Consider the following 115343-nt stretch of genomic DNA (forward strand, 5'->3'; position numbering starts at 1 on the left):
AGGAGATGTTGAATGCATGATCGAACTTAACGAGATTCCTAACCATATTGCTTCCCAACTGTTAAAAATTAAAGCGGTGGCGCTGCGTCCGCAGCAGCCATTCACCTGGACATCCGGCATCAAATCACCAATCTATTGTGATAACCGCTTAACGATGTCTTATCCCGAGATTCGCAACGACATTGCTGAAGCCTTTGCTGCGATCATTCGTGATCAATATCCCGATGCAGAAGTCATCGCAGGTACTGCAACCGCAGGTATCCCGCATGCTGCCTGGGTTGCGCAAAAGCTGAATCTGCCGATGGCTTACATTCGTGATAAAGCCAAAGGACATGGCAAAGAGAACCTGATTGAAGGTCTGATCACCGAGGGACAAAAGGTTGTTGTTATTGAAGACCTGATCTCGACAGGGGGCAGTTCAATCAAAGCGGCAGAAGCGGTACGTGTAGCCGGGGCGACTCCCCTTGCAGTATTGGCCATTTTCAGCTACCAGCTGGACAAAGGCATTAAGGCTTTTGAAGAAGCGGAAATCCCGCTGCAAACCCTGTCCAACTACACTGCTTTGATGGATGTGGCGTTGGCTGAGGGCACGATCCAGGAGAGTGATTTTGCACTGCTCAAATCCTGGCGTGAAGATCCTTCTTCATTTGGAAAATAATATCATTCACAGTGGATTGAACGGTTTGCTTGTGAACGGTATCAAAATTGTAATGATTGCCGCCATAGAGGCAAATTCATCGAATATTCAAGAGGCATCCCGTACTTTGGGGTGCTTTTTTGGTTTGTTCATCAAAATATTAACTTTTTCACTGGAACGTTGTAAAAAGCTTGTAACTTTTAGTTGTGATCCGTCGTTTATAATGCAGTGTAGTATGGAATAGATTTCTATTTTTAGTGTCTTGATGAAGTAAACGGGATATGAAGAAAGGATGAGCGTGATTGCTGGCATGAAGAAGTTATTTTCCAAAATCAGACCTGCCAAGAGTCAGTCAGGCGAGGACAGCGCAGTCGAACCAACGGAGCAGCAGGAACCCGTTGGGCAGGAGGAATCGGCATACATAAGTGAACCACAGAACCCATCCATCGACTCGCACGACATAACCAGTGATACAAGCCAGGAGGAGGTTGCGGCTGCAGCAGCTGAACCTGAAGTGAACTCCCAGTCTTCCAAGAAGGATCTATTGCCTCCATATGATGGGCCCGTGCTGGAGGTTCGCAATGTTCATCGCAGCTTTCAGACGGGAAGCCGCATTATTCATGTGCTCAAAGGCATTGATATGGAAGTGAACCCGCAACAGCTGGTGATGTTGAAAGGGAGATCTGGCTCAGGGAAAACCACGCTGCTCAATATGCTGGGCGGGCTGGATCAGCCTTCAAGTGGAGACATCCTGTTCTCCGGCCAGCCTCTTCAGGATTGGGGAGACCGGCGGCGGACCGCTTTGCGACGCAGGGAAATTGGTTTTATTTTTCAGGCGTATGCGTTGATGCCCTTGTTGTCTGCCTGGGAAAATGTAGAGCTGTCGCTCCGCATGGCGGACGTGCCGCGTTCGGAATGGAAGGACCGGGTAGGTCATTGTCTGGATCTGGTTGGACTAACCAAACGGGTCAAGCACCGTCCATTCGAGATGTCCGGGGAGAACAGCAGCGGGTTGCTATCGCCAAGGCGATAGCCCACAGACCGAGATTATTGCTCGCGGATGAGCCGACAGCTGAACTCGATTCCAAAATGGGAGCACAGGTGATGGCTGTATTTCGCAATATTATTGAAGTTGAACAAGTAACGATCTGTATGACTACACACGATCCTACGATTTTGGAGGTTGCGGACCATGTTTATGAAATGGCGGACGGCAGATTTATCAAGTAAAGGGGCCGCTCCGAAGAGGGGAAACGCGCAGCGCTTATTGTGCTTAGTGCGATAGTGGCTGCAACGATGTCCGGCTGCTCTTTGCTGCCGGCAGAAACAGAGGAAGAAGTGCTTCCGCCAATTACACCACCAACGATCTCCAAGAAGCCGGAGTATGAAGTTCGGACGGAGACGCTGGAGAAGAAAGTAAGCGGAAGTGGCAAGATGATGAGCCAGCGGGAAGAAAAGGTATATTTTACGCTGGACGGTATGCATGTCAAAGAGTTGAATGTAAAACCAGGGGATAAAGTGAAGAAAGGTCAACTTCTCGCAGTTCTTGATGTAGAGAGTGTGGAGAAGGAGATCCGGGCCAAAAACCTGCAGATTCGCAAATCGGAAGTCCAGATGAAGGAAACGCTTCGCAAGCGGGATGAGATGGACCCGGTGGAGTTCGAAGAGTCCACGATTGCCTTTGAAGAACTTCGTCAGGAACTGGCTGATCTGGAGGATCAATTAGGTAAAGCCACTTTGACCGCTCCGTTCGGCGGAACAATTATTGCCGTGCAGGTGGAGAAAGGTGCGGCTGTCAAAGCCTATGACCCGATTGCAACCATAGCAGATACATCCAATCTGGTTGTCGCAGCTACGTTTGCCAAAGAAGATCTCGAAAAGTTCTCGGCTGGCATGAAGGCGGATGTAGACATTAATGGTGCAGGCAAAGTGGCTGGCAAAGTTAAAGTTATGCCTGTTGCCCAAGCATCGGGAAGCGGAACTGGTAGCGGCAGCGGCGGAAGTTCGGGAGAAGGCGGAACGCCTCCGGCGAAAGAAAGCCTGGATCAATATGTTATTGTTTCGCTGGCGAAAATGCCCAAGGGTGTTGAACGCGGTACACCTCTAACGGTATCCATTGTCACCCAACGTACAGAGAACGCGATTGTTATTCCTGTATCCGCTTTGCGCTCCATCGGTTCAAGAACGTATGTGCAAGTGGTGGAGAGTGATGGAAGCAAGCGTGAAGTGGACGTGGAAGTCGGACAGCAGACATCTACGGATGTGGAAATTCTAAAAGGTCTGACCGTTGGACAGAAAGTAGTGGGCCGCTAATGGGGCTGCCATTGCTTCGACTGCTGTTCCGCAAAATGTGGAACACTCGCTGGATGACGTTCAGCACACTGATCGGACTAATTGTGGCGGTTGCGTTCACCGTTAGTATTCCAATGTATGCCGATGGTGCGCTGAAGCGGGTCGTGGCCCAGACACTGCAGGACAACAGTGAGGGACTGCCAGCCGGTTCGTTGCTCATGAGTTATCAGGCACCTGGTGGTGTGAAGACTGACACACGTGGTCTGGAAGAGGTGGATCGATATATTCGCGAGGATGTGCCTCGTGACATTGGTTTTCCTTTTCATACGTATGTGAACTCCCGTTCCATCCGCAGCACAGAGGTGAACCCGGAAGATCCTACTAAAGTGGATGCCAGCCGGGTCCGCAGCATGAGCCTGGGCACGATGACAGGTCTGGATGCACAGGTTAATTATTCTGCGGGAGTGAAGCCGGGCAACCAGGTCAAGGACGATATTATTGAAGCGGTCATGCTGGAAGAGGGCATGTATCGTAATGATCTTCATATCGGAGATGTGCTGGAATATCCGATTTACAGCGGTCTTGATATTACGTTGCGTGTGAAGATTACAGGTTCTTTCAAAGCGGATGATCCTAGCAGCCCTTACTGGGTGCAGGGATTTGACGGTATGATGAACGGACTATATGTAGATGAATCGGTATTTAATGATGTTTTACTGAAGGAAAAAGGTATCCCTCTTCAGAATTCACGTTGGTATTATGCATTTGATCTGAAAGAGATTCAAACGAGCCAGCTCTCGGGACTGACCTCTGTGCTGGAAAGGCTGGATATCGACCTGTATCAGCGGTTGAAGGATACGAAAGTGGACATCACCTTCGGGGATCTGTTGAAACAATTCCGCAGTCAGAGTCTGCAATTGCAGACCATGCTGTTCACGCTGGCTGCACCGATGATTGCGATGGTCTTTTATTTTATAGCCATGAATGCCAGACAGTCGTTACAGAAGCAGGAAAGTGACATCGCAGTTCTGCGCAGTCGTGGAGCTTCTGCCCGGCAGATCTTCTCTCTTTATCTGCTTGAAGGTATATTCCTGGGCGCGATTGCTCTTGTCATCGGACCGTTTCTTGGATGGTTTATGGCGAAAAGCATCGGTTCTGCCAGCGGATTCCTGTCGTTCGTGGATCGAAAATCCATTCCGATCGGAATATCGAAAGAAGCGATCCTGCTTGGCCTTATCGCCGTGTTGGTGGCAATCATAGCCTCGCTTATTCCGGCAATAACCTATGCGCGGGCGACGATTGTATCGGCCAAACGCCGACAGGCACGTACGGATCGTGCGCCGGTATGGCAGCGCTGGTTTCTGGATATTGCGTTGCTGGGGCTTGCGGGGTATGGATATTACTTGTTCTATGAACGGCAAATGTTGACGTTCCAGACTGGAATGACGACAGATCAGCTTCAGGTACAGCCGTTTTTGTTCTTTGTTCCGGCACTCGCCATCTTTGCACTGGGACTGTTCTTCTTACGGTTGTTCCCGTGGATTTTGAAGCTCATTCAGCTGATCGGGCGCAAGTTTCTCCCGGTTCCATTGTATCTGACACTGACACAGCTTTCGCGTTCATCGTCTTCTTACTATCCTTTGATGATCCTGCTTGTATTGACACTCGGACTTGGTGTGTATAACTCGGCAGCGGCTCGTACCATTGATCTGAACTCGACCGAGCGCACGTTATACCGATATGGTTCCGATGTTATTATGCAGACCGTATGGGAAGGTACACCTGAGGTTAAGCCAACGGGTTCCGGACAAAGCGGCGGTTCAGGCGGAGGACAGCAAGGTGGTGGAAACGGTAGTGGTGGTTCTGGAGGCGGAGGAAATGGCGGCGGAGGTGGATCAGGTGGGGGTGGTGGTTCACAACCCACGAAGATGATCTATTCCGAGCCACCTTTTGAAGTGTTCCGCAGCTTGAATGGGGTAGAACATGCAGCGAGAGTGCTGCAAACGAAAGGCAATATTATTGTCTCTGGCAAATCGGGTGGACAGGGAATGCTGGTGGGGATCGACAATGTGGATTTTGCTCAAGTGGCTTGGTTCCGCAACGATCTGTTCCCGGCACATCCTTATAAGTACCTCGACTTGCTTGGAAAATATGAAGGGGCCGTATTGATCTCTTCCAAATTTGCAGACAAATTCAAGCTCAAAACCGGAGACCTCGTCTCCATTGGTGTACAGGGTCAGGCCATTGAATTTGTAGTTTTTGGCATTATACCTTACTGGCCCGCTCAGTACCCGGATCAAATGCCGTTCTTCATTGCGAATCTGGATTACATCTATGATCAGGTGCCTCTGATTCCATATGAGGTCTGGCTGAAGATGAAGCCGGATGCCAAAGTTGCTCCGTTGATGGAGAAGCTTGCAGCGGAAGGCATTGAGTTATCGTCAGTACGCGATGTGCGTACAGAGCTGGTATCCCAGGGCAAACATCCGTCAAGGGGCGGAGTGTTCGGCATACTGAGTCTCGGATTCTTAGTGTCGGTCATTATTTCCCTGATCGGATATATCCTGTACTGGTTCTTCAATCTATCCGGGCGTGTAGTACAGTTCGGTGTTCTGCGGGCGATGGGGTTATCCCGGGCGCAATTGAGCGGTATGTTGCTGCTGGAGCAGGTGTTCACGGCGGGTCTTTCGATCATTCTCGGTATTGGCATTGGTCAGGTATCCAGTCGTCTGTTCCTGCCCTTCCTGCAAACCACAGATAATGTGTCCGCACAGGTCCCTCCGTTCCGAATTGTATTTGAAGAGAAAGACATGCTGCAGCTGTATGGCGTGACCGTAGTCATGCTGATCATTGGAGCGACAATGCTGCTGTGGCAAATCCGCAGGCTGCGGGTTCACCAGGCAGTCAAAATGGGAGAGGAGAGGTAACGTGATCCAGTGCGAAGGACTTGTCAAAATTTTTAAATCCAGCGATGTGGAAGTCGTTGCCCTTCAAGGTCTCAATCTGACTGTCAATCAAGGTGAAATGATGGCTATTATCGGCAACAGCGGTAGTGGTAAGTCTACCTTGCTCAACATTCTGGGAGGACTTGACCGTCCAACAGCCGGTACGGCCGTTGTCGGAGATTGGGATTTGCTGAAAATGACAGATGCCCAATTGGTGGAGTACAAACGTCATACCGTAGGCTTCATTTGGCAAAATAACGGTCGTAACCTGCTTCCATACCTCACAGCACTGGAAAATGTGGAAACACCCATGATTTTGGGAGGCAAGCGAGATCGCGCCTATGCCATGCAGCTGCTGGAATGGGTTGGACTGAAGGACCGGATGCATAACAAACTGCATCAATTGTCCGGTGGGGAGCAGCAGCGGGTGGCGATTGCCATCTCGTTATCGAATCGCCCCAAGCTGCTGCTCGCGGATGAGCCGACAGGTTCGGTGGATTCGGAGACCTGTGATACAATCATGGGCATTTTTCGCAAAATGAACAAGGAGCTCGGGGTCACGATTGTGATTGTTACTCATGATCTAACCCTCGCTGGCAAGGTGGACCGGATCGTGGCGATTCGGGACGGCTTGACCAGCACCGAGTTCGTGAAACGCAATCCGAATCTGGATGACGAACATGGCTTGTCTGAGGCAGGAGCCGCGGATATTCATGAAGCTTTTGTCATCATTGACCGGGCTGGGCGACTTCAGGTGCCCAAGGAGTATTTGGAGGCACTGTCCATTGATAATCGTGCCACATTGGAATTTGACGGTGAGCGTATTGTTATTACACCGCCAAGATAATTTTAGAGGGGGAATTGGGAGATGAAGAACAGGTTTTGGGGAAAACGGGTGCTGGCTGTGCTGGCTACAGCTAGTCTGGCATTGCCGCTGCTTGCGGGTTGTACAGCAAGTGAGTCCAAGGAAAACGAGCAGCGTGTACTGCGTGTAGCAACGATGTGGGGGGGCCAGGATGACAGCTATTTCCGCCAGCAGTTTACCGATGCTTTTGAATTGACACATCCGAATATCACGATTGAAGTTGTACCTGCGGTAGACCAGGGCAGCATGTACGGATATGGTAATCAGGAAGAGCAGAAGGACGTTCCGGATACGATGGAGAGCTTGAAAAAAATTATGACAGGGGATAACCCGGTAGACGTCATCGTGGCGGATACGACGACAATCAAGTCGTTAATTCAGGAAAACATGGTCAAACAACTGGACCCACTGATGCAGGAAGACAAGTTTGATACATCGGATATTGTGCCGAGTGTTCTTGAGGGAATCAAGGATTTGGGAGATCAGAGTATCTACGCTTTGACACCAACGTTCTCCTCTGCAGCGTTATTCTACAACAAGGGCATGTTTGAGAAAGCAGGCGTAGAGCCTCCAACGGATAATATGACTTGGGACGACATTTTCAACCTAGGTACCCGTCTTACAAAGGGTGAAGGCAAAGACCATGTGTTTGGTTTCTCTTTCAGTACCTATCAAGGCGGTTCTCCTTACTATACGATGTCACAGTACTATAACTCTCTGCAGCTGAAAATTTTTGATGACAAAGCAGAAAAAATGACCGTCGATTCTCCGCAGTGGGAGAAAGTATGGAGTACAATAAGCAAGCTTGCCTTAGATAAAGTCATCCCTAAAGGAGACGAACCGCAGGATCAGGATAACAGCGGACGTTATAATCCAATTCAGGGTGATCTGTTCCTGAGCAGCAAAACAGCGATGGTCATTGGAGATTATAGCTATATTAATCAATTGATTGATGCCAATAAAAATGCGGATAAAATGAAAGACTTTACGAAGGTGGACTGGGATGTTGTCACACCTCCGGTTCATCCGGAAGCTCCTGAAATCGGAGGCAACATTTATCTGAGCAACCTCATGGCCATTAATAGTTCAGCTCAGAACCCTGATGATGCATGGGAATTGATCAAGTACATGAACAGTGAAGATTGGGCGAAGATCAAAGCACGCAGCAGTTATGAGATGGTTTCCCGGAAGAGCTTCATTAAACCGAAGGATGGCTTGGATTACAACATCCAGGCATTCTATACGCTGAAACCTGTACCTCCGACCAATACGAACTTGGATAAAATGTATCAAAAAATGCCAAACCTGTGGCAAGTAAGCGACAAGGGCATGGAATACTTCAATCAAGTGCTTGCGAACAAAAAGACACCAAAAGAAGCGCTTGGTGAATGGGCAGCCAAAGGAAACGAAATGCTGGAGAAGTTGAAAAAGGACCCTAAAGCCACGTTTCAATAAGGTTAAATGATCTTGTAATAAAATCATAGAGGTAGCCGCTGGAGATTTAGTTCTTTGGCGGCTATTTTTATGGAATTGGGGTATTCTACAAAAGCAGGGAAAAATGATGACACCAGGAAAGGACGAGTGGAATGCACTGGGTATATTTCAGCAAATTGTATGCAACCAAATTTCAGGCAGGGTGTCTTGCGAAGCGAATGGAGCAGGATGGATGGATTTACGGTCATAACGAGCCAGCTGAAGTGGAAGTATATCGTTCAAAAAAGGGGCGTTATGGTGTACGTTTCATTCCCTAACATTACCCCTTGACTTATGGCATAGGAATGGTGTATATTAATTAAGTCGCTGTTTTAATATTTCTTACTGACGCGGGGTGGAGCAGCCCGGTAGCTCGTCGGGCTCATAACCCGAAGGCCGCAGGTTCAAATCCTGCCCCGCAATTTAGTTTTACTGGATGATTCACAGCCATCATCTGAACGTTATACGTTTTTGTTCAGGGCCCTTAGCTCAGTTGGTTAGAGCGGTCGGCTCATAACCGATTGGTCACAGGTTCGAGTCCTGTAGGCCCATTCTCTCAAAACCCTTGCGGAGCAAGGGTTTTTTTCTGTTGTTACAACTGAAATATATACGAAAACCTGCAAAGCTTAAGATGATGAACGTTAATCATCCGTTCTGGTTGGCTGAAGTTTGGATGGCGACGATTCCGCCCGCTGGGAAATTGGACGTTTATTTTGGAAGTTGATTATTTTCAAGTGCTGAAAATTTTTAAATAATTCACTTTGAGAAAGCTCTGTTAGCATAAGGCTACCGGAGCTTTTTTTATGGCAGACAAGCGAGTGCTAACGAATTTGTAAACGAACCTGATGGAGTGATATATGGTATAATTTTGAAATATATGCAGTAAAGGTGGTGTAATTAAAACGATGGACGGCGGTGCAAGTGCAGTGAGTTTTGTGGGGATTTTGATGATATTTATTTTCATCGCTCTGGTTGGTTTGATATTATATGCAGTGTTCTCATTGGCTATAAAAAGATCTGGTTTAAGAAAGGAAATCTCGGGCTTGAAGCAGGAGATTCGATTATTAAAAGAGAGAATGGAAAAAAAGGAACATAATCTTGATTAAGCCATTCTAATAGAAGATGATTTGAAGCTAAACGTGAGAGGCGCTGCCGTTACAGGGGAGTACACTATTGGCCTTGATTTGACCAGACGAAGTTTATGTTATAATGCGTTAGAGATTGAAGGGTCGGTCTATGAAATTAGAATGGAAAGCAGGGTTACAATTAATGATGCAAAACGAAGGACAGCGTTTCCGCTTCAGTGAAGCTCCGGTGTGGGATTGGCAGCGTGCATATTATGAACAAAAAGGGCTGCATGCTTGGACAGAGAATCAGGTACCGCAATACATAACGAGTAATCCGATGATTGCAACGGCGTATGCCGAGATGATTTTTGGCTTTCTTCAGGACCTCGCAAGCAAAGGGAAGACAACCGAAACGGTGACCATTCTGGAGCTTGGAGCAGGTGTTGGGCGCTTAGCGCACCAAATTCTGCTCAAACTGATAGCCTTGAAGGATTTTGCAGGCTTGGAGTTGCCTGCTTTTCGATATGTAATGACCGATCTGGTAGAAGATAATGTGTTGGGATGGAGAGCGCATCCGTCCATGCAATCCTTCATTGATCAAGGGATCCTGGATTTTGCACGCTTTGACGCAATACAGGATACTGAATTGAACCTGGTGGTGGCAGGTACAGATATTCGACCTGGCGATTTGAAACAACCCTTGTTGTTGATTGCCAATTACTTCTTTGACAGTATTCCACAGGAGTTAATTTATGTTGGGGAGGGTGAGATATATGAATGTGATGTACTCGTCCAATCTTCAGAACCTTCTTCTCTTTATTCCAAACCTGCCGAGCTGCTGGAAAATATGACACTGAGTTATGAGTACCGCCGTGCACCTGAGTACAGTGCAGAAAACTATCCGTATCATGAACTTATCGCACTGTACAAGGAAGAGTTAGAGGATTCGCACATTCTGTTCCCGTCAATTGGCCTGTCCTGTCTCGAACGGTTGAACACGTTATCAGAATCAGGGTATGTGTTGATTACTGCGGACAAAGGGGACCATCGACTGGACAACTGGAAGTTTGCTGAACCGCCTGAATTCGTTCTTCATGGAAGTTTTTCTTTGACAGCGAATTATCATGCCATTCAATATATATTGGAACAGCAGGGAGCTCACACTCGTTTCACAACACATCATTATAAGGATCTGAACGTGGGATGTATGTTGATGTTGGACGAACCGCTGGGGTACGAAAACACACGGCTGGCATATCACCGATTTGTTGAACGTTTTGGACCCGATGATTTTTTCAGTATAAAGGAATGGATGGATGATCAGGTAGAACGGATGGAGCTGAAGCAAATTTTACCTTTTTGGCGTCTGGGCGGGTATGATGCTGAGTTTTTGATCCATAGTGCCAACCGGATTTCGAGTCTTTTACCTGATGCAAGTGATGAGGAAATACTTGATATTCAGTCTGGAATCCACATCATGTGGTCTTCTTATTATGCAATGGAACGACAAGGAGATGTAGCGTTTCTTGCTGGTCAGCTGTTATATGGGATGTATATGTATGAGGACGCTAAGCGTTTTCTGGAACTGTCCCTGGATGCGGATTCGAGAAAACAAAATTCTGCTGTGCTGTACGACTTGGCTGTGTGTTGTTATGAACTTGAACTGGAAGAAGAAACGCTGGCTTACACGCGGAAAGTACTGGCTTTGGAACCTGAGCATGAAGAAGCCAAGGATTTGCTGAATAGCTTCGAATGTTTATAAAGATTGTTGAAACTCACTCTCCTCTTCAGCGTATTATTAGGATGATCACACAATAATTTCCGTTAAACGGAAGAGGAGATGAGAAGATGAAGAAGGTTCTGACTATTTTGCTTTATCCACTTGCGGCGGTTGTGGGAGCACTGGGTGCAAATTCAGCTGCGACTGGTGATATGGTACTTTTTGCGAAAGATATAGCTACAGATCGAGGTTATGACGGGCAGGAGATTTATGATAGAATCGAGCACAGAAATTCCTAATTACATATCATTTAAACTGTAAAAGTAATTGTTAGACGGAGCGGTATACCAAAGACAATTACTCTTGAAGCGAAGTGCGATGAGCAGAAATCCTGTCTGTACAACCTTTAAGCAGGTTTCGTACCTGATTTAGGTGTGAACCGGCTTTTATTCATGAGGGGGATAACCGTTGAAGATTATAATTGGACAGCCCAAGCTGGAACAGCAGTTACTGCAGCTGGAAGCGGAATTGAAGCAACATCCGGAAGCGGATGTATTGTTTTTTCCTGAAGGTTATCTGAATCAGAACGTGGAAGAGGCCAGTCGTCTGGCAGCTGCATATGGAACGATGATTGTGTCAGGTTATCGCAGGTTGAATGAACGCCCCAAGGACCGTTCGATCATTATTAGCAAGGCTGGGGAGACTGTATTGGAGAAAGCGAAGTATACCTCTGCTGAGGTCGTTAAGGAACAGGAGTGGGCCATCAGCACCTTGTTGTGTGACGAGCTGGTGTTACAAGGTTTTCATAACGAGAATATTGGCAGAGTGGATATAATCATGCATTCCATTGGTGTAGGGATGTTCAGTCAAGAGCAGTATACAGAGTGGATGGAAGAAGCGCGGCGGCTGGCGGTGCAAAATCAATGTATCGTTATGGGGACCAGCCATGCGGACGGTACGTATCGTGATAGTGAAATTTCAATTCCAATCGCCTATTGTATTGCCCCGGATGGGCAAGTGGTCTTGGCATCCAGAAATGATACACGTACTCGTTTGATTATCCTGGACAAGCAAAATACAGCAGAACGCTGTCATGGAGCACCAGGAAATGATGTGAACATTCACGTCGTTCCTTTGGCATAATTCAACGGACAAAATAGGCAATGTTTGGGCCTGTGAGCTTGCCGAATAGCCCGGTCATTGATGTTAGAATCGACATATGTTATGGCATACCTTGAAATTCAAAGGAGGCCAATCAAATGAGTGAAGTTGGATACGGCTGTGGCGGCCATGTTGGTGGATGGACTTCCACAAGCGCAATTCTCGTACTCTTCATCCTGCTCGTAATCATCACTAAATCTTTCTGGCTGTAAGCCACTGCAGAACAAAGTTGAAAGACGGGTTACGTGTACGCTCCGCTGAGAGTTCAGCGGGGCATTTTCCCGTTTCTATGAAAGAATGGTATGATGAAAGAGATTTGACAACCGAAAACAATGTGCTTAAAATCACATAAGAGACTAATAATAGAGATTGAAGGGATAGCAATGCCGTTTATTCGTTTTAAAGGATTCACAGGACCCCAACTGGAGGAAGTTGTACCCCGCATCACGGAGCAATTTGCGTTGATCACCAATATTCCGCAGGAGAGAATGAAGGCAGAACGTCATGACGTACAAGCACTTACACCTTCTCCGGCTTCAGTAGAGATCCTGATGTTCCAACGTGATCAGGAGATTCATAATCGGATTGCTTCCTCAATGCAAGATATTTTGGAAGAAGCGGATTTGCCTGATGTGCATATTTTCTTTAATATACTGTCACCAGCACTTTATTATAAACAAGGCAAGCCGTTGACAGATTACCGATTGGATTGAGAATAAAAGGGCTGCTCCGATCATGTTCGGAAGCAGTGAAGACGAGCAGATGTGTGCTCGTCTTTTATTTTTGACTTCATCATCTTACGTAGCAGTTTCGTATCACTACTTCGCTTTGATTCGATGTAACTGGAAAGAGCAAAGGGAGGATACGATGAATAAACTACCGCCAATCAAGTATACCAGTCGAACACCCATTTGATCAGCAATCAGTCCGAAGATTACCGTGGATATACTCATAGCAGCTGAGAGAACAATATCATGTGCTGCGTATACCTTGGATAGGGATTCGACAGGCGCGCTGCTCTGAAAAGCCGTGTGCTGAGCAACATCGCGGATCTGATAAGCGGGACCCATAAGCACACACAATACAATAGCAAGCCAGGGAAGGCTGTTTAAACCGTAAGCGATGGTCAGCAAGCTGAAGAGGAGAGAACCTATTGCCATACTGGATATCAGGTGCTTTTGTATGCGCGTGGCCAGGGCGATGGCTATAATTCCTCCGAGAATGGTGCCGACAGAATAGCTGGAGTTGATAAGCCCCACCAACCTTCTTGTTGGCCCAAAGCTTCTTTCACAAAAGCAAGTGTGATAGCGCCGATCCATATGGAACCAGCGATACTTGCAACCAGGTCCATAAAAGTAATGAGGCGCAACGATCGATTTTTCCAAAGGATAAGCCAACCTTCCCTTAACACATCCCATCTGGAAGTGGATTTCTCTACTTTTCCTTGAATATCGCGGGTAAGTGAGCTAATCATAATCATCAGAATCAGGACAGCCCAGGATAAGGCTGTAGCCGCCCAGAATGTTTGTGAGGCACCCCAGTACATAACGATGAATCCGGTCATCGCATATCCGATAATTGTCATGGTCTGAGTAGAGAAGGAGAGAAAACTGTTCGCCTTCACCAGATCTTCTCCTTGAACCAATCGGGAGTTAACGTGTTTAACATTGGAGCTTCCCATCCGTCCAGAAACGATAGAATCGCTACTCCCACAAGCAGAAGAGGAATATGTGCAATGAGATCAGTAAATGCGATGGCGATCCCGGTAATCATCAATGTTTTGGCTAAAGGAATGGTAACCATCAGCCTCGAGAATGCGAAACGGTTCACAAGCAAGGGTGCAGTAAATCCGGCCACGATACGTGCGGACATTTGTATAAACGGAAACAGCGCAGCGATAAGGACAGACCCCGTCTGTCCGTAAATAAATGTCGTGATAACCATGATATATATAACATTAATGAGAGAGAGCAGTGTTTTGGCAGCCCAAAATGGATAAAATGCGATGTTCATGCTAAGGTGTCCTTTCCACAACGATAATTATATTTTACGGGTATCGTTGTGAACGCACCACAAACAAAGTTATCATTTTCCCGTCATTGAGCAGCAGAAAGACAGCTATCCCTTGGGACAGCTGTCTTTCTGCTTTCTATAATTCAAGCCACGACGAGCGAAAAAGCGATAAGCAGCATCAGCAAACTGGTCATTCTGGTCATTGCCATATACGGTCTGCTGGGCTCACCCTCACCCCGGGAAATCCAGCCATAACGCAGGTACCAGCCAAACTTAGGGAAGCAAAAATTGATGATACAAAGTGTCATGAATATAAAAAAGAGGGTTCTCATACCCGATCTTCCTTCCTCATTTACATGACCGCCTCAAAATTAACGCTTACGTCTCGTGAAGAAGAAAACAATCAAAATAATAATAATGACAATTAATAGAAATTTCATAAGTGACCCTCCTGATGGTATGATGAATATTTGTGAATGTATTTATCAGTTATTACCCAAGGAACACATGTCTTGAATAACTATGTTACAATTAATTATATTGTTTTTATATAAACACATACCAACGGGTTATCGATAGCTTCAATAATTACAATAAAGTTTGGTGAGATGAAGGAGGAAGCATGACTAACTACAATCAACTCGCTATACAATGGGAATTTATTATTTCAAAAATTAAATCTTCCGTGACCGTAGTCGATGCTACCTTGCCTGATTTTCCGCTTATGTTTGTAAATGAATATTTTACTCAATTAACCGGATATCGTGCGGAAGAGTCGATTGGACAGAATTGTCGGTTCCTCCAAGGGCCGGATACAGACCCGGAAACCGTACAGCATATTCGCGAAGCATTGAAAAAGCAGCAGTCAATCAAGACAGAGATTCTGAACTATACGAAGGATGGACAGAAGTTCTGGAATGAACTGAATATTGATCCTATTTTCGATGAAGCAGGGAAATGTCTGTTTTTTGTGGGCATTCAATACGATATTTCGGAGCGGAAATATGCTGAGCAGCAGTTGCGGATGGCAGCTTCGATGACTGAAATGAACAGCAGGGGACAGCTGGAGTTTATTGGTAAGCTGAATCATGAACTTCGCACGCCACTGAACGGGATTATGGGCATGATTGAACTTGTCAGCATGGGTGACAACAGTGTGGAGCAGAAGGAGTACCTGGAGCTTGCGCGTCAGTCCGGGGAAGCTCTTCTGAATATTGTCAACAATAGTCTTGATATGGCCAAGCTGGGCAGAGGAAAAATGAGAGTGGAGCAAATCGAATTCCAGCCGTTGAAGCTGATTCAACAGATTATTAAAACGCATGAACCTGCCGCGCGGAATAAACAAATTCGCTTGCACTGTCAGGCGGATCTGACTATTCCTGACGTACTCACGGGTGATCCTCTGCGTCTCCGGCAAGTGCTGGATAACCTGCTCAGTAACGCCATTAAATTCACGGAACAAGGTGAAGTGCACATTCAGATGGATGTACAGGAGCGGCGAGGAGATACCGTTATCCTAGTATTCAATGTACATGACACGGGAATTGGCATTCCGGAACATAAAATCAATCAATTGTTCGAAGCCTTCACGCAGACGGACGTCTCTCATGCACGCAAATTTGGCGGGAGTGGACTTGGACTCACCATCTGCAAAGAGTTGCTCGAGTTGATGAGTGGTCAAATTTCGGTGGAAAGTATCGAGGAAAAGGGACGAAGTTTGAGGTTACCGTACCCTTACTTCGACAACAGGCGATTCCTAACGTGGGATAGTCTGTGCAGAACAGCCGGGAAATACCGGCTGTTTTTTTGTGTTTATATATTGTTTAGCGAACTGGCGTTCTGGTATAATGCAAGTGTTGAATGGGGGAGAAGCAGCATGAGTAAAAGGCGCAGAAGGAGAAAGAACAAGGGCATGCAACGATTTAAAAAGCAGATATTGACGTTAGTGGCAATCTTAATCGTCGCCCTGTATGCATGGGTTGGGGGAGAATGGCCACTGGATATACCGTCCCAATTCGGGGGAGCGACCGGAGTGTGGATCATACCATCACATTCCCTGCCGAGCGTTATCCCGAAACGGCCAATCATATCAAGACGGCGATCAAGGCAGGTCATTCGGATGTTTGCACCATTGATCGCAATGGGGCTGAGGGTAATCGGGATTTGTCCCTCAAAGGTGTTCCGGTCAAAAAGGGGAAAGATCGGGATGAATGGCCAATGGCGATGTGTGCGGAAGGCGGAGCAGGTGCGGATATCCAATATATTAGTCCCAAAGATAATCGTGGTGCAGGGTCATGGGTGGGAAACCAACTAAGTACATATCCGGATGGAACACGAGTAAAGTTTATGGTGAAATAAACGTCAGACGATGAATAAGAAAGTAATTGTTACAGAAATGCCCTGGCTTTGAAAAAGTGAGGCATACAATGTAGGGCAAAAATAAAACCAGACGTCTATGCGTCTGGTTTTATGGTATGAAGAGCGAAATAATTACGTCTTGTTCACGTATAAATACATGAAGTGATTGTTCCTTGTTTACAGATCAGCCGTAGATAACTGCATTCCACTTAAATGATGAGAGCGGATGCTTAACAACCGTGTGACTTGCTCTACTTCGTCGAATGGAATCCACAGGCTTCCGTGGACTGTCCGTAAGGAGAGAATGGACTCGTCGGCTGTACGCTCCGGAAATCCAGTTACCGTTTGACCGCTTGTATTACGGACGATGATCTGTTGTTTGCGCCGAATGGCAATTTCTACCTCTTTTTCATATGTCATTGCTCCTGGTTATGGAATAGTAATTCGATATGTCAATAATTTCAATGGTTAATTTGTCTTCTTTATCTAGTCTATCAGAACTAGGTATAGATTTCCAGATCAGAAATTATATTTTACATAGGTGAAAGGACTTATTTTGTTCTACCCGTTTTTGAAGAAGCAACCAGGGTTATATAAGGGTAAAAGGAGGGGCACGGAAATGACACAATTGCTGATCGGACTTGTACGCACAGAGAATGAAGCCATTATCATGCTGAATAAACTGAAAGAGGAAGGCATAGCAGATAAATATTTGGGAGCGGTAGCCAAGGAACAAGTCAATTTAGAAGTGGTAAGTGAGAAGACAGGTTTATCTATGCCTCTGAAGGGTGCAGGAACAGATGGCGCTTTGGGGGTATTCAAAGGGGTACTCGCTGGTCTGGGCAAACGGATGGATCAGACGATGTCCATAGGGAAAGCGGTACGCAAACTTGCAGGCAACGAGATCGGAAGTGAGACGGATGATCTGGTGCTTACCCTGACAGAAGCAGGGGTCTCGGAAGAAGATGCTAATTACTATGAAGATTGGCTGCTGCAGGGGCATATCCTGGTAATTGTAGAATGCAGTGAGGAAGAGGTGGATCGAATTGCCCCTATTCTTCTTTTTTAGTTTAATTTAAGCCTGATTTTAGGTTTCTTTAATGTTGGGGAGGTATTCTTATTTTACACCTCCCTTAATATAGATGGTTTATAGAAAGTTCGGGACCGCAACTCGAACTTTCTAGGCACTGCTCGCTAACGCTGGCAGTGCCTGTTTCATTTATTTTGGATTATTTTATATTAAGGTATTGCAAAGTTATAAATTTCATGGTATGATATTTCTTGTCGCCTGAAGTGATGAAGCAATACATACATATGCCGGGGTGGCGGAATTGGCAGACGCACAGGACTTAAAATCCTGCGGTAGGTGACTACCGTACCGGTTCGATCCCGGTCCTCGGCATACTAAGAAAAGATCGCATGACGCTTGTTAAACAAGTTGTTCATGCGATCTTTTTTGTTTGAAAATTTTATGATTCTCTGCCGTACCATTCAGGTTCATAAACACTAAAAAATGATAATACATATCAAATGACGCCTGTGGGGCTGCCCATTATGAATTACCAGGATCGATGGTGTATAATATCCATAGACATAAATTACCTTTATCTCTGAACTTGAAGAACTCAAGGTTGCATATCAAAATAAACAATTTTATGGACGGAGGACTCGACCCATGTTGAAACAGCTTAAGCCCTATAAGGTGCTGCAGGAACGCAGAATCGAAGAGTTGAAATCAGATGCGTATCTCCTGGAACATCAGAAATCCGGTGCCAAAATTGTACTCTTATCTAATCAGGATGATAATAAAGTGTTCAGTATCGGTTTCCGTACTCCTCCGGAAGACAATACAGGTGTAGCTCACATTCTGGAACATTCCGTGCTTTGTGGCTCGAAGAAATTCCCGGCCAAGGATTCCTTTGTTGAATTGCTAAAGGGTTCACTCAATACATTTCTGAATGCGATGACCTATCCCGATAAAACGATCTATCCGATTGCAAGCCGGAATGATCATGATTTCCATAACCTGATGGATATTTATCTGGATGCGGTACTGCACACCAATATTTATAATAATGAAAAAATATTTCTGCAGGAGGGTTGGAATTACAACCTGACCTCAGCTGAAGATGAGTTAACCTATAACGGTGTTGTATATAACGAGATGAAGGGCGCATTTTCTTCACCGGAACGGATTGTACGCAGAGAGGTTCTGAATTCACTTTTCCCGGATACCACGTATTCCTGTGAATCAGGCGGATTTCCCGATGCCATTCCCGATCTGACCTATCAAGGATTGCTGGATTTCCACTCCAGATATTATCATCCGTCCAACAGCTTCATTTATTTGTACGGGGATATGGATATGGAAGAGAAGCTGCAGTGGCTGGATGAGAACTATCTGAGCGAATATGATCGAATCGAGATTGATTCTGCCATTCAGCTCCAGCCTGCATTCGGAGAAAGAGTGGATGCCGTCAAGACATACTCTGCCGGAAGTACCGAATCGGAAGTGGATAACAGCTTCTTGACCTATAATGCGGTCATTGGAACAAGTCTGGACAAGGAATTGAATATCTCTTTCAGATTTTGCTGTACGCACTGCTTAACGCTCCGGGAGCGGTTCTGAAGCAAGCCTTGCTGGATAAGGGCATTGCGAAGGATGTATATGGCACGTATGATGACAGCCTGTATCAGCCCGTGTTCACCGTTGGATTGAAGAAGAGCAATCTGGCGAGTAAAGAAGATTTTCTGGGAACTGTAAAAGAGGTGCTGGAGCGTGTTGTGAAGGAAGGCTTCGATCCAAAAGCGCTGCTCGCAGGCATTAATTCCTATGAGTTCAATCACCGGGAAGCGGATTATGGAAGAATGCCCAAAGGATTAATCTACGGTTTCTCCTCATTGCAAAGCTGGCTGTATGATGTCGAAGCTCCATTTACACATTTGGAAGCGAATGACGTATTTGCCGAGCTGAGAACGAAGATGAACGAGGGTTATTTTGAGAAGTTGATTGAGAAGTATTTACTGCAAAATACGCATACTTCTTTTGTCGCTGTCACGCCGGATAAAGGGTTGAACGCCCGTAAAGAGGAAGCGCTGAAAGCACATCTGAAATCGGTTCAGGCAGGATTGAGTCCGGAAGAAATTCAGCAGCTCATTGAGAGAACCGAGGCTCTCGCCGAGTACCAGAATGCACCTTCAACCAAAGAGCAACAGCAGGTGATTCCGACGTTGTCGATAGAGGATATTGAACCGAAAGCTTCCACCCTGTACCAGACGGTAAATCAGGTTGAAGGTACAACTGTTCTGCATCACAACATCTATACCAATGGGATCGGTTATCTCCGACTGTTGTTTGATATTAAAGAAGTCCCACGGCGTTTGCTGCCCTATGTTGGATTGTTGAAAAGTGTGCTGGGTTACGTCGACACTCAAAATTACTCGTTTAATGAATTGTCGAATGAAATTCACATTCATTCCGGGGGCATTCATAGTGGCATTGGTACGTATGCAAACGCGCATAATCACCATGATTTCAAGGCTACCTATGAATTCAACGCCAAAGTGCTGTATGACAAGCTTGGATTTGCTTTTGACATGATCAAAGAAATTGTGTTTACATCCAAATTCGATGATTCGAAGCGTTTATACGAAATTATCGCCCAATTGAAGGGCAACCTGCAGCGCAATCTGATCAGCGGAGGGCATTCAGCGGGAATTGGCCGCTCTACCTCTAAACACTCGGCTGTTGCCAACTTCAGGGAAGCGGTTAGTGGCATCGCCTTTTACCAGTGGCTGGAGGATCTTCAGGCGAACTTTGAGGCAAGAAAAAAGAGCTGTCGACCAGCCTTCAATCGCTGACAGGCTTTATTTTCAGACCGGAAAACTTGATGGTGAGTTACACTGCGGATGATCAGGGATATGCGGGCCTGGAGGAACAGGTGTCTGATTTAAAAGCGAAGCTGTTCACACAAGATGTTGCGAAGGAAAAAGCAGCATTTACACCTGTGCAGCACAAAGAAGGATTCAGATCACCATCTGAAGTCCAATATGTCGTTCAAACAGGCAATTTTATCGATAAAGGGTATGCATACACTGGCTCGCTTCGTGTCTTGCAGGGGATTCTATCGCTGGATTACTTGTGGAACAATATCAGGGCCAAAGGCGGAGCATATGGCTGCATGTCAGGCTTTAGACGTAATGGAGACAGCTATGTAGCATCGTATCGCGACCCGAATCTCGAAAAAACATATAAGATTTATGAAGAGATGCCGCAATACTTGAAGGATTTCAAAGCAGATACGCGGGAAATGACGAGATATATCATTGGTGCCATCCAGGATCTCGATACGCCGAGAACACCTCATGGCGAAGGGTCATTCTCCCTGGAGTGTTATCTGTCCAATGTTACCGAGGCCGATCTCCAGAAAGAACGGGATGAAGTGCTGAGCACAACGGAAAGTGATATTATCGATTTTGCTGAATTGATATCCTCCATATTGGAACAGCAGCAACGCTGTGTTATCGGTAATGAAAATAAAATTGAGGACCAAAAGCAATTATTTGACGAAACGCTTGATCTGATCAAGAACTAATGCGTGAATTGAAGGCTGCAACAAGGTTGAAGGCTTGAAAGGAATGCACAAACATATGATCCAAAGGGCGCTTTTATGAGCTGTAATAGCTTATAACTGCCGCCCTTTTCTTGTTGCAGGGGGACTCAAATGCAATCTGATCAAGTTTATGTTGAAGATTAAGTGACGGCGAGCATATTATAGATCTTTAACGTACGTAGGTCTTCTTTGGAAATTTTCAGCTCATTATATAACTCCTGATTCTCAGGCAAGGGTGTTCGAGAGAATAACATTTTCAAGGCGATGGGCATAAAGGGACGGAAGGAGACACCGGCCATCAATCCCCACTTTTTCTCGGATTCCTGAAAAGACGCCAGAATGTTAATGTACAGCTTTTCCAGCGGTGTGGCCTGATTTTTCAAAATCAGCGTGGTGAGTGTGTCGTAATGCTCGGTGTGACCCCAATACATATTTTCGCATTCCTGATAATTCTCAAAGTTCTTCACATTCATATACATTACGGTTCGATAACAATTGGCATCTGACTGTGCCATCATGTCAATGACACAACGGATGAGGCTATTGTTGCGCCCGTCATAAAAATACGAATAAAATCTGGTGGAGTTTTTGAAAAAGCTGGACGGTACCGTATTCATCAGGGGAGAGGCTTGTTTAGGCTCAATATACAGCAGCTGCTCCACTTGGATATTCAATGAATCAGCAATTTGATGCAGCGTGACCACATCAAGCGTAATATCGCCGCTCTCATATTTGGACAGGGTAGCTTTGCTTTTGTGAATCTGATCCGCCAGCTGTTGGACCGTCAACCCTTTCCATTTGCGAAAATTACGGATTTTCTTGCCCACTTCTTTGTTGATGGTGTTCATATTCGGATCTCCTTCTGCTAAGTTTCTTAAGAATATGAGAAAAGGTGAAACCCGTTGGGAAAATCAATCTCTACGAAGAATATAACACTTTTATCATGAAAAAACCTATTGTGAAGAAACATTAAGAACTATTTGTTTCTTGTGAATAGATTCTATTACGTTTGATGTAGCTTCCGTGCCATGAAATAATACATCTAACAGAAACCCATTCCAGGATGGATAACAGAGAGAAAGAGGCGCAGAAGACTATGAAGTATGATTTTGATGAGATAATTGATCGCACAGGAACTAATGCCATGAATACGGATGGTTTCCGTCAATATATTTTTAACGCAACAGAAGATATGAAATTCCCTTTCAAGGATGAAGAATTTATACGGATGTGGATCGCAGATATGGAGTTTGCCACACCTCCCGAAATACGGGAAGCAGTCAAGGAGCGCCTGGACCGAAAAATTATGGGATACTCCCAGGTGTTCGATCCCGCATACTACGAAGCTGTCTCCAGCTGGATGACCAGATACTACGACTGGTCTTTTCCCAAAGAGCATCTGGAGACATCCCATGGGATCATTCCTGCTTTATATGAATTAGTTGAATATATTTGCAAACCGAATGAGAAGGTACTGATTGTGACGCCTTCTTATGGTTTTTTCAAATCGGCTGCGGAGCATAATCATCTTGAACTGGTTTGCTCAGATTTGATCAACGAGCAGGGGCATTACGCGATAGACTTTGCAGATTTTGAAGCCAAAGCCAGCGATGAACAAGTCACATTGTGTATTTTCTGTAATCCGCATAATCCGTCCGGACGGGTATGGACAACAGAAGAGTTACAACGTGTGGGCGATATCTGTCTCAAGCATAACGTGTGGGTGATCTCGGATGAAATTCACTGTGATTTGCTGCGTACAGGAAGGAAGCATACGCCGCTTGCCAAGCTGTTCCCGGATGCGGATCGAATCGTTACCTGTATGTCACCAAGCAAAACATTCAATATGGCTGGTCTGATGTTCTCCAACGTGATTATTGCAAATGAAGGACTCCGAACGATCTGGCAAACCCGGCATTATGGATTCAAAAATCCGCTTAGCATTGCTGCGACTCAAGCTGCTTACGAACATGGCGATGAATGGCTGAAGCAGTTAAAAACATATCTCGACGACAATTTTGCCTTTGTGGATCAATATGTGAAACGTGATCTGCCGCAGGCTGTCTTTCATATTCCGGAAGCTACGTATCTGGCATGGATTGATATTAGTGCATACGTCCCCAAAGATGTAAACCTGCCTTTATTTTTCGCTGAACAAGCGGGGGTATTACTCGAAGATGGTCATATGTTTGTTGCTAATGGAGGTGGGTGTATCCGCCTAAATTTGGCTTGCCCACGTTCGGTTCTTGAAGAGGGGCTCAGAAGAATAAGCGCTGTATTGGTCAATAAAAGTAAGAGCGAAGCCGTTCAGGTCTGATTTTAGTTATCTATGGACCAGGCGCTGGGTTACTTTTACTCTGAAGTACAAATTCAAAGCGTGCGGATGTTACAGGCAACCCTAACCTTGATGTACACTTCTGGTCTGCCGTCCCCGGTTATGTTAAAATGGTGGATAGTCTCTGAGTCGTAGGATACGGCTCTCGCAGGTGGCAGTTCGTTATGTGGACTGCACGGATATGTATTTATGAGGGAAAGGAGCCTTTACATATGTTTGGAAATGATTGGGACACTGTGCTTCAGGAAGAGACTGAAGCCGAGTATTTCAACAACATTCGTTATGCACTCGCCGCCGAGTATAAAACACAGACCATCTTTCCACCCAAGGAAGATTTGTTCTCGGCTCTAAAACTGACCCCGTATCATAAGGTCAAGGCTGTTATTATCGGTCAGGACCCTTATCACGGAGCGGGCCAGGCTCAAGGATTAAGTTTTTCGGTCAGACCGGGGGTACGGATTCCTCCTTCTTTGAAAAATATATATAAGGAGCTCCACGCGGATCTGGGCCTGCCGATTCCGAAGCACGGATCGCTGGTTCATTGGGCAGAGCAGGGTGTGCTGTTGCTTAATGCTGTTCTGACGGTACGGGAAGGGCAGCCGAACTCCCATCAGGGACTGGGTTGGCAGACGTTTACGGACGCTGTCATCCGGGCATTGAATGAACGCTCAGAACCGATGGTATTTATGCTGTGGGGCAGTCATGCTCAGAAGAAAGGGGCATTCATTAACCGAGATAAGCATCTGGTGTTGGAGTCTACACATCCAAGTCCGCTGGCAGCGCATCGTGGCTTCCTGGGCAGTCGTCCTTTTTCCAAAGCCAATGAATTCTTGACCTCCAAAGGTATTGAACCGATTGATTGGACGATACCGGAAAACTAGACAAACGGGGGGTGAAGGCATTGCGACATTGGGTAGGACGGAAAGTAGCCGTATATCGTGCAACCGGCATACGAGAGCCACTGAAGGGAACGCTGGTCGAGTGGGATGAAGAAGCGGATTGTGTACGAATCGGACCGAAACGGATTAAGGTATCGTTCGACAATATCGCAATGATCCGGCCTCTGCCTGAAGAGAGCCTTCCCTTGAAAAAAGCGCGTTCCGAGGTGCATAAGGTTGGATATGTGATAAAAAAGGCCGTACAGTTTGAAAATGCCATCTATTTCAAATCACAGGTTATGATTTGGCGTCGGGCCAAAATTGTAGTATTATCCACAACGATTATACGCCATGATGATGATCAGGTTGAGCTTGCAGACGGCCGGATTCTTCGCAAGGACAAGCATATGTTTGTGGTGCGCTCACGACGTGGAATACGATAAGTCACTCATATTTAATATTCATTTCATGCAAAGATCATATGGATTTAATGTTCGGCCTTTATAGTAACAGTATAACAACCCCTTCTAAATGATGTGTATGAATTATGGGAGCCCGGCCGGCTGCAAACGGTCGGGTTTTTTTTTATTCACTTGTGTATGAGGGGTGATGTAACATAGTATTTACATTTATGTTATACACTAATGAAATAGTTAATGAGAAGGAGTGAAACCCATTGAAACGTATATGTGTTTTTGCAGGCTCCAATCCGGGAAATCACCCCGATTACACACAGCAGGCTATTAAATTGGGTAAACAGATCGCGGATAACGGGTACGCACTCGTCTATGGCGGTTCTTGTATGGGACTAATGGGTGCAGTTGCCGATGCTGCTCTGGAACAGGGTGGAGAAGTGATTGGCGTCATGCCAACTGGCCTGTTCCGGGAGAGGTCGTACATGGAGGTCTTACACAGCTGATTGAAGTGGGAACGATGCATGAACGCAAGGCGACGATGGCCGAGCTGTCCGACGGATTTGTGGCGCTTCCTGGTGGTATGGGAACATTTGAAGAATTGTTCGAGGTTCTTTGCTGGGCCCAAATTGGCATTCATCGTAAACCCGTGGGTTTGTTAAATGTAAATGGATATTATGAGCCGCTGATGAAAATGGTTGAGCATAGCGTGCAGGAAGGGTTCTCCAATACTTCACATCTCAGTTTATGGAGCCTGGAATCGGACCCGGCTGAACTGCTGAACCGGATGTCATCCTATATTCCGGCCCAGTTGACCCAGAAGTGGTCACAGCTTCAAGATAAATAACTACCCGCTCCAGCGGAAACTTTCCAGGGTGCCCAAGCAAGTTACCTCCCCAAACATAGTCTATAGTGTACTTTCTTAAAAGAGGGGAGTGTCACTCATGAGCGAAATCAAAGGCACAGGATACGGTTGCGGATACGGCGGCTTTGGCGGTGGAGCATGGACATCAACAGGCGCGATTCTGGTGTTGTTCATCCTGCTCGTTATCATCTCTCGTACATTCATTCTGTAATTCGGTCAGCCATTCCGGGACGGTGACTTCATCGTCGGGGCAGCACCCGATGAAGAAATGGCCTTTCCAAAGAGACGCCGGTGGTGCTGGCGTCTCAGGGGAACGGTTTTTTTCTGTCTGCAAAAAAGAACTCCGCCTCCATGGAAAAGAGAGACAGAGTGGAGCACGAGGAGCTAGACCGTTACCACAGTCTCCCCAGGCAAACTGAGAGTTCTCCAGGCAACGTATAGACCAATTGAAGCTGAAATAAGAAGAAGGATGGCAGCGATAACAGCCAACTGATCCAAACCATGTTGTATGTCAGTAACAGATGATTGATTACTCGTTTTGCCGGGAACAGTCAGCCCTCGAACGGATGCCTTTTTCATATGTTGACGTGGTCCAGGGGGAGTTCGTGTTTTACAGCCGGGTTTGCTGGATCTGCTTTTTGCAGAAATTCTGGGTAATGGAGCTTTTTTGGAGGAAGATTTGGAAGATATCGAGCTCTTCTTCGTTAAGGGTTTCAATGGGCGACCTCCTTACAGCAGAGTGCAGTTGTCTATGACTGATACTATATTATGTCTGCTTTACAGATTGAGTTCACAAAATGAGTGAATCCCCAGCTCTTCAAGCCGATGTCCTATACACGGACGGAGCATACGATTAAACGCTCTGTTAATACAGGTATGACAAACTGCGTATATAGTGAGAATCATAGAGTTCATGTTACACTCAGGAGGCGCTGGAATGAGAAGAATTGAGAATATCGCCCATAGGGGAGCATCTGCCGTATGCCCCGAGAATACGATGGTTGCGTTTGAACGCAGCTTGGAACTTGGAGCGACTGGCATTGAAACGGACGTACAGTTGTCCAGTGATGGTACACTGGTGTTGATCCATGATGAGACGTTAAGCCGCACGACTGGAGCAGAAGGATGGGTTAAGGATAAATCGGTTGAAGAATTGCGTACTCTTGACGCAGGCGCTTGGTTTCATGCTGATTTTGCTGGAGAACGTATTCCATCTTTGGATGAATTATTTGATCTGGTTCGAGGCAAAAACCTTCTACTTAACTTGGAATTGAAAAATGGTATTATAAGTTATAAGGGAATGGAAGAAAAGATCATACAAGCGATTCGGGATTGGGACATGCAGCAGCAAGTCATTCTGTCCAGCTTCAACCATGCCTCATTAGTGAGATGCAAACGTCTTGCCCCGGAGATTCGCACAGCACTTCTATATATGGAAAAGCTCTACCGCCCATATGATTATGCGGCCAGACTCGAAGCCTCTGCACTGCATCCCTACAAGCTGGCTGTAACACGTGAAGAAGTTATTGCTGCGCTGGCTCAGGGAATTGCTACACATCCGTTCACAGTAAATGATCCTGCCGAAATGCAGGAACTGATTGACATGGGCGTGCAAGCGATTATTACCGATGTGCCTGATGTCCTGGCAGCACTGACTGCGGTACAAGCTCGTTAAGAATTACACCAATACAAGTGAAGTTAGTCCAAAATAAAGTGGGAATTGCAGACGAATAACTCGTTTGCAGTTCCTTTTTTTTGCGAGCTACGATGCTTCGTGCAGCCCTTTTTACGTACAAAAATTCATTTATGCAATAAACTTGTCCCATTTGTCCATTGCCAGCGACAGTTCGTTGACATACAATGATCTATGGGAATGAGAATCAATATCATTATCAGTTTTGTATTAATAGAGAGGTGATTGTTATGTACATAGGGTCTGTCTACGCCACTCATAACAAGGGAGGAGACATATGAGCTCGAAAGTTTCATCGGAAAATCAGCCTGCGGAATCACCGACAGCCAAAATACACACTCGTCCCTGGGCTGCCACATTGATCCTGATTGGGGAATTCTGCTGCTCGCGCTGGGGATGGCGTTGTCCATTTCGTTTGGTGCCGCAGATATCAAGCTGGGCGTTGTATGGCAGGCGATTTTTAACTTCAATCCTGATCTGACTCCGCATCAGATCATATGGGAGATTCGGTTACCGCGTATTCTGGGCGGAGCGATGGTTGGTGCCTGCTTCGCTGTAGCTGGTGCAATTATGCAGGGGATGACCCGTAACCCGCTGGCAGATTCCGGGTTGCTCGGACTGAATGCTGGCGCAGGATTTGCGCTCGCTATCTGCTTTGCCTTTTTCCCGGGCATGCCATATATGTATATCATTCTGTACTCCTTCGTCGGGGCAGGACTTGGGGTATTGCTGGTCTATGGTTTCGGTGCTGCTTCCAAATCCGGTCTTACACCTCTCCGGCTCGTTCTCGCGGGAGCGGCAGTATCTGCCATGTTGTCCGCGCTGAGTGAAGGGATTGCGTTGTATTTCAAAATTGGACAAGACCTCGCATTCTGGACAGCGGGCGGTGTGGCCGGGACGAAGTGGTCCCAGTTGGAAGTCATGTTCCCATGGGTTTTGGCTGCGCTTATTGCAGGGATTATTATCTCTCGTTCCATCACGCTGCTTAGCTTGGGAGAAGACATCGCGGTTGGATTGGGTCAACGTACTGGCCTGATCAAGCTGGTTGGTCTGGTTGTTGTACTGATCCTCGCAGGTACAGCCGTATCCGTGGTTGGTGCGGTTGGTTTTGTAGGACTCATCATTCCCCATCTGACTCGTAAATTGGTTGGGTCGATTATCGCTGGATTATTCCATGTTCCGCAGTGATGGGCAGTCTGCTGCTTGTGTTCGCGGATCTGGCTGCACGTATGATTAATCCGCCATACGAGACGCCAATTGGCGCCCTGGTTGCCCTGATTGGGGTACCTTTCTTCCTCTATCTGGCGCGTAAAGAAAGGAGGACGCTGTAACGATGGAATCCTCAACTCTGGTTGGAGCGGAACGCAAAAGAGAACAAAAAGCACCATTGTCATGATTGTGCTTGGTGCGTTGATTATTACAGCTTTTATTATCAGTATGAATACAGGCTTCACTCGGCTTTCACCACTTGAGGTCATGCGTACCCTGTTTGGTGGTGGAACGGCTAAGCAGGAACTGATCCTGTTTGAATTCCGTTTGCCGCGTATCGTCATTTCGGTTTTGGTCGGTGCGGGACTCGCGCTGTCCGGCTGTATTTTGCAGGGAGTGTCCCGAAATCCGCTGGCTGATCCAGGGATTCTCGGCATCAACGCTGGAGCCGGATTGGTTGTTATGCTGTTCGTTTCCTTTTTCCCGACAACGACGGCTGCTCCCGTATTTTTACTGCCGATTCTGGCCCTGATCGGGGCAACCTTTGCTGCCTTCCTGATTTATGTGCTCTCTTACAAAAAGGGAGAAGGTCTCATGCCTACGCGCATGCTGCTTACAGGGATTGGTGTAGCAGCAGGGATTAGCTCTGCCATGATCGTGCTTACTCTTCGGCTTAGCCCGGAGAAGTATCAATTTGTGGCGACCTGGATGGCAGGAAGTATATGGGGTTCGAATTGGAAATTCGTAACGGCGCTGCTGCCGTTTCTCATTGTCCTTGTGCCGCTTGTTCTGTATAAGGCTCGTGTGCTGAACGTACTGAACCTTGGGGATCAAACAGCGAGCGGTCTTGGCGCTCCGGTTGAGCGTGAAAGACTGATCCTGCTCGCTGCTGCCGTGGGACTGGCCGGATCTTGCGTATCCGTCAGTGGCGGAATTGGTTTTGTGGGTCTGATCGGTCCACATCTGGCACGTCGTCTCGTGGGGCCGAAACATCAGTTCCTTTTGCCTGCATCCGCACTGGTCGGTTCATTGCTTGTGCTTGTTGCAGATACGCTCGGGCGTGTCATTCTACAGCCTTCTGAGATTCCAGCAGGGATTCTGGTTGCCATCATTGGAGCCCCATACTTCCTGTATCTCTTGAGCAAAACGAAATAGAAAGCAATCATGGGGGTATGGTTGCTATAAGGAGGGCTTCAGCCCATGCTTCGCCGTTTCTTTGCCTACTACAGGCCGTACAAAAAGCTGTTCATTCTGGACTTTAGCTGCGCGATTTTCGTAGCTCTGCTGGAACTGGCCTTCCCGTTGGCAGTTAATAGAGTCGTGGATGACCTGTTGCCAGGGGGGCGCTGGGACTGGATATTATGGGCATGTCTTGCACTTCTCGCGATCTACCTGTTAAGCTCCTTCCTTAACTTTGTAGTTACATATTGGGGACATAAACTTGGGATTAACATCGAGACCGATATGCGTAAGGCGCTCTTTAATCATGTACAGAAGCTGTCGTTCCGTTTCTTTGACAATACCAAAACCGGGCACCTGGTCTCCCGCATGACCAATGATCTGATGGATATCGGGGAGATTGCCCACCATGGTCCGGAGGATGCCTTTATTGCGGTGATGACCTTGATTGGTGCATTCAGCATTATGATGAGCATTAATGGAAATCTGGCCGTGTTAACATTTATCATCGTACCGCTCATTATTTATCTTTCCCTGTATTTTGGCAGCAAGATGTCCAAGGCCTTTAGCCGAATGTTCGGGGATATTGCAGACTTCAATGCACGTGTAGAAAACAATGTAAGTGGTATCCGCGTTGTTCAGGCTTTTGCCAATGAAGAACATGAAAAAGCTCAATTCGCTGTAAATAACAGTCGTTTCCGCCAAACGAAGCTGATTGCGTACAAAATCATGGCCTGGAACTCTTCCGTCAGTTATATGCTGATGAAGCTGGTCTCCCTCTTTGTACTCGTATGTGGAACATGGTTTGTCATTCAAGGCAGTATGAGCTACGGTCAATTTATCGCATTTATTATGTTATCCAATGTGTTCCTGACACCAATCCAGAAGATCAACTCCGTGATTGAGACGTATCCCAAAGGAATTGCGGGTTTCAAACGTTATACGGAACTGCTCGATATGGAACCGGATGTGGAAGACCGTCCGGGTGCTGTTAAGGTCTCCCACTTGCGTGGAGATATCCGTTATGAGCAGGTGACGTTTGGTTATTCGGATCAGGAGCCTGTTCTCAAAGGAATCGACCTGAATATTCAGGCTGGTGAAACGGTAGCCCTGGTTGGACCATCGGGTGCAGGGAAAACAACGCTGTGCAGTCTGCTGCCTCGTTTCTATGATGTGCTGGAAGGTCGCATCACGATCGATGGTCAGGAAATTCAGGACATGACGCTGGATTCATTGCGCAGCCAGATTGGAATTGTTCAGCAGGATGTGTTCTTATTTGATGGGTCTATTCGTGAGAATATTGCCTATGGCAAGCTGGATGCAACCGAAGAAGACATCTGGATGGCGGCTCGCCGTGCGCAGATGGAAACACTTATTACTTCCATGCCGGAAGGATTGGACACGTTAATTGGTGAACGTGGCGTGAAGCTGTCCGGTGGACAAAAACAGCGTTTGTCGATTGCACGTATGTTCCTGAAGAATCCTCCGATTCTCATTCTGGATGAAGCTACATCTGCACTCGACACGGAAACCGAAGCTGCAATCCAGCAATCGCTTGCTGAATTGTCTGAGGGACGGACTACCCTGGTCATTGCCCACAGATTGGCTACCATCAAAAATGCGGATCGCATTATTGTCGTTGCCGAGCAGGGAATTACGGAGCAGGGGCGTCACGAGGAATTGCTTGCAGCGGGTGGAGTATACAGCCGTCTGCATTATGCACAGTTTGGTGCGTAAATGTGACACGGTGTGTTTTATAACAGCTAAATAATGATGAAAAATAACGCCTTCGTTCTACTACTTTATATGAGTAAGGACGAGGGCGTCTTTTTTGATTTTTAATCTGTCCGATAATGCTCCTGTCGGCAAGCTTAATGAAAATAATGCGTTTTCGTTTGGCTGTACCAGAATGTCTGCCTTTGTGATCCGGAAAACGTATAAATGTTGATATCCTTTGTTCTGGTTTGCTTAAGTTGGGTTGGTGGTAATATTCATTAAAAGGGTACCAAATTTGCATGCTGCTTTTATCGTTAAGGTTCATGCTTAGGGAGGGGAACATCGATATGCTATACATTTTCATAACCTGGCTAATATTGATTTTAACGCTGATTATCTTGGCTCAAGGCATTCAGAAGAACTCCGAAGATGGCGGGGAATCTGTTTATAAACGTTGGGGCGGATGGTTGATCGGACTTTTTGTTGTAGGCAGCGTGCCTTTGGGTTATGAGTTATATACGGAGCTACGCGGGGGCTATATTGGGGCCAACATCGGATTGGGATTGGCTTTGTTTTTTACCTGGGGATTTTGTGCAATTTTGTTATGTGTGGCATTGATTATATGGGTTAGGTACTGGTACAAGAGGAATAGAGTAGAGTAATTGATGTAGCCAGCACGGTTGTTAAATTACATTTATTAGAAACTTTTATCATATGTGAAACGTATTTTCAAGATAATGCACAAGAGAAGAAGGCTTCACTGGTTATGTGGTTGAGCGCAAAGATGACTCTATCCTTGTTGTTGATCCTGTATATGAAGATTTAAGTGCCAAGGGTAGGGAGCAAAAGTATGAATGATGGAATTCCTTCATGGAGTTAGAAGTAGAAAAGAGGAAATCTGTGTGGATATTAGGGAATGGCTTCCCCGAGACAAGTATGATGTTAAGGCTATACGTAAGTTAAGTAAATGTAGTGATGCAGAATTAAAGGAGATCATTCCCGAACTTATGGAGTGGTTACAAGATGGAAATTGGCCCATTTCTAAATCCGTCGAAGATTTACTTTTGAGATTTGGAGAAGAACTAATTCCTCATATAAAAAATGTTTTTAAAACAAGAGACTCTACATGGGAATATTTTATGTTGACGGGGTTAATTAGTAGATTGCCTTCTAAATATTTGATTATGTTAAAGGGCGATTTAGAAAGAATATTAGAAAATCCTACGGAGGATGAGATGCTTGAGGAATTGGATGAGGTTATAGTGCCGCTACTGAATAAAATATAATAACAAGCAGTTCAGTGATTCCGGAAAGTTCATACTGAGGAGAATCCCTTAACAACCTTGAACGGCTTAACGCCTTTCAGGGTTGTTTTTTTGTCAAACATATAACTTGAGTAATATTTTTCTGAGTTGAACTGAGATCCATTTGTGTTTAATTTGGAAACCACAAAAAACGAACGTATGTTTTACAATTGAATTGACTTTTTGTTGCTACAATAATATATTTATTATGGACACAAAAAGTGGGGTGAAGCGATGTCGTCCAAAAAGATGGGGCGTCCACTATCTGACAATCCCAAAAGTGAATTAATTCGAGTACGTGCCGATCAGGCCATTCTGAGTAAGCTTGATGCTTGCACCGAAAAGCTGAACACCACTCGCTCGGATGTTATTCGTAAAGGGATTGAAAAGGTGTACGACGAACTCCAAAAATAAAAAAAGAAAGCAGCGTTCGTCCCACGAAGAACAGCGCTGCTTCCTATCCCGCAATCACTAAGAATGAGCTGACTGCATAAATATCCTACCATGTGCAGAAGGCTCATTCAAGTCGATGCGATTACATTCCTAGGAGGATGCACATGAATTCGATATTGGAAGCACTTTATAACGGGCGACTTCGCCCGGATGAGACGATGATGCCAACTCATCCTGAATATCAATTATTAGGCCGACAAATTGCAACTATGACAGAACAATGGAAAAATCGATTGAGCGAGGAAGAATTCCGTGACCTTGAACAGTTGTTTGACTTGTGTGGTCAATGTGATGGCATGCACAGCGAAGCTGCTTTTATTCAGGGGTTTCGACTGGGAGCCAACATGCTGATTGAAGTGATGAGCCAACGTGAAGAGTCGGTTCTGGCGACTTCATAGGCTTCTGAGTGAACATGAGTTAAGTTTTACTTCAAATATGCACATACAAAAACAAGCCCTCGATCCTGCCACCAAAGCAGCAAGATCCGAGGGCTTTATCTATTTTTCATGCCAAATCAACAACAACTAATACATCCACTACATAACGCTACCTTAATCCGCAATATTTCCCGCCATCTTCAGACGACGTGCAATTTCATTGAAGTCTTCGTGCGAAATGCCTGGTGCGAATTCTTCTTCCACCGCAGGAGCTTCGGGGATCGGGAACCCTTCAGGTACGCCTTGAATGACTTCCAGGGGGTGTCCATCTTCGGGGTGTGTGCCTTTCCAGATCTGACTGATCGCAGTAAAGTCTTTATCACTATAAGTGTACAGCTTGGTGTGTAGGCCTTTTTCTTCGTATTTCCACGCTTCGTTAAAGGATTTATTGCTCAGGGATGGAATCGGCACCAATTTGGTTACATTTACTCCAGTTGCAATCTCAAGCGCCTTGGCATAAGCAACCACATGCACACCGCCGCGTACCAGCAGGTAACCAACTACCGCCCGGGCTGCAGGGTGATCGGTCATTTCGTAAACTTTCATCTTATGAGTACGTGCTCCGCATTCGAGGAAAAAGTTATGCAGCAGATCTTCGACCAGATTGCCACTGTTGAAGACATGTGCGCCTGTCCATGGATTGCCCATGGAGTCGAAAGGCATGGCTCCCTGTGCACCAGCCAGGAAATGATAGGACAGACGAGCATCCTTCACGGAACCAAGCGGTGTATCGTCAGGCTCTTTGTACTCGGTTGAACCTCTGAGGCATTTGTTAATGCCATGAGACACAAGTTCCACATGCCCCAATTCTTCGGCGGTGATACTCATCACCAGGTCGTAGAAGGGTTTCAATTTTTCCTTGGAGCGAAAATTAAACGATTGATAGAGGTAGTTGTTCAACGTTGACATCTCTCCGAATTTACCACCCAGCAATTCTTGGATCGCTGCCGCTGCATTCGGGTCGGGTTTCTCGACATTGGGGATTTCAATTGCGATTTCATCCATACGTTTGAACATTCGGGTGTAACCTCCTCAAAATGATTGTGCAGAATAATGAAGTGATGCCGTCAAGGCATATTACACGTATTCCCACTATGCTAAACCCATAATTATGCAAATGAGGCTTTAGACGTATACTATGGAGTCAACATTTGTTATTTCCAATACCATGTTATTTATGTACAATCAGGACGAATGAAGTATATCTGGTTGTGATGATGTTATTTAAATGAAGGAGAAACAGGAAAATGCACAAACGTTGGTTTATGGTGGGATGGAGTGTTCTATTATGTGTAGTTTTGGGATGTAGTGATGTCACGGCATATGCAGATGCTCCGATAGAGTTGGATCAGCAAACACGAGATGCGCTTATAGAAAAATACGGTTTGGAAAAGTCGGAAGATCCATCACCGCGAAATCTGTTATTGGAGGGTGACTGGGGCATAAGCTTCAGTTCTCCAATCGAACGGTATAAGATGGCAGTAAGTACAGTTCAAACGCTTCAGCAACCGGTTACGATTATTCTTCGTTTACTGGTGTAAAATAAACTTCTACAGGGCAGGCTAACGTAAACGTTGCCCAAGGAGTGAATGATATGAGAATGCTCATTGTTGCACTGATGACGGTGGTACTAAGTTTAAGTGGACTAACAACAAGTTCAGCAACCGCGATCCCTGACTATGCGAAGTGGGGAATCATTGCAGTGAAGGAAACACAAACCAAGTACAATGTGGACATTTTGGATTACAAGCATATCGGCCGCACCTCGCTCACAGCAGACCAATCCCGTGAACAGTTCAAGTTATGGGTACGTAACAAAGAGGGCAAACAATTTGCTGTATATGTGAATGTAGATTTTAATCCGTCTACCCAGCAGCTGAAAAAAGTACAATTCACGGAATCGGATCGAAGATGAGGTCGTATAACAGTAGCACGAAAGGTATAAAAGATTGATTGCTTGCTTAGCAAGCTGGATAAGAACCAGACTTTCCTATAAAAAGGGGGAGTCTGGTTTTTTGATTTCAATAAAATCCTTTTTTTAGTTGTTGAATAAAGAACTTATGTTCGCATATAATAATAAAACAAACACATGTTCTTATTGGAGGGATGATTATGCTAGGAAAATATATTGGTCAGATGGTGGAACTCGTCTACATGGATCGTGCAGGGCATATTACACAGCGGCAGATTCGAATCAACAGTGTACGAGGAGGGATGATTAGAGCATCCGCAGGAAAAGAAGGGACACCCCGAACATTTCTGGAACAAGGTATTCTGGCATGGCGTCCCGTTCTCCATAAGGAAGGGAAGGAAGAAATATGCTGAATGATTTTGAACGCAAAATTTTGCGTATTATTGTTAATTATGCAGGGCAGCGTCGCCGAGTGCCTCGAATGGATGAGCTGGAGAATAAGACAGGAAGAAGCAAGGCGTTCATTCACGAGTCATTGCTGGAGCTTGAGCGCAGGCAGCATATTGTGTGGGAGAACAAGTCTACACTGGAAGGCATATTAATTCTGCAGGCATGGGAGCAGGAACCACAGCCCATTCGCAAAAGTCAGCCTGCTGGCGATGCCGTGAAATATTTTACCGAATATTAAAACGAAAGAAAAACGAAAGAAAACGCCAACCCGGAAAATCCGGATTGGCGCCTTGTTAAGCAGCAAGCATCTATTTTAGAAAATTGGAAGTTGATCAAGGTTATTGGTCGGGTCGCCGTCTGCGTCACCACGAATGTACATTTCGCCATCTCTGCCTTTAAAGACGTTCACACCTGCAATTGATCCTGCTTTGACTTCCGCCAGTGCCTGTTGGTAATCCAGCACACGTCCAGATGAAGTTTGAAACGCCGTCAGATCGCCGTCACCATTTTTTTGTACTGCTGTGAAGCTTTCGCGTGTCGTTTGATCCATGATGTCACACTCTCCTTTATCTGACCAAATAGGAATCTGGTTTCCTCTTTAGCATGTCCGGAACAAAAAAAAGTATGCACCACATGGCTTCATATAGCACTTAAAGGATAGTTACAGGCTCTTTTGCATACGAACGTGCAGAATGTCTGCATCATAAAAAGGCTCTTCCGAGATCACTTCATATCCGAGCTTTTCATAGAACTTTTGCGCCTGACATTGGGCATCCAAAATGGAGTAAACCAATCCCAATTCGCGAGCTCGTTCTTCCATGGCTAACAGAAGTACACGACCATAGCCGAATGCACGATGAGATTGGAGCACAGCGATCCGCTGCATTTTGGCAGTATCCTTGGTGTAATAGATCAGACGCCCTGTGGCTACAGCCTGTCCATCCGTACTCAACAGTACGTGATGCACATCAGGACTGATGATATCATATTGATCAATCTCAATGTCAGCAGGCACCTGCTGCTCGATCACAAAAACATGATTGCGAATCTCCAGCGCTTTCTGGAGTTGTTCTTCAGTCGTTACATAACTAATCTCAGCTGCCAATTCCATTCCTTCTTTCTGCTCTACGCTATCAGTCTGAATTATACAAAAAAATGCTTTTCCTGTATAGTTAAGTCTGGAACATACTGGGAGAGGAGGTGCGAACCATGGGCATGGCAGGAGTGATGGCAATCACACTTTTGATGTCGGCGGGAATGATAGCTTTATTGTATTATGTGACCAAGAAGGCGTACTCCAAAAAGTGGGACGAAGACGAGTGAAATGCGGTATCATGTTCCTCAGGGTAAGACTTCAACATGGCCTTGTGGGGAGTAAACATCATGCACAACAGACTTGGAATACACATCCAGCCAGACAGGCAGATCATCGTTAACCTCATTGGGCTCCTTTAATTGTTGGAATTGTACCGTATGTTCATCCCGCTCTAAACCGCAGCCGACAGCAGCGCTGATTAGTACAACAAGCACAAGTAAACAGATTAAGTTTTTGACTGTTAAATATAAACGTATTTTGCGTTCTCTATTGTTTCTCAACTGGAAGTCACCTCGTCATCGAAATGGTAATCATTCCTTTATTGTGCACCAATACGGATAAAATATTACCAATTAAACGATTGACAATGAACACGGTTACTTGGTATGATACTGTTACTTGATTGGAAAACAATTAGATATCATGATCTGTTAGCTCAGCTGGGAGAGCACTATCTTGACAGGGTAGGGGTCAGTGGTTCGAGCCCACTACAGATCATAACAAAAAGTCCTTGCGCAGCAAGGGCTTTTTTCTTTTTGTCTGGTTTATGAATAAGGCATTATGGAAGACTTGGGGGACAATTGGGGAGAAAAGTAAAAGAAATACATCCTTCGCTTCAGTACGTTCACTGAGTTTTCTGCAAATCAGCAAGATTCTGTCTTCCCCAATTGCAGAGAACTTCCAGTACAGGCATCAGCGTTAAACCTTCACAAGACAAAGAATATTCTACTTTTGGTGGTAATTGTGGGTACTCTTTACGGATAATTAATCGATCTGACTCTAATTCTTTCAGTTGAGAGCTTAGCATTTTATGCGTAATGCCTCCCAAGGCTCTTTTTAATTCTCCATAACGTAATGTTTTATTTTTCCACAGCCAAAACAAGATATGCATTTTCCATTTTCCGCCGATCATCGACATGGCATGTGAAAATGGTTTAACGTTTACTTCCTCCATCATTTCCATATTCACTCTCCTTTTAGATAGTATCTATCTTTTAAGTGCATACTATACTCGTGTTTCACCCTACTATACAATAACTCATGAAACGGAGACAAGGGTGAACAAGCCTGAAAGAAGGAGAGAATATATATGGAAAAAAGTAATCGTAATTTCTTACAGCCTTATACATTTGCGAATGGTTTTACGTTGAAAAATAGAGTGGTTATGGCGCCGATGACAACGATGTCCAGTTTCTTCGATGGTTCAATCACCAATGATGAAGTTGATTATTATGCAGAACGTGCTGGTGGCCCTGGTATGATCATTACGGGTGTTGCGTATGTAACCGATGGAGGAAAAGGCTTCGAAGGTGAGCTTTCCATCGCAAGCGATTCTACAATTAAAGGACTTTCCAAAATTGCAAGAGCTATTCAGAAGGACGGAACCAAAGCGATTGCACAAATCTTTCATGCAGGACGCAAAACGAATTCCAAAACGCTAAGAGGTGTTCAACCCACCAGTGCGAGCGCAATCGCTTCCGTGCATCCAACAGGCTCGGAGACGCCGCGCGAGCTGACTTGCGAGGAAATCGAAAGCATTATCAAAGACTTCGGCAGAGCAACCTTACGGGCGATTCATGCCGGTTTTGACGGGGTAGAGCTTCACGGGGCGAACACGTATCTTTTGCAGCAATTTTTCTCCGTGAATTCCAATCAACGGACAGATCAATGGGGTGGCAGCTTTGAGAATCGCATGCGATTTCCGCTGGCGGTCATACAGGAGGTCGCATCGATTATCGATGCCCACGCAGATAAACCCTTTATCCTTGGTTACCGGATTTCACCGGAAGAAATTCATATGCCGGGTATCCGACTTGAAGACTCTTTGGCTTTTGCCCAAGCTCTGACAGACACTCGGGTTGATTACATTCATCTGTCGATGGCCAGCTACAAACGAACATCCTTAAATCAACCTGAGGACAAGGAGCCGATCTTAGCCAAATTCGTTCGGGTTTTGGACAACAAGAAACCTCTGATTGGCATTGGATCGATTGAACGGCCAGAAGATGCGGAAGAAGTCATCCATGCCGGGGCAACCTTGGCTGCACTCGGCCGGGAATTGATTCGCGAGCCCAAATGGGTGCAGAAGGTGGAAGCAGGAGACCTTGCCAGCATTCGCTATCAAATATCTCCATATGATATGGATGAATTGCGCATTCCATTGGCGATGCAGACTTATCTGGAGGGCTCGTTCCGGGAGGTCATGCATTTCACCACCGACGGTCAGGTGGATAATGACTATCAGAATTCGCTTGCGCCGATGGAGGGATTTGAGAAGAAGATGTAATGGATCGAATATATAAATAGGTGAATTCAACTTTTGGATAAGTAATAGACATTTATCTATTAAGAAGCAACCATTTCCTTGTATTACACGAGGGGATGGTTGTTTTTTTAAATTTTATAATAATGATTTACAAACGCAATTAAATTGTGTACAATTTAATTGTTAGCTAAACAAAGAGGGACATCATCATCACAAAATAAATCAAAACATACAAAGGAGCCAAACCAAATGAAAACATTATATGAAACGACAGTAATCAATACAGGTGGACGTCAAGGAATTGTACAATCGCCAGATAACGTATTTATGCTTGATGTCGCTGCCCCACCTGAGCTGGGAGGCAAAGTAACGACAGCTACGAATCCAGAGCAATTGTTTGCAGCAGGCTACAGTGCTTGCTTTAATTCCGCGCTGGAGTTTCAGTTGAAGAAACACAAAGTCGAAATTGAGAAAAGCACGGTATCTGCAACGGTTATGCTTGTGACGGACCCTTCGGATAATGGTGTGAAGCTGGAAGTGGAACTTGAAGTTAAAATTGAGGGGCTGGACGAGGAGACTGCACAGAAGTTTGTCAAACTTGCTCATGACTACTGTCCGTACTCCAAAGGCATCAAAGGAAATGTTAATGTTTCCGTGGAACTGGCATAATTACTGCGTTGGTCATATTGGAAGGTCGAAGTAATGCGTAAACTACATGATTTCATTTTGTTGTTCATTCTAAGCCTCCGAGAAATCGGGGGTTTTTCGTATTATGTTACTCCATGGGCAATGTCTCTGGGCACTAGGGAAATAAATGATAGAACTCAATTTTGATTGAAATATACCCATATGGGGTATATTATAGACGTAGAATTAAAAACCTAAAGGAGTGCAACTCATGAAAAAGTATACAATGTTATTACTGACTACGGTGATTACGGGCAGTCTGATGTTAAGTGGATGTGGCAAGAATGCTGAGCAGGACAATAACAGTAGTGACAGTCATACAGCGAGCACAGGCGAGATGCACCACTCCGAATCAGGGGAGTTACCGGAAGGAATTCACGTAAAGAGCAATCCTACATATCCAGTAGGCAGCCAAGCCACAATGAGCGCGGACCATATGCCAGGAATGAAAGGTGCAGAAGCGAAAATTGTGGGAGCTTATGAGACGACGGCGTATGCAGTCTCGTACACACCAACCACAGGTGGAGATCCAGTGGAAAATCATAAATGGGTTATTCAAGAGGAAATTCAGGACCACACAGATCAACCGTATGCAGCAGGAACAGAGGTTGTGCTGAATGCTGATCATATGCCAGGAATGAAAGGCGCTAAAGCCATAATTGACTCGGCTGAGCAAACCACTGTATATATGGTTGACTATACTCCAACTACAGGTGGAGATCCGATGAAGAATCATAAATGGGTCACGGAAGAAGAATTGTCTTCAAAATAAAAGAGTTTCAATAGATACTAGCGTAGCTCGTTCATTTCTTCTTTTTTGAGAATTAATAAATTCTCATTCAATTATGGGTTATAATGGAATGAGAATGAACCAAAGCTGCTGGAAAGGAGAATGCATATGATGGACTTCAGCAAGCCACCCCATGCCTCCGAGTCACATACACACAAACAGCGTCATGAAGAAAAGGAACAACAGCTTTTAGCCGGAGGGAAAAGCATTTGGTGGGAAATCAGTAACTGGCTGATTCTCGGTGGCATACTCGCGGTGATCTTCGTATTGTTTAAGTACGTATTCTAGAGAACGAAAGTAAGTTTATTCCTTTTGACACACAACCGGGCAAATCCCCATATGATGCATTACATCAGCAAGCAATTGGGGAAATGGGGAATCCGGGATGGCAAAAGCAAAGGCAAAAAAGGCTCCCGTGTTAAAGAGTGACAAACTTCGTGTATCGATGAAGTTGGTTACTTCGGATGTATGTGAGCGTTGCAAGACCCCCTGTACACGAGGAATGGATTATGCAGCACGGATGCGAACGGATGGAGCTGTAGGCAAGGGTGTACCTTGTATATTGACTCGTCATACTTCGTAGTTCCAGCAGTATAATAAGGGACTCACAAGAAGTTCGTATAATTACGTATTGCCAACAACAATACTATAGAGGCACCCTTTAATAGGGAACGCCTCTTTTTGATCGTTCCAAGGGGTGGAAAATATTCTGGATAAAAAATGAAAAATGATGAAAAACAGCGCAACTTTGTGGCTGAATCTGCAGTATAAATGTACAACAGCTAGCAGCAGGGGAGGGAATATTGACGGAATGAAATGGAAAAGAATTTTGCTGTGTGTCACAGTATTCTCCTTGCTCGGCGGGTCTTTATTGTTTGCAGATTCAGTGAACGAGAAGATTCGGGTTCTCATAAACGGCAAGGAAGCAGCTGACGGTGGTTATCTCATTGACGGAACGACCTATGTACCTGTAAGGGAAGCGGGCGGAATCGCCAGATGGGATAGCATAAACAAGAGAGTAACGGTTATCAAACCGAATGTACATATTTTTCTCTTCAAGGGAGATACTGTGTTTGGCAACGTGAACGTGGGTAAGCTGAAATTTAATGTGTTCTCACAAGTCGACAGTTTGACAACAGATATAGCTGCCGTGAAGGTGACGATTACCAATCCAAGTGGTGATGTTAAGGATATACAGTCCCAGGAGCTTAAGACCCAGAAGGATAACTTCTGGTTCCGAACGTACGATTTTACGTATGACTTCAGCCGGGCTGGCAAGTACCAAGTCGGTTTTTATATTAAAGAAAATGCAAACAGTAATTATGTGCTGGCAGCTGAGAAAATCATTACCGCGCTGAACGAATGAAGCAAAAATAACCTTGTCGGTTAAATTGACCTGGCCCTATGAACATGTTACGATATGCAAGGTTACACAATATCTATTTATAAAGCGAGGTATTTCAATGAGCGATCACACACATGAACACGGCGATGCCTGCGGTCACGACCACGATCACGACCACGACCACGAGCATGAAGAAGTTCTTCTGACACTGACAGACGAGAACGGAAATGACGTGGAGATGGTTTTGGTGGAGACGTTTGACGTGGAGAAGCATGTTTATGCGCTCCTGCTGGAACGTAACAATCCTGAAGCTGACGGCATCATTCTGCGTATGGAAGAAGAAGACGAGGAAATGGTGCTCTACAATATTGAAGACGAAGAAGAGTGGACCGTGTTGAAGCGGCGTACAACGAACTCGTTGCAAGCCAAGAATAGTCATCCTTTTGGAATAAAGCAAGAAGGCTCCTTGATCACAGGGGGCCTTTTGTTTGCTTTTTATTAGGCTTAAATGCTGCTTTTTCTTGCGATAGGGACAGTGGAATAGGTGGAAAAATGCAAACAATACAGCGAATCATAAGCACATGGCAGTTCAATCTTCTTGGAGAAAAAAATAAAAAGGACCAAGCATCCCGCTTGGTCCGTAGAGATCGATTAACCCCATGTAGAAATGGCTGTTTTAGAAAATGGCATCTGCTTCCACAATGACTTTCACGTTGGTTACGCTGCGGTCCTCGGGTCCTTTTACAGGAAGTCCCACTTCAACATGATCAATGATGTAATCGATGTTTTCCTGAGTGATAACCTCACCTGGCAGCAGAATCGGAATTCCTGGTGGATAGACATAGATGAATTCCGAAATAATCCGGCCCGCGGATTCCTTGAAAGGAATGACTTCGGTATCACCGTAGAACGCATCACGTGGAGTCAGCATCAACTGTGGTACATCAGGTACCTTGACTACCAGCTCATGGGCTGGATTCACCTGATAATACGTACGGGATAGATCTTGCAGGGCGTTCAGCAAGATTTCTATGGAATCATCCGTATCTCCAGGCGTGATGAGGCACAGAATATTATACATATCACTGAGCTCCACCTCGATTTTGTAATGCTCACGTAGCCAGTTCTCTGTTTCGTAGCCTGTAATGCCCAGGTGGCGAACATGAATGGTTACTTTAGTTGGGTCGTAATTAAAGGTAGCCTCAGTGCCCAGCAGCTCTCTGCCGAAGCAATACAGTCCGTCCATATCATTAATGGAGCGTCTTGCAAACTCGGCCAGATCAATGGCTTTCTGTGCCATCTGATGGCCATTCAGAGCCAGATTACGTCTCGACGTGTCGAGCGAAGCCAGCAGGATGTAAGAAGTCGACGTTGAAGTCAACATACTCAGAATGGTTTGAACACGTTGTGGATTCACAAATCCATTCTTGGTGTTCAGATTGAGTACAGAACTCTGTGTCATCGAACCACCCAGCTTGTGCACACTCGTTGCAGCCATATCAGCCCCGGCGGCCATGGCAGAGAGCGGCAGATCTTCATGGAAATGAATGAGTACGCCATGCGCTTCATCCACAAGTACTGGGACCTGATAGCTATGAGCCAGTTCTACAATTTCTTTCAGATCGGTACATACGCCGAAGTACGTTGGGTTAATGACGAGCAAGGCCTTGGCATCGGGATGACGCTCAAGGGCACGTCGGATCGCGCCTGTAGTAACACCGTGATCAATCCCCAGATTGGCATCCTGCGCAGGAGAGACGAACACGGGTTTCGCTCCTGAGAAAATAATGGCAGACATGACCGATTTATGCACATTACGGGGCACAATAATCTTGTCACCCGGCTCACATACCGACAGAATCATGGTCATGATGGCACTGCTTGTGCCCTGTACACTAAAATAGGTATAATCGGCTCCGAAGGCATCGGCTGCCAAAATCTGCGCTTCCTCAATGACACCGGTTGGCTGATGCAAATCATCTAGCGGAGCGATGTTAATCAAATCTATGGAGAGGGCATTATCGCCGATAAATTCACGAAATTCGGTATCCGTTCCCAATCCTTTTTTATGTCCCGGAATATGAAATTGCACCGGATTGAGTGCCGCGTGATTTTTTAAAGCGGTAAACAGCGGCGTACGGCGGTGATCCATCAGTGCTGTCACAACCTTTCCTAATTATAATTTGTAAGAAAAACGTCTTTCGACGTAAATTCTATGAAGACAGACCGCATGTAGCGGAAGTTTTTCTTGCGATCACGGATGGATTTAGTTCAGCTTCGCTGAGAACTTATCATTTTGTAATCTTAAACAAATTTGAGTATAGCAAATTAAGAACCGAATGCAAGCAGTATTGCTTGACAATTTTTCGAATTGCTGAGATTTGGACACATCCCCGAGGGTTACAGTAAGCATAGGAGATGGGCAAGCAAGCATCGAAAGGGGAAAAAGAATGCAAACTAATACAAAACCAGCCAAAATCTTGCGATCACCTTTTTTATCGCTATGTGGCTAACGCTTTTTCTAGTTGAGATTATCAAGGGTGCCTTGCTGGTCGCTGTATTGCCCGTGTATATGGACAATATTCTGGGCCTGACCGCTGGCGTGATTGGTGTGGCCTTTGCCCTTCAATATTTGGGTGATAATCTGTTCCGGGCTCCCTCTGGCTGGGCAGCAGAACGAATCGGGTTCCGTGCCACGATGGTAACGGCCCTAATTTGTACATTAGTCGCTGTAATCATGATTATCTTTTTCAAAAGTGCATTTGGACTTGCCATGGCTTGCCTCATTCTTGGAATCGGTACGTCCCCCTTTGGCCGTGTGCCATGACAGGTGTGACGGCGATGTCGGGGCCGCAGAACAAGAACGGTACAGCCATGGGAGCGCTGGAGATGGCGGCTCTTGGAGGGACCGGACTTGGTCCAATCGGCATGAACTGGCTTCTGGAACGGACGCATCACGATTATCGCACCATTTTCCTGATATTGATGGGTGTTGCCATTCTGGTCATTCTGGTCGCGCTGATTTTGCCCGGACGTGTCGTTGTTGAGGGAGAGCATGCGGAAGGGGAGAGCAAGCGGGCGGATATGAAATATCCGGCTAAACCGAATTTGCTTACGCCTTTCATTCGACTCAAAAAGAGCGTCCAGGGCACACTGCAACGGGTACGTAGTACTCTTAATGTGAATCCGCTTGTATATCCTGCACTTTTCATGCAGTCCTTTGTAATTGGTCTGCTAAGTCCGGTGATCACGCTATACACACGCACAGACCTGCATATCTCCCCCAACCTGTACAGCCTGTTGCTGATAGCAGGGGGTGGGATTACGGTTATTGCACTGCTGCCTGTAGGGAAAATGGTAGACCGGTTTGGAACGGCGCCGTTCCTGAACATCGGTTTTTTGATGGCAGCAGCAAGTCTGTTTGCATTTTCATCCATTACGTCCATTCCTGTGGTGTTCGGCGTCGTTATGCTGGTAGGTGTCAGCTATGCGATGATTCTTCCGGCTTGGAATGCGTTTGTAGCCACATTGATTCCTCAGGGAGAACGCGGAGCGATCTGGGGTTCTTCCTAACCCTACAGGGGTCAGGCATGGTCGTAGGGCCGATTGTATCCGGACTGCTGTGGGATCACATTAGTCATCCGGCTCCATTTATCGGAAGTGCTGTCGTTATGGCTGGACTTGCTGTTGTGCACTATGTGTTATCCCGTAAACCGTATCGTACGGCCCCTGCCAAATGATGCCATTGAAGTCCGATGAGGATGAGTTGATAAGAAAAGGGAGTTCCAACGACCGTACAGGTTGTGGAACTCCCTTTTTGTGTAGATAATGCATCCATTCAGCTAACGACCAGAAGGTAATTCTGCCCGTGTATACCTTCATTTCGCGTCCATCATAGCATGAAAATCGGGGGCTTGCCCTGTGCATCTGCGGAAAGCTGCGATCCCTCAGATCAATCGGTGAAAAATAGTCAAATAACCAAGTACCCTTACATAAAATGAAGTATAAAATAGGGTAAGCCGATTGAGTAGAAGCGATTGAAGAAGATGACCGGAGCATCTCCGGTACAGATGGAGGGAGTGCCGTGAATAAGAGTTATGAAGTTGAATATTGCAATCTGGAGCTGCGGTTCAACCGTCGGCATATCCAAAATTTGATCAAAGACCTTATTCGTGAGGGGTATTCACTATATTGGAGCGAGGACGAATCCTTCTTTATTCTGTCAGTTCGCACCGGACGCAAGCTGGTAAAGCTCCGTTTTCAACAGACGCGCAGTGGGAATTACAAGATGACAGGGGATTATATTATCAAGGATGCAAAGCTTGCGGAATGGTTGGAGAAGCTGATTGGGGATACGCGCGGGCATGCCGTTGTGAAACGGTTTAAGGATCAGCAGATGACCGTGGAGAACATTTTGTTTGGTGAAGTCATCCGTCTCGTTGAAGTGTCCGGGTTCAAACAGCGCGTTATTTTTCAAAAGGAACCTGCGCCGACGGCGGAAGAAATGGAAGAAATGTTCCTCTCGCGCGAAGGCGAGGAGCGTCTCCTGCTGTTACGTATGGAAGTGGACGATGAACTGGAGCGTCTGCATGCCGCGATTCAGATGGATAATATCGAAAAAGCAGATGCCTGTCGTAAAGTCCTAAAGCAGTTGTCAGGGCATATGTTGATGCTGGAAGGCTGACATTTAACGCTGTATTTATGAAAATACGATGAACACCTCAGGCAATTGGGGTGTTTTCTCGCTGTGCGACCATGGTCCGGGGTTCACTTCTATGCGTAAAACCGTTAAAATGAGGGTATTGTTGAGAGTACATTTCAATAAAATTAATTGGAGCAAAGGATGGAGGACCAGATGGCGAAACAACAGATCGGTGTCATTGGACTTGCAGTAATGGGCAAAAATTTGGCCCTTAACATTGAAAGCAGAGGTTTCTCGGTATCGGTATTTAACCGTTCCCCGGAGAAAACCAACGATCTTCTGAAAGAAGCCGAAGGTAAAAACCTGACAGGCACATTCTCCATTGAAGAGTTTGTGGCATCCCTGGAATCCCCGCGCAAAATCCTGATCATGGTACAAGCCGGTTACGCAACCGACGCAACCATTGAGCAACTGCTTCCTCATTTGGATGAGGGCGACATCATCATTGATGGCGGTAACGCCTATTTCCCTGACACCCAACGTCGCAGCAAAGAGCTTGAAGACAAAGGCATTCGCTTCATCGGTACAGGCGTATCCGGTGGGGAAGAAGGCGCGTTGAAAGGCCCGGCAATCATGCCAGGTGGACAAGAGAGTGCGTACAAGCTGGTTGAACCGATCCTGACAGCCATTTCGGCCAAAGTCGGTGACGATCCTTGTTGTACATATATCGGACCAGACGGTGCCGGACACTATGTGAAAATGGTGCACAACGGTATCGAATACGGAGACATGCAGTTGATTGGTGAAGCTTACCACCTGCTCAAATCCGTGTTGAATGTGTCCGTTGAGGAGCTTCATGCCATCTTTACAGAATGGAATCAGGGAGAGCTGGACAGCTACCTGATCGAAATCACGGCAGACATCTTCTCCAAATACGATCCGGAAACCGGCAAACCAATGGTTGATGTCATTCTGGATGCAGCCGGACAAAAAGGAACAGGCAAATGGACAAGCCAAAGCGCGCTGGATCTCGGCGTACCTTTGTCCATGATTACGGAATCCGTATTCTCCCGCTTCCTGTCTGCGATGAAAGACGAGCGTGTGGCAGCGAGCAAAATCCTGAACGGACCTGCGGTTGAGGCATTCTCCGGTGACAAAAAAGCGTTCATCGAGAATGTACGCAAAGCGCTGTTTGCAAGTAAAATCGTATCCTACGCACAAGGCTTTGCCCAAATGCGCGCAGCTTCGGACGAGTACGGCTGGGATCTGAAATACGGCAACATCGCGATGATCTTCCGTGGTGGATGCATCATCCGTTCGCAGTTCCTGCAAAACATTAAAGAAGCGTATGACAAGGATGCAGCACTGAAAAACCTGCTTCTGGACCCATACTTCCAAAACATTGTTGAATCCTACCAAGGTGCATGGCGTGAAGTTGTGGCTGCTGCAGTAACTCAAGGGGTTCCGGTTCCTGGATTCTCCAGTGCATTGTCCTACTACGATAGTTATCGCACAGAGCGTTTGCCTGCAAACCTGTTGCAAGCACAACGTGACTACTTCGGCGCACATACGTTCAAACGTCTGGACAAAGAAGGCAGCTTCCACCACAACTGGATGGAATAGTAATGTATATACGCAAGTCCGTGAGTTTGGCTAAAGCGTCCTGAATCAGGAGCCTTGGCTGGAAGAAAGGCATGGACGATTGCTTGGAAAAAGGGACTTGGAGAGTCGGTTCATACCGATGAGCTCCAGGTCCTTTTTTTAACCGCATGGTAAGCTGGTTCTACATCTTACGAACCCGAGAAGCTCTATTTCGTGGATATGAGCCTTTTCTATTCTCTAACGAACTCAGAAGGTTCTATTTAGATCATTTGGAGCGAAATTTTGCTGTTTTGAGGGTGTTTTAGAAAAATAAGTTTTCTGAGATTCGTTACAATTTTATAATCAGCTAAAATTCAGAAATAAGCTCATCTGAGTTCGTTCGAAATCTATGGAGTAAATGGACTTGCTTTGAATTACCTTAGATGTGCTTGTGGCTACTGGAGGGGAGTCGTTAGTAGGATAGCCTTCCCCAGTCCGCAGGGCTGTGTTATGATAGGACAAAAGTGCTCACGAATTGCTTGAATTAAAGGAGTGTACACCTTGAGCAAGTCTAATAATATTATTCTCATCGGCATGATGGGAACTGGCAAATCAACCGTCGCTGATATGCTCGCTCGAGAGCTGGGATACCGACTGATTGATGTGGACGCTGCGGTGGAGAAAGAGGAAGGCTGTACGATTCCTGAATTGTTCACAGGCAAGGGAGAGACGTATTTCCGCGATGCCGAGAGCCGTATGCTGTGCTCGGTGCTGGAGAAGAAGTCGCAGGTGATTGCAACCGGGGGCGGTGTCGTTCTGCGTTCGGATAACTGTGATGTCATGTCGAAGAACGGCTGGGTGGTTGCTCTGACTGCCGATCCGGCAGTGATTGTAGAACGCGTCAGCGGCTGTGATAATCGTCCTCTCTTGGCAGGCAATGCGGAGGAACGCATTCAGACCATTATGCAGGAACGGAAGGACGCATATCGGTTTGCGCATTACACGGTGGATACAACCGAGTTATCCGCTTCTGAAGTGACTCGTTTAATTTTAGCGCATTACCGCGTCTAAGCTTGTAATTGTTTCTATGCCGAAGGATGTTAGTGGTGAGTGGGGTCGTGTAATTCTGGCGGATAGATGTGAAAAACGGGCCGATTGGCCCGTTTGATTGACTGTAAGGATCAGAATGTACAGGGCTTATGATGAACTGCTGATTGCAGCTATCCTAACCCCTATATTCCGATCCTGATGCTTTTTAGTCTTCCTGCTGCCATTGCAGCATGCCGCCAACCATATTGGTGCAGCCATCATATCCGAGCTGCTGCAAATACTCACAGGCACGCTCGCTGCGGTAACCGCTGCGGCAGATCAGAACAATCTCACCGGACTTTTGAATTTCAGACAGTCTGTCCGGAATCTGTCCGAGTGGGATGTGTTTGGCTCCCTCGATCATGCCTTGTGCGACTTCATCGTCCTCACGGACGTCTATCATCTGCAGCTTCTCTCCCGCCTGCAAACGGCGGCGCAGCTCAGAAGGTTCAATTTCAGCAATTTGTGTCATATTCAGGTCCTCTTTTCTGTATGGACTTAACGCCTATAATGATACCCAAGCGATGTATGGAATGTCAATTTGGCAGTATAGCATCACCACATGTATCCTGAACCAAATACGTAGCAGGATCATCTAACGAAGCACATTATAATCAATGAAGGAGAATTTCATCCATGGACGTTATCGTTAAACCGACCCCATCCCTGAACGGGGAAATTGGAGCTTTGTCTTCCAAAAACTACACTACACGCTACCTGCTTGCTGCCGCATTGGCAGAAGGCACGAGTACGATCCATTACCCGGCCCATAGTGAAGATAGTGACGCAATGCGCAGATGTATTCGTGATCTTGGAGCAGTCCTTGAAGAAGATGACAGCAAAATCGTCATCCAGGGCTTCGGCAGCCATCCACGGGATGTGCGTGAATTGAATGTAGGCAATGCGGGTGCAGTGCTCCGTTTCCTGATGGGGGTAACTGCACTTTGCCCTGAGGTTACGTTTGTGAATACGTACCCGGATTCTCTTGGCAAACGCCCGCATGATGACCTGATCGATGCACTTGGTCAGCTTGGTGTTGACGTACAGCACGAACAAGGGCGCTTGCCAATCACGATCAAAGGTGGTCAGGCCAAGGGTGGTCATATCCGTGTATCCGGTTCGGTTAGCTCCCAGTACTTGAGCGCATTACTGTTTGTCACGCCTCTTCTGGCCGAAGACAGCACCATTGAAGTATTGAACGACTTGAAATCCAAAGTGGTCATTGGTCAGACGCTGGAAGTACTGGAACAGGCGGGCATCGTCATTCATGCGAGTGATGATTACATGTCCTTCCGCGTACCTGGCGGTCAAGCCTATAAACCACAAACATATACGGTTCAAGGAGACTACCCGGGGTCAGCAGCTGTTCTCGCGGCCGCGGCTGTCACCCAATCGGATGTTAAAATTTTGCGATTGATGGAACAGAGCAAACAGGGTGAACGTGCCATTGTTGACGTTCTGCGCATGATGGAAGTGCCGTTGACGCACGAGAACGATGTGGTACACGTTCAAGGTAACGGTAGATTGAAAGCCGTGGAATTCGACGGAGATGCCGCGACAGACGCGGTTTTGGCAATGGTAGCGGCAGCTGTGTTTGCGGAAGGCACCTCACGGTTCTATAATGTAGAGAACTTACGTTACAAGGAATGTGACCGAATTACGGATTATTTGAACGAACTGCGGAAAGCAGGAGCCAATGTAGAGGAACGCCAAGCCGAAATTATCGTACATGGTCGTCCGGAAGGCGTTGAAGGCGGCGTTGAGATTAATGCTCACTACGATCATCGCGTAATTATGGCACTGACCGTTGTCGGTCTGCGTTCCAAAGAACCGCTTCGTATTCGGGATGCACACCATGTAGCGAAGTCTTATCCGCAATATTTTGATCATTTGCAGGCGCTTGGCGCCTCGGTTCAATGGGTAAAAGAGTAAAATAACACGTTTAAGAAGTTGTTCAAAAAACCGCTTTTGATTACGAAGGATGCCTGGAGGCATCATCAGCATCGAATATGGAATTCAGCCGAAATGTCCGTTGCTCACGTAGTTTTCCCTACGCTCCGCTACTCCATTTCTAGCTGCATCCCATCTTCTCGGTACTGAAAACCGGTCTTTTTGAACACGCACTTTAAGCAGAAAAGGATGGTGCTTGAACATGGAATTTAACAACCCTACTCGTGAAGAAATTGGACAAATTTTGCGCAAGGCAGGCAACATCGCAGTCGTCGGCTTATCGGACAAATCAGATCGCACTTCCTATATGGTAGCGGAAGCCATGCAAAGCAGAGGGTATCGCATCATTCCGGTAAATCCACAGGTACAAGGTGAGATTCTCGGTGAGACCGTATATGCAACTCTTGCGGATATCCCTGAGCCAGTCGATATCGTGAACGTATTCCGCCGCGATGAATATTGCGCGGATGTCGCTCGTGAAGCTGCCGCGATCAAAGCAAATGTATTGTGGCTTCAGCTTGGTATCCACAGTGATGAGGCCGTACAGATTGCTGATGAGAACGGCATGACAGCGGTGACGAATCGTTGTATCAAGGTGGAGGATTCCATCGTTCTGCGTGGTGCTGGACGCGGTTAAATCTCGATCAAGCAAAAATCCCGTCAACGTTGACGGGATTTTTGCTGTTGTATAATTGAAACGCAGAATATAGTTTACAGAAGAGGGTCGCATAAAGTTAAATCCAAGCGGTAACCAAATTGCCAACAGCTTACTGTTTTGCTTTGACAAAACGTTGCGTAAAGCTTACCATCTAGGATAGAAAGGAGAGGTCGCCATGAATTGGCTCGGATCCTTGCAGCAGCTCGGACGAGCGGTAATGCTGCCTACAATGGTCCTGCCCGCCGCCGCAATTTTGCTGAGTGTTGGCAGTTTGCCCTGGGACGCCTGGGGATTGAAAGTTGTTGGTGAAGTGTCTACCGTGGCCGGACACGGTATTTTTTATTTTTTGCCGTATTTGTTTGCTGTCGGCGTAGCGCTGGGACTCTCCAACCAGGCCGGACAAGCGGGACTCGCCGCTCTGGCTGGTATTGTGATATATGATCAGGTGACTCGCAACTTCGGCGATGGCACCGTTCAACCTGCTTCCTTAATCGGAATTATTCTCGGCGCACTTGCCGGGGTGACGCATAATCGGTTCAAAAGCATTAAACTGCCTGAAATTTTACAATTTTTCGGTGGTTCCAGGTTTGTTTTGCTCATTGTTGGACTCTGCTCAGCCCTGTTTTCCTTCTTTATGTTATGGATTGCACCCATTCTTCAACATGGATTGAACGCCATCGCCACCTGGGAATACAGTCTCGGCGGTTTTGGGCTGTTCATTTATGGGGTCCTGTACAGGGTATTGGTTGCCTTCGGATTGCACCATCTGCTTAACAATGTATTTTGGTTCCAACTGGGGACGTATGAGACAGCAGATGGAAACATTGTTCAAGGGGATTTACCGCGATTTTTTGCAGGTGATCCAACAGCAGGATTTTTTATGGCTGGTTTGTTCCCGATCATGATGTTTGCGATTCCAGCGATTGCCTTTGCGATCATTCAGGAGGCAAGGGAAGACCTGAAGCCGAAAATCAAAAAAACATTTCTCACTTCCGCACTCGTTTGTTTCCTGACAGGGGTATCGGAGCAGATCGAATTTGCCTTTTTGTTCGCAGCACCTTATCTGTTCATCGTGCATGCGGTCATGTCGGGACTTGCGATGTGGATCAGTTACTGGCTTGATATACGCCATGGGTTCTCTTATTCGGCTGGCATTATTGATTACATACTCAATTTCCATCTATCGGAGAATGCTTGGAAGCTCATACCGATTGGCATACTATATGGGTTGGTCTATTATTTCCTGTTCAGGTGGGCGATTCGCACGTTCAAGATTCCGACTCCAGGGCGTGAAGAGGGCTCCATGCTGGAAGATTGGGTAGGTAACATTCCTTATCAGGCTCCTCTCATTTTGGAAGCGCTGGGCGGGAAAGAAAACATTGTGCAGGTAGAGGCCTGCATTACGCGACTTCGCCTCACAGTGCATAATGATCGGTTAATCGATACAGGTGCAATGAAGAGTATGGGGTCCGCAGGTCTCATCAAGCTGGGTGGCGGTAACGTACAAGTGGTATTTGGCACCTACTCGGAATTGATTCGGGAAGAGATTGCGAAGCTGCTCGAACGCGATCTGCAGCAGGTTCTATTCTGCGCTCCTGTGCAGGGTAAAATGTTACCGATTGAAGAGGTGCCGGATCAGATATTTGCAGCCAAGCTTGTGGGCGATGGCGTAGCCTTTGTCCCGGAAAAGGGAGAGCTCGTCTCACCCGTGTATGGAACAATTATGCACTTGTATCCGACGATGCATGCTCTGGGTATTTCAACCCGGGAAGGACTTGAAGTCCTGCTGCATATCGGTATCGATACCTCCCAACTCAAAGGGCATTTTGAAGCCTTTGTTCAGGAAGGGGATACGGTGGAGCCGGGGCAATTGTTAATCAAATTTGACCTGGCTGTATTGCGAGCCGAGGCGGCATCGCTGACGACACCAATGGTAATTACGAATCCAGATCGAGTCAAATCATGGAGCTTTGCTCCATTTAAGCAAGTTAAGAAAGGTCAGGCATCCGTTATGTCCGTGGTGCTCTATGACAGGAACGTTGGAGGGGTAGAATGAAGATACAAGGCATCAACGGCGCTGCAGGCATAGCCATCGGCAAAGCATTTGTCCTGCCCAGTTGGGAATGGGATCTGCCGGATCAGAAGATGGATTCGGTGGATCTCGCCCAAGAGTTCGAACGGCTGTACGAGGGCATACGGACATCAAAGGATGAGATTGAATATATCAAGAACGAGTTCAAGGAAGTGGTCGGTCCTGAAGAGTCCAGCATCTTTGATGCGCATCTGGCCATTCTGGAAGATCCGGTATTCATGAACGAAATTCGCGGTATTATTGAACGGCAGTACAAGGCGGCAGAAGTAGCCGTCAAAGAAGCTATTGACCATTTTGTCACCATGTTTGACCTGCTCGACGACGAGTATATGAAGGAGCGGGCCATCGACATCAAGGACGTGGGTAACCGCTTGTTAAAACATCTGCTGGGCGCACCGGAGATTACGCTCCCATCGGATACCCAGCCTTATATACTCGTGGCCAAAGAGCTGTCTCCCTCTCAATTGGCGCATTTGAATCCAAGCCACGTGCTGGGCATTGTGACACTCATCGGAGGCAAAACGTCACATTCGGCCATTATGGCTCGTGCCCTTGGTATTCCTCTCGTTTCCGGTCTGGAAGCGAGTCTTGGCATGCCGGTAGAGACCGGAGATATGTTGGTTGTGGATGGAGATAACGGTCTCGTCTTTACGGAGCCGGATCGCAAGACGATTGAGCGTTACACGATGATTCGCAGCAAACAATTGAAGAAAAAAGAACAGCTGCAGGTACTTGCAACAGTGGATGCCGTAACCAAAGACGGCTCCGTTCTGCATCTGGCTTCCAATATCAGCTCCGTTAAGGAACTGGATTTGGCATTGAAACACGGGGCCAAGGGAGTCGGCTTGTTCCGGACAGAGTTCCTGTACATGGATCGGGCTACGTTCCCGGGTGAGCAGGAACAGTATGAGGTTTATCGTCTTGTTGCTGAGAAAACAGCAGGTCAGTCTGTCGTCATTCGTACGCTCGATATCGGTGGTGACAAGCAGCTCGACTATTTCGAACTTCCCGAAGAAGATAACCCGTTTCTGGGATATCGAGCGATTCGAATCAGTCTGGACCGTAAAGATCTGTTCAAAACACAGCTTACAGCCATTCTGCGCGCCAGTGCTGCGGGCAATGTCAAAATTATGTACCCGATGATCTCTTCGGTAGAAGAACTTCAGGAGGCCAATGAAATCCTGCGTGAAGCGATGTCTGATCTGGATGAGCGCCAATTGCCGTATGATCCGCATATTCAGGTAGGCATCATGATTGAGGTTCCGGCAGCGGTGATGATAGCGGACCTGCTTGCAGAGGAAGCTGATTTCTTCAGTATCGGTACGAATGATCTCGTGCAGTATGTATTGGCGGTAGATCGAATGAATGAGCAGATTGCACATATGTATCATCCGTATCATCCGGCTGTACTGCGCATGCTGCGCGCGACAGTGGATGCTGCCCATACGGCAGGGATTGATATCAGTGTGTGTGGAGAGATGGCAGGAGACGAACGTTCAATTCCCCTGTGGCTTGAGCTTGGAATTAGCAATCTGAGCATGTCCCCGCAATCCTTGCTGCGTGTCAAGCACAGGGTCTTGAATACAACAGCCGCTGCTGCCAAAGAGGCAGCATCTGAATGCTTCACCTTGCGGACAAGTGCGGATATCGAACAACGTCTGCAGGTCTTCAATGATTCGATGGGCAGTCCGGATGAACAGAGTGGATCGAATGCATCTTGAACAGGATATTTTCAAATAAATACCTTTAAGTGAAAATATTAACTTTTGTACAATTTTGGAAAATAGTCTTTATTTCATAGGATAAAGCCCCACACCATATGGTGTGGGGCTTTGCTTTATTTGTCAGCAAGTGCATCGCAAAATGCTTTGCCATACGGAGGAAGGTCAGGTGGACGACGAGCTGAAATGATGTGACCATCCACAACAACGGCTTCATCTTTCCAGATAGCCCCGGCATTTTCCATGTCATCTCTGATTCCAGGCGTAGATGTGACCGTAACCCCATCCAGTATTTTAGCTGAGATCAGCACCCACCCTGCGTGACAGATCTGTCCGATGGGCTTACGCTCCGCGTGCATTTCCTTAACCAGTTCAATTACTTTAGGGTAGCGCCGAAGCTTGTCCGGAGCCCAACCCCCGGGTACAAGAATACCATCGTATTGTGAACTATCCAGTTCATCAAAACTGTATTCTGCTTCGGCGGGAACACCATATTTCCCGATGTAGATTTTACCTTTTTTCTCTCCGGCGAGATGCACCTCAGCGCCTTCCTCACGGACACGATGCACCGGATACCACAGTTCCAGATCTTCGAATTCTTCATCGACCAGGGCGATGACTTTTTTGCCTGTTAATCTCATTCATCATCTCTCCTTTTGCGGTAATTAGTACATAGCGTCCTTATTGTAACAGATTCTCACAGTGACTTCATTGTCATGCATTTTCTCCATCACGTAAGCGATTCCAACTCAATGTATGCCTGCATTCGACAACCTTCATCTGGAGGTAGTGGTAATTTGTGCAACCTATGGTTTATAGCAGGATTTGAGCGGAAATAGGTCGAATGGTATCTATATAAGAGTATAGAACGAATGAGGTGATGACTGTGCGTAAGACGTGCAGATGCGGACATGTAATGGAACTTGAATTAAGAACGGTGGTATACGCCAAAAAGGTGGAGATTCGTAACGTACCTGTATTTGCTTGTACAGACTGCGTTTCCTATGAAGTGCTTCAGCCGGTCAAGCCGGATTTGAAAGAGTGCATCAGTACACTTGGGGAACAACCTGCCAAACAGGATGTATCGTTTGGAGAGCGAAATGAACTTGCAGACCTTTTTCATGAGCAGCTGCTGGCCTGGCCTGACGCTACGGATCGAGAGATGGAGCATCGGATGCAATGTGCTGTGGAAGAGCGAATTAACCTGCTGCTGGACATTATGGGGTACGCCCAAAAGTCTAATGATGAGGAATGGATCGAAACAACACAGCGCAGATTGGGTCAATTATCTGGATTTGTATGGCAGGCGCATTTCTCGAATGCTGTCTAATTTTGACGTGCAAAATGCTTGTTTTCATGAAAATTGGCTTTTTCGCCCGCTTTTTGTTAAGATATCGTAGAGTGAAAACGCTCAACATAGCGGTATTCCTGGTAAAGGGGGATGTATATCAAATGGCTGACATGACTAAAATGACAAGTATTGAACAGCTAAACTCCGCAGTGGAGGCTACCGAGGATCAACCTTTGCTTCTGTTTAAGCACAGTACACGCTGCCCGATCAGCGCGAGCGCCTATCAGGAGATGAACGATTATTTGCAAAATAGTCCAAATGAACAAGTGAAATACGGTATCATCTATGTAGTGGAAGATCGCCCTGTATCCAACGAAGCAGCGGACAAGCTGGGTGTTAAGCACGAATCTCCGCAGGCGATTCTAGTCAAAAAGGGAATTCCTGTATGGCATACTTCCCACTCGGATATTACTTCAACCACAATCACGAAAGCACTGCGTGAGTCCTAAAGCCTATTTTAATTGATTAATGCATAAATTTGTCGTAATATAAATCTTAATGAAAATGGTATGAAAATTTACTGGTAATGGAGAGAAGTACTGTGACGGTAACCATTTATGATGTGGCACGTGAAGCCGGTGTCTCTATGGCAACGGTATCACGGGTTGTTAATAATAACCCTAATGTGAAGCCACAGACGCGCAAAAAAGTATATGAAGCCATCGATCGGTTGGGATATCGTCCGAATGCGGTAGCCAGAGGTTTGGCGAGCAAGAAGACAACCACGGTCGGGGTCGTTATTCCGGACATTTCGAACTCAACCTTTGCAGAGATTGCCCGCGGGATTGAAGATATCGCGAATATGTATCACTACAACATTATTTTGTGTAACGCGGACAAGAAGAAAGAAAAAGAAATTCGTGTAATTAACACATTGCTGGAGAAACAGGTAGACGGTCTGCTCTTCATGGGTGGAACGGTAACGGACGAGCATATTCAGGCGTTCCAGTCAGCGGCTGTGCCGATCGTTCTCTGTGCAACAAGTGACGAGAAGGGCACGTATCCTTCTGTAGATATCGATCATGAAGCTGCGGCATTTGACGCTGTAAACACGTTGATTCGTCATGGACACAAGGAAATCGCAATGATCAGTGGTACATTGCAGGATCCTGCCAACGGTTATGCTCGTTTCCAAGGCTACAAGAAAGCACTTGAAGCAGCAGGTATGGAATACCAGGAAGATCTCGTACGCATTGGTAACTATCGTTATGAGTCTGGTGTGGAAGCGATGAAGTATTTCCTCGGATTGAAGAAAAAACCATCGGCAATCTTCGCTGCAACAGATGAGATGGCGATCGGTGCTATTCACAGCATTCAGGATGAAGGTCTGAAAGTACCGGATGACTTCTCCATCATTAGTGTGGATAACATCCGTATGGCTTCCATGGTCCGTCCTCAGCTGACTACTGTAGCTCAACCGATGTATGACCTGGGCGCTGTAGCAATGCGTTTGCTGACCAAGCTGATGAAGAAGGAAAATGTGGAGAACCCACGGGTTATTTTGCCGCATGAAACGATTCTCCGTCTGTCTGTAAGCCACGCAGACGTAGTTTAAATAAGAAAGGGAGAAGACATTCTCTCTACATAGTGGAATAACGGAAGCTCCGGAAACGGAGCTTTTGTGCTGAATGGGACTTTGAGCTTAAAAGGAAAATCATACTGGATGGGACAAGGTCAGGTTCAACATGCAGAATGTATACAGGAGGTCAGAACATGCGTGAAACGATCGGCATTATTGGTGCAATGGATGAGGAAGTAGAACTTCTCCTGGCTGGTATGAAGCAACTGGAGACTGTAAAACAAACCGGAATTACCTATGTCGCTGGCGAATGGTTGGGTAAGCAGATAGTGGTCTGCAAATCAGGCGTAGGTAAAGTGAATGCGGCTGTGACGACACAGATTCTAATTGATCGTTTTCAGGTAAACCGTATTATTTTTACAGGTGTCGCGGCGCGGTTAATCCGGAATTAAACATTGGGGATATGGTTATCTCGTCGGTATGTGTACAGCATGATATGGATGTGACCCCACTTGGATTCGAGCGCGGAGTTATACCTTATCAGGAGACGTCTGCCTTCCCGGCGGAAGCATCACTTATCGCATTAGCTGAAGAAGCTTGCAAAGCGCAGGGAGCGAACTATCTGATCGGTAAAGTGCTGTCAGGAGATCAATTCATTGCAAGCAAGGATACCGTGAAAATGCTGTATACTGAAATGGATGGGGCATGTGCGGAGATGGAAGGGGCTGCCGTAGCGCAAGTAAGCTTCATGAATCGTGTTCCCTTCGTTATACTTCGTGCTATGTCTGACAAAGCCGATGGATCAGCGCATGTAAACTTTGCCGAGTTTACGGTCGAGTCTTCCCAGCGTTCCCACCGAATTGTGGAACATATGCTGGAACATATGTAGACCCTAAGATATGCATGTTTTGAGTGTGGCAGAGAGTTAAAAGGGCAACAAAAAACCGCTTCTTCGTAGCAGATCATCCATGATGAAATTGTTCACGAAGGGGCGGTTTTTCTATGTATACCTATTTCAAAATCATCCATGTGGATTCGTCATCAGTACATAAAACGATGGCGGAATCGCACACGGTCGAACTGTTCTTCCGATTCAAGAGGCACTTGGCTGCCAATACGGACCATGAGGCAGTTTGCCGGATGTGAACAAATCTCGGGATCATCGGTGGCGTACCAGGTCATGTCTACGGTTTGCATCAATTTTTCCATCATCTTGCGGTAATCCCATACGGAAAGGGCGCTACCTTTCAAATCCCAATGCCAGTAATATTCCGTTGTGAATATGATATATTTCTCCATCTGTCCGTTTTCAAACGCAGTGAGCAGCATTTCGCGTCCAATCCCGAGAGAACGATAGGAATCGGCAACCTCGATGGCGCCCAGCTCAATCAGATCGGTCATGTTGCCTTCCGACCAACGCTCGCATTCATCTGCATAATGAAAAGTCACATAACCGACAATGGTCTCATTTTCCCGTGCAATGATGATTCGACCTTCGGGCAAGGCGGCAATTTCGGCTAATGCCTCCTGCTGTTCCGAAGGGCGCCTGAAGGCATCGAGATCGGTATGAAATTCAAGCTGCTTAATCGTCTCGGCCTGAACAGGTCCCTCAATGATGATTCGGTGGCCGGACTTGAAGATGGAACGCACATGATGCTCCTTAATATGCTCCATGGTTCATGCTCCTCTCTCCCCTACTTGTAGAGGCTGTTCAAAAAGTCCGCTTTTGATTACGAAGGATGCCTAATGGCATCATCAGCATCGAATATGGAATTCAGCCGAAATGTCCGTTGCTCACGTAGTTTTCCCTACGCTCCGCTACTCCCTTTCTAGCTTCATCCCATCTTCTTGGTACTGAAAACCGATCTTTTTGAACACATATTTATAGCAAAAAACCAAAAATTTGAAAAGCCATAGACGATGATTGAAAAGATTTGCTATAATTGCGTAGACAAAAAATGTTCACAATTCAACTGCAGTTTGGGTTCATCGGTTTGACCAGACAAGTACATGATGAGAAGTTCTCTCTACTAATGTAAGCGCTAACTGGAAGTTCAGTCAACACAAAGGCAATCAGAAGTACCCATAATGGGAATCGAAATGTCGAGTTGAAGGAGGCTGGCAAGCATGAGTCAAGCACATGGTGAGATGCTGCAAACGGTTGTGTCTGAATCTAATCTGGGCGATTACACGGAGGCCCGAAGCCGGTTTGATTGGGAATCGGTTGAAAGGCACTTTACGTGGCACGCCAGCGGGAAAGTCAACATGGCGCATGAAGCGATAGATCGTCATGTGCTGGAAGGAAGAGGCGGGAGAACGGCACTGTTATACAGTGATGCTTCTCGTGAAGAGGCGTACACGTTTGCTGACTTGAGCGAGCAGTCGAGTCGCTTCGGTAACGTACTGCGCAAATATGGCATAGCCAAGGGAGATCGGGTATTTATTTTTATGCCTCGCAGTCCTGAGCTCTATTTCAGTCTGTTAGGCATATTGAAGGTTGGAGCTATTGCAGGTCCGCTATTTGAAGCCTTTATGGAAACTGCGGTGAAGGATCGGCTGGAGGATAGCGGAGCTGTGGCACTGGTGACGACCCCTCAATTGCTGGGACGAATTAAACGTTCCGAACTGCCGGAACTCAAGCATATCTTTGTTGTGGGTGGCGGTCCGCAGACGGAAGAAGGGCTCATCGACTTTGATGCTGAGATGTCGCAAGCTTCGGACGATATGGAAGTGGAATGGCTGACTCGTGAAGATGGTCTGCTGATTCACTATACATCCGGCTCTACTGGTAAACCCAAAGGTGTATATCATGTGCAAAATGCGATGATTCAGCATTATTATACCGGCAAGGTTGTGCTGGATTTGCGCGAGGATGACGTATACTGGTGCACAGCTGATCCGGGATGGGTCACAGGTACATCCTACGGGATCTTTGCACCCTGGTTGAATGGCGTAACCAACGTTATTCGTGGGGGACGATTTAGTCCAGGAGACTGGTACAGCACCATTGCGAAAAATAAAGTCACCGTATGGTACAGTGCGCCGACTGCTTTCCGGATGCTGATGGGTGCGGCGAAGAGACCATTGCCCAGCATGATCTGAGTAGTCTTCGTCACGTCATGTCCGTCGGTGAACCACTTAATCCGGAGGTCGTTCGTTGGGGCTGGAAAGCCTATGGTCAGCGAATTCACGATACCTGGTGGATGACAGAGACGGGTGGACAGCTGATTTGTAACTATCCGGGCATGCCGATCAAACCAGGTTCCATGGGTCGTCCATTGCCCGGAATTGATGCAGCCATTATTAATGATCAAGGACAGGAATTGCCACCATACAGTATGGGGAACCTGGCAATTCGTACATCCTGGCCGTCCATGATGGCGAAGATCTGGAATAACCCGGCCAAATACGAGGAGTATTTCCGGCTTTCTGGGTGGTATGTATCCGGTGATTCTGCTTATATGGACGAAGATGGCTACTTCTGGTTCCAGGGCCGGATTGATGATGTCATTAATTCTTCAGGGGAACGAATTGGCCCCTTTGAGGTGGAGAGCAAGCTTGTAGAGCATCCTGCGGTAGCAGAGGCAGGTGTTATCGGCAAACCGGATGTAACTCGTGGAGAGATCATCAAGGCCTTTGTGGCACTGCGTGAGGGGTATGAGCCGACACCGGAGCTGAAGGAAGAGATCTATCGATTTGTAAAAGAAGGCTTGTCTGCCCACGCCGCTCCGCGTGAGATTGAGTTCAAGGATAAACTGCCTAAGACCCGTTCCGGCAAGATTATGCGCCGTGTGTTGAAAGCCTGGGAGCTGGATCTGCCAACAGGCGATCTATCGACCATTGAAGACTAAAGAGTAAACGAGTAGGATGCAGCACGTCTGCCTGCCCCATGATTCAAATGCAAAGCCTGATCCGTGTTTCATTGCGGATCAGGCTTTTGCTTTTGGGTATCAATGCTTCAATGCAAAACAAAAACCCCATCCTCAACATACGAGAATGGGGTTAAAAGTGGAATCTTGATAACTCTGTATTACGGTTGGAAAAGCACGGCACTGGACGCTTCAGATTCGCCTATACTGTTGCTGGCAGATACCTTGAACCATCCACTGGTGGATGCAGGCACTCCGTAGTCCATGGAGGTACCTGAAGTTGTGCCAATTTTGGTGTATGGGGCTGCGCCCGTTTCACTAAAATATACAGCATAACTTTGAACGCCATCCGATTCCGGATTGGAGGCCCACTGAATGCGAAGTCCTTGGGAGAGTGCCGACACGCTCACTTGGCCCGGTGTAGCCGGAGCCGTAGTTGCGGCGTTCTCATTCTGGGAATCTTCCGGTGTAACGACCGTTCCCGGAACATTAATCGGTTCATTTATCTCTTCATCTGGAGGAGGCTGTGCCACTCCTGCGCTGCTAACTGCTGCACTAGGAGCGGACTCTCGGCCAGCGACATCCACTGCTGTAACGTAGAATGCAAAGTCCCACCTTGTGCATAAGCGCTGAATGATCTGGACTCACCTGTCAGGACAACCTGCCCCTGATTTTGGAATCCGGCACCATTTACTGAGCGATACAGGCGATAACCAACCACATCACTTTCCGGTGTGGCATTAAACGTAATGACGGCGTTCCCGTTACCAACGGAAATTCTTACATTTCCTGGTGCATCCGGTGCCTTGCCGTTATCTGTTCTTGGATCAATCTGTGTCGGCATGTCTGCATCGGCATCTTCCGGCAGGTAATAAGCCAATGATTCGTGACGGCTCATGCGTGAGAATGCACTTTGAAGTTCCTTGATGAGATCAGAGATCGGTTTTTTGCGCTTGACGACCGTTTTCTCCTTCGTCATGTCTCCAGGCGTTTCATCACGCGGAATGTAGTTGACACCATTGTAAGTGATATATTTGGCTTTTGCGACGCCATCATCGCTATCCTTCGGCACAAATTTGCTATTGAAAATATCAGTGACAAATCTGTCCGTCAGAGATGTTGGCAATTTGCCGCTATAAGCCGATACGGTTCGTGTCTCGATTCCGGATGGTTTCTTGAACGAATCGGTTACAAACATCTCTTTATCTGTAGCGATGACTTGATTCATAATTTGGGTCCACAGCTGCTGGGCACGTTTCTTCTGTGATCTTGTTTCCAGCGTGTTTACCGGCTGTTTGTATCCCACCCATACACCTAGTGTGACATCCGGCGTATAGCCTTCAAACCAGACATCCGCATAGTTTTGGGTTGAACCCGTTTTGCCTACAATTGGCACACTTTTAGAGTACTTGTAATTTTCACGAACTTTATCCGCTGTACCTTCCGTAATAACGGTGCGAAGCATATCTGTCATCAGGTATGCCGTCTGTTCGGAGAAGGCCTGAACAGGTTCTACATCGTGTTTATATACGATGTTGCCATTGGAGTCTACAATTTTGCTGATCATATAGGAATCATTGTATACACCATTGTTGGCGATGGCTCCATAGGCATTGGTAAGCTCCTCGACAGTAACACCGTACTGAAGTCCTCCAAGAACACCGGTCTGAGCTTGGTAATCAGCCGGCTGGATGGTGGTAATCCCCAGCTTCTTGGCAAAGGCCCATGATTTGTCGATACCAACTTCCTCGTTGAACAGCTTCAGCGCAGGTACATTCAGCGAGTAGTTTAGTGCTCTACGGGCAGTTACAAGTCCCTGGTAGCGATTGTTGGCATTTTTCGGAATATGGAATCCGTTCGTGCCGTCCTTCAGAATAATCGGTGAATCATCAATAATGGAAGCGGGTTGAACAAGTCCTTCATCCAGTGCAGGCAGATAAGCGGCAATAGGTTTCATGGTTGAACCTGGCTGACGCACCATCTGGGTTGCATAGTTCATCTGCTCATCCTGGAAATCACGGCCTTCAATCATGCCGAGAATAGCGCCTGTTTTGTGATTAATCAACATGGCAGCTGTCTGTTCTTTTCCCTTCACGGGATCGTCAGCAGAGAAATTACTGTCATCTTCAGCAATCGTACGCATGGTTTTATAGATACTCTTGTTGATGGTCGTGTAGATACGATATCCGCCAGTACGCAATTGCTGCTGGGCTTCCTCCAGTAAGGCACTGCTTTCTTTTTGCGGTGTATCGGTATCCGTATCCTTGGCAGTATCCGCTTTGGCATCCGTGCCTTCAGCTTTATCCGAATTGAGTTGCATTAAAATCTGTGCAGCTTGTCGTTCCGTTTCCATCATAAGGTATGGATAAGTATTGTAAGCTTTGATGGTTTTGGGTGCGAGTGAACTCTTGATGTCAAAAGCAAGAGCTTCGTCATACTCAGATTGATCGATTTTGCCCAGTTCCAGCATACGGCGCAAGACCAGATGCTGACGATTGATTGCACGCTCAAAATTATCCTCAACAAAATCGCCTTTTCCATTAAAGGCAGAGTAAGAGGAGGGGAGCTGAGGCAAACCTGCAAGATAAGCAGCCTGAGCTGTGTTTAATTTGCTCAAATCATTGATATTGAACAGTCCTTTGGCAGCTGCCTTGACTCCATATACATTATATCCACTGGAGCCGTTACCAAAAGGAACCTTGTTCAGATACGCTGTCATAATTTCGTCTTTGGTCAGGAAACGTTCGAGTCGGAGCGAGAGTAATATTTCTTTCACTTTCCGGTCCTCGGTTCGATCCAGATTGAGGAATACACGCCGGGCCAATTGTTGAGTCAGTGTGCTTCCGCCCGTTTGAACAGATTCTTTCAGCACTTTCTGTTTCACGGCTCGGAGCGTTCCGCTCATGTCTACACCTTTATGTTCGTAAAAATGATTGTCTTCAATCGAAATGACTGCATCAATAACCTTTTGCGGAATCTGGTCAAACGTGACCGGACGCCTGTCTTCTTCTGTTCGTAATTGACCGATCGGGCTGCCGTCGGCAAAGTAAGCAAAGCCTGTGATGGAGTTTTCGCTGACTTTTTGTTCAATCAGCGCCCTTGAACGGACGGGTTCGTCTTTCACAATGGAACTGACGTATCCCATCAGAGCACCGCCTACAAATAGTACCCCCATGAATCCCAGGACAACCATCCATTTGACGAAACTCCCCAGTCTGCGGGCAAAGCTGCGCTTGCGTGCAGGCTGTTCATCGGGCTTATTCTTATTAACATCAACCATTCAGTGTCTTCCTCCTTTTAACAGCACTTATTATAGCATAAAAAGGCTGGTTTGCATGCCTGAGAAATACAAGCAATGGTCGAAAATTGCCATTCTTTCTTGGATTATGATATATATCATACGGAATTGAATTACATATCATGAGAAGACGTGGAGAATTTCAGTAAAACGTGGAAGTATTAAGCATGCAAGTGTGGATGAAAATAGATGACTAACCATACGAAGGAGGCCGTATCCATGCATTAGGTGCAGGTACGACCTTCTTGTTCTTTCCCTGTTGTTTCTTCTGTAATAAAAAAACAGCTGCCGAGAAAATCTCGACAGCTGTTTGGAGTAAAGCTTAATGAAATTCCAACGATTAACGGTTGTAGAACTCGACGATTTGTTTTTCGTCGATGTCTTGGGACAATTCCGAACGCTCAGGCAAACGAATAAATTTACCTTCCAGAGCAGTATCGTTGAATTCTACGTATGCCGGAAGATGCGAACGGTTTTCAATAGCTTCCTTAACGGAAGAAAGACCGCGGCTTCTTTCACGCAGGCTGATAACGTCGCCAGTGCTTACTTGGTAAGAAGCGATGTCAACTTTTTTGCCGTTTACAGTTACGTGACCGTGGGATACCAACTGACGCGAACCAGCGCGGGAGTTAGCGAATCCAAGGCGGTATACGAGGTTATCCAGGCGGCTCTCAAGCAAGAACATGAAGTTTTCACCCGCGATACCTTGCATTTTTTGCGCTTTAGCAAAGAGAGTGCGGAATTGCTTCTCGCCCAAACCGTACATGTGACGCAGTTTTTGTTTTTCTTGCAATTGCATACCGTAGTTGCTGATTTTTCTCCGTTGGTTAGCTCCGTGCTGACCTGGAGGGAAAGGACGTTTCAATTCTTTGCCTGTTCCGCTCAGGGAAATGCCGAGGCGACGGCTCAATTTAAATTTAGGACCAGTGTAACGTGCCATGTTTAAAGTAGCTCCTTTTTAGTTGAAGTTCATATAGGGCTCTGTTTGCGCTCCAATTTGTTGATGCGGGCTATACCTCGCATAAAACGATCAGGAAAGTTCAGCCGCTGTCCTGAAAGCAACAAAAAGAATGAGGGTGACACAACCGGTAATGCCCAAATTTAAAGACCCATTAGTAGTCTTCATCAACAATTTATTTTACAGTTTACTAGAACCAAAGTCAAGCATGTGATAAAAGCAAAAAAACGTCTAAATTTGTCGATAGGTCATTAGGCCCAAAATAATGGGACAATTTTCTGAAATATGGATGCAAAAAACCTTTAAAGAGAGTAAAATAGATTGTATCTTAACTTTAAATGATCTTGTACATTAAGGTTATCGCATAGAATTTGCAGGTTTGCGATAACGTCTGCAGATTAATGCATCCGAGTGGATGCAAAAACGGTGCAAAGGAGCGCCTGACATGTTAGAACATCTAAGAAGTAAACCCGCCAGCTTGAATTCGCGAAGTTCGGGCGATTCCGCATCTTCTGCCGCTCCTCACGAAGCGCATGTATTCTGGATGCAAAAAATGGATATCACACCTTTTGATTTTTCATATCTGGGAAGCCTTCTGCAACAAGCGTATACCGACTGGTATACCCAACGACGGCCACACTCAGACAGATCATCGATAATATACAACGTATGGAATACAGAAGGGATCTGTATGGGGCAAGGAAAAGAAGGGGCTCCTCCGCTGGACGTACATTCGACTGTAATGCAATGTCTTGAATCTGGACAGGCACAGTCGTTACGTGGAACCACTGAAAATGGAGAATATCATCTAATGGCTGAGCCACTTTTCTCCAGGACAAACAAGGATATGTTTGCTGTCTTCACTGCTGTAACCTACGAGCAAAATCGAGATGACACGTCTGAAGCCGTTGTTCGATCGGAGGCATTGCATTATCGTACCTGCTTTTACCGAAGATTTGAATACATATTTATGACGGACATGTTACATGCTCATGAACAAACTGCCCGTGAAGAACACCGAAGGTCGATTCTGTTCCAAATCGTTCAACGGATGCATGACAAGATGGATGTGGACGCCATTTTGGATGAAGTGTTTGACAGCATCGACTACTTATATCCAACGACGGGCATGACACTGTATATGTCTCAGGATCAGAGCAGCCTTAACCCTCGTATCAAGCCGCTGCTTGTTCATGAGCGTGGAGAAGACATCTGTGTACAATCGTTCATGGAGGGCAAGCTCATTGTTGTTCGGGCACGTGAAGGTGAGCATCGCATTCTGGAGGTTGGCCTTCCTCTAAAAGGCAAGCAAGGGATCTATGGTGTATTTCACATTGAGATGAATGAGGAGTTAATGGAAGATTCCGATCTGCAACTCATTACGATGATGGCGGATACAGCCGGAACTGCCTTTGAAAATGCCAAGCTGCACGAGCAATCGAATATGTTAATCCAGGAACTTCGTCTAATCAATGATCTGACACAACGTTTGAATAAGAGCCTGCAGCTGATGGAGATCTATCAATTCTCCGAGCAGGAGTTGAAGGACATCTTTCAGGCTGAATCCTGCTGTATCCTTCAACTGGATGACACTACGAGTCATTTCGAAGTGATGTCATCCAATGTAAATGAGTTAAGCCGCAAATCATTTCCAATAGACTACGGAATCGCAGGGGTGCTGTATGAGACAGAAGAACCGCTCATTCTATCCAATTATGCGGATTATGATAAAGTGTCATCCGTCTTCATGGATATTACCGGTTCAATGTCACTAATAGCCTCGCCCGTTCGGGTGAATGGTGAAGTGAAGGGCGCCATTCTACTGGGACATCCCAAAACACAGTATTTTTCGTACGAAAATTATCGTCTGTTGCAGATGCTGTCCATTCATATAGGACTTGCACTTTCCAATGCAACACTTCATGCCGAGGTACGACGCTTGGCAAACCTAGATATGCTCACAGGGCTGTATGTAAGGCATTATCTGGATAGTGTGATCCATGAACGTCAGGCCCATGATTTCTGTGGGGCGCTGGTGGTCGTGGACATTGACCAGTTCAAGCAGGTGAATGACACATTTGGGCACCAAACAGGTGATCAGGTATTGAAGCAGGTGAGCGACATTGTAACGAGTTCAGTCAGACCTGAGGACATCTGTGCCCGATGGGGCGGGGAAGAGCTGGCCATCTATATGCCCCAGATTGGTGCTCGTCAGGCACTGGAATATGCCGAGATCATTCGTACGAGGGTTGCTGAAGAGACAAGGCCTCCGGTGACCGTATCCAGTGGTATTGCGGAATGGAACTGGATGGATGAGAAAGTCAGTGTGGAATCGTTATTTTACCGGTCTGATATGGCTCTGTATGATGCGAAGCATGGCGGTCGAAACCGGATCGTCATGGAAGAACAGGAAGTTACACGTTAAGAGAGGACTATTCCGATTGCGGAGTCGTCCTCTCTTTATTTTTTTGAAATGGCGATGCCAAAGGAAGGAAGTATAAGCAAATAAGGGAGGGGCAGGCTATGGAGAAAGTTGACGGAAGGGTGGAATAAAACATGTTGAAGCGTCGGTCTATACGTGGGCTATTGTTGATTCTAAGTATTGTTGTGTTATGTGCTCCTGGTTGTGGATTGTTAGAGCGTGATCGAAGTCCCGAGGAATTATTCTCACTGGCTTTATCAGGAATAGCAGGCAAAGAAAAGCTGAGTTTTGACGGGGAAGCGGGACTGCGACGTGAAAGCAGCGGGTTGTTCGAAAATCAGTTCAAATTTGAAGGCAAGCTGGAGGATCATGACCGCTTGACCTTGCAAACGAGACTACCTGGAGCTGTGACTGCTGCCGGAACGGGAGTAAAAGGAGTGAATGCCAAGGCTGTTAACAATAGCGGTCAACCAAGCGGATTTAGCGCTTCTTTTGTACGAAAACAAGGACAATGGATGGCTTTAACTGCTGAGCATGAGCCTCTCCGCGGCTCGCTGTCCCGCTTTAATCCCATTGCTCAAATGGAAAGTATCGATCGGTTGAACAAAACGATAAAGTCCGAATACGGTTCAGGCCATCGAACAAAAATACTGCGGATTGAACTCGAACCGAAAGATGCCAAAACCTGGGCGCTCGCGCAGCTTAACGACGAGATGAACGCAATCCGGGCAGAGTATATGCACAAGGCAGCTACAGTTAAGGGAGGCAGTCAGGAGGAGCTTGAGAAGGATCTGAGCAAAGTGTGGGAGCAAGGGGAAACATCGATGCAAGAGATGATGAAACAGGCCGAGGTACATACGGTGTATCATCTAACCGTGGATCGGAAAACCAGCTTGCCCTTGCGTCTGTCCTCAGAAAGCCAGGTGAGTTATAAGGATATGAACAGCAAAAAGAATAAAGAAGCCCTTGTCACAGATGTAAACTTCAGGTCCTATGAGTAAATAAATTGCGGGACTGCCTGCTGACGGGATGGTTGTAGCGTGCTACAATAGTATCGTAATTTACCGTTGTTCAATTCAGGAATGGCAGATGACAGGAGGAGTTTACAAGATGAAGGACCCAAGAATTCAGAAGCTCGCAGCCAATCTGGTGGGCTATTCTGTAGATGTACAACCCGGCGAGAATGTGCTGGTAGAGATGATCGGTACAGAACGTGATCTGATTAATGCAATTATTGAAGAAGTAGGCAAAAAGGGCGGTAACGTCTTTGTACAGCTGACTGACAAGACAGTACAGCGTGCGATGTTCAAAAATGCGACAGAAGAGATGATGAAAACCTGGGCAGAGATCGATCTGAACCGGATGAAACAAATGGATTGTTACATTGGTATTCGTGCTGGGGAGAACGTAAATGATCTGTCCGATGTACCGGAAGAAAAAATGAAAATGTACAATTCACTTTATTCCCATCCGGTACATAGCGAGCAACGGGTAAAACATACGAAATGGGTTGTGCTTCGTTACCCGAATGCAAGCATGGCACAGTTGGCTAATACAAGCACAGAAGCGTTTGAGGATTTCTACTTTGACGTATGCAACCTGGATTATGCCAAAATGGATAAAGCGCAGGATTCACTGGCTAACCTGATGAAACGCACAGACAAAGTGCGTATCACTGGACCGGGAACAGACCTGAGCTTCTCCATTAAAGATATCGGTGCAGAGAAATGTTCTGGGCAAAAAAATATTCCGGATGGCGAAGTGTACAGTGCCCCTGTCCGTAATTCCGTGAACGGAACGATTAGTTATAACGCGCCAACGCTTTATAACGGGGTTACTTTTGAGAATATCAAATTCACCTTCAAAGACGGTAAAATTGTTGAAGCAACGAGCAACGATACAGAACGTCTGAATGAAATTCTGAATTCAGATGATGGCGCTCGTCATATCGGTGAATTCGCGATTGGATTCAATCCACATATCCTGCATCCGATGAAGGACATTCTGTTTGATGAAAAAATCGCAGGCAGCCTGCACTTTACGCCAGGACAGGCTTATGAAGAAACAGATAATGGAAACCGCTCATCCATTCACTGGGATCTGGTGTTGATCCAGCGTCCGGACTACGGCGGTGGCGAGATTTATTTTGACGATGTATTGATCCGTAAAGACGGTATTTTCGTTATTCCTGAGCTGGAATGCCTTAATCCGGATAACCTGAAGTAGGAACAGTATTTTGCTGTTGCTAGGAAAGCGGATTCACGGTATCATGTAGTGGTAATTAATAGATGATACCAAAAGTGAAAAGACGGAGGGATTCCTATGTCGAGTAATAACGCAGCGGTAGTTGAAATTGCTCAAACAGCGAGCAAATTTACTTCTTCAATCGTACTTCATTCAGAGAACAAGTATATCGATGTAAAAAGTATTCTCGGGCTGTTTACAACGCTGATCAGCACGCACAGCTATGAACTGCACGTTCATGGCCCGGATGCAGCTGAAGCCAAAGCAGCTATGTCAGAAGTATTTGCCAAACATGGACTGAATGTGAGTATCGCATCCGAGTAATGGCACTAAGAAGCATCTCTGCCTATTATGGCAGAGGTGCTTTTTTGGCATGAGATCATTCAGGTGTACGGCAAGACCTCTGTAAAATAGGGAGATTAGGCAAGAATAAAGCTCTTCAGAATGTATGGTTATTTTGGTCAGGTTCTTGTATTAGCTCCTGATTTCGTCTAATATTAGAGGTAGAACGTCTTTACGCGATTTTTGGGACATAGGGGAAAAATGCATGACTTCATCTGATCTGCAGGACCAGTTGCACTTGAAAGCGATCAGTCTTCTTCAAGAAGATGCAGATAAAATACAGAAGCTTATTGAAGTACAGATGGAGAATCTGGCTACCCGCTACTGCCCTCTCTATGAGGAAGTATTGGATACACAGATGTATGGGTTCTCCAAGGAAGTCGATTTTGCTGTTCGTGCAGGGCTTCTTCCAGAAGGTGCTGGTAAGCAGCTGGTAAGCGCGCTTGAGCGGAATCTGGCAATTCTATATGAAGCTTTGAACAAGAAGAATGAGCAATAGCCTGCAATAGCGCGGGTCAGAATAGAAGGCATGCAGGTATTTGCATGCTTTTTTTGTGCGGTTGAATTGGTAGATAGGTTGGTGGGATAGAGGCGGAGGGATAAATGAAAAAAACAACCTGGAAAATGCGTTTCCAGGCTGCCTTTTGCGCTAAATGGTCTATCACATCGTACGAGTGAAGTATGTTATACCAGAAAGAACGATACACCCAAAATAATATACACAACCATCAGGAGCAGACCTTCGTACCAGTTCGTTGAACCGTCCTGGGTGATGGATTTGGCTATAAATACGGCTACGCCAATGGCTACCAGCTCAATCGTTGTAAACACAATGTCCATCGTTCTGCCTGTGAAGTAGCTGACAAATACGAGCACAGGAGCAACAAAGAGTGCGATTTGCAAACTGCTGCCGACCGCAATCTCTACGGCGGCGCCAATTTTGTTTTTCATGGCAAGCATGATGGCTGCACTATGCTCTGCTGCGTTACCGATAATGGCAACGAGGAACGCACCGACGAACAGTTCGCTGAGTCCGAATTGTTCAGTAAACACCTCAAGTGTGCCAACAAGCCATTCACTGACGAAGGCAACCATGACAGTGGCAAGAACGAGATAGAGAATTGATTTTTTCTTGGACCACTCGGGTGCATGTTCATGCGGCAACTCTTCATCTGCATCCACAGTGACATCTGCGAGATAGTTCTTGTGTGTGACCATCGAGAACAATAACCAAGCTATGTAAGCAAGGATCAGCAAACCTGCGACAATGAGACTGAGTGTATTGGTATCCTTCTGTGTGATGGAATGGGTATTCAGGAAGACAGCTGGAATAAACAGCGCAATGATGGCTACAATCATAAGAGAGCCGTTTAAACCGGCAAGTGATACATTGTAATTCTGAATTTTGAACTTGAGTCCTCCCGCAAAAATACTTAAACCAAGCACCAGCAGCAGGTTACCAATAATCGAGCCTGTCAAACTGGCCTTAACCATGTCAAACAGTCCTTCTTTGACGAGAAAAATGGCGATAATCAATTCGGCGGCATTACCGAATGTTGCATTCAAAAATCCGCCTAACCGCTGTCCGGCATAATGGGCTACATTTTCCGTGGCTTTTCCTAAAAAACCGGCCACAAAAATAACCGAAATGGCTGAAATGACGAATTGCAGAATCGAATCCCATTTCATGTAGTGGGCGACGGCGCTGAGCGCAAAAAAAGCAATCAGCAAAATGGATGAAATCCGGTTTCTCACAACTAACACCTCGGTTATCTAATTATTTTGTTTTAAACGACATCATAGAACGGTTTATGAGAATATTTTCATATTTCAATATAACCAAATCGTGGTAGGTTGTAAACGCATCTTTTTGAGTTTAATTTGCTTTTTGGGGTGGAAAGGATTTAAAATACGAGTAACGAAGTGAAGGAGGATGTGGCATGGCAGAACAACTTCAACTAGAGGGCGGAAACATCCGGATTGCCGATGACGTAGTGGCGAAAATTGCCGGAATGGCTGCGATGGAGACACCCGGAATTGCCGCAATGTCTGGAGGATTGTCAGAGGGCTGGGCCAAGCGCCTGAGCGGTAAAAACGTACAGAAAGGCGTAGGCGTGGAGGTCGGCCAGCTGGAAGCAGCCATTGATCTGCGCATCATCGTCCTGTACGAGACACCGATTCATGAAGTTTCCCGCATGCTTCAACAAAATGTAAGAGAAGCGGTAGAGACCATGACGGGATTACGTGTTGTTGAAGTCAATGTAAAGGTAGAAGGCGTATCTTTCAGAGGCGACGATCTGTAAACTTTAGCAATCCGCGATGGAAGAACAGCAGTACATTGAACCTGGTTCTTCATCTAGATAGACAACACCAAAAAGACTTCGCATCGAAATCGATGCGAAGTCTTTTTGTGTTTACTTCATTTTGTTCCAAAACCATTCGTATACCGTTCCTTCTCATTACCGAATTCGGCGAATGGATTCACGTGAACGAAGTGCGGGAGAGGTACGTGATGTTTGAACCGTCACCGACTTTGTTTTTTCTTCCTTGATGACGTCCAAGTTATTGGTACGAGAGATGCTGAGCAGAATACCCATGGCTACCATCATCACAAAGAGTGAGGTACCGCCATAACTGATAAACGGAAGGGTAACCCCTGTCACGGGAATGGTCTGGGTCACGCCCCCAATGTTAATAAAGGCCTGAATCGCAATTAATCCCATAATCCCAATACCGACCAGTGTCCCAAATGGATCGGGACAGCGAAGGGAGACGATAATGCCTCGCCAAATGAAGTAAAGGTAGACCAACAGGAACAGGGCAGTTCCAACAAAGCCCAGCTCTTCTCCAATGACGGAGAAAATGAAGTCGTTATAAGCATTTGGCAAGTAATGCAGTTTCATCGTGCCTTGTCCGATTCCAGAGCCGGTGATGCCTCCATCACCGATTGCAACAAGGGAGCGATAGAGATTAAGGCTTCCGCCTGTCGTATCGGATAATGGATTCAAAAATGCCTGAATCCGCCCGATTTTGTAGTTCTGTGCAGCCTCCGTAGTTGTGGTGTTATCTACAGTATCTGAAGAAGCCATAGAAGAAAACAGGGCGTTCGCTCCAAGCGCCAATGCTGCTCCCAGCACAACCAGCAGGATGGAACCCATAATATGTTTCATGCTGGCGCCACCTGCATAGATGACCAGACCGCAAGTAGCCACGAGAATGAAGCATGTACCAAAGTCCGGCTGCAGCATAATTAGCCCGGCAATAAACCCGACAATAACCAGCACGGGAATATATCCTGTCTTAAGATCCCTGAACCGTTCCCCTTTTTTGGTAATAAGTGCAGCGAGGTACAGAATAATAGCGATTTTGGCAAACTCTGCGGGCTGTATACTAAAGCCAAAAATGTGAATCCAGCTTCGTGCGCCGTTCAGCACCTTGCCTGAAACCAAAACAATCAGGAGTAATACCGTGGTGAACAGGAAAAACGGTGCATAAAGTTTTTTGTATTTGTTAAATCGGATATTCATGGCAAAAAACATGCCCACTAAACCGATAACCGCCCACATAAGTTGTTTTTTCGTGAAGTACAGGGCATCATTGTTGAAACTTTTGTTTGCAATTGCAATGCTGGAACTGGAGCTGAACACCATCACCAGTCCGAAGCCCACCAACAATAAAGTGAGGATTAGCAGTTGAAAATCCGGCGTGCCTCTCTTCGTTTTCGTTTGGGCCGTTTGTTGTTTCATGATTCGGCCCAGCCTAAGCTTCCAGCAGTTCTTTAAGCTGCTGTAATTTTTGGGCCGCCAGCTTCACGACTGGCTGCGGTACGGTAGAGTCATAATCCAGACCATGCGGAAAAGTTGCTTTTCCAAGATAAACAGCTTCAACTGCGAGAACCGTATCCGGTTTTTCGAGTTTGCCATCGATCGCACGGGTATTAATACGTACAAAGTATTCCGATTTGGTTTGTTCATCTTCAATTTTGTAGTCATATGTAGCACGATAATATTCCCATTGCCACCGGACAAATCCGACTTTCTCGGCGCTCTCATCCAGGTATGCCAAGTCGCTCTTCAAGCCATCCAAGCCTGTATTCTCAAAAATCATAAGCGTCTGATCCTCCTCATAAGCTTCCGAGAGTAAAATTCTCGTTCTTTTCTCTAGTTTATGATAGTATGTTTCCCCTTCCCGTGCAAGCTTTCAAGCGGTGATTCGTATCGGTTTTCTTCCAATTCTGCTACAATATACAGCAATAGGTTTCAAGAGGAAGGTTCGGGCTTGATGAAAGTCCCGTTCAGAGAGCGAAAGGATGGAGAGACATGACAAATAATATATGGTGGGATGATCTGCAGATCCACATGGTAGAATGGCGTCGTCATCTTCATCGGAATCCTGAGGTTTCCTTTCATGAGGAGAAGACATCCTCTTTTGTAGCGGGTATGCTGGAGAGCTTTGGAGTTGAAGTAAAACAACACGTAGGCGGGCACGGAGTTATAGGCTCCATCCGTGGGGACAAGCCAGGACCTGTCGTAATGCTTCGTGCGGATATGGATGCACTTCCGATTCAGGATGAGAAGGATGTGGAATACGCATCGCAGCAAGCAGGGGCCATGCATGCCTGTGGCCATGATGGGCACATATCCATTTTGCTGGGCACGGCACTGTATTTCAGTCGCCATAAACATGAGATTAAGGGTGAGATTCGTTTTTTGTTCCAACCTGCAGAGGAATTGCTTCCAGGTGGGGCGCTCAAGGTTATTGCAGACAGTGGACTGGAAGGGGTAGATGTCATCTATGGCATTCATCTGTGGACCCCACTTCCAGTTGGCGTAGCTGCGAGTACTCCGGGGCCGATGATGGCAGCGGCAGATGATTTCTATATTGAAATCAAAGGCAAAGGCGGTCATGGCGGCATGCCGCAATCTACAGTGGACAGTCTGGTAGCGGGATCGGCTCTTGTGATGCAATTGCAGACGGTTGTCAGTCGCTCGGTGGATCCGTTGCGTCCAGCAGTGTTAACGATTGGTACGATGCAGGCGGGGGCTGCACAGAATATCATCGCCGAGTCGTGCAAAATGACGGGTACGGTGAGAACGTTCGACGAAGAGACACGCAGTATCATGAAAGAACGTGTGCATACGGTCGTTGCTCAGACAGGGGCGATCTATGGTGCAGAGACACAATTGAACTATATTATGGGGTATCCTCCAGTCGTGAATGATGAGCAGGAGACGGCACGATTTTTCAGGGAAGCGGTGGATGTATTTGGTGCAGACCATGTACAGAAGTCACCGATGCTTATGCCGGCTGAAGATTTCGCGTATTACCTGCAGCAGATTCCGGGCTGCTTTATGTTTGTCGGAGCAGGTAACCCGGAGAAGAATGCCGTCTATCCGCATCATCATCCCAAGTTTGACTTTGATGAGGATGCCATGCAGAATGCTGTAAAACTATTTATAGCAATGGCTAAAGGATATACAGCCGAATGATTTGAGTATAGTTGGGCATCCTATTCATACGAAAGTATGAGCAGGGTGCTTTTTTTTGTAGGGTCTATCTAAAGGTTAAGGTAAGGTCGAACTGTTGTACTAAACAGGTTCAATTTCGGAAGACACCGGAACTGAACTTTTTGTGATGTCTTTCATTTAGAAAACTGATAGCACAATTTCAAAATAAGGAGGAAGCGGAATGGGGAAAACGGATGCCTGCATTGTCCAGCGGGATTTTACAGTATTGCTTGAAGTGGGTCATCCTGGATTTGATCAGGCCCGAGCTCAACTGGGGATGTATGCCGAACTGGTGAAGACACCTGCGGCTTTCCATACCTATAGAATTACTGCATTATCGCTGTGGAACGCTGCTGCACTTGGATGGAGTGCTGATCAAGTGATTGCAAGTCTGGAATCAGTGTCACGTTGGAATGTTCCTGCCGCCCTTATTCAGGATATCCAACGGATTATTGATCAATATGGAAAGTTGAAATTGCAGCCAGAGGCCGATCACAAGAGGATGCGTCTCGTGAGTGAAGATGAGGGATTGCTGGATGAATTAAGCGGTATGAAGACCATCTCGGCTTTTCGGATGGAACGTGTCGATTCCCATGAGCTCGTGCTTGGCGGGGAGCAGCGCGGATTGCTGAAGCGTGAATTGACCCGTTTGGGGTACCCGGTGCTGGATTATGCGGGATATCGGGAAGGAACAAGCCTTCCGTTTGAATGGCGAGCGAATACTTCAGGCGGAAGTTCAGAAGGTTTCGGGTTGCGACCGTATCAGCGAGATGCTGTGGATGCTTTTGAAGGTAGCGAGGGTATGGGAGGAAGTGGCCTGCTCGTTCTTCCCTGCGGTGCAGGCAAAACGGTTATTGGGATGGCCGTATTGGAACGTCTGCAGTGTGAATGCCTTATTTTGACCTCGAATACCACATCTGTGAGGCAATGGATTCAGGAATTGCAGGACAAAACAACGATAACGAGTGAACAGATTGGTGAGTATTCTGGTCAGAAAAACAGGTTAAACCTGTGACTGTGGCTACCTATCAGATTCTTACGCATAGAAAATCCAAAGATGCTGATTTTACGCATATCAAATTGCTCAGTGAACGCCAGTGGGGGCTTATCATTTATGATGAGGTTCATCTGCTGCCAGCGCCTGTATTCCGTGCTACTGCAGATATTCAGGCAACAAGAAGACTGGGATTAACAGCAACATTGGTGCGTGAGGATGGCTGTGAACAGGATGTATTCTCACTTATTGGCCCGAAATTATATGACATGCCGTGGAAAGAATTGGAGCAACAAGGTTGGATTGCTGATGTACAGTGTCAGGAGATACGTATCCCCCTCTCTCCTGAACTACGATCAAACTATCTGGAAGCTGAGGTGAAGCATCAGTTTCGTCTTGCAGCCGAAAATCCGGCCAAATTGGCTGTGATCAAACGGATATTGGACCATCATGAAGGGGTGCCGGCACTTGTCATCGGACAGTATTTGGATCAGCTTGAGAGCATTGCCCGGGAAATTGAAGCTCCCCTCATTTCGGGCACAATGTCCCAGCAAGAACGGGTAAAATGGTATGCAGCGTTCAGACGGGGGGAAATCAAAACGATAGTGGTATCCAAGGTTGCCAACTTTGCCGTAGATTTGCCAGATGCAGCTGTTGCACTTGAAATATCCGGAAGTTTCGGTTCAAGGCAGGAAGAAGCCCAGCGATTGGGGCGGATTCTAAGGCCAAAGTCAGGAGAAAATAAAGCTTATTTCTATGCCCTTGTATCTGAGGATAGTAAGGAACAGGAGTTTGCATTACGGCGTCAAATGTTTCTGGTCGAGCAAGGATATGAATACAAAATTGTTCAGGAATTGCAATGAAAAGATCAGTTCACATCACCAACTAAAATAATGGGAAAGGCAAGATAAGCCATGCATACACAAAGTAATCTAGATATGAATTCATTCCAAGAGCTATCATGCGTTGAAAGAACGGTACTTGGAGTGATTTTTTGCAAATATGCCGGACAACCCTTTTCCAACATGATGACACCAGCAGAGTGGGCAGCGGATGGTCTTAGCAGAGCTGAAGCAGTGACAGCATTTATAACACTTCGGCACAAAGGATGGATCAAAGCTGTGTGCAAGTCGTGGGGCGAACGTCTGTATTACATACCGGATTCACTGCTTTCTTTGTTAACAATTCCCTATGCAGCAAGGGTTGGAACGTTTGTTCAGCAGAAGGTGAATGTAATACAGGATGAAGATGCACTTCATAAGTCCAAATCCAGTAATGAAGTCCGAAGTGTGAAGATTGTTGGAGAGGGAAAACCCCATATTGCTGCTGAGCTTCTTCATGTATTGGCTTGGATGCTAAGAGAAGGTCAAGCGAAAGGAGGACTTCCATTAACAAGTAAAGGGACTATCCACAAGAGAATGGTGCAGCGATTAAGTCGCATGACAGTTCTGGCACCTGAAGACTTCTCTGGATTAGGTATTCGCTACGATCACGCAGATGTCTATCCAGTCCATGTAGCCATTATTATTGATATGCTGCTCCGTCTGGGTTTGATTGAAAAGACGCACAACCGGATGCAGGTGTCCCCTGACCATCTTGATCATTGGTTAACATTGTCGTGGTCTTCAATGCATCGAGAAATCTATAGTGTATGCATGGACCAATATGGCTTAGCAGAGCCCAATCTTCAGCATTTTCGTTATCAATTAATGATGTTTGATTTCCGAGAGAATGATTGGTTGAGTATTATGGCAGGAACCGTAGATCATGTTGGGTTTGAAGAGGCAAATGAGATTAGAGAGAGTGAAGGTGCTTCAGGATCAGGATCATCCTTTCTGACATTGATCCGGGGATGGCTTAATGCTCTGGCGGGTTTGGGGTATGGTGAGATAGGGGAGTCCGCTGAGGGAGAGTTATATTATCGTTGGCAGATTGAACCTGACATTTTAAAGGATTTTGCGAATGACGAAGCAGAGAATGCTGGGGGGAATTTGATTTTTGTTCAGCCTGACTTTGAAATTATGGTTCCGCCAGATGTAACCCCACAGGTCCGTTGGGTTCTGGAAATGGGTACAGAGCTTATAAGCCGTGATCGCATGTCCATATACCGAATGACAAAGGAACGAATCATCGCTGCATCAGAGCTCGGTCTTACAGCCGATGAAATGATAAACTTCCTTAGCCGATATGCCGGATCGGGTGTGCCTGAGCATGTGGAACTAGCAATCCAGCAGTGGGGACTGGAGGTAAACAGACTTCACATGGACGTAGGCCAGAACGTTGATCTGGATGAGTCGGTGGATAAAGCCAACAAAAAGGATATATGGACATATGAATCAAGAAGTGCATTACAGGAGAAGCTGAACCCCCAGGTTGGGGAGCCTTTGCAGATGAGTCCATAGTCGGAGCAGATGAGTTCAATATCGGACTTGAGGTAGAGAAGGAACTCTTTTATATGCGTGGAAGAGTAGGGCTCATTGAAAGCGAACTTAATCTGCATGCGTATGAACCGGATCACTCCATTACAGAGCAATCGGGTCTGTTTCCCGGATACGGAGAGATCCCGGAAATGTGGCATAACGAGTGGCGAGGATATCATGTGTCCACAGCTCGTCAGATTACTGCGAAAGCCATTGAATGGCAGACAAAACTGGGTCTGAAGCTGGACAGTGATATCGTTTATGTTATCCCCGATCAGATTCAGGGTCATGAAGATTGGACATTAACGGGCTGGTCCATATCAGATAGTGGGACAAATCACGCAGAACGTCGCTCTTTTTCGCCTAACGAATGGAATCAGATACGACTGATTATTCCGGACCATGCTCCAACTTGAATCGACTTTGCAAAAGCAGATCCCTTGTTCCCCTTATTTCTATTTGCAGGAAAAACTCTTCTTAACTTTTCGGGGATATGATATGATGAAGTAGTCTACGTTAAGTAGAACTTTATATATAGATAGGATGAATTTCATGAGCGTAGCGGAAATGAACACGGTCGATATGGCCCAAGTGTTAACGGGCGCATATGAACTGGGCGACATGATTAACCAATCAGCCGAAGTATCGGATTATTTATATTGGAAACAGCAAGTGGAGACGAACCCTGAAATTCAGGTGGGAATACGCAAGCTGAACGCCAAGAAGGAATTATTTGAAGAAACCCAGCGTTTTGGGCATTTTCACCCGGACTATCACGCGGCAAAAGATCAGGTTCAGGCTTTGGAGCAGGAGTTGGAGCGTTTCGAGGCGGTAGCCCGCTTTAAACAGGCGGAGAAGGCATTGGACGATATGTTGTTCCAGATGTCGGAGACGATTGCATTCGCGGTGTCAACGACCATTAAGGTACCGAGCAATGATCCCAATCCGAAGGGCGGCTGCGGTAGCGGAGGCAAGTGCGGTTGCAGCTAAGGCTGGATAAGAAAATAAATTCATGATAGACCGGACCTTTCCGAGGATCCGGTCTCCATTATAGAGAGGCGGGGAAAATGATGTTTGCGGAAAGGACAGGATTCATCATATGGGTCAGTGATTTGAAAGCGGCTCGTAATCTCGAAAAGTATGGTACCGTTCATTACATCTCCCGCCGTATGCATTATGTCGTCATGTATGTTAATGCAGAGCGGGCTGAAGATACGATGAAAAATGTGAACAGACTTTCCTATGTGCGCAAAGTCGAACGTTCTTACCGGAATGAGATCAAAACAGAGTATGCTAGCAAAACATTGGACAAAACAAGTTTTTACGGGATATAACAAAATGGTTTGGGAATGTATAGGGAACTTCTTTTGTTGCTACTGAACATTTCGAAACGATTAACCAGAGGGGTCCTTCGGGACCGCTCTTTTATTGAATTAGGCATAAACTGGATTTTGTGAAAAAATCTGAACTTACGCCTTGAGGTTGCGGGACTTATGTTGTAATATATTGGGTAAATAAATAGATAGAAAGTCCTATCTGGTGGAGAGTGATTCCCATGCGTGATAAGGTGATGCAACGTTGGAGCACGTACGAGCCTTTTTTGTGGCTCTTGGAGACAAAAAAGTGGCCGACATCGTCATTACCCATCATGCCAAGATGCGGTATGCAGACCGTATTGAGCCGGCACGTGATGATGATGACCATATTGCGGCATGGTTATGGGAGTGTCTGAAGCAGGACCGTATTACACCATACTACCGTAATGAGCAGGATGTCTACCTAATCGACGAGGATCTGGTCGTGGTTGCTGAATTTTCCGAACTTGAAGGGGAATATGATATTGCTGGCAATCCGCTTCATAAGATGATTGTCGTTACATTTCTGGGGAAAATGTCCGAGACGATTGAACTGCGGGATCTGAAATCGTATTATTCCTGGCTGAGACATTCAAGACGAATGACTCTGGTCAAGAACAGTCGCAAGCATAAGTGAGTTTGGAATAATCCATATTTTTGAATGAATAGATCCAGGTTACATCGCATGCAGACAAGCTGCATGCTTTTTTGTTGGAATTCAAGAAATCGGCTACAATGGGGAAAGCGTACAGAAGAGGGGCGAAGATATGAATTTTCATCAATTGCATATTTTTTATACCGTTGCAGAAAAGGGGAGTTTTTCAGCGGCTGCGCAAGCTCTACATATGACACAACCTGCGGTAACGATGCAGATCCAATCGCTTGAGGATTATTTTGGAACCAAGCTGCTGCACCGTTCTACCAAGAAAATAGAATTATCCGAGGCGGGTCGGACATTATTGCCTCATGCCAAACGCAGTGTAGAGTTGGTCAGACAGACCGATGAGGCAATGTCTGCATTTACGCAGATGCTGCAAGGGAGATTGCAGCTCGGGGCAAGCTTGACGATTGGTGAGTATGTGCTGCCACGGATGCTGGGTCCTTTTGCTCGCCAATACCCGGATATCTCGATCGTCATGAAAGTGATGAATACGACGCAGATTATGGACGATATCTTGAAGCATCAGCTAAACTTCGGACTCATTGAGGCACCAGTTCACCACCCGGATATGATTGTAGAGCCGGTCATGCAGGATGAATTGAAGCTGGTTGTTCCGGCAGGGCATGCATTGGCAGATCGTGGGGAAGTAGAGCTGGAAGATGTGCTTAGCTACGCATTTGTGCTGCGGGAAAAAGGTTCGGGTACCCGTCAGGTGATGGAGGATCAGTTACAAAAGAGAAATATAGATCCACAGGACATGAATGTGGTGATGGAACTTGGCAGTACAGGTGCCGTGAAATCTGCTGTGGAAGCAGGTGTGGGTATCACGATGTTATCTCCGTCATCGGTTCAGCACGAATTGGCCCTTGGCCTGGTTCATATCGTGGATATTCGTGGGCTTGAGTTTAAAAGACAGTTCTACGCTATACATCTGAAGTCTTCATTGCTTCCCCTGTCGGCAGTAGCTTTTCTGAATTATTTGCGTCAGCATGAGCAGACAGCATCAGAAGGACAGGCGGAATAGGGACAATAAATGCAGAGCTGGAATAATGCATGATTGATCCAAAGAATGGTGGAGTGCAATAAATTGCAATGGTCTGACCTATAATGAGCCGATTAAAGGGAGTTGTTATTTATGAATCATCATCAAGGACGTTGTGATCTTCATACCCATAGCCAAGCTTCGGACGGAATGCAGCCACCTGCCGAGAATGTGAAGCTCGCCAAACAAAGAGGACTGTCTGCGGTTGCGCTGACGGATCACGATACAGTAGCGGGTGTATCTGAGGCACAGCGGGTGGGCCGTGAATATGGGATTGACGTTGTTGCAGGAGTTGAGATCAGTACTCGTGCGGGCGGCAAGGATATTCATGTGCTGGGTATTATGTGAATACAGAAGATGAGCAATTTCTGGAGCGACTACGCGGGCTTCGGGAAGCAAGAGAAGAACGCAATCATCTGATCATTGCCAAACTGCAGGAGCTTGGACTTGAAATTAGCTGGCAGGAAGTCATTGATGGCCTTGGCCGACCGCTGGAACCGGATGAAAGCATCGGTAGACCTCATATGGCCGATGTGTTGGTACGGAAAGGATATGCCGCTGATATGAGGGATGCGTTCAATCGTTATCTGGCTGAAGGCCAACCTGGATTTGTGTCGGTTCCCCGAGTTGCACCGGAAGATGCATGCCAGTGGATTAAAGATGCGGGTGGTGCTGCGGTTATTGCCCATCCTGGTTTATACGGAGACGATGAATTGGTTCGGCGCATTCTGGTGGACTCCCATCCTGACGGGATTGAAGTGGTTCATTCGGATCATGGACCGGAAGAAGAGCACAGATATGCGGAGTTGGCACGGGAATTTGGGCTCATTCAGACAGGTGGTTCGGATTACCATGGTGTAAGACAAGGGGTAGTTTTCCACGGGGATCTGGGTAGCAAAACTGTAACCATTGATGTGCTTGATGAGCTTCGCGCTGCAGCTGGAAAGTCTTGATTTCCAAACTTTTCATTTTTGTGTGAGCCTCGGGGAAAAATCGGTTGTTATCATGCGGAATGAAACGGGAAAATAATGAAAGGACATAGAATGGGGTGACCGTTAGTCACTAGCCATGTCTCTATGTCCTTTTTTTGAATCCACTATAATTAGGTGATGGAATAATTCACCCAGGTGCCGCGAGCAGCTCCAAGACGTTCAAATAATTGCTGTGCCCGCTCGTTGGTTGCTGCTGTGATCCAGGACATGTAAGCACATCCGTGTTCACGTGTATACTGCTGACAGTGTTCGAATAGGCTGGCCTCGGCTTCGCCTTCTCTCCAAGCCTCGGTCACAAACAAGTCATTCATAATGGCAACGCGGTTTGCCTTCATCGTGCTATAGGTAAAATAGAGAGTAGCGAACCCGATGAGTTCACCGTCCTGTTCTGCAACAAATTGAACTCCTATCTGCTGATCAAGCAGGTTTTTGATCAAAAGCTCGATTGCCTGATCACCAGGCCAGGGGTTGTTATAAAATCCGACGACATACTCGTGTATTAATCCACTCAACGGAAGCAAATCATTAGGTTGAGTTGGTCTGATATGTAGAGTCATGGGACACGTCCTTAGAAGTTTATTTATAGAAAATCCCCCGAACATTCTTTTGTTCCGGGGGATTTTACGTTGTCTAACAGGATTGAAAGCAAGCATCCTATCCATTTTTGATGGTGGATGGCAGACTCTTAACCAGTTCTTCGTTTGGCGTCACAAACAGGGTCTTCTGGTGGTCATAAATGACAAAGCCTGGTTTGGAGCCACTTGGCTTGCGTACATGTCGGATAAAGGTGTAATCCACCGGCACGCTGCTCGATTCTTTGGCCTGACTGAAGTAAGCCGCAAGTTGAGCAGCTTCTTCCAGGGTAGCTTCGCCAAAGTCTGTGCTGCGAATGACGACGTGTGAACCCGGTATGTCTTTGGTATGCAACCAGGTGTCATTGGAAGAAGCCAGACGGTTGGTGACGTACTCATTTTGCAGATTGTTTTTGCCCACGAGAAGTTCAATTCCCTCCGAAGAAGTAAACTGATGCACTGTAGGTCGGTCGTTTTTCTTTTTCTTTTGCCTTTTTTGTTGCGGTCACGAAGATACCCCTGTTGTACAAGCTCCTCACGAATTTCCTCGATGTCGTTCATGGATGCGATAGACAGCTGCTGCAGCAGATTGTCGAGATAGTCGATCTCGTCTTTCGTTTTACCAAGTTGCTCATGAATAACAGCCAGACTGTTCTTATATTTGTTATATCGCTTGAAATAACGCTGTGCGTTGTCAGACGGTGTAAGTAATGGGTCAAGCTGAATGGTAATGTTGGCTTGATCTTCATCATAGAAGTTCACAAGCTCCACACTTTTGTCCCCTTTATTAACCTGATGCAGGGAGGCAAACAGCAGCTCGCCCCATAATCTGAATTTATCCGCATCGTCGGCTTCCAGCAGATCCTTGTTCAGATTGTCCAGCTTTTTGATGTTTTTACTGCGCTCATTTTGCAGAAAACGCAGCAGATCGCTCACTCTTTGCTTGACCGTATCCCGCTCAGCCTTGTCTCCGTAATAATCTTCCATACACTTGCTTATCGTGTCATAGGTTTTCTCCGCGTCCTGAATGCTTTGAAGCTGAACGGCTGAGAAAATCATTTTGCCTTTGGCATTCAGCCCGGTCACAGGAGTGTAGCTGTTATCTCTAACTGGCCCCATGATGGACTCAAAAGCATTCCATAGGGCATCGGCTTCGATTCGAGCATCCCCTTCGCTTGCAGCTTGATCAGCTCCTGGATCGGCAGATACCCGAGAGGTAATCTCTCCTGCGATCAGCGGACTAAGACCGCTGAATGAATTTACCAGCCAACGAGAGGCTTCTTCTTCAGCAGCAGTATAGCTATTTTTAAATTCAATGCTGCTCACTTCCAGTGGATTGCTCTTATGCTGCTCTGGTGGTTCGGTGTACGAAAATCCAGGCATAATGACCCGGTAACTGCTGATGGACGGAGTTACGTGGTGAATACCATCCAGAATCGTTCCCGTTATCGGATCGACCAAAACAATATTACTGTGACGTCCCATCAGTTCAATGATGATCCGTTTGACCGAAACATCACCCAGCTCATCGCGCTGACGCACGTCAATATGGATAATCCGCTCCATGCCAATCTGACGAATCTCCTCAATGATCGCTCCTTCACAGTGCTTGCGGAGCAGCATGCAGAACATCGGAGCTTCAGTAGGATTAACAAACGTTTTCTCTGTAAAGTGCACACGCGGATATGTTGGGCTGGCCGAAATTAGCAATTTGCTATTTCCACGCTGAGCACGGAGGGTCAGAACAACATCATGGCCGTTTGGTTGATGTATTTTGCTGATCCGTCCGCCCTTGCAGCCTTGCAGTTCATGTACGATGGCTCGTGTTACGATGCCGTCCAATGCCATTTTTTTCAACGTCCTCTCTATCTATAACTGAAATGAACACCGGGATATGTAAAAAAGAACCCGTTGCAGATTCGTATTCGTTTGCACAGCAAAAATCGAATTGCCACTGCGTGTATAACCGCAGACCTTTATTTTAGCTTATTCTGCCCATCAGGGAAAGGATTCGCCATGGGGTGCTAATTAGGGTCCTGTCCGAATACATATAGAGCAGGTAGTTTGTCCGGCATCGCGTACAACCTGTTGATGAGCATGCCGGTGAAGTAAGTTTGATGTTTTACAGAGGAAATACAGACTGGGAGGGAATTTTGAAGCATGGAACATACCAAGTGGCACCAACTAAGCGTTGAAGAGCTTCGCAACACTCTTGGCGTCAGTCTTGAGGACGGGTTAACTGAAGAGACTGCAACAGAAAAGAGGAAGGCAGCCGGTTCGAATGAACTGAGTGAAGGAAAGCGCATATCTCCAATTACATTATTGCTTAATCAATTTAAGGATTTCATGGTTCTGGTGTTGATGGGGGCCACACTGGTGTCCGGATTGCTTGGAGAATATTTGGATGCTGTAACGATTGTTGCCATTATCGTGCTTAATGCCATTCTTGGTTTTGTGCAGGAATTCCGGGCAGAGCGTTCCCTTCGTGCACTGAAACAATTATCGGCACCACTGGCCAAAGTGCTCAGGTCGGGTCAGGAAGTACATCTTACAGCCAAGCTCCTGGTACCAGGGGATATCGTGCTTGTGGAGAGCGGTGATCGTATTCCTGCCGATGTTCGCTGGCTGTCCACGAACAGCCTCGATGTGGAGGAATCTGCATTGACCGGGGAATCAGTTCCTGTAAGCAAACATTGCCATCCCATAGCTGCGGATGACGTGCCGCTTGGAGATCAGAAGAACATTGGATTTATGGGGACGATGGTCACTCGCGGTACGGCTAAGGGCGTTGTAGTTCGAACGGGCATGGGTACCGAGATGGGCAAAATCGCCGATCTGATCCAGAATACAGAGGAACAGGAAACACCGCTGCAACACAGATTGGAGCAGTTGGGTAGAATTTTGATTTTTGTCGCGCTTGGATTAACCGTCATGGTTGTTGTTGCGGGTATTCTGCATGGACAACCGGCAGTAGGCATGTTTCTGGCAGGGGTCAGCCTCGCAGTGGCTGCCATACCAGAGGGGCTGCCAGCGATTGTAACGATTGCGCTAGCTCTGGGTGTACAGCGCATGATCAAGCGCAAAGCGATTGTACGCAAGCTTCCTTCCGTCGAAACCCTTGGTTGTGCCTCGGTCATCTGTTCGGATAAAACGGGTACGTTGACCCAGAACAAGATGACAGTTACGGACGTGTGGCTGGAGGGACGCAGCATCAAGGTAACCGGGGATGGTTATGCGCCGGAAGGGCAGATGCTGGAGAATGGTCGTACCTTGGAGCTGAAGAGTGATCAGACATTGCGAAGAATGCTCCAAATCAGTGCGCTATGCAATAATGCCAGTATTATTGAGAGTATCGCGGATGACACGCCGAATAAAAAGAAAGGCAAAGAGAGCAAAAAGGATAGCAAGCATGATAAGCATGACTCCAAGAAAGAGCATAAAAAGGAAATGGTCAAGGAAGACAGCGTCGTATGGGAGCTGAAAGGAGATCCTACGGAAGGAGCACTTGTAACACTGGCTTCCAAAATGGGTCTTACCCCTGCTGGGCTCAAAGAGTTATACGCACGTGAGCAGGAATTCCCGTTCGACTCTGATCGGAAACGGATGTCTGTTCTGGTTCATCATCAGGGTGGGCGCATGATCTACACCAAAGGTGCACCGGATGTGCTGATTGGGCATTGCAGCTACATTTTGTGGGAAGGCAATGTTGTACCATTCACGGGAACACTGCGGCAGAAAGTCATGGCGGCGAATGAGAGCATGGCTGGGGCTGCGCTGCGGGTTCTCGGGATGGCTTATCGCGATGTACGGCCGGAAGAAAAAGTGGAGAATGAGCATGCTGCCGAGAACCAACTCGTCTTTGTCGGACTTGCAGGCATGATTGATCCACCGCGACGTGAGGCACGGGATGCCATTGCCACTTGCCGCAGAGCAGGCATACGTACCGTTATGATTACCGGCGATCATGGCACGACGGCAGAGGCGATCGCCCAGCAGCTGGGTATCCTCCCCGGGGTGGGTCTTCCCTTAGCGGCCAGCAATTGGCGGGTATGACGGACGAGCAGCTGGATAAACAGGTGGAGGGCATCTACGTATTCTCACGAGTATCGCCTGAGCACAAACTGCGAATTGTGAAATCGTTGCAGCGCAAAGGACATGTCGTGGCAATGACCGGAGATGGTGTGAACGACGCACCGGCCATCAAAGCGGCAGATATCGGTATTGCGATGGGGATTACAGGCACGGATGTGACAAAGGAAGCATCGGCATTAATTCTGAGTGATGATAATTTTTCTACTATAGTAGCTGCGATCGAAGAAGGGCGTAATATTTATGAGAACATTCGGAAGTTTATCCGGTATTTGCTGGCATCAAATGTAGGCGAGATTTTAACGATGTTTTTCGCGATGATGATGGGTTTGCCATTGCCACTTGTGCCGATCCAGATTCTATGGGTTAACCTGGTGACTGATGGATTGCCAGCGATGGCGCTCGGTGTGGATCAGCCGGAAAAAGATCTGATGGAACATAAGCCGCGTGGCTCCAAGGAAAATATTTTTGCCAGACGACTGGGCTGGAAAATCGTCAGTCGGGGTGTATTGATCGGACTTTGTACACTCGGCGCGTTTTGGCTCACCCTACAGGCCGCACCGGATCAACCGGGTCAGCTCATTAAAGCTCAATCTGTGGCCTTTGCTACTCTCGTGTTGGCGCAGCTCATTCATGTATTTGACTGCCGGAGTTCCCGCTCCATTTTCCACCGGAATCCATTGCAGAACAAGTACCTGGTGTTTGCAGTCATTTCATCCATCGTGCTGATGCTGGCGGTTATGTATGTAGAACCATTGCAGCCTATCTTCAAAACAGTACCACTGGGTATGCGCGAATGGGCCATTTCCATCGTTGCCGCAGGTATTCCAACCTTCCTCATGGGAATTGGCAGCGTGTGGGGAGGTCGCCGCAACCGTCGCCGGATGGGCCCTGAGCGCTTCGTACCAAAAAGTACAAAGTTTTCGGCATAAAATCAATAGCAATTGCTTATCGTTTTCGTTATGCTATCCTCAAAATGATTCGAGGCGAGAATCCTCGGCATTTTGCAGGATAGCTTTTTCTATTGGGGAATGATGGGTATGAATGTTCCTGGGGTATCCTGTAGAGGAGCAAGAATAACGCTTTGGCAGCAGACTGTCAAAAGGAGTGGGCAAGATGATGGAATTTACAAAAATGCATGGACTCGGCAACGATTTTATTGTTGTGTTTGGAGAGAAACAGCTTCCGGCTGATGCATCAGAATTGGCTATAAAATGGTGCAATCGATTTTTCGGTATCGGTGCGGATGGCCTGGTTTATATACTGCCTTCGGAGAAGGCGGATTTTCAGATGCGCATCATGAACTCGGACGGTTCGGAAGCAGAGCAATGTGGTAATGCCATACGCTGTGTATCCAAATATGTATATGATCACGGCCATGTGACACAAGAACAGATTACGATTGAAACCATCGGTGCCGGTGTACAACCAGTCAGCCTGAACATTCGAGATGGTAAAGTGGAAACCGTTCGTGTGGATATGGGAGAGCCTATCCTGAATGGCCTTCAGGTTCCAACAACCGTCGATGCCAATCCGGTGGTGGATCATTCCATTGAAGCCAATGGACAGGAGTTCAAATTTACGGCTGTATCCATGGGTAATCCTCACGCAGTCATCTATGTGGATGATGCTGTGAATTTTGATCTCTCGACATGGGGACCACTTCTTGAAGTTCATCCCATGTTCCCGAAAAAAATCAATGTAGAGTTCGCAACGGTTCGCGATCGCGGATATGTGGACATGCGTGTGTGGGAACGCGGTGCTGGCCCGACACTCGCCTGTGGAACTGGAGCTTGCGCAACCCTGGTATCCTCCGTTCTGAATGGACATACGGATCGAACAGCGGTGATCAGCCTCAAGGGCGGCGATCTTCATATTGAGTGGAGCGAAGCCGACAATCACGTGTACATGACTGGGCCTGCTGAAGTTGTTTTCAAAGGAGTCATTTCGTAAAGAAGACGTTTAAATGAGGAGGCCTGAGGCCTCTTTTTTGCATTAATAAGAGAATTCCTACTGGTTCAGATGGTTATGGAGACTGGATTTCACGAAAAACCTGTGTTTTTCTTCGTTTTCAGATGTTTTTTGTGTTACATTAGTATGAAATGATCAGTCAGGCGGGGGAAAAGGGATGAAGGCGGATTTGCGGAGTGTAATGCAGGAACGGGTCCTCATTGGGGATGGGGCAATGGGAACATTCCTGTATCAGATGGGATTCCCGGTAGGGATTTCTTATGAAGAGCTGAACTTGATTTCACCTGAAGTAGTGGCAGATGTGCATCGTCGTTATCGCGATGCGGGTACGGAAATTCATGAAACGAATACGTACTCTGCCAATTACGATAAGTTGTCCAAGTTCGGTTTGGAGTCCAAGGTGGAGGATGTTAACCGTGCCGGTGTGCGCATTGCCAAAGAAGTAGCTGGTGCGAACGGTTATGTTCTGGGTGCGGTTGGTTCCATTCGTGGAGGCAAGCGGACGAACGTTTCAACGAGTGAATTGAAGCGTTTCTACCAACAACAAATTTTTGCGCTGCTTGATGAAGGAGTGGACGGCATTCTGCTCGAAACCTTCTATGATATTGAGGAGATGGATATCGCCCTTCTGCAGGCACGCAAGTTGAGTAATCTGCCGGTAATTGGACAGTTTGCTGTTGAGGATGTAGGGCACACACTGGATGGTTATACAATGCCTGAAGCTTTCCGTATCATGCGAGAGCAAGGGGCTGACGTTATTGGTTTTAACTGCCGTTCCGGTCCAAACGGAATTATGCGCGCGATGGAAACAGTGTCAGGCCGTATCGGAATCCCGATGTCCGTATACCCGAATGCGGGTGCAGCGGACTACGTCGATGGTCAGTTCCGTTATGGAGCGTCCCCGGAATACTTCGGACAGACTGCCGTGCAATTCGCTGATCTGGGTGCGCGTATCATTGGAGGATGCTGTGGTACGACGCCTGATCATATCTCGGCCATTGCCAAGGCTCTTGTTGAATACACACCTGTGCCGATACTGGAACCAGATCCATCCGAGTCAAAACCGCGTATTATCCTGCATGAGAATGTAGATGAACGGTCTGGACGAGGTGGGCAGCCTACGATTGTGGATCTGGTCAAACAACGCCATACGGTCATCGTCGAACTTGACCCTCCGCGTGATCTCGATATTGCAAAATTTATGAAAGGTGCCGAGACACTGAAAGCGGCTGGTGCAGATGCGTTAACACTGGCGGATAATTCCCTGGCGGTTACCCGCATGAGTAATATGGCTCTCGGCCATCTGGTTCAGGATCGCACTGGATTGCGCCCCCTGGTGCATATTGCATGTCGTGACCGGAATCTGATCGGGACACAGTCGCACATGATGGGGTTTGATGCTCTCGGCATTAATCATGTACTCGCTGTAACAGGTGACCCTGCACGATTTGGTGACTTACCCGGATCGAGCTCGGTATACGATCTGACTTCTTTTGAAATTATACGTATGATCAAGCAGTTGAACGACGGCGTGTCCTTCTCCGGTAAACCACTGAAGCAGAAGGCAGGCTTTGTTATTGGTGCCGCATTTAACCCGAATGTGAAACATCTGGATAAGGCCGTACAGCGGCTTGAGAAAAAGATGGCTTCCGGAGCCGATTATATTATGACGCAGCCGATATACGATCCCGAACTAATCGTAGCCATGCATGAAGCGACCAAGCATCTGGATGTGCCGATCTTTGTAGGAGTGATGCCGCTAGCCAGTGGCCGAAATGCAGAATATCTGCATAATGAGGTTCCGGGTATTCAGCTGTCGGATGAAGTGCGCTCCCGGATGGCCGGTCTCGAAGGTGAAGAAGGTCGGGCCATGGGTGTGAAGATCGCCAAGGAGCTTCTGGATGTAGCCACAGCGCACTTTAAAGGAATCTATCTCATGACTCCATTTATGTTCTATAGTATGACGGCCGAACTGACCCAATATGTGTGGGAGAAGTCGGAGCATGAATGTCCTACTTGTTTCAACCCTAATAATCAATTACAATAGTGTAACGGATGTGATGCCGATGTCATTCAGTATGACCGGATACGGTCAATCCGCCTTTCATTTTGGAGGCTATAAGGTACAATTGGAAATCAAGTCTGTCAATCATCGTTATTGCGAAGTGATGATGCGTCTCCCGAGAGAGTGGACGTGTTATGAAGATGGATTGAGGAAAAAGGTACAGAGCCGATTGAAACGTGGGCGGATTGATGTTTATGTAATGAAAGAAAAAGATGAAGACCAGGCTCTTCCCGCTGTTCTGAATGAGCAGGCGGTCAGGGCCTATCTTCAGGCCGCAGAGCAATTGGAGAGCCGCTATGGTATGCAGGGCAAACCGAGCATTATGGATATGCTGGCACTTCCAGAGGTCATGGTTCATTCGGATGGGACGAGTTCGCTTCCGGAAGAGCAGAAGGACGAATGGGAGCGTGTCCTGCAGCAGGGGTTGGAAGAGGCTTTGTCCGGTCTGGAACAGATGCGCGCCCGCGAGGGTCTTCATCTGGCCAGTGATCTGGAACGACGAATCAGTCGTCTGGAATCACTGCATACCGAGATGCTTGATCTTGCGCCGACTGTGGTGAGTGATCATCGCAACAAGTTAAGACAACGACTTACGGAAATGCAGGAAGAAGGCTCTTTCCCTTTTGACGAGCATAAATTGGGTATGGAAATTGCTATGTTTGCCGATCGTTCTAACATAGAGGAAGAGCTTACGCGTCTACTGAGTCACTTTGGACAGAGCAGGGAACTGCTGAAAAGTGATGAGCCGGTAGGCCGCAAGTTGGACTTTCTTATTCAGGAAATGAATAGGGAAGTTAATACGATTGGATCAAAAGCCAACCATTTGGCTCTGGTGAACCGTGTTGTCGAGATGAAGGCGGAACTGGAGAAAATTCGTGAGCAAGCGGCGAATATCGAATGAACGGTCATATTTCGGCAAAGAGTCGCATGTATAGGGGGAAGAACCTGATTATGGCAATCAAACTCATTAACATTGGATTCGGTAACATCGTATCGGCGAACCGGATTATATCCATCGTGAGTCCGGAATCTGCGCCGATCAAGAGGATTATACAAGAGGCAAGAGACCGTCATATGCTGATAGACGCAACGTACGGAAGACGTACTCGTGCCGTTATTATTACGGATAGCGATCATGTCATTCTGTCTGCGGTTCAGCCAGAAACGGTCGCCCATCGTCTTTCTTCGAAAGATGATGACAACGACGAATAAAATGGAGTGTAATATGTCTAAGGGATTACTGGTAGTGTTGTCCGGCCCATCTGGGGTCGGGAAGGGTACAGTATGCAGCGCTTTGCGCAAACGGGTGCCGGAATTGATTTATTCTGTATCGGCAACGACTCGTCAGCCTCGTCTGGGTGAGGAACATGGCGTCAATTATTTCTTCAGAAGCCATGAAGAATTCCTGAACATGATTGCTGAAGATCAATTGCTGGAACACGCAGAATATGTAGGGAACTATTACGGAACACCGCGTGATTTTGTGGAGAAAACGATTAACGAAGGCCGTGACATCATTCTTGAGATTGAAGTTCAAGGCGCGTTAAAAGTGAAAGAAAAGTTCCCGGAGGGGATCTTTGTATTTCTGTTGCCTCCTTCATTGGACGAGCTTAAAGATCGCATTCAGGGCCGTGGTACGGAAAGTCAGGCGACGATTGATCATCGGATGTCCGTCGCGGTAGATGAGATCAGTCTGCTGGAGCAGTATGATTACGCTGTCGTTAATGATGAAATTGATTTGGCGTGTAAACGAATAGAAAGCATCATTATCGCCGAACATTGTAAGATCAATAAATAATCCATTTGCCGCCGCAAAATGCGATAATCAGTGGAGCTGCTGACATAGGATATATAGGTAGAGCAGCTCCAATCTGATTAGCTAACCAGCGGAGCACCATGATTCCGTCAGGCGGGCAATTGTGATTATACTAATGCAAAGAGGTGTTTTGTAAATATGCTGTATCCTTCTATTGATGAAATGATGAACAAAGTCGACAGCAAGTATTCTCTTGTTGTTGCCGCTTCCCGCCGGGCCAGACAGCTTCGTGAAGGTGAGAAAACGGATTTGAGAAATGCCAGATCCCATAAACAGGTTGGCGTTGCACTTGAAGAAATTTATGGTGATCTACTCGTTGTCATCAAAGGACAGGACGAAGAGGAAGAAGAGTAAGCCGCCTGCGGCTGCTCTTCAACTGCATACGGCGTAAGCCGGATTTATTTGACAACCGCGAGGTTGTTATTTTTTTCTTTATTCATCCTTTTTAACGTCGTATATATCGGGGGATAACCATGTTGAACGGTAAAAAAATCGTGCTTGGTGTGACTGGCGGCATAGCCGCATACAAGGCGGCTACATTATGCAGCAGGCTGGTGCAAAAAGGAGCGGACGTTCATGTCATTATGACGAATTCCGCCAAACAGTTTATTACCGAATTAACGCTGCAAACCTTGACCCGAAATGTAGTATATAGTGATACATTTGATGAGCGGGAGCCTTCCGTGGTCTCGCATATCCATCTGGCCGATATGGCTGATCTTGTTTTGGTTGCTCCGGCAACAGCCAATGTAATTGCCAAAATGGCACATGGCATGGCCGATGATATGCTCTCAACAACCCTGCTTGCAACCACTGCACCGGTGATGATTGCGCCAGCGATGAATGTACATATGTATGATCATCCGGCTGTACAGCATAATATGTGCCTGTTAACCGAGCGCGGAACGATGATGATTGAACCGGGTGAAGGACAGCTGGCTTGTGGTTATGTGGGCAAAGGTCGTCTGGAAGAGCCGGAAACGATTGTCGATGTGGTCGAACGTTTTTTTGAACAGCAGGAGTCTGCCAAACGGGAACGCAATGAACAGCTTTCTTTGTTAAGTGGCAAGAAGGTTGTGGTCACTGCAGGAGGTACCATTGAACGCATTGATCCGGTGAGATATATTACCAATGATTCTTCTGGGAAAATGGGTTTTGCCATTGCAACGGTTGCGCGTGATCTGGGAGCGGATGTGACCTTGGTTATGGGAAATACCCAGGTTCAGCCACCAGCGGATGTACATGTAATCCCCGTAAAGTCAGCACAGGATATGTATGATGCGGTAGCGGGCCAATGGGATGATGCAGATATCGTTGTTAAGGCGGCAGCTGTTGCGGATTACCGGCCCAAGGAAGTGTACACGGAGAAAATCAAGAAGAAAGGCGATACGTTATCGCTTGAACTTGTTAAAAATATAGATATTCTTGAAACATTGGGCAAGCAGAAGAGCCATCAGTTTTTGATAGGTTTTGCAGCCGAGACGAATTCAATGGAAATGTATGCACGTGAGAAACTGGAACGGAAAAACTGTGATCTGATCGTAGCCAATGATGTCACCCGGGCGGGTGTCGGATTTGGAACAGATACCAACGCGGTGCACATATATGACCGTGAAGGATTGGTGGAAGAGCTTCAGGTGGTGGCGAAGGAAGAGGTCGCTCGCCGGTTGCTTTCAATTGCGGCGGAGCGCATTGCCGGGAGGAATTGATATGGAGATCGCCAAGGTTATTGTCGATGTTCCTGTGAAGCAGACGGACCGGCCCTTTGATTATCTGGTGCCGGAATCCATGCGTGAATGGATTGAGATTGGCAGCAGGGTAGGTGTACCTTTTGGTCATCGGACGGTGCAGGGGTTTGTCATTGATTTGGTGCCTCGTACGGGTACGGAGTCTTTCAAACTCAAACCAATTCAGGAGCTGTTGGATATCGTTCCCCGTTGTCTGAAGATTTGGTGGAATTGGCCGAATGGATGAGTGAGCGTTATGCCAGTAACCGCATTTTGTCTTTGCAGGTGATGGTGCCGACCGCGCTGAAAGGCAAAGCGGAACGGTATATTTCACTTGGAGATGCCCTTGACGGAGAAATGGCTGGTTCGGAGTCAGGTGAAGAAGTCCTTTTTGTGTGGGGAGAGGAATCGACATCAGAGAAAGTACAGCAAGATATTATTCGTTTTGTGAAGAGTCGTGGGCAGGTTCCCTTACAACAACTGAGTCGCAAGTACCCCAATCATGCTGCGCTGATCAAGAAGTTGTTACTTAGTGGTGTCCTGCTGGAAAGCCAGGCGATCAAGGACAAGCTGAATAAAAAAACGATGAAGTCTATTGATCTGGCTGTGGATGTGGCAGCTGCGGAAGAGGCGTTGAATTCGTTTCCTGCAAAGGCCCAACGGCAGAAGGAAGTTCTGGCTTTTTTGCTGGAGATGAAAGAACTGCTGCCCATGGCGATGAAAGAATTGCTGGCTACACTTCAGGTATCAGCGGCTACAGTCAAAGGGCTGGAGGAGAAAGGGTTGGTTGTAACGGAGGACGTCGAAGTCTTTCGTGATCCCTATCAGGGCCGTAAGTTCCGTGCGACGGAGCCACTGAATCTGACCGATGAACAGCAGCATGTGTATAACAATATCAATGGTCGATTGCAGGAGAGACGCCATGGCGTCTTTTTGCTTCATGGTGTAACAGGCAGCGGCAAGACGGAAGTCTACCTTCAGACCATTCAGCGCTGTATTGAACAGGATCGACAGGCGATTGTTCTCGTACCTGAAATTGCACTGACACCGCAGATGGTGGAACGTTTCAAAGGACGCTTTGGCGATCAGGTCGCTGTGATGCATAGTCGTCTGTCTGGCGGAGAGCGTTATGATGAGTGGCGTAAAATTCGGGAAGGCCAGGTGACGGTTGCCATTGGTGCCCGGTCAGCCGTTTTTGCTCCGTTCAGTCGTCTTGGCCTGATCATTATGGACGAAGAGCATGAGACTTCATATAAACAGGAAGAAACCCCAAAATATCATGCCCGTGATGTAGCGGTAAAAAGAGCACAGCAGCATCAGGCGGTCGTTGTTCTTGGTTCGGCGACACCCTCGCTGGAAAGTTACTATGCTGCACGTTCACAGAGTAATGATGATTTTGCACCACTTTTGCTGGAGATGCCAACCCGCGCACTGGGGAACAAGCTGCCAGAGGTGCGGATTGTTGATATGCGGGAAGAACTGAAGGATGGAAATCGCTCGATGTTCAGCCGCGCCTTGCACAAAGGGCTGGAGGAGCGGTTGGAGCGTGGGGAACAGACGGTGCTTCTGCTGAATCGACGCGGATATTCCACCTTTGTGATGTGTCGCAGTTGTGGATACGTTGCAGGCTGTCCCGAGTGTGATATTTCACTAACCTATCATCAGCGCTCCAACAATCTTCGTTGTCACTATTGTGGATATGCGGAAGCAGCACCAGAGGTGTGTCCGGATTGCGGCAGTGAGCATATTCGATATTTCGGTACGGGTACACAGCGGGTAGAGGAAGAATTGGCCAAGTTGTTCCCGGGTATTCGCGTTATTCGGATGGACGTGGATACAACGAGCGAAAAAGGGTCACATGAGAAGCTGTTGAAGCAGTTTCGCGAGAAAAGGCAGACGTTCTGCTGGGGACCCAGATGGTTGCCAAAGGACTTGATTTTCCGGATGTCACCCTGGTTGGTGTTATAACAGCGGACTCGGCACTCAATTTGCCTGATTTCCGGGCTGCCGAAAAAACATTTCAGCTGCTCACTCAGGTGGCGGGCCGTGCAGGACGGCATCAACTGCCTGGCGAGGTGTTTGTGCAGTCCTATACACCAGAGCACTATTCGATTGGGCATGCGAGCCAGCATGACTATGTTTCGTTTGTCCGTGAGGAATTATTGCATCGGCGCAATTTGCAGTACCCGCCATACTGTCGTCTGATTCTGGTGACGTTCTCGCATGAACAGCTTCCGGTACTGATCCGGCTGGCAGAGAACTACACACGAATATTGAAAGAAAAGGCGAATGCGGCTGGCTGGCTGGGAAGTCTGGATCGTTTCAGCAATGAAGCCTTTGACGTGTTGGGCCCGGTAGCATCGCCCATTCCTCGGATCAAGAATAGATACCGATTCCAATGTATGATAAAATGGCGGGGGGATGTCGACGCCATTGGACTGGCGCTCGCGACGGCCCGGCGTATGGACGACGATGTTCAGGCGCAGAAGCTGCAAATTAGTCTGGATGTAGACCCGCAAATGTTAATGTAAGCATTTTGTAGTAAAATGCGGATGCAAACAAGCGGTATAAACATAGATTAAAAACAACATGAATGATGGCTCGATCTTTAAAATCAGTTTTTGATACCTGCTACATAGCAGAAAATCAGTACTTGTTTTTGAATGAGCCTGATGTCCTGAAATTATGATGAGGATTAGGAAGGTGCTTACAACATGTCGATTCGTATTATCGTGAAAGAACCGGATGAGGTGCTACACAAAAGAGCTAAAGAAGTAACTAAAGTTACACCGAATGTTCAGAAGCTGCTGGATGATATGGCAGATACAATGTATGACGCAGAAGGCGTAGGTCTTGCTGCACCACAGGTTGGTATTTTGAAGCGCCTCATTGTGATTGATTGCGGAGATGAGCAGGGCCTGATCAAGATGATCAATCCGGAGATCATTTCGAGCGAGGGAGAGCAATTTGGACCCGAAGGCTGCTTGAGTATCCCTGGCATTAACGGTGATGTGCGTCGTTTTGAGACGGTTACCGTAAAGGGACTGGATCGTGAAGGCAAAGAACTGATTATTACGGGAAGTGGCTTGTTGTCTCGTGCGTTCCAGCATGAAATTGATCATTTGGATGGCGTACTCTTTACGGATATTGCTGAAAAGGTGTACGAAATTGCAGCCGATCAAACCGGGCCGCGTCGTAACTAAGGAGTGATTGATTTGAATATTGTTTTTATGGGAACGCCTGAATTTGCAGTTCCGTCTCTCGACATGCTTATCGCCGAGGGATATAACGTGGTTGGTGTCGTGACTCAGCCGGATAAACCACAGGGCCGCAAAAAGGTGCTTACACCAACACCAGTCAAGGCTGCGGCAGAACGCCACGGCCTGCCTGTATTTCAACCTGTAAAACTGCGTGCTCCAGAAGCTGTAGCCCGATTGGCTGAATGGAAACCGGATCTGATTGTGACTGCGGCTTTTGGGCAGATTCTGCCCAAAGCTGTGCTGGATATGCCCGTTCGTGGTTGTGTGAACGTGCATGGTTCTCTTTTGCCCAAATATCGCGGTGGCGCCCCGATTCAACGTTCCATCATTAATGGAGAGTCGGTGACGGGAGTTACGCTGATGTTTATGGCGGAAGGCCTGGATACGGGGATATGATCTCACGTGTGGAAGTGGCGATTACGGATGAAGATACATCAGGCTCCATGTTTGTAAAGCTTAGTGAAGCAGGCTCCAAATTGCTTCAGGAAGAAATGCCGCGTCTGGTTGCAGGCGAAACAACGGCTGTCCCTCAGGATGAAGCCGAGGCTTCGTATGCTCGCAATCTGACTCGGGATGACGAGAAGATGGACTGGAATCGAACGTCGCGTGAATTGTTCAATCAAATTCGCGGTCTTGTACCGTTCTCGGTGCATTTACGATGTGGGATGAGCAGGTCTTCAAGGTCTGGGCAGCAGCAAATCCGGGGCAGGCGGATCTACTCACGTCTTCGGATGCTGGACAAGCCGAGCCGGGAACGGTATTACAATTGGGCAAGAACGGCATTGAAGTTCGCACAGGTGACGGTTCTCTCTGGCTTACTGAGGTTCAGCCTGCGGGTAAAAAGGTAATGCAAGCTGCTGACTTTGCACGTGGCGGAACCCTGAAACCGGGAACGGTGCTGCAATGAGCGGAAATACACCAGGCCGCCCGTCAGGAACAGGTCATAAAGTCGCAGGAAATACATCCGGGCGCGGAGGAAACCAGGGTCGTCCAAACTCCGGGAAATCTGGTGGTGCAGGGAACAGGTCTGCATCCCAGTCTGCTGCAAATGGTGTCTCCCGCACTCCGCGGCCCAAAACCTCCGCGCGTGCACTCGCAGTGAAGGTGCTCAGCGCCGTTGAGCAAGAAGGGGCTTACAGCAACCTTGAGCTGAACCGGCGTTTGAAGGAAGCCGAGCTTAGTCCGGCAGATGCTGGACTGGCAACAGAACTGGTCTATGGAACGATCGCGCGTCGGAATACCCTTGATTATTTTTTGGAAAGATACGTAGCCAAAGGTGTATCCAAACTGCAACCTTGGGTTCGCAGCTTGCTGCGCATTAGCGTATATCAGATGCTGTATCTGGACCGTATTCCGGAACACGCCGTGGTGAGTGAAGCTGTCAATTTGGCTAAGAAATTGGGACATCAGGGTATCTCCGGTATGGTGAACGGTGTTCTGCGGAACATGATCCGCAATCGGGATGAACTGCGAATTCCCGAACATCTGCCTGCTGCTGAACGTATCTCACTTGAGCACTCTCACCCGCTGTGGATGGTTGAGCGCTGGATCAGTCAATATGGCGAAGAGAAAGCAGAAGCGATCTGTCGTGCAAATAATGAGCCGCCTGCGGTTAGTGTTCGTGTGAACACGACAATGACGACACGCGAGAAAATGATGCAAGAGATGGAGAGCACGGGGGCAATCGTGGAACCTTCCCGGCTTAGTCCCGACGGCATTCTCGTTCGCAGTGGTGGTAATATGGCACTTACGTCCTGGTATCGGGATGGCCTGTTATCCGTACAGGATGAAAGTTCGATGCTTGTAGCTGAGGCTGTTGGGCCTGAGGAAGGTGAGACGGTACTGGATTGCTGTGCAGCTCCTGGTGGCAAGACAGCCCATATGGCAGAGAAAATGCAGGACCGTGGACGGATTGTTGCCAATGATGTACATGCTCATAAACGTCAGTTGATCATGGATCAGGCGGATCGTCTCGGACTCAGCTGTATTGATGCGGTGACAGGTGATGCCCTTGATCTGGATGAGCGTTATCCTGAGGCATCGTTTGACCGCATCCTGCTGGATGCGCCGTGTTCCGGTCTGGGTGTTATTCGCCGCAAGCCGGATGTCAAATGGACCAAAACTGCTGAAGACATTCAGGATATCTCCAATCTGCAGCGTGAACTGCTGGATCGGGTTGCACCACTACTAAAGCCAGGTGGTATTCTGGTATATAGCACGTGTACAATCGAGCCTGCGGAGAACGAGCATAGGGTTGCTGACTTTTTGGACCGGCATCCGGAATACAAGGCGGCTGAAGAGTCAGCTTGGTCTGGTCTGGAAACAGCCGAGTGGAAGGTTGTGAACGGTGGTGTGCAGATTCTGCCACAGTACGCTCACAGTGACGGTTTTTTCATTGCCAGGTTGATAAGGATAGCGGATTAACAGTTTAATAGAGCACTGAAGGACAGCCGCCGAGGGGAACTTCGGCGGATTTCTTTGTGATAAGACTGAGGGTTAATGATCAGTTAAAAGTGATGATAGGGTGCGATGCAGGCATTGAGGTGTTATAATGCATGAAGTAAAGGCATCAAGGGTATACATGGATGTAAAGTGGTCTTTGTGATAGAATAGGACGAATGGAACGAAAAAAAGGAAGCCAAACGAAAAGAAAAGAAGGAATAGGTGTTGACAACAAAATGAAACCTTTTATATATGATTATTCCCTGGAGGAGCTGCAACAATGGGCTATTGAGAACGGGGAACCGGCATTTCGCGGTGGTCAGATCTTCGACTGGATTTATGTGAAACGTGTGAATGATTTCAGTGAAATGACGAACCTGTCCAAAGCGCTCCGTGAAAAGCTGACTGAACAATTTGAATTTGTTACACTTACTGAAATTACGAAATTTGAATCCAAGGATGGAACAGTGAAATTCCTGTTTGGTTTGCATGATGATCATGCGATCGAAACAGTTATTATGAAACACAACTATGGTAACAGCATCTGTGTAACGACACAGGTTGGATGCCGGATTGGCTGCACGTTCTGTGCCTCCACGCTGGGCGGACTCAAGCGTAACCTTACAGCTGGCGAAATTGTCGCTCAGGTTGTGCAAGCCCAAAAAATTCTGGATGAACGCGGTGAGCGGGTCAGCAGTATCGTGATTATGGGTTCAGGGGAGCCTTTTGAAAACTATGAAGCCACGATGACGTTCCTGCGAATCATGATTCACGAAAAAGGGCTGAATATCGGTCAGCGCCATATCACCGTGTCTACCAGTGGAATCGTACCGAACATCTATAAATTTGCAGATGAAGATACGCAGATTAACCTGGCGATTTCCATCCATGCGCCAAATGATGCTTTGCGTTCCAAGTTGATGCCGGTAAACCGCCGTTTTCCTTTCGAAGATGTAATGGAGTCTTTGCGTTATTATTTGGCCAAAACGGGTCGCAGAATTACGTTTGAGTACGCACTTATCGGCGGTGTGAATGATCAGCCGGAACATGCGGCAGAATTGGCAGGCGTGCTTAAGAACATGCTGTGCCACGTAAACCTGATTCCGGTCAACCATGTACCTGAGCGCAAGTACGTAAGAACATCCAGAAGCGACATTTTCAATTTTCAGAAGATTCTCTCGGAGCAGGGTGTTAATGTAACCATTCGTCGTGAACAGGGACATGATATTGCTGCCGCTTGCGGTCAGCTTCGTGCAAAGCATATGGAGTTGAGGTGAGAACGTTTTGATCAAAACAGTTCATGTGAGCCATATCGGACGGGTGCGTTCGGTGAATGAAGATTCAGCCTGGATTCGAAATCTCGATACAGGTTATATTCTGGGTATTGTTGCCGATGGTATGGGCGGTCATCTTGCAGGGGATACGGCGAGCCGTCTGGCGGTCGAGACGTTGGTGCAGGATCTGGGGACGCTTGAGCCAGGTCTTTCACATGCGTCTTTGTCAGCCGCATTGAGCGATGCTATTTTGCATGCCAACGAAGTGATCTTCCGCACGGCGTCTACGGATGATAATTACCATAACATGGGGACCACCGTAGTTGCGGCATTGCTGAATGATACGGAAGGCGTTATTGGTCACATCGGTGACAGCAGGGCATACAAAATTGCAAATAAACATGTGATCCAGTTGACCGAGGACCATACACTGGTGAATGAATTGTTCAAAAATGGTCAGATCAGCAAAGAAGATGTCTCTCATCATCCGCGTCGCAATGTGCTCACACGTGCACTTGGGACAGATGCTGAAGTGAAGGTGGATCTGGATACCGTCAAGCTGGAAGAAGGCGAAGTTCTTCTCTTGTGCAGCGACGGGCTTAGTAATCTGGTCAGCAATGAGCAGATCATTCAGGTCGCAGGTAATCTGGAACTGGCGTTGGAAGATCGGGCTGATCGCTTACTTCAGCTGGCTTTGCTTGCGGGTGGAGATGACAATATCACGATAGCTTTGTTTGAACTGCAAAAGGAAGGTTCCGTGATATCGGAAACGGGGTGTGAGTCATGATTGGGCACCAGCTAGGCGGACGCTATGAAGTGATCGAGCGTGTCGGCGGCGGCGGCATGGCTCTTGTGTATAAGGCCCAGGATCTGTTGCTCAACCGGAATGTTGCCATCAAAGTGTTAAGACAGCAATTTGTCCACGACGAAGAATTTATTCGCCGTTTCCGCAGGGAAGCACAATCCGCAGCATCGCTGTCTCACCCTAACGTGGTCAGTATCTATGATGTGGGTCAGGAAGATGAAGTTCACTACATTGTTATGGAGTATGTCGAAGGCAAAAACCTGAATGAAATTATTAAAGAACGGGCGCCTTTGCAGGTGGACGAAGCGGTTCGAATCGCCTCCCAGATTGCAGATGCTCTCGATCATGCACATCATAATCAGATCATTCATCGGGATATCAAACCCCATAATATATTGATTGGCCGTAATGGTCGTGTGAAAGTAACAGATTTCGGGATAGCTCGTGCGGTTACGTCCACAACGATTACACAGACCGGCTCGGTAGTCGGTTCCGTTCATTACTTCTCACCTGAGCATGCCAAAGGCATCGTGACTGGCGAGAAGTCGGACTTATATTCTCTAGGTATTGTACTCTATCAAATGCTAACTGGGCAGCTTCCGTTCCTGGGAGAAAGTCCGATCAGCGTTGCTTTGAAGCATTTACAGGAAGAGTTTGATGAACCGCGTAAATTCAATCCGCTGATTCCGCAAAGCGTGGAGAACGTTATTCTGAAATCCATGCGCAAAAATCCGCAGGAGCGTTACCAATCTGCGAAAGAAATGCAGACAGATCTGGAAACCTGCCTGATGCCGGAAAGACGTAATGAAACGAAGATTGATTTTCCGGATGAGGATGATATCGATCAGACACGTGTCATGCCGGCGATCAAGCCGGAGCCGCGTGGGGTCACATCTACAGGTGCTGCACCCGTGATAGAGTCTGACGATGATCACAACAAGGGCAAACCCAAAACAAAGAATTGGAAGAAGCCAGCGCTGCTGATCTCGTTGACGGTGCTTATTCTCATCGCGATGGTTGGAGTTGTATGGTACGTGAAAGGCATGCTTGTTGTGCCTGATGTGAAGGTGCCCAATGTTGTGAGTCAGACCGAAGAAAAGGCTCGTCAGATGCTGCAGGACAGCGGGCTTGTTGTCAGTGATAATGTCATCCGGGAGTACAAGGAAGGCATTGAGCCGGGTATTGTATTCGATCAGAGCAGGGATGAAGGCGATATCGTCAAAGAAGGCTCTGAGGTCCAGCTGAGTGTTGGGGCGGAAAAAGAACTGACCAAAATGATCAGCGTTGAAGGCAATACCTATGATGAGGCTGTCAAGAAGTTGATCGCTCTTGGTATCAATGAGGATCAGATCAAACGGAAGGATGATTTCTCGAATGACATTGCATCCGGGAACGTGATCTCCCAAACTCCTGGAGTCGATGTAGAATTCGATCCTAAAGAGACTGAAATTGTTTTGACTGTTAGCAAAGGCGCTAAAACCGTCAAAATGCCTGATCTGAAAAATAAGACCCGCAGCCAAGCTGAGGAATTGATCAGGTCTGCCGGGCTGGTGCTTGCTCAGGTACAGGAAGAATCCAGCTATACGTTTGAAAAGGGAAGAGTTACGCAGCAATGGCCTGTAGAAGCCGGCACAGATGTGAATCCGGGTGATAAAATCACCATATTTATCAGTACAGGATATCCGCCAGAGGCACTGAACTACGACTATAACATCAACGTTTCACCAAAAGAAGAAGGAAAAAGCAGCAAAATTCGAATTACTTTCGAGGATGCTCGTGGAAAGAATCAAGAATGGGGAACACGGACCATCAAGTCTGCCCAATTGCTGACCATTCCGCTTATTTTGGCTCCAAATGTGGATGGTGTGGTTTCGGTCTATCGGGATGATCAATTCCTGGATACGTATTTGGTTTCCTACAGCGAGGCCAAAAATGGAACGGTTGTTGTGCCTACCATCGAGCCTGAGAAGGGTGCTCAGCAGCCACCGCCTGATGAAACCGATCCAGGCAAAGTTGACGAAGAAACGGTTGATCCTAACCAGGAGGGTGAGCCTGATACACCTGTGGATGGTGAAGTGGACAACGAAGAGGGAGATACTTCGGCTATGAATAAGGAAGAGGGTCCCTCCAAAGGCAAAGGCAAGGATAGCAAGAAAAAGGAAGTCGTTAACGCATCGAGCCGTCCGTAAGGACGGCTTATTGCTGAGGTTCAGGGTGCGTGTACTGTAAATTAAAGGAGGGCGACGGAGCTATGCCAGAAGGTATCATCGTTAAAGCGCTAAGCGGTTACTATTATGTCATGCCAGTGGAAGACAGCGGGGTGCCTTCGGTTGAAGGCTCCGCCGTTCAATGCCGGGCCAGAGGCATATTCAGAAAACGGGGTACCTCACCGCTTGTGGGTGACCGTGTCAGCTACATGCTGACAGAGAACGGGGAAGGAACAGTAGATGAGATTCGAAAACGTGAGACGGAGTTGATTCGTCCCCCGGTAGCCAATGTAAGTCTGGCTGTTCTGTTATTTTCCGTGAAGGAACCGGACATGAATCTCAATCTGTTGGACAAATTTCTGGTACATATCGAGCAAGCCGGACTGGATGCACTGATTGTGCTCACCAAGCAGGACCTGGCTGATCCGGAAAAAGATGCACGTGATACAGTAGCTGAAGTAAAGGCATTATACGAGCAGATCGGATATGAAGTTATCTCGACCAGTTCACGAACCGGTGAAGGCAATGAACAACTCAAGAAGCGTCTTGCCGGCAAGATTAGCGTATTCTCCGGGCAATCCGGTGTAGGTAAATCTTCCATGCTAAACGCCCTGATGCCAGGCCTGACGCTGGAGACCAGTGCAATCAGTATGCGTCTAGGCCGAGGGAAACACACCACCAGGCACGTGGAGCTCATCCCCCTGGATAATGGTGGCTTTGTCGCCGATACGCCGGGATTCAGCCAACTGGACTTTCTGGAGATTGGTGTGGAGGAGCTATCCACTTGTTTCCGGGAGTTCGCTCAATATGCGGACCAGTGTAAGTTTCGAGGCTGTACGCATACGCACGAACCAGGTTGCCGAGTGCTTGCAGCCAAAGCGGAGGGAATGATCTCCGAAAGCCGTTATCACCATTACGAACAATTCCTTACAGAAATGAAAGACAAGAAGCGGAGGTACTAACATGATTAAAATTGCCCCATCTATTTTATCTGCGGATTTTGCCCGTCTCGGCGCGGAAGTGGCGGAAGCCCAAGCTGCTGGCGGAGACTGGATACATGTTGATGTCATGGACGGTCATTTCGTCCCTAATATTACGCTTGGACCTGCGATTGTAAAAGCGATCGCTCCACATACAAGCTTGCCGCTTGATGTTCATTTGATGATTGAGAATCCGGAGCGTTATGTCGAGGAATTCGCGAAAGCTGGTGCTGCCGTCATTACGGTTCATGCCGAGGCTTGTGTGCATCTGCACCGGGTTATTCATCTGATCAAGGAGCAGGGAGTCAAAGCAGGGGTTGCCCTTAATCCGGGGACTCCGGCGAGTGCTATTCAGGAAGTGCTGGACGATGTGGATATGGTGCTTGTCATGACCGTAAATCCAGGTTTTGGTGGACAGGCTTTCATCTCCGGCACCATGAACAAAATCAAGCAAATTCGCAGCTGGCTGAACGAAAAAGGACGTCATGATGTGCATATTGAAGTGGACGGCGGTATTGCTGCCGACACGGCTCCACTTGTGGTGGAAGCGGGAGCGGATGTGCTTGTTGCGGGAAGTGCTGTATTTGGACGTGAGGACCGGGCTGCTGCGATTGCAGAAATTCGCAGTAGCTACGGAGGCTAAGCATGAACCTCAAGGAGACGCTGTGGACAATGGCTGCGAGTCTCGTTACGGGACTGGTGCTGGCTATGTTTGCGGTTATTCAATCCCCTTATAATGCGATTACGTCATTGATCGGGGTTGGTGTTGTCATTATGTACTTCCGCAAATTTGACCGTACAGGACTTCGGGTTACTTTTGTGATATTCAGCATACTGTATTACTTATTGAGTGTATTCATGATTGCTGTCTATCAATATATCCCTACCCAAACCTAAATGACCTGATAAACGGGCTCGTCATTGTGGAATAGGGACAGAGGGTTCCGCATAAATATGGTTACATGAGCAGGTTTCTCATGTAGCCTTTTTTGTCGTGTTTAACGTAAAGAAGGCCTGGAGCATAAGATACGGCGGATGCATGAGCATGATGGGGAGGGTGAAGTATGAAATTTTACACATTCAAACTGCCGAAGTTTTTGGGAGGGTTTGTAAAGGCAATTCTTAATACGTTTCAAAAGAACTGACATGATTAAATGGTTACATTGGCGAATACCGCCGCTTTGGCTTCAGGATCATCTGGAATTCGGACCTGCGAAGCGCCATGCGGCGGCCATTCACATGCTGATGTGTGTATTCATGATTTTATTTCTGAATACCAAAAAAGCACCTGCAAGGAACAAGGTGCTTTTTGCTTACCCGATTTATAGTAGCTGTGCGTGATTATACGCGAGTCACTTTACCGGCTTTCAGTGCACGGGTGCTTACGTATACACGTTTTGGTTTACCGTTCACGAGAATACGGACCTTCTGAACGTTTACGCCCCAAGAACGACGGTTACGGTTGTTAGCGTGGGATACGTGGTTACCGGTGCCCGGTTTCTTACCTGTCACATAACATTTGCGAGACATAGATTACACCTCCTATCCTAAAATAACCAGTTGCCCTCCGGAGACACGAATGTCATTCCATACGGACTAAAATTGTTCTTCCTGACCGCAATGGCCAGGTTCCAGTAGCTAATGGTGTGTTCAAGCCGGCATAGCCGGATCATTTCCATTACTAAACCTGCATAAAACAATACTTGAATATAATATCATATTGAAAAAAGCTTCGTCAACTGATCCAAAAACTTTATTTATTTCTCCTGTCTAATATAGTACAATGTTGAATAGTCCATAATACAGTGGTGAACAGGCTGTTGCCGCGGGGTAGCCGGAGAAAAAACCGGCCTTAGAGGTCGGTGGTCTGCTTTTTTGGCAACGCTGTGAGCTGCGGCATTCCATCATTGGCACCAGTCTCCATGCGGCATTCATGCCGGCTCTTGATACCGGTGCATATCCGTATGCCCCGAATTAGGGGTTACAGAGCAATTGCAGGATATCGGTTGCCCGGCCGCCCAGACCGTTAATCCGGCTGACATTATGTATTGTATGCCTGTGCCGGACAAGGTATGGACGAAGAATAACGCGATATGCGTTTGCGCATGAACAGACCAGATACATCTTGGTGCAAGATGTTCGTGTATCAAGCTAGGAAGGGGAATTCTCACTTGAGTATACGTTCTTTAAATGGAACAGATTTCACCGCAATGGTACTTGCCGGAGCGGAACAACTTGGACAGCATGCAGAGCACGTCAATTCCCTGAATGTTTTCCCTGTGCCGGATGGCGACACGGGAACGAACATGAATTTGACAATGAGTGCAGGAGTCGCAGAGATTAAACGTAAAAGTTCTGCCTCCATCGGAGAAGCTGCCGGTATTTTATCGAAAGGCCTGCTTATGGGTGCACGGGGAACTCCGGAGTAATTTTATCTCAATTGTTCCGTGGATTCAGTCGTTCAGCTGCTCCTTACGAGGAACTGAATACACTCCAGTTCGCCGCAGCCCTGCAGAACGGTGTGGACGCAGCTTACAAAGCTGTAGTGAAACCCGTTGAAGGGACCATTCTTACCGTAGCCAAGGAAGCGGCGAAACATGCCAGCTACTACGCAAGACGGACGAATGATATAACTGAATTAATGAATGAAGTTTTGTTAAAAGCAAAAGAAGCACTGGCAATGACTCCGGAACTGCTGCCTGTATTGAAACAGGTCGGCGTTGTGGATTCAGGTGGCCAGGGGCTTGTATATATTTACGAGGGCTTTATGGACGTTCTGTTGCAAACGGACGGGGCTAGTCGCACATCCTTTCAGAAAGACGTACAGCCAACCGTAGCTTCATCTGCATTGAAACCGGCTGCACCGTCAGAAGTAATTCCTGCGAAGCCTGCACAGCAGGTAATCGTGCCGGAGATGCCAATGTCTGCTCAGGCGAGACTGGAAACGGAAGATATTGAGTTCCTGTATGACATGGAGTTCTTTATTAATCGCGAGCTGGGAGAGAACGCAGGCGTTGCATTCGATGACGAGGCATTCCGGAAAGCGTTGTCAGTTAACGGAGATTCCATCATTATTATTGCTGACGATGAAGTGATTAAGGTTCACGTGCATTCCAAGACACCTGGAGATGTATTAAACCTGGCCCTCCGTTATGGAGAAATCACACAAATTCACATTCTCAATATGCGTGAGCAGCATCGTGATCTGCTGACTGCTGGCATGGACATAGCGCCATCGCCTGAATTGTTCGCAGAGATCCCGCCTGAAGCAACACGCAGTCTGGAGCAAGCGGAGCCACCAGCAGATGAGATGGCGCCATATGGCTTTATCGCGGTATCTTCCGGGGATGGCATTGCAGAGATTTTCAAGAGTCTCGGCGTGGATGTTGTTCTGTCTGGTGGACAGACGATGAATCCGAGCACTGAAGATTTTGTGAAAGCGGTGCGTTCGATTGCAGCGGAACAGGTATTTATTTTGCCGAACAACTCCAACATTGTACTTGCTGCGCAGCAGGCTGGAGAGTTGCTTGAAGATGAGCGCCGAATTACTGTCATTCCGAGCAAGACGATTCCTCAGGGCATGGCAGCTGCTTTTGCTTTCCAGGAGGATGAGTCTGCGGAAACCAACCGTGACCATATGCTTGAGGCGATTAGCCGGGTACAGTCTGGTCAAGTGACTCATGCGGTCAGAGATACGCAATATGATGAGCTTGATATCAAAGCTGGACACTACATCGGTATCCACAATTCCAAGATCGTGGCAACAGACGAAAGCATGCTGCACGCATGTGAAGGCTTGCTGCAACAGATGATGGAGAGCGGAGATGAAGTGATTACCCTTCTTGAAGGGGACGAGGCGACCCCTGAGATTACTGATGCGCTTGTAGCTTGGCTTGAAGAACAATATCCTGATGCTGAGGTAGAGGTGCATCTTGGAGGACAGCCGGTTTATTATTATTTGTTCTCTGTAGAGTCCTAATAGAGATTGTTCAAAAAGTCCCCAATGGATCACTATTTGAACATGCACTATAGCACTTAAGCAAAGAGGAGGGATCTCATGAGCCACAAGGTTGCGATCGTAACCGACAGTACCGCGGATATACCTGAAGAACTGGTACGTAAATACGGGATTCATGTTGTTCCGCTGCGTGTTCTGTTTGGGGAAGAAGCTTATGCAGACGGTGCTGATCTGACTTCAGAACAGTTCTATGCAAAGTTGGAGAAGGCATCTGTGCTGCCTACAACCTCACAGCCTTCTCCCACCGATTTTATGAATATCTATAACAGACTGTTGGATGAGGACCCGGAACGGTCCATTGTATCAATTCATTTGTCTTCCGGTATGAGTGGTACCTATCAATCGGCGCTGCTCGGCAAATCGTTGCTGGAACGTGAAGGCGATATAACGGTACTGGATTCGAAGTCTGCATCCTATGGATATGGTTTATTGGTCGTACAGGCTGCCGAGCTTGCCGAGCAAGGCAAATCCGCAGCGGAGATTGCTGCGGCTGTAGCAGCCATGCAGCGGAGCCGCAAGCTGTTCTTTCTTGTAGACACTTTGGAGTATTTACAGAAAGGCGGTCGGATTGGCAAGGCTGCGGCCATCTTGGGAACACTGCTGAATATTAAACCGATCTTGTCCATTGACGAGGAAGGCGTTATCTACGCAGTGGAGAAAGTCAGAGGTCACAAAAAAGCCATGGCACGCATTATTGAACTGTTTCAGCAGGATCTGGCGGGTCAACGTGTTAATCTGGCGGTAGGTCATACCGCAGACCCCGGATCAGCGATCGCTTGTGCAGAGCAGTTGCGTGGGCATTTTACATTGAATGAAGTGGTGTATACCAATATTGGAGCCGTCATTGGCAGCCATGTTGGGCCAGGCGTAATTGCCATCTTTATGTGGCCTGTTCCGGAATGAGGGATTAGACATGAAATGGGAAGAAATATCGGTTAAACAAATTAGCGGCGTGAGTGCTCTCAAAGAGGGAGAGCTTCACGCCTTTGGCATCTCTACTGTAAAAGACCTGCTTGAATATTATCCGTTCCGTTATGAGGACTATCGTCTGCGTTCGCTCAGCGAAGTGAAGGACGGGGACAAAATTACGGTACAGGGCAAAGTGATGGGTATCCCGGTTTTGCAGCGTTATGGCAAAAAGTCACGCCTTACCTGTAAGGTAATGACGGAAGAGTGGATGATTTCAGCCACTTGGTTCAATCGGCATTTTTTGAAGGAGCAGCTTACACCCAACCGGGAGATTGTGATTACGGGGAAATGGGAACAGAAGCGTATGCAGATGACCGTAACAGATTCGGAATTCCCGGATAAAGGGGAAGGACGATCGGGCACGCTGCAGCCTGTGTATTCGGTAACCGGCAAGCTTACACAGTCCTGGATGCGCAAAACGATTAATCAGGGGTTAGTCCAGTTCGGGGACATGATCCCCGAAATTTTGCCTCAATCACTCATGAAGAAATATGGATTCATGCCCCGCAAACAGGCGATTGCCGGAATTCATCGCCCACAGGATAACCGGGAAGGCCAGCAGGCCAGACAGCGGATGGTGTATGAGGAACTATTTTTGTTTCAACTCAAGATGCAGGCTTATCGTGCATTGAACCGGGACCGTATGGATGGTGTAGTGCATACAACGGATAATACAACGATTCGCGAGTTTGTTCGCAGTCTGCCATTTGAACTGACGGATGCACAGAAGAAGGTAGAGCTTGAAATTCTGCATGATATGCGTTCACCGTATTCGATGAACCGTCTGTTGCAAGGCGATGTAGGCTCTGGAAAAACGGTTATTGCGGCAATTGCCCTGTATACAACCGTTCGTTCCGGTTTTCAGGGAGCTCTGATGGTCCCTACGGAGATTCTGGCAGAACAGCATATACGCTCATTGCAAAAGCTGTTTGAACCTTTTGGCGTAACGGTGGGACTGTTAACGGGCAGTGTCAATGGACGGAAGCGCAAAGATCTGATTGCATCCTTGCAGATGGGCATGATCGACATTGTGGTGGGTACACACGCTCTGATTCAGGAGGATGTATTTTTCCGCGACCTGGGTCTTGTCGTTACGGATGAACAGCATCGCTTCGGTGTGAACCAGCGCAGCATTTTGCGGCGTAAAGGGTACAACCCGGATGTGTTAACGATGACGGCGACGCCGATACCGCGTACACTGGCCATTACGGCTTTTGGTGATATTGAAGTGTCGACCATCTCGGAACGTCCAAAAGGAAGGATTCCAATCTCGACGTACTGGGTCAAGCATGACATGATGGACCGGGTGCTTGGCTTTATTTCGCGAGAAGTGGACCAGGGACGTCAGGCCTATCTGATCTGTCCGCTCATTGAAGAGTCGGAGAAGCTGGATGTACAGAATGCGATTGACCTGCATATTCAGATGCAGCAGAACTTTCCGAAGTACCGTGTAGGTCTGCTGCATGGACGGATGACGGCTGGCGAGAAGGAAGAGATGATGCGTGACTTTTACAGCAACGATATTCAGCTTTTGGTCTCCACAACGGTTGTGGAGGTCGGGGTCGATGTGCCCAACGCAACACTGATGGTCATTATGGATGCGGACCGCTTCGGTCTCTCGCAGCTGCATCAGCTTCGTGGCCGGGTCGGTCGGGGCGCTCATGCCTCCTATTGTGTGCTCATTGCTGATCCCAAGACGGAAGTAGGACAGGAGCGCATGAAGGTTATGACAGAAACCGAAGATGGATTCGAAGTATCCCGTCGAGATCTGGATCTGCGGGGACCGGGTGATTTCTTTGGCACAAAGCAAAGTGGATTACCCGAGTTCCGTCTTGCCGACATGGTTGCGGATTTTGCCGTATTGGAGCAGGCCCGGGATGACGTGTCCAGTCTGATTGCGGATGCAAGCTTCTGGACCTCTGTTGACTACTCGCCTTTACGTGATTTCTTACAGCAGCAGCAAGTATTCCAGGGGGATCTGATCGATTGATTGGGCTGCCGAGTTGTGGTTTTCCACATTTTCCGTGGGAATATGTCAAGTGTACAGGCC

The 115343-nt window shown here is 47.0% G+C and carries 105 protein-coding genes, 4 tRNA genes and 16 pseudogenes (1 of these 125 only partly in view); 102 read left to right on the forward strand and 23 right to left on the reverse strand.

Translation table 11 applies throughout. The features are described from left to right. The 16 genes and pseudogenes from pyrF to ACTWJ7_RS13010 form a co-directional block, all read left to right on the forward strand. On the forward strand, window positions 1-20 hold the 3' portion of the coding sequence (gene pyrF, locus ACTWJ7_RS12935; protein ID WP_301877897.1) for an orotidine-5'-phosphate decarboxylase. Its footprint begins 721 nt before the window's first position; only the last 20 of its 741 coding nucleotides appear in the window; the start codon falls outside the window, past its left edge; the stop codon is at window positions 18-20. Then, window positions 17-658: an orotate phosphoribosyltransferase gene (pyrE, locus tag ACTWJ7_RS12940; RefSeq protein ID WP_301877896.1), complete on the forward strand. Its 642-nt coding sequence runs from the start codon at window positions 17-19 to the stop codon at window positions 656-658. The genes pyrF and pyrE overlap by 4 nt, the downstream gene beginning before the upstream one ends. A gap of 493 nt (window positions 659-1151) precedes the next feature. Further along, window positions 1152-1867, forward strand: a pseudogene (locus ACTWJ7_RS12945) (ABC transporter ATP-binding protein). A 39-nt stretch (window positions 1868-1906) separates the two neighbouring features. Next, window positions 1907-2950, forward strand: a complete 1044-nt coding sequence (locus ACTWJ7_RS12950) for an efflux RND transporter periplasmic adaptor subunit (protein WP_443145509.1) — start codon at window positions 1907-1909, stop codon at window positions 2948-2950. Next, window positions 2950-5856, forward strand: coding sequence for an ABC transporter permease (locus tag ACTWJ7_RS12955; RefSeq protein ID WP_301877890.1), 2907 nt, complete (start codon window positions 2950-2952; stop codon window positions 5854-5856). The genes ACTWJ7_RS12950 and ACTWJ7_RS12955 overlap by 1 nt, the downstream gene beginning before the upstream one ends. 1 nt (window position 5857) lies before the next feature. Beyond that, complete coding sequence (locus ACTWJ7_RS12960; RefSeq protein ID WP_024631213.1) at window positions 5858-6721, forward strand: ABC transporter ATP-binding protein; 864 nt, start codon at window positions 5858-5860, stop codon at window positions 6719-6721. 21 nt (window positions 6722-6742) lie between these two features. Then, window positions 6743-8194, forward strand: a complete 1452-nt coding sequence (locus ACTWJ7_RS12965; RefSeq protein WP_301877889.1) for an ABC transporter substrate-binding protein — start codon at window positions 6743-6745, stop codon at window positions 8192-8194. Window positions 8195-8325: 131 nt separating this feature from the next. Further along, complete coding sequence (locus tag ACTWJ7_RS12970) at window positions 8326-8490, forward strand: hypothetical protein (RefSeq protein WP_167666091.1); 165 nt, start codon at window positions 8326-8328, stop codon at window positions 8488-8490. Window positions 8491-8561: 71 nt separating this feature from the next. Next, window positions 8562-8634: transfer RNA gene (locus ACTWJ7_RS12975), tRNA-Met, on the forward strand. A 56-nt stretch (window positions 8635-8690) separates the two neighbouring features. Beyond that, window positions 8691-8763 (forward strand) — tRNA-Ile (locus ACTWJ7_RS12980). Between the two features lie 354 nt (window positions 8764-9117). Then, window positions 9118-9318, forward strand: a complete 201-nt coding sequence (locus ACTWJ7_RS12985; protein ID WP_079349590.1) for a hypothetical protein — start codon at window positions 9118-9120, stop codon at window positions 9316-9318. A gap of 163 nt (window positions 9319-9481) precedes the next feature. After that, window positions 9482-11041 (forward strand): tetratricopeptide repeat protein, encoded by a 1560-nt coding sequence (locus tag ACTWJ7_RS12990; protein WP_301878417.1) that lies wholly within the window; start codon window positions 9482-9484, stop codon window positions 11039-11041. Window positions 11042-11127: 86 nt separating this feature from the next. Further along, a complete protein-coding gene (locus ACTWJ7_RS12995) occupies window positions 11128-11298 on the forward strand; it encodes a hypothetical protein (RefSeq protein WP_157258415.1) in 171 nt (56 codons plus the stop codon). 169 nt (window positions 11299-11467) lie between these two features. Then, complete coding sequence (locus tag ACTWJ7_RS13000; RefSeq protein WP_301877888.1) at window positions 11468-12142, forward strand: hypothetical protein; 675 nt, start codon at window positions 11468-11470, stop codon at window positions 12140-12142. A 116-nt stretch (window positions 12143-12258) separates the two neighbouring features. After that, window positions 12259-12372 carry a sporulation protein YjcZ gene (locus ACTWJ7_RS13005; protein ID WP_079349589.1) on the forward strand — a complete coding sequence of 38 codons (114 nt, stop codon included), beginning with the start codon at window positions 12259-12261 and terminating at the stop codon, window positions 12370-12372. 171 nt (window positions 12373-12543) lie between these two features. Beyond that, on the forward strand, window positions 12544-12873 hold the full coding sequence (locus ACTWJ7_RS13010; RefSeq protein WP_024631208.1) for a DUF1904 family protein: 330 nt from the start codon (window positions 12544-12546) through the stop codon (window positions 12871-12873). Window positions 12874-12978: 105 nt separating this feature from the next. Here the strand turns inward: ACTWJ7_RS13010 and ACTWJ7_RS13015 are convergent, their stop codons facing one another. The 4 genes from ACTWJ7_RS13015 to ACTWJ7_RS13030 form a co-directional block, all read right to left on the reverse strand. After that, the gene (locus ACTWJ7_RS13015) at window positions 12979-13419 is read right to left on the reverse strand and encodes an MFS transporter (RefSeq protein WP_443145510.1); all 441 of its coding nucleotides are present in this window, start codon (window positions 13417-13419) and stop codon (window positions 12979-12981) included. Continuing rightward, window positions 13365-13784: a hypothetical protein gene (locus tag ACTWJ7_RS13020; protein ID WP_443145511.1), complete on the reverse strand. Its 420-nt coding sequence runs from the start codon at window positions 13782-13784 to the stop codon at window positions 13365-13367. The genes ACTWJ7_RS13015 and ACTWJ7_RS13020 overlap by 55 nt, the downstream gene beginning before the upstream one ends. Next, on the reverse strand, window positions 13781-14173 hold the full coding sequence (locus ACTWJ7_RS13025; RefSeq protein WP_443145512.1) for a hypothetical protein: 393 nt from the start codon (window positions 14171-14173) through the stop codon (window positions 13781-13783). Before ACTWJ7_RS13025 ends, ACTWJ7_RS13020 begins: the two co-directional genes overlap by 4 nt. 143 nt (window positions 14174-14316) lie before the next feature. Further along, window positions 14317-14505 (reverse strand): DUF6199 family natural product biosynthesis protein, encoded by a 189-nt coding sequence (locus ACTWJ7_RS13030; RefSeq protein WP_301243889.1) that lies wholly within the window; start codon window positions 14503-14505, stop codon window positions 14317-14319. Window positions 14506-14795: 290 nt separating this feature from the next. On the opposite strand from ACTWJ7_RS13030, the pseudogene ACTWJ7_RS13035 reads away from it, so the two are divergent. Together ACTWJ7_RS13035 and ACTWJ7_RS13040 are read left to right on the forward strand one after the other, a co-directional pair. Next, window positions 14796-15887: pseudogene (locus ACTWJ7_RS13035) on the forward strand (ATP-binding protein); the annotation flags it as partial. 317 nt (window positions 15888-16204) lie between these two features. After that, window positions 16205-16531 (forward strand): annotated as a pseudogene (locus ACTWJ7_RS13040) (NucA/NucB deoxyribonuclease domain-containing protein); the annotation flags it as partial. 177 nt (window positions 16532-16708) lie between these two features. Here ACTWJ7_RS13040 and ACTWJ7_RS13045 read toward each other — a convergent pair. Further along, window positions 16709-16951 (reverse strand): hypothetical protein, encoded by a 243-nt coding sequence (locus tag ACTWJ7_RS13045; RefSeq protein WP_443145513.1) that lies wholly within the window; start codon window positions 16949-16951, stop codon window positions 16709-16711. A 199-nt stretch (window positions 16952-17150) separates the two neighbouring features. Between ACTWJ7_RS13045 and ACTWJ7_RS13050 the strand changes: the two genes are divergently transcribed. The 5 genes from ACTWJ7_RS13050 (at window position 17151) to ACTWJ7_RS13070 (ending at window position 21126) form a co-directional block, all read left to right on the forward strand. Then, window positions 17151-17600 (forward strand): general stress protein, encoded by a 450-nt coding sequence (locus ACTWJ7_RS13050; RefSeq protein ID WP_079349585.1) that lies wholly within the window; start codon window positions 17151-17153, stop codon window positions 17598-17600. Between the two features lie 247 nt (window positions 17601-17847). Beyond that, window positions 17848-17933 (forward strand) — tRNA-Leu (locus ACTWJ7_RS13055). 273 nt (window positions 17934-18206) lie between these two features. Then, a complete protein-coding gene (locus tag ACTWJ7_RS13060) occupies window positions 18207-19160 on the forward strand; it encodes an insulinase family protein (RefSeq protein ID WP_443145514.1) in 954 nt (317 codons plus the stop codon). Continuing rightward, the gene (locus ACTWJ7_RS13065) at window positions 19121-20392 is read left to right on the forward strand and encodes a hypothetical protein (protein WP_443145515.1); all 1272 of its coding nucleotides are present in this window, start codon (window positions 19121-19123) and stop codon (window positions 20390-20392) included. Before ACTWJ7_RS13060 ends, ACTWJ7_RS13065 begins: the two co-directional genes overlap by 40 nt. A gap of 29 nt (window positions 20393-20421) precedes the next feature. Beyond that, window positions 20422-21126, forward strand: coding sequence for a hypothetical protein (locus ACTWJ7_RS13070; protein WP_443145516.1), 705 nt, complete (start codon window positions 20422-20424; stop codon window positions 21124-21126). Between the two features lie 158 nt (window positions 21127-21284). Here ACTWJ7_RS13070 and ACTWJ7_RS13075 read toward each other — a convergent pair whose 3' ends face one another. Then, a complete protein-coding gene (locus ACTWJ7_RS13075; RefSeq protein WP_024631195.1) occupies window positions 21285-21992 on the reverse strand; it encodes a helix-turn-helix domain-containing protein in 708 nt (235 codons plus the stop codon). Between the two features lie 248 nt (window positions 21993-22240). Between ACTWJ7_RS13075 and ACTWJ7_RS13080 the strand changes: the two genes are divergently transcribed. The 13 genes and pseudogenes from ACTWJ7_RS13080 to ACTWJ7_RS13140 all read left to right on the forward strand — a co-directional run bounded on the left by ACTWJ7_RS13080 (window position 22241) and on the right by ACTWJ7_RS13140 (window position 33587). Beyond that, complete coding sequence (locus ACTWJ7_RS13080; protein WP_079349583.1) at window positions 22241-23461, forward strand: MalY/PatB family protein; 1221 nt, start codon at window positions 22241-22243, stop codon at window positions 23459-23461. A gap of 230 nt (window positions 23462-23691) precedes the next feature. Beyond that, on the forward strand, window positions 23692-24360 hold the full coding sequence (ung, locus tag ACTWJ7_RS13085; protein ID WP_053784508.1) for a uracil-DNA glycosylase: 669 nt from the start codon (window positions 23692-23694) through the stop codon (window positions 24358-24360). A gap of 20 nt (window positions 24361-24380) precedes the next feature. After that, complete coding sequence (locus ACTWJ7_RS13090; protein WP_024631192.1) at window positions 24381-24800, forward strand: hypothetical protein; 420 nt, start codon at window positions 24381-24383, stop codon at window positions 24798-24800. Between the two features lie 233 nt (window positions 24801-25033). Then, window positions 25034-25617: pseudogene (locus ACTWJ7_RS13095) on the forward strand (TIGR00730 family Rossman fold protein). Window positions 25618-25714: 97 nt separating this feature from the next. Beyond that, window positions 25715-25846 carry a hypothetical protein gene (locus tag ACTWJ7_RS13100; protein ID WP_301243924.1) on the forward strand — a complete coding sequence of 44 codons (132 nt, stop codon included), beginning with the start codon at window positions 25715-25717 and terminating at the stop codon, window positions 25844-25846. 726 nt (window positions 25847-26572) lie between these two features. Further along, window positions 26573-27310, forward strand: coding sequence for a glycerophosphodiester phosphodiesterase (locus tag ACTWJ7_RS13105; protein WP_079349580.1), 738 nt, complete (start codon window positions 26573-26575; stop codon window positions 27308-27310). A gap of 295 nt (window positions 27311-27605) precedes the next feature. Beyond that, a pseudogene (locus ACTWJ7_RS13110) lies at window positions 27606-28659 on the forward strand (FecCD family ABC transporter permease). Between the two features lie 61 nt (window positions 28660-28720). After that, window positions 28721-29692, forward strand: a complete 972-nt coding sequence (locus tag ACTWJ7_RS13115) for a FecCD family ABC transporter permease (protein WP_443145517.1) — start codon at window positions 28721-28723, stop codon at window positions 29690-29692. Window positions 29693-29737: 45 nt separating this feature from the next. Next, the gene (locus ACTWJ7_RS13120; protein WP_079349579.1) at window positions 29738-31453 is read left to right on the forward strand and encodes an ABC transporter ATP-binding protein; all 1716 of its coding nucleotides are present in this window, start codon (window positions 29738-29740) and stop codon (window positions 31451-31453) included. A 326-nt stretch (window positions 31454-31779) separates the two neighbouring features. Next, window positions 31780-32094 (forward strand): hypothetical protein, encoded by a 315-nt coding sequence (locus tag ACTWJ7_RS13125; RefSeq protein ID WP_301877797.1) that lies wholly within the window; start codon window positions 31780-31782, stop codon window positions 32092-32094. 192 nt (window positions 32095-32286) lie between these two features. Continuing rightward, a complete protein-coding gene (locus tag ACTWJ7_RS13130; protein ID WP_301877796.1) occupies window positions 32287-32718 on the forward strand; it encodes a DUF5071 domain-containing protein in 432 nt (143 codons plus the stop codon). Window positions 32719-32970: 252 nt separating this feature from the next. Then, entirely contained in the window at window positions 32971-33150 is a 180-nt protein-coding gene (locus tag ACTWJ7_RS13135) for a CopG family transcriptional regulator (protein WP_079349576.1), read from the forward strand. A 143-nt stretch (window positions 33151-33293) separates the two neighbouring features. Continuing rightward, window positions 33294-33587 carry a DUF6809 family protein gene (locus ACTWJ7_RS13140; RefSeq protein ID WP_079349575.1) on the forward strand — a complete coding sequence of 98 codons (294 nt, stop codon included), beginning with the start codon at window positions 33294-33296 and terminating at the stop codon, window positions 33585-33587. Window positions 33588-33740: 153 nt separating this feature from the next. Here ACTWJ7_RS13140 and ACTWJ7_RS13145 read toward each other — a convergent pair whose 3' ends face one another. Then, window positions 33741-34643 carry a manganese catalase family protein gene (locus tag ACTWJ7_RS13145; protein WP_301877794.1) on the reverse strand — a complete coding sequence of 301 codons (903 nt, stop codon included), beginning with the start codon at window positions 34641-34643 and terminating at the stop codon, window positions 33741-33743. 230 nt (window positions 34644-34873) lie between these two features. On the opposite strand from ACTWJ7_RS13145, the gene ACTWJ7_RS13150 reads away from it, so the two are divergent. The 4 genes from ACTWJ7_RS13150 (at window position 34874) to ACTWJ7_RS13165 (ending at window position 36226) form a co-directional block, all read left to right on the forward strand. After that, window positions 34874-35167, forward strand: a complete 294-nt coding sequence (locus tag ACTWJ7_RS13150) for a hypothetical protein (protein ID WP_079349573.1) — start codon at window positions 34874-34876, stop codon at window positions 35165-35167. Window positions 35168-35220: 53 nt separating this feature from the next. Then, entirely contained in the window at window positions 35221-35541 is a 321-nt protein-coding gene (locus tag ACTWJ7_RS13155) for a DUF3889 domain-containing protein (protein WP_079349572.1), read from the forward strand. A gap of 197 nt (window positions 35542-35738) precedes the next feature. Further along, window positions 35739-35951, forward strand: a complete 213-nt coding sequence (locus ACTWJ7_RS13160) for a hypothetical protein (RefSeq protein ID WP_443145518.1) — start codon at window positions 35739-35741, stop codon at window positions 35949-35951. Beyond that, entirely contained in the window at window positions 35945-36226 is a 282-nt protein-coding gene (locus ACTWJ7_RS13165; RefSeq protein WP_079349571.1) for a hypothetical protein, read from the forward strand. Before ACTWJ7_RS13160 ends, ACTWJ7_RS13165 begins: the two co-directional genes overlap by 7 nt. Window positions 36227-36301: 75 nt before the next feature. Here the strand turns inward: ACTWJ7_RS13165 and ACTWJ7_RS13170 are convergent, their stop codons facing one another. The 3 genes from ACTWJ7_RS13170 to ACTWJ7_RS13180 all read right to left on the reverse strand — a co-directional run bounded on the left by ACTWJ7_RS13170 (window position 36302) and on the right by ACTWJ7_RS13180 (window position 37584). Continuing rightward, on the reverse strand, window positions 36302-36538 hold the full coding sequence (locus tag ACTWJ7_RS13170) for a DUF3892 domain-containing protein (protein WP_024631175.1): 237 nt from the start codon (window positions 36536-36538) through the stop codon (window positions 36302-36304). A gap of 111 nt (window positions 36539-36649) precedes the next feature. After that, on the reverse strand, window positions 36650-37093 hold the full coding sequence (locus tag ACTWJ7_RS13175) for a GNAT family N-acetyltransferase (RefSeq protein WP_285078707.1): 444 nt from the start codon (window positions 37091-37093) through the stop codon (window positions 36650-36652). Between the two features lie 236 nt (window positions 37094-37329). Next, window positions 37330-37584: a hypothetical protein gene (locus ACTWJ7_RS13180; RefSeq protein WP_079349570.1), complete on the reverse strand. Its 255-nt coding sequence runs from the start codon at window positions 37582-37584 to the stop codon at window positions 37330-37332. Window positions 37585-37728: 144 nt separating this feature from the next. Between ACTWJ7_RS13180 and ACTWJ7_RS13185 the strand changes: the two genes are divergently transcribed. After that, window positions 37729-37801 (forward strand) — tRNA-Val (locus tag ACTWJ7_RS13185). Between the two features lie 127 nt (window positions 37802-37928). Here ACTWJ7_RS13185 and ACTWJ7_RS13190 read toward each other — a convergent pair. Beyond that, on the reverse strand, window positions 37929-38267 hold the full coding sequence (locus ACTWJ7_RS13190) for a winged helix-turn-helix transcriptional regulator (protein ID WP_218671918.1): 339 nt from the start codon (window positions 38265-38267) through the stop codon (window positions 37929-37931). A 126-nt stretch (window positions 38268-38393) separates the two neighbouring features. Here ACTWJ7_RS13190 and ACTWJ7_RS13195 point away from each other — a divergent pair, with 126 nt between their 5' ends. The 7 genes and pseudogenes from ACTWJ7_RS13195 (at window position 38394) to ACTWJ7_RS13225 (ending at window position 42826) form a co-directional block, all read left to right on the forward strand. Further along, on the forward strand, window positions 38394-39590 hold the full coding sequence (locus tag ACTWJ7_RS13195) for an NADH-dependent flavin oxidoreductase (RefSeq protein ID WP_301877791.1): 1197 nt from the start codon (window positions 38394-38396) through the stop codon (window positions 39588-39590). A 228-nt stretch (window positions 39591-39818) separates the two neighbouring features. Beyond that, window positions 39819-40238 (forward strand): organic hydroperoxide resistance protein, encoded by a 420-nt coding sequence (locus ACTWJ7_RS13200; protein ID WP_301877790.1) that lies wholly within the window; start codon window positions 39819-39821, stop codon window positions 40236-40238. A 229-nt stretch (window positions 40239-40467) separates the two neighbouring features. Next, window positions 40468-41028: a DUF1541 domain-containing protein gene (locus ACTWJ7_RS13205; protein ID WP_301877789.1), complete on the forward strand. Its 561-nt coding sequence runs from the start codon at window positions 40468-40470 to the stop codon at window positions 41026-41028. Between the two features lie 126 nt (window positions 41029-41154). Further along, window positions 41155-41334, forward strand: coding sequence for a hypothetical protein (locus tag ACTWJ7_RS13210; protein ID WP_024631168.1), 180 nt, complete (start codon window positions 41155-41157; stop codon window positions 41332-41334). 97 nt (window positions 41335-41431) lie between these two features. Beyond that, window positions 41432-41629 (forward strand): hypothetical protein, encoded by a 198-nt coding sequence (locus tag ACTWJ7_RS13215; protein WP_024631165.1) that lies wholly within the window; start codon window positions 41432-41434, stop codon window positions 41627-41629. A gap of 228 nt (window positions 41630-41857) precedes the next feature. Beyond that, on the forward strand, window positions 41858-42412 hold the full coding sequence (locus tag ACTWJ7_RS13220; protein ID WP_024631164.1) for a copper amine oxidase: 555 nt from the start codon (window positions 41858-41860) through the stop codon (window positions 42410-42412). A gap of 97 nt (window positions 42413-42509) precedes the next feature. Beyond that, window positions 42510-42826: pseudogene (locus ACTWJ7_RS13225) on the forward strand (DUF1292 domain-containing protein). 241 nt (window positions 42827-43067) lie between these two features. On the opposite strand, the gene ACTWJ7_RS13230 reads toward ACTWJ7_RS13225, so the two are convergent. Beyond that, on the reverse strand, window positions 43068-44543 hold the full coding sequence (locus ACTWJ7_RS13230) for an aminotransferase class I/II-fold pyridoxal phosphate-dependent enzyme (RefSeq protein WP_024631162.1): 1476 nt from the start codon (window positions 44541-44543) through the stop codon (window positions 43068-43070). Between the two features lie 393 nt (window positions 44544-44936). On the opposite strand from ACTWJ7_RS13230, the gene ACTWJ7_RS13235 reads away from it, so the two are divergent. From ACTWJ7_RS13235 to ACTWJ7_RS13260, 6 genes are all read left to right on the forward strand, one after another. Then, window positions 44937-45218, forward strand: coding sequence for an MFS transporter (locus ACTWJ7_RS13235; protein ID WP_443145519.1), 282 nt, complete (start codon window positions 44937-44939; stop codon window positions 45216-45218). 14 nt (window positions 45219-45232) lie between these two features. Beyond that, window positions 45233-45964 carry an MFS transporter gene (locus ACTWJ7_RS13240; RefSeq protein WP_443145520.1) on the forward strand — a complete coding sequence of 244 codons (732 nt, stop codon included), beginning with the start codon at window positions 45233-45235 and terminating at the stop codon, window positions 45962-45964. Window positions 45965-45981: 17 nt separating this feature from the next. Next, window positions 45982-46131, forward strand: a complete 150-nt coding sequence (locus ACTWJ7_RS13245; RefSeq protein WP_433921528.1) for a hypothetical protein — start codon at window positions 45982-45984, stop codon at window positions 46129-46131. Window positions 46132-46475: 344 nt separating this feature from the next. Then, complete coding sequence (locus tag ACTWJ7_RS13250; protein WP_024631160.1) at window positions 46476-47075, forward strand: hypothetical protein; 600 nt, start codon at window positions 46476-46478, stop codon at window positions 47073-47075. A 171-nt stretch (window positions 47076-47246) separates the two neighbouring features. Next, entirely contained in the window at window positions 47247-48656 is a 1410-nt protein-coding gene (gene gndA / locus ACTWJ7_RS13255; RefSeq protein ID WP_079349566.1) for an NADP-dependent phosphogluconate dehydrogenase, read from the forward strand. A gap of 519 nt (window positions 48657-49175) precedes the next feature. Beyond that, the gene (locus tag ACTWJ7_RS13260; protein ID WP_301877786.1) at window positions 49176-49685 is read left to right on the forward strand and encodes a shikimate kinase; all 510 of its coding nucleotides are present in this window, start codon (window positions 49176-49178) and stop codon (window positions 49683-49685) included. A gap of 184 nt (window positions 49686-49869) precedes the next feature. On the opposite strand, the gene ACTWJ7_RS13265 is transcribed toward ACTWJ7_RS13260, so the two are convergent. Further along, the gene (locus ACTWJ7_RS13265; RefSeq protein WP_024631157.1) at window positions 49870-50175 is read right to left on the reverse strand and encodes a rhodanese-like domain-containing protein; all 306 of its coding nucleotides are present in this window, start codon (window positions 50173-50175) and stop codon (window positions 49870-49872) included. Window positions 50176-50339: 164 nt separating this feature from the next. Here ACTWJ7_RS13265 and aroA point away from each other — a divergent pair, with 164 nt between their 5' ends. From aroA to ptsP, 4 genes are all read left to right on the forward strand, one after another. Further along, window positions 50340-51635 carry a 3-phosphoshikimate 1-carboxyvinyltransferase gene (aroA, locus tag ACTWJ7_RS13270; RefSeq protein ID WP_024631156.1) on the forward strand — a complete coding sequence of 432 codons (1296 nt, stop codon included), beginning with the start codon at window positions 50340-50342 and terminating at the stop codon, window positions 51633-51635. Window positions 51636-51855: 220 nt separating this feature from the next. Then, entirely contained in the window at window positions 51856-52290 is a 435-nt protein-coding gene (locus ACTWJ7_RS13275) for a CoA-binding protein (RefSeq protein ID WP_079349564.1), read from the forward strand. A gap of 196 nt (window positions 52291-52486) precedes the next feature. After that, window positions 52487-54367, forward strand: coding sequence for a glucose PTS transporter subunit IIA (locus ACTWJ7_RS13280; RefSeq protein WP_024631154.1), 1881 nt, complete (start codon window positions 52487-52489; stop codon window positions 54365-54367). Beyond that, the gene (gene ptsP / locus ACTWJ7_RS13285) at window positions 54364-56124 is read left to right on the forward strand and encodes a phosphoenolpyruvate--protein phosphotransferase (protein ID WP_079349563.1); all 1761 of its coding nucleotides are present in this window, start codon (window positions 54364-54366) and stop codon (window positions 56122-56124) included. Before ACTWJ7_RS13280 ends, ptsP begins: the two co-directional genes overlap by 4 nt. A 116-nt stretch (window positions 56125-56240) precedes the next feature. Here the strand turns inward: ptsP and ACTWJ7_RS13290 are convergent, their stop codons facing one another. Next, complete coding sequence (locus ACTWJ7_RS13290; protein ID WP_079349562.1) at window positions 56241-56765, reverse strand: type 1 glutamine amidotransferase domain-containing protein; 525 nt, start codon at window positions 56763-56765, stop codon at window positions 56241-56243. A 275-nt stretch (window positions 56766-57040) separates the two neighbouring features. On the opposite strand from ACTWJ7_RS13290, the gene ACTWJ7_RS13295 reads away from it, so the two are divergent. From ACTWJ7_RS13295 to ACTWJ7_RS13310, 4 genes and pseudogenes are all read left to right on the forward strand, one after another. Further along, on the forward strand, window positions 57041-57454 hold the full coding sequence (locus ACTWJ7_RS13295; protein WP_052016637.1) for a hypothetical protein: 414 nt from the start codon (window positions 57041-57043) through the stop codon (window positions 57452-57454). 122 nt (window positions 57455-57576) lie between these two features. Next, window positions 57577-57924 carry a bacillithiol system redox-active protein YtxJ gene (gene ytxJ, locus ACTWJ7_RS13300; protein ID WP_079349561.1) on the forward strand — a complete coding sequence of 116 codons (348 nt, stop codon included), beginning with the start codon at window positions 57577-57579 and terminating at the stop codon, window positions 57922-57924. Window positions 57925-58016: 92 nt separating this feature from the next. Further along, window positions 58017-59030: a catabolite control protein A gene (gene ccpA / locus ACTWJ7_RS13305; RefSeq protein WP_024631149.1), complete on the forward strand. Its 1014-nt coding sequence runs from the start codon at window positions 58017-58019 to the stop codon at window positions 59028-59030. A 158-nt stretch (window positions 59031-59188) separates the two neighbouring features. Next, window positions 59189-59883: pseudogene (locus tag ACTWJ7_RS13310) on the forward strand (5'-methylthioadenosine/adenosylhomocysteine nucleosidase). Window positions 59884-60035: 152 nt separating this feature from the next. Here ACTWJ7_RS13310 and ACTWJ7_RS13315 read toward each other — a convergent pair. Beyond that, complete coding sequence (locus ACTWJ7_RS13315) at window positions 60036-60668, reverse strand: GNAT family N-acetyltransferase (RefSeq protein WP_079349559.1); 633 nt, start codon at window positions 60666-60668, stop codon at window positions 60036-60038. Between the two features lie 453 nt (window positions 60669-61121). Here ACTWJ7_RS13315 and acsA point away from each other — a divergent pair. Then, a pseudogene (acsA, locus tag ACTWJ7_RS13320) lies at window positions 61122-62845 on the forward strand (acetate--CoA ligase). Window positions 62846-63024: 179 nt separating this feature from the next. On the opposite strand, the pseudogene ACTWJ7_RS13325 reads toward acsA, so the two are convergent. Next, a pseudogene (locus tag ACTWJ7_RS13325) lies at window positions 63025-66143 on the reverse strand (transglycosylase domain-containing protein). 358 nt (window positions 66144-66501) lie between these two features. Then, window positions 66502-67101: a 30S ribosomal protein S4 gene (rpsD, locus tag ACTWJ7_RS13330; protein WP_024631144.1), complete on the reverse strand. Its 600-nt coding sequence runs from the start codon at window positions 67099-67101 to the stop codon at window positions 66502-66504. Between the two features lie 463 nt (window positions 67102-67564). On the opposite strand from rpsD, the gene ACTWJ7_RS13335 reads away from it, so the two are divergent. From ACTWJ7_RS13335 to ACTWJ7_RS13355, 5 genes are all read left to right on the forward strand, one after another. Further along, entirely contained in the window at window positions 67565-69544 is a 1980-nt protein-coding gene (locus ACTWJ7_RS13335; RefSeq protein WP_301877784.1) for a sensor domain-containing diguanylate cyclase, read from the forward strand. A 131-nt stretch (window positions 69545-69675) separates the two neighbouring features. Then, window positions 69676-70542: a hypothetical protein gene (locus tag ACTWJ7_RS13340; RefSeq protein WP_301877783.1), complete on the forward strand. Its 867-nt coding sequence runs from the start codon at window positions 69676-69678 to the stop codon at window positions 70540-70542. A gap of 109 nt (window positions 70543-70651) precedes the next feature. Further along, window positions 70652-71767 (forward strand): aminopeptidase, encoded by a 1116-nt coding sequence (locus tag ACTWJ7_RS13345; protein ID WP_079349554.1) that lies wholly within the window; start codon window positions 70652-70654, stop codon window positions 71765-71767. Between the two features lie 96 nt (window positions 71768-71863). Further along, entirely contained in the window at window positions 71864-72109 is a 246-nt protein-coding gene (locus ACTWJ7_RS13350) for an HPr family phosphocarrier protein (RefSeq protein ID WP_024631140.1), read from the forward strand. 223 nt (window positions 72110-72332) lie between these two features. Continuing rightward, window positions 72333-72626, forward strand: coding sequence for a YlaN family protein (locus ACTWJ7_RS13355; protein ID WP_024631139.1), 294 nt, complete (start codon window positions 72333-72335; stop codon window positions 72624-72626). Between the two features lie 185 nt (window positions 72627-72811). Here ACTWJ7_RS13355 and cax read toward each other — a convergent pair whose 3' ends face one another. Next, window positions 72812-73882, reverse strand: a complete 1071-nt coding sequence (cax, locus tag ACTWJ7_RS13360; protein WP_024631138.1) for a calcium/proton exchanger — start codon at window positions 73880-73882, stop codon at window positions 72812-72814. A 185-nt stretch (window positions 73883-74067) separates the two neighbouring features. Here cax and ACTWJ7_RS13365 point away from each other — a divergent pair, with 185 nt between their 5' ends. Next, on the forward strand, window positions 74068-74430 hold the full coding sequence (locus ACTWJ7_RS13365; RefSeq protein ID WP_024631137.1) for an Asp23/Gls24 family envelope stress response protein: 363 nt from the start codon (window positions 74068-74070) through the stop codon (window positions 74428-74430). A 156-nt stretch (window positions 74431-74586) separates the two neighbouring features. On the opposite strand, the gene ftsW is transcribed toward ACTWJ7_RS13365, so the two are convergent. Together ftsW and ACTWJ7_RS13375 are read right to left on the reverse strand one after the other, a co-directional pair. After that, window positions 74587-75873, reverse strand: coding sequence for a putative lipid II flippase FtsW (ftsW, locus tag ACTWJ7_RS13370; RefSeq protein WP_079349553.1), 1287 nt, complete (start codon window positions 75871-75873; stop codon window positions 74587-74589). A 13-nt stretch (window positions 75874-75886) separates the two neighbouring features. Next, the gene (locus ACTWJ7_RS13375) at window positions 75887-76234 is read right to left on the reverse strand and encodes a YugN family protein (protein ID WP_053784292.1); all 348 of its coding nucleotides are present in this window, start codon (window positions 76232-76234) and stop codon (window positions 75887-75889) included. A gap of 212 nt (window positions 76235-76446) precedes the next feature. Here ACTWJ7_RS13375 and ACTWJ7_RS13380 point away from each other — a divergent pair, with 212 nt between their 5' ends. From ACTWJ7_RS13380 to ACTWJ7_RS13420, 9 genes and pseudogenes are all read left to right on the forward strand, one after another. Beyond that, entirely contained in the window at window positions 76447-77616 is a 1170-nt protein-coding gene (locus ACTWJ7_RS13380) for a M20 family metallopeptidase (protein ID WP_301877780.1), read from the forward strand. 199 nt (window positions 77617-77815) lie between these two features. Next, window positions 77816-79491: pseudogene (locus ACTWJ7_RS13385) on the forward strand (DNA repair helicase XPB). A gap of 123 nt (window positions 79492-79614) precedes the next feature. Beyond that, window positions 79615-81030, forward strand: coding sequence for a helicase-associated domain-containing protein (locus ACTWJ7_RS13390; protein ID WP_443145521.1), 1416 nt, complete (start codon window positions 79615-79617; stop codon window positions 81028-81030). A gap of 53 nt (window positions 81031-81083) precedes the next feature. After that, on the forward strand, window positions 81084-81464 hold the full coding sequence (locus ACTWJ7_RS13395; protein WP_443145522.1) for a hypothetical protein: 381 nt from the start codon (window positions 81084-81086) through the stop codon (window positions 81462-81464). A 136-nt stretch (window positions 81465-81600) separates the two neighbouring features. Next, window positions 81601-82038: a YlbF family regulator gene (locus ACTWJ7_RS13400; RefSeq protein WP_079349549.1), complete on the forward strand. Its 438-nt coding sequence runs from the start codon at window positions 81601-81603 to the stop codon at window positions 82036-82038. A gap of 80 nt (window positions 82039-82118) precedes the next feature. Further along, window positions 82119-82382, forward strand: a complete 264-nt coding sequence (locus tag ACTWJ7_RS13405; RefSeq protein WP_024631130.1) for a YlbG family protein — start codon at window positions 82119-82121, stop codon at window positions 82380-82382. Between the two features lie 221 nt (window positions 82383-82603). Next, a pseudogene (locus tag ACTWJ7_RS13410) lies at window positions 82604-83040 on the forward strand (hypothetical protein). Window positions 83041-83170: 130 nt separating this feature from the next. Further along, complete coding sequence (locus ACTWJ7_RS13415; protein WP_024631128.1) at window positions 83171-84088, forward strand: selenium metabolism-associated LysR family transcriptional regulator; 918 nt, start codon at window positions 83171-83173, stop codon at window positions 84086-84088. A 111-nt stretch (window positions 84089-84199) separates the two neighbouring features. Further along, window positions 84200-85059 (forward strand): annotated as a pseudogene (locus ACTWJ7_RS13420) (PHP domain-containing protein). A gap of 149 nt (window positions 85060-85208) precedes the next feature. Here ACTWJ7_RS13420 and ACTWJ7_RS13425 read toward each other — a convergent pair. Together ACTWJ7_RS13425 and ACTWJ7_RS13430 are read right to left on the reverse strand one after the other, a co-directional pair. Continuing rightward, entirely contained in the window at window positions 85209-85655 is a 447-nt protein-coding gene (locus tag ACTWJ7_RS13425; protein ID WP_301877774.1) for a GNAT family N-acetyltransferase, read from the reverse strand. 97 nt (window positions 85656-85752) lie between these two features. Then, window positions 85753-87518, reverse strand: a pseudogene (locus ACTWJ7_RS13430) (Rqc2 family fibronectin-binding protein). 312 nt (window positions 87519-87830) lie between these two features. On the opposite strand from ACTWJ7_RS13430, the gene ACTWJ7_RS13435 reads away from it, so the two are divergent. The 21 genes and pseudogenes from ACTWJ7_RS13435 (at window position 87831) to ACTWJ7_RS13535 (ending at window position 109647) form a co-directional block, all read left to right on the forward strand. Then, a complete protein-coding gene (locus ACTWJ7_RS13435; protein ID WP_443145523.1) occupies window positions 87831-89723 on the forward strand; it encodes a cation-translocating P-type ATPase in 1893 nt (630 codons plus the stop codon). Beyond that, the gene (locus ACTWJ7_RS13440) at window positions 89720-90691 is read left to right on the forward strand and encodes an HAD-IC family P-type ATPase (RefSeq protein ID WP_443146372.1); all 972 of its coding nucleotides are present in this window, start codon (window positions 89720-89722) and stop codon (window positions 90689-90691) included. The genes ACTWJ7_RS13435 and ACTWJ7_RS13440 overlap by 4 nt, the downstream gene beginning before the upstream one ends. A 187-nt stretch (window positions 90692-90878) precedes the next feature. Beyond that, window positions 90879-91712: a diaminopimelate epimerase gene (dapF, locus tag ACTWJ7_RS13445; RefSeq protein WP_079349772.1), complete on the forward strand. Its 834-nt coding sequence runs from the start codon at window positions 90879-90881 to the stop codon at window positions 91710-91712. A gap of 175 nt (window positions 91713-91887) precedes the next feature. Further along, on the forward strand, window positions 91888-93777 hold the full coding sequence (locus ACTWJ7_RS13450; protein WP_079349545.1) for a bifunctional homocysteine S-methyltransferase/methylenetetrahydrofolate reductase: 1890 nt from the start codon (window positions 91888-91890) through the stop codon (window positions 93775-93777). A 19-nt stretch (window positions 93778-93796) separates the two neighbouring features. After that, window positions 93797-94696, forward strand: coding sequence for a YicC/YloC family endoribonuclease (locus ACTWJ7_RS13455; protein WP_301244138.1), 900 nt, complete (start codon window positions 93797-93799; stop codon window positions 94694-94696). A 50-nt stretch (window positions 94697-94746) separates the two neighbouring features. Continuing rightward, window positions 94747-95007, forward strand: a complete 261-nt coding sequence (remA, locus tag ACTWJ7_RS13460) for an extracellular matrix/biofilm regulator RemA (protein ID WP_006209218.1) — start codon at window positions 94747-94749, stop codon at window positions 95005-95007. Between the two features lie 13 nt (window positions 95008-95020). Next, a complete protein-coding gene (gmk, locus tag ACTWJ7_RS13465) occupies window positions 95021-95593 on the forward strand; it encodes a guanylate kinase (protein ID WP_024631121.1) in 573 nt (190 codons plus the stop codon). 156 nt (window positions 95594-95749) lie between these two features. After that, a complete protein-coding gene (gene rpoZ / locus ACTWJ7_RS13470) occupies window positions 95750-95965 on the forward strand; it encodes a DNA-directed RNA polymerase subunit omega (protein ID WP_024631120.1) in 216 nt (71 codons plus the stop codon). Between the two features lie 119 nt (window positions 95966-96084). Beyond that, on the forward strand, window positions 96085-97320 hold the full coding sequence (coaBC, locus tag ACTWJ7_RS13475) for a bifunctional phosphopantothenoylcysteine decarboxylase/phosphopantothenate--cysteine ligase CoaBC (RefSeq protein ID WP_301877756.1): 1236 nt from the start codon (window positions 96085-96087) through the stop codon (window positions 97318-97320). Between the two features lies 1 nt (window position 97321). Continuing rightward, a pseudogene (gene priA, locus ACTWJ7_RS13480) lies at window positions 97322-99869 on the forward strand (primosomal protein N'). 183 nt (window positions 99870-100052) lie between these two features. Next, entirely contained in the window at window positions 100053-100541 is a 489-nt protein-coding gene (def, locus tag ACTWJ7_RS13485; RefSeq protein WP_024631117.1) for a peptide deformylase, read from the forward strand. A 12-nt stretch (window positions 100542-100553) separates the two neighbouring features. Then, window positions 100554-101505 (forward strand): annotated as a pseudogene (gene fmt, locus ACTWJ7_RS13490) (methionyl-tRNA formyltransferase). Then, the gene (gene rsmB, locus ACTWJ7_RS13495) at window positions 101502-103022 is read left to right on the forward strand and encodes a 16S rRNA (cytosine(967)-C(5))-methyltransferase RsmB (RefSeq protein ID WP_079349542.1); all 1521 of its coding nucleotides are present in this window, start codon (window positions 101502-101504) and stop codon (window positions 103020-103022) included. The pseudogene fmt and the gene rsmB overlap by 4 nt, the downstream one beginning before the upstream one ends. Before the next feature lie 254 nt (window positions 103023-103276). After that, on the forward strand, window positions 103277-104317 hold the full coding sequence (rlmN, locus tag ACTWJ7_RS13500) for a 23S rRNA (adenine(2503)-C(2))-methyltransferase RlmN (protein ID WP_079349770.1): 1041 nt from the start codon (window positions 103277-103279) through the stop codon (window positions 104315-104317). A gap of 7 nt (window positions 104318-104324) precedes the next feature. Next, on the forward strand, window positions 104325-105101 hold the full coding sequence (locus ACTWJ7_RS13505; protein ID WP_024631113.1) for a Stp1/IreP family PP2C-type Ser/Thr phosphatase: 777 nt from the start codon (window positions 104325-104327) through the stop codon (window positions 105099-105101). Then, entirely contained in the window at window positions 105098-107308 is a 2211-nt protein-coding gene (pknB, locus tag ACTWJ7_RS13510; protein WP_079349541.1) for a Stk1 family PASTA domain-containing Ser/Thr kinase, read from the forward strand. Before ACTWJ7_RS13505 ends, pknB begins: the two co-directional genes overlap by 4 nt. A gap of 62 nt (window positions 107309-107370) precedes the next feature. Continuing rightward, on the forward strand, window positions 107371-108288 hold the full coding sequence (rsgA, locus tag ACTWJ7_RS13515) for a ribosome small subunit-dependent GTPase A (protein WP_079349540.1): 918 nt from the start codon (window positions 107371-107373) through the stop codon (window positions 108286-108288). A 1-nt stretch (window position 108289) separates the two neighbouring features. Then, the gene (rpe, locus tag ACTWJ7_RS13520; protein ID WP_053784310.1) at window positions 108290-108949 is read left to right on the forward strand and encodes a ribulose-phosphate 3-epimerase; all 660 of its coding nucleotides are present in this window, start codon (window positions 108290-108292) and stop codon (window positions 108947-108949) included. Between the two features lie 2 nt (window positions 108950-108951). Beyond that, window positions 108952-109203 carry a hypothetical protein gene (locus tag ACTWJ7_RS13525; RefSeq protein WP_024631109.1) on the forward strand — a complete coding sequence of 84 codons (252 nt, stop codon included), beginning with the start codon at window positions 108952-108954 and terminating at the stop codon, window positions 109201-109203. A 167-nt stretch (window positions 109204-109370) separates the two neighbouring features. Continuing rightward, window positions 109371-109451 (forward strand): stage V sporulation protein SpoVM, encoded by an 81-nt coding sequence (gene spoVM / locus ACTWJ7_RS13530; RefSeq protein WP_019424875.1) that lies wholly within the window; start codon window positions 109371-109373, stop codon window positions 109449-109451. 1 nt (window position 109452) lies between these two features. Further along, on the forward strand, window positions 109453-109647 hold the full coding sequence (locus ACTWJ7_RS13535; RefSeq protein WP_024631108.1) for a hypothetical protein: 195 nt from the start codon (window positions 109453-109455) through the stop codon (window positions 109645-109647). On the opposite strand, the gene rpmB is transcribed toward ACTWJ7_RS13535, so the two are convergent. Further along, the gene (gene rpmB / locus ACTWJ7_RS13540; RefSeq protein ID WP_024631107.1) at window positions 109648-109836 is read right to left on the reverse strand and encodes a 50S ribosomal protein L28; all 189 of its coding nucleotides are present in this window, start codon (window positions 109834-109836) and stop codon (window positions 109648-109650) included. Between the two features lie 641 nt (window positions 109837-110477). On the opposite strand from rpmB, the pseudogene ACTWJ7_RS13545 reads away from it, so the two are divergent. From ACTWJ7_RS13545 to recG, 3 genes and pseudogenes are all read left to right on the forward strand, one after another. Further along, a pseudogene (locus tag ACTWJ7_RS13545) lies at window positions 110478-112285 on the forward strand (DAK2 domain-containing protein). Between the two features lie 78 nt (window positions 112286-112363). Further along, on the forward strand, window positions 112364-113227 hold the full coding sequence (locus ACTWJ7_RS13550) for a DegV family protein (RefSeq protein ID WP_301877746.1): 864 nt from the start codon (window positions 112364-112366) through the stop codon (window positions 113225-113227). A 10-nt stretch (window positions 113228-113237) separates the two neighbouring features. Continuing rightward, complete coding sequence (recG, locus tag ACTWJ7_RS13555) at window positions 113238-115283, forward strand: ATP-dependent DNA helicase RecG (RefSeq protein ID WP_301877745.1); 2046 nt, start codon at window positions 113238-113240, stop codon at window positions 115281-115283. Window positions 115284-115343 lie beyond the last annotated feature (60 nt).

The sequence above is a fragment of the Paenibacillus sp. 1A_MP2 genome (genome assembly GCF_052244825.1).
GTDB classification, from domain to species: domain Bacteria; phylum Bacillota; class Bacilli; order Paenibacillales; family Paenibacillaceae; genus Paenibacillus; species Paenibacillus vandeheii.

What these genes read in the sequence shown, in the direction of transcription:
- pyrE (WP_301877896.1), top strand. Translation starts at nt 17, where the DNA reads ATGATCGAACTTAACGAGATTCCTAACCATATTGCTTCCCAACTGTTA.
- ACTWJ7_RS12955 (WP_301877890.1), top strand. Translation starts at nt 2,950, where the DNA reads ATGGGGCTGCCATTGCTTCGACTGCTGTTCCGCAAAATGTGGAACACT.
- ACTWJ7_RS12965 (WP_301877889.1), top strand. Translation starts at nt 6,743, where the DNA reads ATGAAGAACAGGTTTTGGGGAAAACGGGTGCTGGCTGTGCTGGCTACA.
- ACTWJ7_RS12970 (WP_167666091.1), top strand. Translation starts at nt 8,326, where the DNA reads ATGCACTGGGTATATTTCAGCAAATTGTATGCAACCAAATTTCAGGCA.
- ACTWJ7_RS12985 (WP_079349590.1), top strand. Translation starts at nt 9,118, where the DNA reads ATGGACGGCGGTGCAAGTGCAGTGAGTTTTGTGGGGATTTTGATGATA.
- ACTWJ7_RS12990 (WP_301878417.1), top strand. Translation starts at nt 9,482, where the DNA reads ATGATGCAAAACGAAGGACAGCGTTTCCGCTTCAGTGAAGCTCCGGTG.
- ACTWJ7_RS12995 (WP_157258415.1), top strand. Translation starts at nt 11,128, where the DNA reads ATGAAGAAGGTTCTGACTATTTTGCTTTATCCACTTGCGGCGGTTGTG.
- ACTWJ7_RS13005 (WP_079349589.1), top strand. Translation starts at nt 12,259, where the DNA reads ATGAGTGAAGTTGGATACGGCTGTGGCGGCCATGTTGGTGGATGGACT.
- ACTWJ7_RS13010 (WP_024631208.1), top strand. Translation starts at nt 12,544, where the DNA reads ATGCCGTTTATTCGTTTTAAAGGATTCACAGGACCCCAACTGGAGGAA.
- ACTWJ7_RS13025 (WP_443145512.1), bottom strand. Translation starts at nt 14,173, where the DNA reads ATGAACATCGCATTTTATCCATTTTGGGCTGCCAAAACACTGCTCTCT.
- ACTWJ7_RS13030 (WP_301243889.1), bottom strand. Translation starts at nt 14,505, where the DNA reads ATGAGAACCCTCTTTTTTATATTCATGACACTTTGTATCATCAATTTT.
- ACTWJ7_RS13045 (WP_443145513.1), bottom strand. Translation starts at nt 16,951, where the DNA reads ATGACATATGAAAAAGAGGTAGAAATTGCCATTCGGCGCAAACAACAG.
- ACTWJ7_RS13050 (WP_079349585.1), top strand. Translation starts at nt 17,151, where the DNA reads ATGACACAATTGCTGATCGGACTTGTACGCACAGAGAATGAAGCCATT.
- ACTWJ7_RS13060 (WP_443145514.1), top strand. Translation starts at nt 18,207, where the DNA reads ATGTTGAAACAGCTTAAGCCCTATAAGGTGCTGCAGGAACGCAGAATC.
- ACTWJ7_RS13070 (WP_443145516.1), top strand. Translation starts at nt 20,422, where the DNA reads ATGGTGAGTTACACTGCGGATGATCAGGGATATGCGGGCCTGGAGGAA.
- ACTWJ7_RS13075 (WP_024631195.1), bottom strand. Translation starts at nt 21,992, where the DNA reads ATGAACACCATCAACAAAGAAGTGGGCAAGAAAATCCGTAATTTTCGC.
- ACTWJ7_RS13080 (WP_079349583.1), top strand. Translation starts at nt 22,241, where the DNA reads ATGAAGTATGATTTTGATGAGATAATTGATCGCACAGGAACTAATGCC.
- ung (WP_053784508.1), top strand. Translation starts at nt 23,692, where the DNA reads ATGTTTGGAAATGATTGGGACACTGTGCTTCAGGAAGAGACTGAAGCC.
- ACTWJ7_RS13100 (WP_301243924.1), top strand. Translation starts at nt 25,715, where the DNA reads ATGAGCGAAATCAAAGGCACAGGATACGGTTGCGGATACGGCGGCTTT.
- ACTWJ7_RS13105 (WP_079349580.1), top strand. Translation starts at nt 26,573, where the DNA reads ATGAGAAGAATTGAGAATATCGCCCATAGGGGAGCATCTGCCGTATGC.
- ACTWJ7_RS13115 (WP_443145517.1), top strand. Translation starts at nt 28,721, where the DNA reads ATGATTGTGCTTGGTGCGTTGATTATTACAGCTTTTATTATCAGTATG.
- ACTWJ7_RS13120 (WP_079349579.1), top strand. Translation starts at nt 29,738, where the DNA reads ATGCTTCGCCGTTTCTTTGCCTACTACAGGCCGTACAAAAAGCTGTTC.
- ACTWJ7_RS13125 (WP_301877797.1), top strand. Translation starts at nt 31,780, where the DNA reads ATGCTATACATTTTCATAACCTGGCTAATATTGATTTTAACGCTGATT.
- ACTWJ7_RS13130 (WP_301877796.1), top strand. Translation starts at nt 32,287, where the DNA reads ATGATGGAATTCCTTCATGGAGTTAGAAGTAGAAAAGAGGAAATCTGT.
- ACTWJ7_RS13135 (WP_079349576.1), top strand. Translation starts at nt 32,971, where the DNA reads ATGTCGTCCAAAAAGATGGGGCGTCCACTATCTGACAATCCCAAAAGT.
- ACTWJ7_RS13140 (WP_079349575.1), top strand. Translation starts at nt 33,294, where the DNA reads ATGAATTCGATATTGGAAGCACTTTATAACGGGCGACTTCGCCCGGAT.
- ACTWJ7_RS13145 (WP_301877794.1), bottom strand. Translation starts at nt 34,643, where the DNA reads ATGTTCAAACGTATGGATGAAATCGCAATTGAAATCCCCAATGTCGAG.
- ACTWJ7_RS13150 (WP_079349573.1), top strand. Translation starts at nt 34,874, where the DNA reads ATGCACAAACGTTGGTTTATGGTGGGATGGAGTGTTCTATTATGTGTA.
- ACTWJ7_RS13155 (WP_079349572.1), top strand. Translation starts at nt 35,221, where the DNA reads ATGAGAATGCTCATTGTTGCACTGATGACGGTGGTACTAAGTTTAAGT.
- ACTWJ7_RS13160 (WP_443145518.1), top strand. Translation starts at nt 35,739, where the DNA reads ATGCTAGGAAAATATATTGGTCAGATGGTGGAACTCGTCTACATGGAT.
- ACTWJ7_RS13165 (WP_079349571.1), top strand. Translation starts at nt 35,945, where the DNA reads ATGCTGAATGATTTTGAACGCAAAATTTTGCGTATTATTGTTAATTAT.
- ACTWJ7_RS13170 (WP_024631175.1), bottom strand. Translation starts at nt 36,538, where the DNA reads ATGGATCAAACGACACGCGAAAGCTTCACAGCAGTACAAAAAAATGGT.
- ACTWJ7_RS13190 (WP_218671918.1), bottom strand. Translation starts at nt 38,267, where the DNA reads ATGGAAATGATGGAGGAAGTAAACGTTAAACCATTTTCACATGCCATG.
- ACTWJ7_RS13195 (WP_301877791.1), top strand. Translation starts at nt 38,394, where the DNA reads ATGGAAAAAAGTAATCGTAATTTCTTACAGCCTTATACATTTGCGAAT.
- ACTWJ7_RS13200 (WP_301877790.1), top strand. Translation starts at nt 39,819, where the DNA reads ATGAAAACATTATATGAAACGACAGTAATCAATACAGGTGGACGTCAA.
- ACTWJ7_RS13205 (WP_301877789.1), top strand. Translation starts at nt 40,468, where the DNA reads ATGAAAAAGTATACAATGTTATTACTGACTACGGTGATTACGGGCAGT.
- ACTWJ7_RS13210 (WP_024631168.1), top strand. Translation starts at nt 41,155, where the DNA reads ATGATGGACTTCAGCAAGCCACCCCATGCCTCCGAGTCACATACACAC.
- ACTWJ7_RS13215 (WP_024631165.1), top strand. Translation starts at nt 41,432, where the DNA reads ATGGCAAAAGCAAAGGCAAAAAAGGCTCCCGTGTTAAAGAGTGACAAA.
- ACTWJ7_RS13220 (WP_024631164.1), top strand. Translation starts at nt 41,858, where the DNA reads ATGAAATGGAAAAGAATTTTGCTGTGTGTCACAGTATTCTCCTTGCTC.
- ACTWJ7_RS13230 (WP_024631162.1), bottom strand. Translation starts at nt 44,543, where the DNA reads ATGGATCACCGCCGTACGCCGCTGTTTACCGCTTTAAAAAATCACGCG.
- ACTWJ7_RS13240 (WP_443145520.1), top strand. Translation starts at nt 45,233, where the DNA reads ATGTCGGGGCCGCAGAACAAGAACGGTACAGCCATGGGAGCGCTGGAG.
- ACTWJ7_RS13245 (WP_433921528.1), top strand. Translation starts at nt 45,982, where the DNA reads ATGGTCGTAGGGCCGATTGTATCCGGACTGCTGTGGGATCACATTAGT.
- gndA (WP_079349566.1), top strand. Translation starts at nt 47,247, where the DNA reads ATGGCGAAACAACAGATCGGTGTCATTGGACTTGCAGTAATGGGCAAA.
- ACTWJ7_RS13265 (WP_024631157.1), bottom strand. Translation starts at nt 50,175, where the DNA reads ATGACACAAATTGCTGAAATTGAACCTTCTGAGCTGCGCCGCCGTTTG.
- aroA (WP_024631156.1), top strand. Translation starts at nt 50,340, where the DNA reads ATGGACGTTATCGTTAAACCGACCCCATCCCTGAACGGGGAAATTGGA.
- ACTWJ7_RS13275 (WP_079349564.1), top strand. Translation starts at nt 51,856, where the DNA reads ATGGAATTTAACAACCCTACTCGTGAAGAAATTGGACAAATTTTGCGC.
- ACTWJ7_RS13280 (WP_024631154.1), top strand. Translation starts at nt 52,487, where the DNA reads ATGAATTGGCTCGGATCCTTGCAGCAGCTCGGACGAGCGGTAATGCTG.
- ptsP (WP_079349563.1), top strand. Translation starts at nt 54,364, where the DNA reads ATGAAGATACAAGGCATCAACGGCGCTGCAGGCATAGCCATCGGCAAA.
- ACTWJ7_RS13290 (WP_079349562.1), bottom strand. Translation starts at nt 56,765, where the DNA reads ATGAGATTAACAGGCAAAAAAGTCATCGCCCTGGTCGATGAAGAATTC.
- ACTWJ7_RS13295 (WP_052016637.1), top strand. Translation starts at nt 57,041, where the DNA reads ATGGAACTTGAATTAAGAACGGTGGTATACGCCAAAAAGGTGGAGATT.
- ytxJ (WP_079349561.1), top strand. Translation starts at nt 57,577, where the DNA reads ATGGCTGACATGACTAAAATGACAAGTATTGAACAGCTAAACTCCGCA.
- ACTWJ7_RS13315 (WP_079349559.1), bottom strand. Translation starts at nt 60,668, where the DNA reads ATGGAGCATATTAAGGAGCATCATGTGCGTTCCATCTTCAAGTCCGGC.
- rpsD (WP_024631144.1), bottom strand. Translation starts at nt 67,101, where the DNA reads ATGGCACGTTACACTGGTCCTAAATTTAAATTGAGCCGTCGCCTCGGC.
- ACTWJ7_RS13335 (WP_301877784.1), top strand. Translation starts at nt 67,565, where the DNA reads ATGTTAGAACATCTAAGAAGTAAACCCGCCAGCTTGAATTCGCGAAGT.
- ACTWJ7_RS13340 (WP_301877783.1), top strand. Translation starts at nt 69,676, where the DNA reads ATGTTGAAGCGTCGGTCTATACGTGGGCTATTGTTGATTCTAAGTATT.
- ACTWJ7_RS13345 (WP_079349554.1), top strand. Translation starts at nt 70,652, where the DNA reads ATGAAGGACCCAAGAATTCAGAAGCTCGCAGCCAATCTGGTGGGCTAT.
- ACTWJ7_RS13350 (WP_024631140.1), top strand. Translation starts at nt 71,864, where the DNA reads ATGTCGAGTAATAACGCAGCGGTAGTTGAAATTGCTCAAACAGCGAGC.
- ACTWJ7_RS13355 (WP_024631139.1), top strand. Translation starts at nt 72,333, where the DNA reads ATGACTTCATCTGATCTGCAGGACCAGTTGCACTTGAAAGCGATCAGT.
- ACTWJ7_RS13365 (WP_024631137.1), top strand. Translation starts at nt 74,068, where the DNA reads ATGGCAGAACAACTTCAACTAGAGGGCGGAAACATCCGGATTGCCGAT.
- ftsW (WP_079349553.1), bottom strand. Translation starts at nt 75,873, where the DNA reads ATGAAACAACAAACGGCCCAAACGAAAACGAAGAGAGGCACGCCGGAT.
- ACTWJ7_RS13375 (WP_053784292.1), bottom strand. Translation starts at nt 76,234, where the DNA reads ATGATTTTTGAGAATACAGGCTTGGATGGCTTGAAGAGCGACTTGGCA.
- ACTWJ7_RS13380 (WP_301877780.1), top strand. Translation starts at nt 76,447, where the DNA reads ATGACAAATAATATATGGTGGGATGATCTGCAGATCCACATGGTAGAA.
- ACTWJ7_RS13395 (WP_443145522.1), top strand. Translation starts at nt 81,084, where the DNA reads ATGCGTGGAAGAGTAGGGCTCATTGAAAGCGAACTTAATCTGCATGCG.
- ACTWJ7_RS13400 (WP_079349549.1), top strand. Translation starts at nt 81,601, where the DNA reads ATGAGCGTAGCGGAAATGAACACGGTCGATATGGCCCAAGTGTTAACG.
- ACTWJ7_RS13405 (WP_024631130.1), top strand. Translation starts at nt 82,119, where the DNA reads ATGTTTGCGGAAAGGACAGGATTCATCATATGGGTCAGTGATTTGAAA.
- ACTWJ7_RS13415 (WP_024631128.1), top strand. Translation starts at nt 83,171, where the DNA reads ATGAATTTTCATCAATTGCATATTTTTTATACCGTTGCAGAAAAGGGG.
- ACTWJ7_RS13425 (WP_301877774.1), bottom strand. Translation starts at nt 85,655, where the DNA reads ATGACTCTACATATCAGACCAACTCAACCTAATGATTTGCTTCCGTTG.
- ACTWJ7_RS13435 (WP_443145523.1), top strand. Translation starts at nt 87,831, where the DNA reads ATGGAACATACCAAGTGGCACCAACTAAGCGTTGAAGAGCTTCGCAAC.
- ACTWJ7_RS13440 (WP_443146372.1), top strand. Translation starts at nt 89,720, where the DNA reads ATGACGGACGAGCAGCTGGATAAACAGGTGGAGGGCATCTACGTATTC.
- dapF (WP_079349772.1), top strand. Translation starts at nt 90,879, where the DNA reads ATGGAATTTACAAAAATGCATGGACTCGGCAACGATTTTATTGTTGTG.
- ACTWJ7_RS13450 (WP_079349545.1), top strand. Translation starts at nt 91,888, where the DNA reads ATGAAGGCGGATTTGCGGAGTGTAATGCAGGAACGGGTCCTCATTGGG.
- ACTWJ7_RS13455 (WP_301244138.1), top strand. Translation starts at nt 93,797, where the DNA reads ATGTCATTCAGTATGACCGGATACGGTCAATCCGCCTTTCATTTTGGA.
- remA (WP_006209218.1), top strand. Translation starts at nt 94,747, where the DNA reads ATGGCAATCAAACTCATTAACATTGGATTCGGTAACATCGTATCGGCG.
- gmk (WP_024631121.1), top strand. Translation starts at nt 95,021, where the DNA reads ATGTCTAAGGGATTACTGGTAGTGTTGTCCGGCCCATCTGGGGTCGGG.
- rpoZ (WP_024631120.1), top strand. Translation starts at nt 95,750, where the DNA reads ATGCTGTATCCTTCTATTGATGAAATGATGAACAAAGTCGACAGCAAG.
- coaBC (WP_301877756.1), top strand. Translation starts at nt 96,085, where the DNA reads ATGTTGAACGGTAAAAAAATCGTGCTTGGTGTGACTGGCGGCATAGCC.
- def (WP_024631117.1), top strand. Translation starts at nt 100,053, where the DNA reads ATGTCGATTCGTATTATCGTGAAAGAACCGGATGAGGTGCTACACAAA.
- rsmB (WP_079349542.1), top strand. Translation starts at nt 101,502, where the DNA reads ATGAGCGGAAATACACCAGGCCGCCCGTCAGGAACAGGTCATAAAGTC.
- rlmN (WP_079349770.1), top strand. Translation starts at nt 103,277, where the DNA reads ATGAAACCTTTTATATATGATTATTCCCTGGAGGAGCTGCAACAATGG.
- pknB (WP_079349541.1), top strand. Translation starts at nt 105,098, where the DNA reads ATGATTGGGCACCAGCTAGGCGGACGCTATGAAGTGATCGAGCGTGTC.
- rsgA (WP_079349540.1), top strand. Translation starts at nt 107,371, where the DNA reads ATGCCAGAAGGTATCATCGTTAAAGCGCTAAGCGGTTACTATTATGTC.
- rpe (WP_053784310.1), top strand. Translation starts at nt 108,290, where the DNA reads ATGATTAAAATTGCCCCATCTATTTTATCTGCGGATTTTGCCCGTCTC.
- ACTWJ7_RS13525 (WP_024631109.1), top strand. Translation starts at nt 108,952, where the DNA reads ATGAACCTCAAGGAGACGCTGTGGACAATGGCTGCGAGTCTCGTTACG.
- spoVM (WP_019424875.1), top strand. Translation starts at nt 109,371, where the DNA reads ATGAAATTTTACACATTCAAACTGCCGAAGTTTTTGGGAGGGTTTGTA.
- ACTWJ7_RS13535 (WP_024631108.1), top strand. Translation starts at nt 109,453, where the DNA reads ATGATTAAATGGTTACATTGGCGAATACCGCCGCTTTGGCTTCAGGAT.
- rpmB (WP_024631107.1), bottom strand. Translation starts at nt 109,836, where the DNA reads ATGTCTCGCAAATGTTATGTGACAGGTAAGAAACCGGGCACCGGTAAC.
- ACTWJ7_RS13550 (WP_301877746.1), top strand. Translation starts at nt 112,364, where the DNA reads ATGAGCCACAAGGTTGCGATCGTAACCGACAGTACCGCGGATATACCT.
- recG (WP_301877745.1), top strand. Translation starts at nt 113,238, where the DNA reads ATGAAATGGGAAGAAATATCGGTTAAACAAATTAGCGGCGTGAGTGCT.